General features: G+C 50.4%; 91 protein-coding genes and 6 tRNA genes (1 of these 97 running past the window's edge). 49 read left to right on the forward strand and 48 right to left on the reverse strand.

The genetic code is table 11. The features are described from left to right. Positions 1 to 205: 205 nt before the first annotated feature. From MMG03_RS00005 to MMG03_RS00015, 3 genes are all read left to right on the forward strand, one after another. Complete coding sequence (locus MMG03_RS00005; protein WP_073282875.1) at positions 206 to 1,378, forward strand: sugar transferase; 1,173 nt, start codon at positions 206 to 208, stop codon at positions 1,376 to 1,378. Between the two features lie 235 nt (positions 1,379 to 1,613). Next, entirely contained in the window at positions 1,614 to 2,990 is a 1,377-nt protein-coding gene (locus MMG03_RS00010) for a glycoside hydrolase family 30 beta sandwich domain-containing protein (RefSeq protein ID WP_249505330.1), read from the forward strand. Further along, entirely contained in the window at positions 2,987 to 3,730 is a 744-nt protein-coding gene (locus tag MMG03_RS00015) for a hypothetical protein (RefSeq protein WP_249505331.1), read from the forward strand. The genes MMG03_RS00010 and MMG03_RS00015 overlap by 4 nt, the downstream gene beginning before the upstream one ends. A gap of 72 nt (positions 3,731 to 3,802) precedes the next feature. Here MMG03_RS00015 and MMG03_RS00020 read toward each other — a convergent pair whose 3' ends face one another. From MMG03_RS00020 to MMG03_RS00045, 6 genes are all read right to left on the reverse strand, one after another. Then, positions 3,803 to 4,441: a hypothetical protein gene (locus MMG03_RS00020; RefSeq protein WP_073155879.1), complete on the reverse strand. Its 639-nt coding sequence runs from the start codon at positions 4,439 to 4,441 to the stop codon at positions 3,803 to 3,805. A 159-nt stretch (positions 4,442 to 4,600) separates the two neighbouring features. Then, entirely contained in the window at positions 4,601 to 5,410 is an 810-nt protein-coding gene (gene murI / locus MMG03_RS00025) for a glutamate racemase (protein WP_073155876.1), read from the reverse strand. Between the two features lie 8 nt (positions 5,411 to 5,418). Then, on the reverse strand, positions 5,419 to 7,641 hold the full coding sequence (locus MMG03_RS00030) for a UvrD-helicase domain-containing protein (RefSeq protein WP_249505332.1): 2,223 nt from the start codon (positions 7,639 to 7,641) through the stop codon (positions 5,419 to 5,421). A gap of 109 nt (positions 7,642 to 7,750) precedes the next feature. Then, complete coding sequence (locus MMG03_RS00035) at positions 7,751 to 8,758, reverse strand: lysylphosphatidylglycerol synthase transmembrane domain-containing protein (protein ID WP_073233664.1); 1,008 nt, start codon at positions 8,756 to 8,758, stop codon at positions 7,751 to 7,753. Next, on the reverse strand, positions 8,748 to 9,899 hold the full coding sequence (locus tag MMG03_RS00040; RefSeq protein ID WP_249505333.1) for a glycosyltransferase family 4 protein: 1,152 nt from the start codon (positions 9,897 to 9,899) through the stop codon (positions 8,748 to 8,750). Before MMG03_RS00040 ends, MMG03_RS00035 begins: the two co-directional genes overlap by 11 nt. Before the next feature lie 3 nt (positions 9,900 to 9,902). Next, on the reverse strand, positions 9,903 to 10,679 hold the full coding sequence (locus MMG03_RS00045) for a class I SAM-dependent methyltransferase (protein WP_073233660.1): 777 nt from the start codon (positions 10,677 to 10,679) through the stop codon (positions 9,903 to 9,905). A gap of 257 nt (positions 10,680 to 10,936) precedes the next feature. Between MMG03_RS00045 and MMG03_RS00050 the strand changes: the two genes are divergently transcribed. After that, the gene (locus MMG03_RS00050) at positions 10,937 to 11,749 is read left to right on the forward strand and encodes an RNA polymerase sigma factor RpoD/SigA (RefSeq protein WP_249505334.1); all 813 of its coding nucleotides are present in this window, start codon (positions 10,937 to 10,939) and stop codon (positions 11,747 to 11,749) included. Between the two features lie 241 nt (positions 11,750 to 11,990). Here the strand turns inward: MMG03_RS00050 and MMG03_RS00055 are convergent, their stop codons facing one another. The 3 genes from MMG03_RS00055 to hemW form a co-directional block, all read right to left on the reverse strand. Beyond that, the gene (locus tag MMG03_RS00055) at positions 11,991 to 16,334 is read right to left on the reverse strand and encodes a hypothetical protein (protein WP_249505335.1); all 4,344 of its coding nucleotides are present in this window, start codon (positions 16,332 to 16,334) and stop codon (positions 11,991 to 11,993) included. Positions 16,335 to 16,357: 23 nt separating this feature from the next. Further along, positions 16,358 to 19,081 carry a hypothetical protein gene (locus MMG03_RS00060; RefSeq protein WP_249505336.1) on the reverse strand — a complete coding sequence of 908 codons (2,724 nt, stop codon included), beginning with the start codon at positions 19,079 to 19,081 and terminating at the stop codon, positions 16,358 to 16,360. A gap of 155 nt (positions 19,082 to 19,236) precedes the next feature. After that, positions 19,237 to 20,382 carry a radical SAM family heme chaperone HemW gene (gene hemW / locus MMG03_RS00065; protein ID WP_263859243.1) on the reverse strand — a complete coding sequence of 382 codons (1,146 nt, stop codon included), beginning with the start codon at positions 20,380 to 20,382 and terminating at the stop codon, positions 19,237 to 19,239. A 102-nt stretch (positions 20,383 to 20,484) separates the two neighbouring features. On the opposite strand from hemW, the gene MMG03_RS00070 reads away from it, so the two are divergent. The 5 genes from MMG03_RS00070 (at position 20,485) to MMG03_RS00090 (ending at position 22,571) form a co-directional block, all read left to right on the forward strand. After that, the gene (locus tag MMG03_RS00070; RefSeq protein WP_158535411.1) at positions 20,485 to 20,628 is read left to right on the forward strand and encodes a hypothetical protein; all 144 of its coding nucleotides are present in this window, start codon (positions 20,485 to 20,487) and stop codon (positions 20,626 to 20,628) included. Between the two features lie 13 nt (positions 20,629 to 20,641). After that, the gene (locus MMG03_RS00075; RefSeq protein WP_073155852.1) at positions 20,642 to 21,736 is read left to right on the forward strand and encodes an adenylate/guanylate cyclase domain-containing protein; all 1,095 of its coding nucleotides are present in this window, start codon (positions 20,642 to 20,644) and stop codon (positions 21,734 to 21,736) included. 75 nt (positions 21,737 to 21,811) lie between these two features. Then, positions 21,812 to 21,884, forward strand: a tRNA-Gly gene (locus MMG03_RS00080). Between the two features lie 175 nt (positions 21,885 to 22,059). After that, a tRNA-Gly gene (locus MMG03_RS00085) sits at positions 22,060 to 22,132 on the forward strand. A gap of 85 nt (positions 22,133 to 22,217) precedes the next feature. Continuing rightward, a complete protein-coding gene (locus tag MMG03_RS00090) occupies positions 22,218 to 22,571 on the forward strand; it encodes a hypothetical protein (protein ID WP_249505338.1) in 354 nt (117 codons plus the stop codon). A 45-nt stretch (positions 22,572 to 22,616) separates the two neighbouring features. On the opposite strand, the gene nrdG is transcribed toward MMG03_RS00090, so the two are convergent. The 3 genes from nrdG to MMG03_RS00105 all read right to left on the reverse strand — a co-directional run bounded on the left by nrdG (position 22,617) and on the right by MMG03_RS00105 (position 25,941). Beyond that, positions 22,617 to 23,222 (reverse strand): anaerobic ribonucleoside-triphosphate reductase activating protein, encoded by a 606-nt coding sequence (nrdG, locus tag MMG03_RS00095; RefSeq protein WP_249505339.1) that lies wholly within the window; start codon positions 23,220 to 23,222, stop codon positions 22,617 to 22,619. A 128-nt stretch (positions 23,223 to 23,350) separates the two neighbouring features. Continuing rightward, entirely contained in the window at positions 23,351 to 23,509 is a 159-nt protein-coding gene (gene nrdD, locus MMG03_RS00100) for an anaerobic ribonucleoside-triphosphate reductase (protein ID WP_073155847.1), read from the reverse strand. Between the two features lie 101 nt (positions 23,510 to 23,610). After that, positions 23,611 to 25,941 (reverse strand): anaerobic ribonucleoside triphosphate reductase, encoded by a 2,331-nt coding sequence (locus tag MMG03_RS00105; RefSeq protein ID WP_073282858.1) that lies wholly within the window; start codon positions 25,939 to 25,941, stop codon positions 23,611 to 23,613. A gap of 508 nt (positions 25,942 to 26,449) precedes the next feature. Here MMG03_RS00105 and MMG03_RS00110 point away from each other — a divergent pair. Next, positions 26,450 to 27,442: a T9SS type A sorting domain-containing protein gene (locus MMG03_RS00110; protein ID WP_249505340.1), complete on the forward strand. Its 993-nt coding sequence runs from the start codon at positions 26,450 to 26,452 to the stop codon at positions 27,440 to 27,442. Positions 27,443 to 27,678: 236 nt separating this feature from the next. Here the strand turns inward: MMG03_RS00110 and MMG03_RS00115 are convergent. The 5 genes from MMG03_RS00115 to MMG03_RS00135 form a co-directional block, all read right to left on the reverse strand. Then, a tRNA-Gly gene (locus MMG03_RS00115) sits at positions 27,679 to 27,751 on the reverse strand. Positions 27,752 to 27,837: 86 nt separating this feature from the next. Continuing rightward, the gene (locus tag MMG03_RS00120; RefSeq protein ID WP_073155839.1) at positions 27,838 to 29,334 is read right to left on the reverse strand and encodes a sodium:solute symporter; all 1,497 of its coding nucleotides are present in this window, start codon (positions 29,332 to 29,334) and stop codon (positions 27,838 to 27,840) included. Between the two features lie 18 nt (positions 29,335 to 29,352). After that, positions 29,353 to 31,185 carry a diguanylate cyclase gene (locus MMG03_RS00125; RefSeq protein ID WP_073155836.1) on the reverse strand — a complete coding sequence of 611 codons (1,833 nt, stop codon included), beginning with the start codon at positions 31,183 to 31,185 and terminating at the stop codon, positions 29,353 to 29,355. Between the two features lie 7 nt (positions 31,186 to 31,192). Next, positions 31,193 to 32,278, reverse strand: coding sequence for an LptF/LptG family permease (locus tag MMG03_RS00130; protein WP_073155833.1), 1,086 nt, complete (start codon positions 32,276 to 32,278; stop codon positions 31,193 to 31,195). Continuing rightward, positions 32,275 to 33,687 (reverse strand): LptF/LptG family permease, encoded by a 1,413-nt coding sequence (locus MMG03_RS00135; RefSeq protein WP_073155830.1) that lies wholly within the window; start codon positions 33,685 to 33,687, stop codon positions 32,275 to 32,277. The genes MMG03_RS00130 and MMG03_RS00135 overlap by 4 nt, the downstream gene beginning before the upstream one ends. 64 nt (positions 33,688 to 33,751) lie before the next feature. On the opposite strand from MMG03_RS00135, the gene MMG03_RS00140 reads away from it, so the two are divergent. From MMG03_RS00140 to MMG03_RS00155, 4 genes are all read left to right on the forward strand, one after another. Continuing rightward, positions 33,752 to 34,603, forward strand: coding sequence for an outer membrane protein assembly factor BamD (locus tag MMG03_RS00140; protein ID WP_073233637.1), 852 nt, complete (start codon positions 33,752 to 33,754; stop codon positions 34,601 to 34,603). A 2-nt stretch (positions 34,604 to 34,605) separates the two neighbouring features. After that, the gene (locus MMG03_RS00145) at positions 34,606 to 35,517 is read left to right on the forward strand and encodes a hypothetical protein (protein ID WP_073155825.1); all 912 of its coding nucleotides are present in this window, start codon (positions 34,606 to 34,608) and stop codon (positions 35,515 to 35,517) included. Beyond that, positions 35,514 to 37,160, forward strand: coding sequence for a PHP domain-containing protein (locus tag MMG03_RS00150; RefSeq protein WP_073155822.1), 1,647 nt, complete (start codon positions 35,514 to 35,516; stop codon positions 37,158 to 37,160). The genes MMG03_RS00145 and MMG03_RS00150 overlap by 4 nt, the downstream gene beginning before the upstream one ends. Before the next feature lie 81 nt (positions 37,161 to 37,241). After that, positions 37,242 to 38,273, forward strand: a complete 1,032-nt coding sequence (locus MMG03_RS00155; protein ID WP_073155820.1) for a rhomboid family intramembrane serine protease — start codon at positions 37,242 to 37,244, stop codon at positions 38,271 to 38,273. Positions 38,274 to 38,290: 17 nt separating this feature from the next. Here the strand turns inward: MMG03_RS00155 and MMG03_RS00160 are convergent, their stop codons facing one another. Further along, the gene (locus MMG03_RS00160) at positions 38,291 to 38,866 is read right to left on the reverse strand and encodes a Tfp pilus assembly protein FimT/FimU (protein WP_073155818.1); all 576 of its coding nucleotides are present in this window, start codon (positions 38,864 to 38,866) and stop codon (positions 38,291 to 38,293) included. Between the two features lie 191 nt (positions 38,867 to 39,057). On the opposite strand from MMG03_RS00160, the gene MMG03_RS00165 reads away from it, so the two are divergent. After that, the gene (locus MMG03_RS00165; protein WP_249505341.1) at positions 39,058 to 40,287 is read left to right on the forward strand and encodes a type II secretion system protein; all 1,230 of its coding nucleotides are present in this window, start codon (positions 39,058 to 39,060) and stop codon (positions 40,285 to 40,287) included. A gap of 124 nt (positions 40,288 to 40,411) precedes the next feature. On the opposite strand, the gene MMG03_RS00170 is transcribed toward MMG03_RS00165, so the two are convergent. Continuing rightward, complete coding sequence (locus MMG03_RS00170; RefSeq protein ID WP_073155812.1) at positions 40,412 to 42,604, reverse strand: NADP-dependent isocitrate dehydrogenase; 2,193 nt, start codon at positions 42,602 to 42,604, stop codon at positions 40,412 to 40,414. Positions 42,605 to 42,955: 351 nt separating this feature from the next. Between MMG03_RS00170 and pelA the strand changes: the two genes are divergently transcribed. From pelA to MMG03_RS00185, 3 genes are all read left to right on the forward strand, one after another. Continuing rightward, on the forward strand, positions 42,956 to 44,785 hold the full coding sequence (gene pelA / locus MMG03_RS00175; RefSeq protein ID WP_083537978.1) for a pectate lyase: 1,830 nt from the start codon (positions 42,956 to 42,958) through the stop codon (positions 44,783 to 44,785). Positions 44,786 to 44,812: 27 nt separating this feature from the next. Beyond that, positions 44,813 to 46,951, forward strand: coding sequence for a pectinesterase family protein (locus tag MMG03_RS00180; protein WP_249505342.1), 2,139 nt, complete (start codon positions 44,813 to 44,815; stop codon positions 46,949 to 46,951). Positions 46,952 to 47,100: 149 nt separating this feature from the next. Further along, the gene (locus MMG03_RS00185) at positions 47,101 to 48,027 is read left to right on the forward strand and encodes a hypothetical protein (protein WP_073233623.1); all 927 of its coding nucleotides are present in this window, start codon (positions 47,101 to 47,103) and stop codon (positions 48,025 to 48,027) included. Positions 48,028 to 48,065: 38 nt separating this feature from the next. Here MMG03_RS00185 and MMG03_RS00190 read toward each other — a convergent pair whose 3' ends face one another. The 7 genes from MMG03_RS00190 to rimP all read right to left on the reverse strand — a co-directional run bounded on the left by MMG03_RS00190 (position 48,066) and on the right by rimP (position 59,338). Next, positions 48,066 to 52,088 (reverse strand): T9SS type A sorting domain-containing protein, encoded by a 4,023-nt coding sequence (locus tag MMG03_RS00190; RefSeq protein ID WP_249505343.1) that lies wholly within the window; start codon positions 52,086 to 52,088, stop codon positions 48,066 to 48,068. Positions 52,089 to 52,241: 153 nt separating this feature from the next. Continuing rightward, positions 52,242 to 53,150, reverse strand: a complete 909-nt coding sequence (gene ribF / locus MMG03_RS00195) for a riboflavin biosynthesis protein RibF (RefSeq protein ID WP_073155801.1) — start codon at positions 53,148 to 53,150, stop codon at positions 52,242 to 52,244. Further along, positions 53,143 to 54,093 carry a tRNA pseudouridine(55) synthase TruB gene (gene truB / locus MMG03_RS00200; protein ID WP_249505344.1) on the reverse strand — a complete coding sequence of 317 codons (951 nt, stop codon included), beginning with the start codon at positions 54,091 to 54,093 and terminating at the stop codon, positions 53,143 to 53,145. The genes ribF and truB overlap by 8 nt, the downstream gene beginning before the upstream one ends. Further along, positions 54,094 to 54,447, reverse strand: coding sequence for a 30S ribosome-binding factor RbfA (gene rbfA / locus MMG03_RS00205; RefSeq protein ID WP_073155795.1), 354 nt, complete (start codon positions 54,445 to 54,447; stop codon positions 54,094 to 54,096). Positions 54,448 to 54,469: 22 nt separating this feature from the next. Further along, complete coding sequence (infB, locus tag MMG03_RS00210) at positions 54,470 to 57,604, reverse strand: translation initiation factor IF-2 (RefSeq protein WP_073233617.1); 3,135 nt, start codon at positions 57,602 to 57,604, stop codon at positions 54,470 to 54,472. Positions 57,605 to 57,697: 93 nt separating this feature from the next. Beyond that, a complete protein-coding gene (nusA, locus tag MMG03_RS00215) occupies positions 57,698 to 58,870 on the reverse strand; it encodes a transcription termination factor NusA (protein ID WP_088658797.1) in 1,173 nt (390 codons plus the stop codon). Between the two features lie 15 nt (positions 58,871 to 58,885). Beyond that, a complete protein-coding gene (gene rimP / locus MMG03_RS00220; RefSeq protein WP_073155788.1) occupies positions 58,886 to 59,338 on the reverse strand; it encodes a ribosome maturation factor RimP in 453 nt (150 codons plus the stop codon). Between the two features lie 210 nt (positions 59,339 to 59,548). On the opposite strand from rimP, the gene MMG03_RS00225 reads away from it, so the two are divergent. Further along, on the forward strand, positions 59,549 to 59,755 hold the full coding sequence (locus MMG03_RS00225) for a hypothetical protein (protein WP_073155785.1): 207 nt from the start codon (positions 59,549 to 59,551) through the stop codon (positions 59,753 to 59,755). Positions 59,756 to 59,813: 58 nt separating this feature from the next. Here MMG03_RS00225 and MMG03_RS00230 read toward each other — a convergent pair whose 3' ends face one another. The 5 genes from MMG03_RS00230 to MMG03_RS00250 form a co-directional block, all read right to left on the reverse strand. After that, positions 59,814 to 60,536 carry an NUDIX domain-containing protein gene (locus MMG03_RS00230; RefSeq protein ID WP_073282829.1) on the reverse strand — a complete coding sequence of 241 codons (723 nt, stop codon included), beginning with the start codon at positions 60,534 to 60,536 and terminating at the stop codon, positions 59,814 to 59,816. A 7-nt stretch (positions 60,537 to 60,543) separates the two neighbouring features. Next, on the reverse strand, positions 60,544 to 61,671 hold the full coding sequence (locus tag MMG03_RS00235) for a hypothetical protein (RefSeq protein WP_249505345.1): 1,128 nt from the start codon (positions 61,669 to 61,671) through the stop codon (positions 60,544 to 60,546). A gap of 3 nt (positions 61,672 to 61,674) precedes the next feature. Continuing rightward, positions 61,675 to 62,595 (reverse strand): M23 family metallopeptidase, encoded by a 921-nt coding sequence (locus MMG03_RS00240; protein ID WP_073155777.1) that lies wholly within the window; start codon positions 62,593 to 62,595, stop codon positions 61,675 to 61,677. Between the two features lie 16 nt (positions 62,596 to 62,611). Next, positions 62,612 to 63,265 (reverse strand): STAS domain-containing protein, encoded by a 654-nt coding sequence (locus MMG03_RS00245; protein ID WP_073155774.1) that lies wholly within the window; start codon positions 63,263 to 63,265, stop codon positions 62,612 to 62,614. A gap of 71 nt (positions 63,266 to 63,336) precedes the next feature. Further along, positions 63,337 to 64,659: a hypothetical protein gene (locus MMG03_RS00250; protein ID WP_249505346.1), complete on the reverse strand. Its 1,323-nt coding sequence runs from the start codon at positions 64,657 to 64,659 to the stop codon at positions 63,337 to 63,339. A gap of 88 nt (positions 64,660 to 64,747) precedes the next feature. Here MMG03_RS00250 and MMG03_RS00255 point away from each other — a divergent pair, with 88 nt between their 5' ends. Beyond that, complete coding sequence (locus MMG03_RS00255) at positions 64,748 to 65,656, forward strand: tyrosine-type recombinase/integrase (protein ID WP_073155769.1); 909 nt, start codon at positions 64,748 to 64,750, stop codon at positions 65,654 to 65,656. Between the two features lie 163 nt (positions 65,657 to 65,819). Here MMG03_RS00255 and MMG03_RS00260 read toward each other — a convergent pair whose 3' ends face one another. The 3 genes from MMG03_RS00260 to MMG03_RS00270 are packed head-to-tail and all read right to left on the reverse strand — an operon-like array spanning position 65,820 to position 69,532. Then, complete coding sequence (locus MMG03_RS00260; protein ID WP_073155766.1) at positions 65,820 to 66,947, reverse strand: hypothetical protein; 1,128 nt, start codon at positions 66,945 to 66,947, stop codon at positions 65,820 to 65,822. A 9-nt stretch (positions 66,948 to 66,956) separates the two neighbouring features. Further along, the gene (locus tag MMG03_RS00265; RefSeq protein WP_073155763.1) at positions 66,957 to 68,150 is read right to left on the reverse strand and encodes a hypothetical protein; all 1,194 of its coding nucleotides are present in this window, start codon (positions 68,148 to 68,150) and stop codon (positions 66,957 to 66,959) included. Positions 68,151 to 68,173: 23 nt separating this feature from the next. Beyond that, entirely contained in the window at positions 68,174 to 69,532 is a 1,359-nt protein-coding gene (locus tag MMG03_RS00270; protein ID WP_073155760.1) for an MATE family efflux transporter, read from the reverse strand. Between the two features lie 122 nt (positions 69,533 to 69,654). Between MMG03_RS00270 and ychF the strand changes: the two genes are divergently transcribed. Further along, positions 69,655 to 70,752: a redox-regulated ATPase YchF gene (gene ychF / locus MMG03_RS00275; protein ID WP_073155757.1), complete on the forward strand. Its 1,098-nt coding sequence runs from the start codon at positions 69,655 to 69,657 to the stop codon at positions 70,750 to 70,752. Between the two features lie 360 nt (positions 70,753 to 71,112). Next, entirely contained in the window at positions 71,113 to 72,144 is a 1,032-nt protein-coding gene (locus MMG03_RS00280) for a hypothetical protein (protein ID WP_249505347.1), read from the forward strand. A gap of 14 nt (positions 72,145 to 72,158) precedes the next feature. Here MMG03_RS00280 and MMG03_RS00285 read toward each other — a convergent pair whose 3' ends face one another. Beyond that, on the reverse strand, positions 72,159 to 74,159 hold the full coding sequence (locus MMG03_RS00285; RefSeq protein ID WP_249505348.1) for a response regulator: 2,001 nt from the start codon (positions 74,157 to 74,159) through the stop codon (positions 72,159 to 72,161). 123 nt (positions 74,160 to 74,282) lie between these two features. On the opposite strand from MMG03_RS00285, the gene uvrA reads away from it, so the two are divergent. From uvrA to MMG03_RS00305, 4 genes are all read left to right on the forward strand, one after another. Continuing rightward, entirely contained in the window at positions 74,283 to 79,628 is a 5,346-nt protein-coding gene (gene uvrA / locus MMG03_RS00290) for an excinuclease ABC subunit UvrA (protein WP_073233601.1), read from the forward strand. 107 nt (positions 79,629 to 79,735) lie between these two features. Then, complete coding sequence (locus MMG03_RS15955; protein ID WP_073233599.1) at positions 79,736 to 82,063, forward strand: SUMF1/EgtB/PvdO family nonheme iron enzyme; 2,328 nt, start codon at positions 79,736 to 79,738, stop codon at positions 82,061 to 82,063. Further along, the gene (locus MMG03_RS00300; protein WP_073155744.1) at positions 82,060 to 82,638 is read left to right on the forward strand and encodes a hypothetical protein; all 579 of its coding nucleotides are present in this window, start codon (positions 82,060 to 82,062) and stop codon (positions 82,636 to 82,638) included. The genes MMG03_RS15955 and MMG03_RS00300 overlap by 4 nt, the downstream gene beginning before the upstream one ends. 20 nt (positions 82,639 to 82,658) lie before the next feature. Then, positions 82,659 to 82,731, forward strand: a tRNA-Ala gene (locus MMG03_RS00305). Here the strand turns inward: MMG03_RS00305 and MMG03_RS00310 are convergent. From MMG03_RS00310 to MMG03_RS00335, 6 genes are all read right to left on the reverse strand, one after another. After that, complete coding sequence (locus tag MMG03_RS00310; protein ID WP_249505349.1) at positions 82,732 to 84,075, reverse strand: hypothetical protein; 1,344 nt, start codon at positions 84,073 to 84,075, stop codon at positions 82,732 to 82,734. 38 nt (positions 84,076 to 84,113) lie between these two features. Continuing rightward, on the reverse strand, positions 84,114 to 84,536 hold the full coding sequence (locus MMG03_RS00315; protein WP_249505350.1) for a hypothetical protein: 423 nt from the start codon (positions 84,534 to 84,536) through the stop codon (positions 84,114 to 84,116). A 73-nt stretch (positions 84,537 to 84,609) separates the two neighbouring features. Continuing rightward, the gene (locus MMG03_RS00320; RefSeq protein WP_073282802.1) at positions 84,610 to 86,064 is read right to left on the reverse strand and encodes a sigma-54-dependent Fis family transcriptional regulator; all 1,455 of its coding nucleotides are present in this window, start codon (positions 86,062 to 86,064) and stop codon (positions 84,610 to 84,612) included. 15 nt (positions 86,065 to 86,079) lie between these two features. Next, entirely contained in the window at positions 86,080 to 87,177 is a 1,098-nt protein-coding gene (locus MMG03_RS00325; RefSeq protein WP_249505351.1) for a protein kinase domain-containing protein, read from the reverse strand. Positions 87,178 to 87,182: 5 nt separating this feature from the next. Continuing rightward, positions 87,183 to 87,905 (reverse strand): lipopolysaccharide assembly protein LapB, encoded by a 723-nt coding sequence (locus MMG03_RS00330; protein WP_073155731.1) that lies wholly within the window; start codon positions 87,903 to 87,905, stop codon positions 87,183 to 87,185. 73 nt (positions 87,906 to 87,978) lie between these two features. Then, positions 87,979 to 88,416, reverse strand: coding sequence for a DUF3332 family protein (locus MMG03_RS00335; protein ID WP_249505352.1), 438 nt, complete (start codon positions 88,414 to 88,416; stop codon positions 87,979 to 87,981). A 254-nt stretch (positions 88,417 to 88,670) separates the two neighbouring features. On the opposite strand from MMG03_RS00335, the gene MMG03_RS00340 reads away from it, so the two are divergent. Both MMG03_RS00340 and MMG03_RS00345 read left to right on the forward strand, forming a co-directional pair. Then, positions 88,671 to 90,203: an extracellular solute-binding protein gene (locus tag MMG03_RS00340; RefSeq protein ID WP_112132323.1), complete on the forward strand. Its 1,533-nt coding sequence runs from the start codon at positions 88,671 to 88,673 to the stop codon at positions 90,201 to 90,203. Positions 90,204 to 90,211: 8 nt separating this feature from the next. Further along, a complete protein-coding gene (locus MMG03_RS00345) occupies positions 90,212 to 92,026 on the forward strand; it encodes a sensor domain-containing diguanylate cyclase (RefSeq protein WP_073155723.1) in 1,815 nt (604 codons plus the stop codon). Positions 92,027 to 92,166: 140 nt separating this feature from the next. On the opposite strand, the gene MMG03_RS00350 is transcribed toward MMG03_RS00345, so the two are convergent. The 3 genes from MMG03_RS00350 to MMG03_RS00360 form a co-directional block, all read right to left on the reverse strand. Beyond that, positions 92,167 to 92,240, reverse strand: a tRNA-Pro gene (locus MMG03_RS00350). Positions 92,241 to 92,319: 79 nt separating this feature from the next. Next, on the reverse strand, positions 92,320 to 93,063 hold the full coding sequence (locus MMG03_RS00355; protein WP_249505353.1) for a hypothetical protein: 744 nt from the start codon (positions 93,061 to 93,063) through the stop codon (positions 92,320 to 92,322). 20 nt (positions 93,064 to 93,083) lie between these two features. After that, on the reverse strand, positions 93,084 to 93,248 hold the full coding sequence (locus MMG03_RS00360; RefSeq protein WP_158236565.1) for a hypothetical protein: 165 nt from the start codon (positions 93,246 to 93,248) through the stop codon (positions 93,084 to 93,086). A 55-nt stretch (positions 93,249 to 93,303) separates the two neighbouring features. On the opposite strand from MMG03_RS00360, the gene MMG03_RS00365 reads away from it, so the two are divergent. Together MMG03_RS00365 and MMG03_RS00370 are read left to right on the forward strand one after the other, a co-directional pair. Next, positions 93,304 to 93,933 (forward strand): CatB-related O-acetyltransferase, encoded by a 630-nt coding sequence (locus tag MMG03_RS00365; RefSeq protein WP_346348694.1) that lies wholly within the window; start codon positions 93,304 to 93,306, stop codon positions 93,931 to 93,933. Beyond that, positions 93,930 to 94,775: an HAD family hydrolase gene (locus MMG03_RS00370; protein WP_249505355.1), complete on the forward strand. Its 846-nt coding sequence runs from the start codon at positions 93,930 to 93,932 to the stop codon at positions 94,773 to 94,775. Before MMG03_RS00365 ends, MMG03_RS00370 begins: the two co-directional genes overlap by 4 nt. A 14-nt stretch (positions 94,776 to 94,789) precedes the next feature. Here the strand turns inward: MMG03_RS00370 and MMG03_RS00375 are convergent, their stop codons facing one another. Together MMG03_RS00375 and MMG03_RS00380 are read right to left on the reverse strand one after the other, a co-directional pair. Beyond that, positions 94,790 to 95,413, reverse strand: a complete 624-nt coding sequence (locus MMG03_RS00375; protein ID WP_249505356.1) for an AgmX/PglI C-terminal domain-containing protein — start codon at positions 95,411 to 95,413, stop codon at positions 94,790 to 94,792. Positions 95,414 to 95,453: 40 nt separating this feature from the next. Further along, positions 95,454 to 96,284 carry a hypothetical protein gene (locus MMG03_RS00380; protein WP_249505357.1) on the reverse strand — a complete coding sequence of 277 codons (831 nt, stop codon included), beginning with the start codon at positions 96,282 to 96,284 and terminating at the stop codon, positions 95,454 to 95,456. Between the two features lie 463 nt (positions 96,285 to 96,747). Here MMG03_RS00380 and miaB point away from each other — a divergent pair, with 463 nt between their 5' ends. From miaB to argS, 9 genes are all read left to right on the forward strand, one after another. Continuing rightward, a complete protein-coding gene (gene miaB / locus MMG03_RS00385; RefSeq protein WP_249505358.1) occupies positions 96,748 to 98,070 on the forward strand; it encodes a tRNA (N6-isopentenyl adenosine(37)-C2)-methylthiotransferase MiaB in 1,323 nt (440 codons plus the stop codon). 29 nt (positions 98,071 to 98,099) lie between these two features. Beyond that, entirely contained in the window at positions 98,100 to 99,221 is a 1,122-nt protein-coding gene (locus MMG03_RS00390) for an SPOR domain-containing protein (RefSeq protein WP_249505359.1), read from the forward strand. A 77-nt stretch (positions 99,222 to 99,298) separates the two neighbouring features. After that, positions 99,299 to 99,382: transfer RNA gene (locus tag MMG03_RS00395), tRNA-Leu, on the forward strand. A gap of 64 nt (positions 99,383 to 99,446) precedes the next feature. Continuing rightward, positions 99,447 to 100,109, forward strand: a complete 663-nt coding sequence (locus MMG03_RS00400) for a hypothetical protein (RefSeq protein ID WP_249269360.1) — start codon at positions 99,447 to 99,449, stop codon at positions 100,107 to 100,109. A 9-nt stretch (positions 100,110 to 100,118) separates the two neighbouring features. Continuing rightward, positions 100,119 to 100,472, forward strand: a complete 354-nt coding sequence (panD, locus tag MMG03_RS00405; RefSeq protein WP_073155699.1) for an aspartate 1-decarboxylase — start codon at positions 100,119 to 100,121, stop codon at positions 100,470 to 100,472. A 115-nt stretch (positions 100,473 to 100,587) separates the two neighbouring features. Beyond that, positions 100,588 to 101,157: a hypothetical protein gene (locus tag MMG03_RS00410; RefSeq protein WP_249505360.1), complete on the forward strand. Its 570-nt coding sequence runs from the start codon at positions 100,588 to 100,590 to the stop codon at positions 101,155 to 101,157. A gap of 44 nt (positions 101,158 to 101,201) precedes the next feature. Next, complete coding sequence (locus MMG03_RS00415; RefSeq protein WP_073155694.1) at positions 101,202 to 101,567, forward strand: LytR C-terminal domain-containing protein; 366 nt, start codon at positions 101,202 to 101,204, stop codon at positions 101,565 to 101,567. After that, the gene (rsfS, locus tag MMG03_RS00420; RefSeq protein WP_073155691.1) at positions 101,564 to 101,977 is read left to right on the forward strand and encodes a ribosome silencing factor; all 414 of its coding nucleotides are present in this window, start codon (positions 101,564 to 101,566) and stop codon (positions 101,975 to 101,977) included. Before MMG03_RS00415 ends, rsfS begins: the two co-directional genes overlap by 4 nt. Next, a complete protein-coding gene (gene argS, locus MMG03_RS00425; protein ID WP_073155688.1) occupies positions 101,964 to 103,676 on the forward strand; it encodes an arginine--tRNA ligase in 1,713 nt (570 codons plus the stop codon). The genes rsfS and argS overlap by 14 nt, the downstream gene beginning before the upstream one ends. 116 nt (positions 103,677 to 103,792) lie before the next feature. On the opposite strand, the gene MMG03_RS00430 is transcribed toward argS, so the two are convergent. After that, complete coding sequence (locus MMG03_RS00430) at positions 103,793 to 104,932, reverse strand: fibrobacter succinogenes major paralogous domain-containing protein (protein WP_073155685.1); 1,140 nt, start codon at positions 104,930 to 104,932, stop codon at positions 103,793 to 103,795. A 177-nt stretch (positions 104,933 to 105,109) separates the two neighbouring features. On the opposite strand from MMG03_RS00430, the gene purU reads away from it, so the two are divergent. The 8 genes from purU to MMG03_RS00470 all read left to right on the forward strand — a co-directional run bounded on the left by purU (position 105,110) and on the right by MMG03_RS00470 (position 112,024). Next, positions 105,110 to 105,955 carry a formyltetrahydrofolate deformylase gene (gene purU / locus MMG03_RS00435; RefSeq protein ID WP_073155683.1) on the forward strand — a complete coding sequence of 282 codons (846 nt, stop codon included), beginning with the start codon at positions 105,110 to 105,112 and terminating at the stop codon, positions 105,953 to 105,955. A gap of 9 nt (positions 105,956 to 105,964) precedes the next feature. Then, complete coding sequence (locus MMG03_RS00440; RefSeq protein WP_073155680.1) at positions 105,965 to 106,444, forward strand: hypothetical protein; 480 nt, start codon at positions 105,965 to 105,967, stop codon at positions 106,442 to 106,444. Between the two features lie 42 nt (positions 106,445 to 106,486). Continuing rightward, positions 106,487 to 107,158, forward strand: a complete 672-nt coding sequence (pyrE, locus tag MMG03_RS00445) for an orotate phosphoribosyltransferase (protein ID WP_073155678.1) — start codon at positions 106,487 to 106,489, stop codon at positions 107,156 to 107,158. Between the two features lie 114 nt (positions 107,159 to 107,272). Beyond that, on the forward strand, positions 107,273 to 107,941 hold the full coding sequence (locus tag MMG03_RS00450; RefSeq protein WP_249505361.1) for a hypothetical protein: 669 nt from the start codon (positions 107,273 to 107,275) through the stop codon (positions 107,939 to 107,941). Continuing rightward, positions 107,938 to 109,212 (forward strand): hypothetical protein, encoded by a 1,275-nt coding sequence (locus MMG03_RS00455; RefSeq protein WP_249505362.1) that lies wholly within the window; start codon positions 107,938 to 107,940, stop codon positions 109,210 to 109,212. The genes MMG03_RS00450 and MMG03_RS00455 overlap by 4 nt, the downstream gene beginning before the upstream one ends. A 13-nt stretch (positions 109,213 to 109,225) precedes the next feature. Continuing rightward, entirely contained in the window at positions 109,226 to 110,626 is a 1,401-nt protein-coding gene (locus MMG03_RS00460; RefSeq protein ID WP_073155670.1) for a DEAD/DEAH box helicase, read from the forward strand. 153 nt (positions 110,627 to 110,779) lie between these two features. Then, the gene (gene map, locus MMG03_RS00465) at positions 110,780 to 111,541 is read left to right on the forward strand and encodes a type I methionyl aminopeptidase (RefSeq protein WP_073155667.1); all 762 of its coding nucleotides are present in this window, start codon (positions 110,780 to 110,782) and stop codon (positions 111,539 to 111,541) included. A 147-nt stretch (positions 111,542 to 111,688) separates the two neighbouring features. Beyond that, entirely contained in the window at positions 111,689 to 112,024 is a 336-nt protein-coding gene (locus MMG03_RS00470; protein ID WP_073155664.1) for a hypothetical protein, read from the forward strand. An 81-nt stretch (positions 112,025 to 112,105) separates the two neighbouring features. Here MMG03_RS00470 and MMG03_RS00475 read toward each other — a convergent pair whose 3' ends face one another. Next, the gene (locus MMG03_RS00475; RefSeq protein ID WP_139260094.1) at positions 112,106 to 112,333 is read right to left on the reverse strand and encodes a hypothetical protein; all 228 of its coding nucleotides are present in this window, start codon (positions 112,331 to 112,333) and stop codon (positions 112,106 to 112,108) included. 415 nt (positions 112,334 to 112,748) lie between these two features. Here MMG03_RS00475 and MMG03_RS00480 point away from each other — a divergent pair, with 415 nt between their 5' ends. Beyond that, complete coding sequence (locus tag MMG03_RS00480; protein ID WP_073155659.1) at positions 112,749 to 113,378, forward strand: EcsC family protein; 630 nt, start codon at positions 112,749 to 112,751, stop codon at positions 113,376 to 113,378. Positions 113,379 to 113,575: 197 nt separating this feature from the next. Then, a protein-coding gene (gene fusA / locus MMG03_RS00485) for an elongation factor G (protein WP_249505363.1) crosses the window boundary here: on the forward strand, positions 113,576 to 115,343 show its 5' portion. It continues 362 nt past the right edge of the window; 1,768 of the gene's 2,130 nt are visible here — the first part of the coding sequence; the start codon lies at positions 113,576 to 113,578; the stop codon falls past the right edge of the window.

Here is a 115,343-nt window from a genome sequence, read left to right on the forward strand (position 1 = left end):
CGAACAACAAGATAAAGCTACTGATACGGACTGCCTATGGCTTCAGGAACATGAACAACATGCTGTCGCTGATAATGCTGAGCTGTTCCTATGTAGATGTACAGATAGCCTACGAATGGGAATCGGAATCGAGAGAATCATCTAGCAAGGCTGCCTAAATGCTTCCACACATGTTGATGATGCCTCTTTTTTTATATTTGCGTCCATGGATCAGCAATCTGTAAATCCGGCAATCGGTTCTATTCTCGACGAGCAGAAATTGAAGAACATCGTGTATCCAGCACGATTGTTCAGAGCCCGTCTCAACGAGGAATTCCTTCGTGCAAACCGAACCTGCAAGCCATTCCTTTACATCAAGATTTACGCTCATCAGTACGATTTTTTTGGCTGGGGCAGCCCCAACCAGACCGTAGAAAACACATGGCGAATCAGCATACTCACCATGTTCTCCCATTTGAGGTTCATTGATGTCCTCGGCTACCTCCCCGACGGAAACGGCCTTGGTATCATCCTGTTGAACTCCGACATGTCAACCCTGGAGTCCATCCGTAAGGAAATCCTCCATAAGCTGAACGACGCCGGCCTCATCCAGTCCCTGCGAATCAAGCCCAGAAAACCCATTTTCGAAGCCCACCTCTATATGGGTTCCCAGGAAAAGAACAACCTGGAAATGCAGGCCAAGCTTGACGAGTTCAACAGCACCAACGGAAGTTTCTTCTCGTTGCAGCGCCTGAACCTGGACCATATCTGGCAGCACCCCCACCGCATCCGTTTCCGCCACATTATCAAGCGCATCGTGGATGTGGTCTGCACCAGCGCAGCCATCGTTCTCTGTTCCCCCTTGCTTCTGTTCTGCGCCGCCGCAGTCAAGATCAGCGATCCCAAGGGTCCTGTCATCTTTAAGCAGGTCCGCGTAGGCAAGAACGGCAAACTGTTTACCATGTACAAGTTCCGCAGCATGTACGCCGACGCCGAAGAACGCAAGAAGGAACTGATGAAGCTGAACGAAACCGGCGGCAAGACCTTCAAGATGAAGAACGACCCGAGAATCTACCCCTTCGGCAGAGTTCTCCGCAAGTTCAGCCTCGACGAACTGCCTCAGTTCTTCAACATCATCAAGGGAGACATGAGTATCGTCGGTCCGCGACCGCCTATTCCCTCGGAAGTGGCTGAGTACGAACCGTGGCACCGTATGCGTCTGTCCGTCACACCGGGCCTTACCTGCATCTGGCAGGTCAGCGGCCGAAGCAACATTAGCTTCGAAGGTCAGATGCGCCTGGACAACGACTACATCCGCCGCGACGGCAAGCTGGGCGACGACATCAAGCTCATCCTCAAGACATTCAAGGTCGTGTTCAAGGGCGACGGAGCCTATTAAAAAGTAGGCCTAAATGATTGGCTCCTGGAGCCTATTAAAAAGTAGGCCTAAATAATTGGCTCCTGGAGCCTATTTAGGAAAAAACGGGCCCTATAAAAAAATTTGGGACCAAGAATTTCGAAAGGACGGTCCGTTTATAACGGGCCGTTTTTTACGTTCTTACTTTTAGTTTAACGTTTTTCCATTGCAAATACAAAAAAATTATTTTTGTCTTGGTGTATAGAAAGGAAACAACATGATCAGGAAATTAGTACCCGCAGCTTTGGCTTCCGCTGTAGTTGCATCTGCCGCAACGATTACCGTAGACCCTGCCGACACCAAGCAAAAAATTCTTGGATTCGGAGCCGGTAGCGTTTACTACCAGGACTGGGTTACCGCCATGGGTAATGCTACCCAGCAAGCATTTTACGATACAGCCTTTACCGGTCTAAATCTTTCCATCCTGCGTATCGGCAACTGGAAGCAGGACAGCGAAAAGAGCCTGGCCAACGACGCCGCGATCATCAAGGCCGCAAGACAGCGCCTCGGCAACAAGCTGAAAATCGAAATGTCTTCCTGGAGCGCCCCTCCGAGCCTCAAGCCCAGCAACAGCATCAATGGTAGCGCAGGCAACGGCGACAAGAAGAACAACACCCTCAAGACTTCATCCACCGACCCCTACGGTGCCTTCGTATACGCCGACTTCGCACACTGGTGGAAAACTTCCTACCAGGCCTACGAAGCCATGGGCATCGCACCGGATTACATCTCCCTGCAGAACGAACCGGACATGAACGCCGAGTACGAAGAAACGCTTTTCGAACCGTCCGAAAAGGATGGCATCGCCGGTTACGACAAAGCACTTCAGGCAGTGAGCGACTCCCTGAACAGCCTGGCTAACCCGCCCAAGATTATCGGCCCCGAACCGCTGGGCATCGGCTTCAACAATTTCCAGAACTACATGGCCAAGCTGGACGACAGTAAGCTGGGAGGCTACGCCTACCATCTGTACCACGCCGGCGACGGTAACGACAACTCCGGACAGAACTACCTGAACCCGGAAAATTTCCGCAAGCCCATGAGTTCCATCGCCTCCCGCTGGGGTAGCGATACCAAGCCCTTGATCATGACCGAATTCTGCACCATGGAAAATGACATCCGCGAAGCAGACATGGTCGGCCTCGCCCACATCATGCAAGTCGGTTTCACCAGCGGCAAGCTCAACGCCTACATCGCCTGGGAACTGTACTGGGGCGAAAAGGGTCAGTTCATCGGCGTTTGCGCCGCCAACTGGGGCAACTGCACCAAGGACGAAATCGTTATCGCACCGGAGTACCACGCCATGCGACACTACTCCAAGTTCGTAAATCCCAACGCACGCGTCATCACCAGTACTTCCGACCAGGATGAACTCAAGGTGGTAGCCTTCCGTAGTGTAGGTTGCGATTCCATCTCCGTCATCGCCATCAACACCGCCAACTCCCCCGTAAGCCTGAACGCTCCCAGCATCAATGGCTACAACGCCATCTACGCAGTTCAGTCTGTAGAGAGCGGAGCCAAGAGCAAGGAAATCACAACTAGCGTCAGCTACAATCTTCCGGCCCGTTCCATCACCACCTTGTCTACACCATGAGTGCTGGCGCCAATATCGGCAACTGCGAAGACGCCCCCATTGAAGAAGGCGGCAATGGCGGCAGCAACATTCCCTCCAGCATTACCATCGTAGACTTCAGCAAGGAAACCTCCGCCGGTAAGTGGAGTGGCGAATTCGAAGGCACCCTGGTCACCACCCCGCTGGACGGCGTGTCCCAGTACGTCAAGCTTCCCTTGGCAGGTTGCAATCAGGATGACTGCGGTTACCAGCACGGCGTTTACGCCCTGAGCGACATGGCCCTCGTCTACGATCCTCTCCAGGTCTGCAGCGACCTCGTCATCACCATGCGCGGCGTGGATTCCACCAACTCCGTGAACATCGGCGGCGCAGGCGGATCCGAATGGACTAGCTACCAGTACGGCAACGACGCAAGCGGTTCCGAATGGAGCGAAGTCACCATTCCTCTAACAAACGAAAAAGATGAATCCGGCGCACCCTTCGGTTCCAACAGCCTCACCTTCAACAGCAACGGATCCGGCATTTACATTGCCAAGATCGAAGCCGTCGGCTGCGGCACCACATCCATCCATTCCAACTATAAGTACGCCTTCAACGACAACCACATGCAGGCCAAGCTCTTCGACCTGAACGGCAACCTCCTCTGGACAGGCACAAAGAACCAGGCACTGAACGACAACGGCACTCTCCGCCTCGACGTCCGCCAGGGAACATACATCCTGAAGACAAGCTCCAGTTCTATTAGGGCCGTCAAAAAATAAAGTCTAACAATAAAGAAACAGAAAAGGCCGTGGATTTCATCCACGGCCTTTTTCGCATAAAAATTTAAAGGATTAACCTTCTTCCAAAGCTTCCTTGTATTCGTCGACGGTAGCGATATATTCGTCGATCATATCTTCCTTGGAATCCAGGTAAGAAAGGATCTGTTCAAGATGTTCCTTCTGGAATACAGCCTTCAGCTGACGGGAAGCGTGACCGCGGTAACCCCATTCCTTGAGGATTTCGTCGGTAACGACAAAGGAATCGTTCATGGAGACAAAGCGCATGGGACCATAAACAGCCCAGTTGTGTTCCATCTGCATGCATTCCGGTTCCTGAAGTTCCGGATTAGCCATGTAGCGCTGGATGTGGCGGGTACGAACGTCCTTGATCTTATCGATGCGCATATAACCCATGATCAGGTACTTGTTGCGCATTTCGGAATCGCTGAGACCTTCGTAGCGGGTACCGAAAAGAATGTAGCGGCTCTTGGCCTTGAGGATAGCATTCACAGCCTTCACATTGTAGCAGCTCACGAGGCCATAGGTGCTGGTTTCGTAGTTCGGTTCAGAAAGGAAGCCCTTGCCATTTTCGTTGAGCTGGTCGCGCACCGGCATTTCAGACTGGTGGCTAGTTTCTACATAAAGCAAGCTGCCTGCGGCGTTACCGCGGTAGTCCTGCCAACCATCGAGATTAATCTGTGTCTTCGGCATTTTTATACAATCCGTTAATTATACTCGAAATAGATTCGACTTGGTTAGACTTCGAGAACCCCGGACTACGGCCCGAGGTCCCCCCTTTAATTAAAACTCTCACGGGCGGACCATCCTAGATGGTTCGTCGTTTTTTGTATAAGATACTAATTTTGTAAGTTAAAAGGTCAGCGATTCAGCAGAAATGTCCTGCATTCCAAAGAAAAAGGCGCCTTTTTCAAAGAATTCGGCCGTATCTGTAGTCAAAAAACTGGTTTTACCGTTTTTCGCAAGTCGTTTTTCTATTTCCGGGTGACGTTTCAGATAGTCGACAGTCTTGTCCGCCACGATACTCCCCTGAAACACCAGGTTCACCCCCGGCGGAGTAGATTCGCGGATAGCCTTTTCCAGCAGCGGATAGTGGGTACAAGCTAAAAGGATGGTGTCGATTTCAGGATCCTCACGTAAAACGGCCTCCACCTCCTTTTTAACAAAGTAACGAGCACCATCGGATTCCCGTTCGCCATACTCAACCAAGGGCACCCACATGGGGCACGCATGCTGAGTCACTTTCAGCTCCGGATAAAAATGGTTGATCTCGATGGGATAGCTTCCCGAAGAAACCGTTCCTGCCGTCGCAAAAATCCCGATATGCCCCGTCTTACTGACACGTCCAATTTCTTCTGCAGTGGGACGGATAATCCCCAGCACCCTGCGATCAGGAAATTCAAAAGGAAGCACCTGCTGCTGGATACTGCGAAGGGCTCGTGCAGAAGCTGTATTGCAAGCTAGGATCACCAGGGGGCATCCACGACTAAACAGTTCACGAACCGCCTGCAACGTATAGCGGTAAATGGTTTCAAAGCTACGGGAACCATAGGGAGCGCGGGCATTATCCCCCAGATACAGGTAGTCGTACTGCGGCAACACCTTTTGCAAATCCCGCAAAATAGTTAGACCGCCAAAACCGGAATCAAAAACACCAATCATAGCAGTCCCTACCTCAATGCACTTTCCATACGATCATGAACCATAGGACACAAATCCTGCTTCGGATCAATATCGGGATTGGATTCCTTCAACGCCTTCACGTCAATAGGATCAAGAATTTTCACCGTCACCTTGCACGGTCCGGCATTCTTTCGTTTCTCCCAGACAGCGGCAGAGCCCTTGATGACCAAGGGAAGAATGAAGCCGTCATTTTCGTGGGCAAAATAGAACGTGCCGCTCTTAAAAGGACCCAAAGCTCCGTCTTTACTGCGGGTTCCTTCAGGGAAGATAAACAAGCGGGGAGCAGCTCCTCGTTCCGCGATAACACGTCGTACGGCGGCTGCGGCACCACCCTTGGAACGGTTCACCAGGGCACAGCCAATCTGCTTCATCCAAAAATGAAGGAACGGCACCTTGCCCAGAGACTCCTTGGCCACAAAACCAAATGTCCGCTGAAGGGCAAGAAAAACCATAGGGATATCCGAAAATGAGCCATGGTTTCCAACCGCAAATACGGGGCGAGTCCAATCCACTTTGCCGAGCGCAGCCTGATTTTCAATATTCAATTCCACACGGAGCATCTTCAAACAGAAAGCAGAAAAGAACTGGATACGGCCATCGACCCAAGGAGTCATATCTCCGCCATGCCGCCACTTGGCATAGGGCACACGAATCATCTGCACACACAAGTAGCCAAGAACAATCAGGACGACATAAATTCTAAAAAAAACGAGAGGCATCATCAAACCTTTAGACTTACAGGAGCTTTCCTTCGGTAAAAAACTGGAACGTTTGAACTTACACAACTGCCCCTTCCAAAATCTACGTTTGCAATATAACAAAATCAGACAGGCCTCCGCACGAGTCACCCCCACATAGTACAGACGACGCTCCTCTTCCAACTGCCTTTTCCGCTGAGACCTAGATCCCGTACACGCCCCAGGAGTCAACCCCTCGGCAAGCCCCGCATAATAGACCACCGCGTACTGCAACCCCTTTGACGCATGCACAGTTTCCACATGCACCCCGTTTTCCAGGACGGCCCCTTCCTCACCATTTTCTGCAGGCCCTCCCGCAATGGGAATGTTATAATCCCGCAGGGCCTCTTCATAATAAAGCCGCTGGCGGTTATACCTTACAAGAATGGCAAAGTTTTTCCATTCCAAGTCATAGCCCATCCGAAGTTCCTTAATGGACTGAACGACCTTCTGCATTTCCTCCACCGGATTATCGGACACCCACACTTCAGGTTTCCGATTTTCCTTGAAGATGGGATTCCCCTTGGAGCCCGAAGGATTTCCAGCACGCAGGACCTTCCGCAAATGAATGGGCTTATTCGTAAAAATCTGATTCGCCAAATGAAGTACATTGGGAACGGACCGGTAATTCCATTCCAGGCGAATCAGCGTGCTCTCCCTAAAATCGTCTCGGAATCGGTTAATATTGCCGATATCAGCCCCGCGGAAACCATAAATAGCCTGGTCATCGTCCCCCACAACAAAAAGGGATTTCCGATTTCCAAGCAGACCCTTAACCATACGGTATTGAGTCGGATTGATATCTTGATATTCATCAACAAGAATTTCAGACCAAAGACTCTGAAAATAGTCCCGAACAAAGGGAAACTCTTCGATCAGGCGAATCGCCTCAAATATCAAATCTTCAAAAACCACACGACCAGTCTGATGGACTTCCTCCCGGAGGGGTGCCAACTTCTTTTGCAGTTTTGCCGACAACCCATAAGAAAAGAGATTTTCACGAAGGACTGTTCCACTTTTTATTTTAAGTTCCATAAGCCGATGGGCAAAGTTTCTCTCTGCAGATTCTGTCGGAGAGGGAATCTTCTTAAACCCCAGCAACTCGTACGCACACACCTCCCCCGAAGAACCATCCCCATTTGCAGGAACCTTACACTTCAACATATAAAGCGCAAGAGAATGAAACGTGCAAAGGCGCACCCCCGCATTAGGGAACAAGGCCTGTACACGCTCCCGCATTTCAGCAGCCGCCTTAGCCGTAAAAGTCAGCGCTAGAATTTTTTCGGGAGCCACACCGCAAAGTATGCGGTACTGGATGCGCTTGGTCAACACGGATGTCTTTCCCGACCCCGCACCAGCCAAAATCAAAAGCTGAGCCCCAGATTCGTGATCATGCAAAACAGCGGCCCTCTGGTCAGAATTCAAGCCAGAGAGAATTTTTTCAGCCGGACTTTCGGCAGATTTCATGTCCATACAAACCCGTATGGAATGGGATGATTTACATGTAAATCACCACCGGTATATAAAAAGACCGCATAACAGAACGTCTAACCGTTCTATAAACGGACAAGTTAAGACAGCCCTAGTCGGCCTTCTCGGCAGGATCCGCATTTTTCGCAGATCCACCAAGCAAGAAAACGAAAGCCCCAAACAAGCTGAGAATCAAACTTACGAAGTAAGCCAGGAGCTGGATCACCACCGATTCCAGGTTAGGGACACCGGCTTTCGCAAACAAAGATTGAGCCAGCAATTCACGAGGGCCAAATCCGCCAATGGAAATAGGCAAGGCGCTAATAATCGCCACCAGCGGGATGTAGTAGAAATACCAGGAAATCGAAAGATCTACACCGACTGCAATTCCGCAAAAGAAATGCACAAGGATTCGCAAAGCCTGCGTCACCGCCGACAAACTGCTAATAGAAACCCAGAGTTTCACAGAACGGAAATGCTGAAAACGTTCAAACATACGGAGCATGCGAGCATTCACCTTCTCCGGGAAAACTTTCGCCATGATCTTACAAAGCAGTCGGCCGAGCCTACGACTAAAGAGGGAGGCGAACAAGGCGCAGAATCCAAGGCATATCCAGACTGAAGGCCACATAAAGGCACGCTGTTCCGCATCATGCATAAAGAACAGAAAACCGACAGCAAGTGCAAACAACGTAATAAAGAACAATCCAAACAGACGATCAAAGAACGTCGCCGTAAGTCCAGCCCCGACAGTATCCTGCCCGCCCTGCATGCGGATATCATAAACCTTCTTGGCGTCGCCACCAACATTACCGGGCATGAAGTTGTTAAAGAACAAGCCGACATAATACAACTTCAACAGACGTCCATAAGAAAGATGGACATTCTGACGCTCCAGCAAAAGTTTCCACTGCAAGCAAGCCGTAAAGTTGGACAAACCCAGACAAAGAAGCGCCAGCACAAACGGGAGCACGCTCTTGACAGTGAACAATTCGTACAAGTCCCCGACATTCCAATCGGGCGCCAACACTATGTTTCTATACACAAAGTAAGCAGGAACCAGCGTCACCACCAGCTTCAGGCAGAACACCATAAAGGGCTTCATACGATTATTCTTCATCGTCACCCCCAACCTGATGTTGGATCACAAGATTCTGCATCAAGTTCAAAGTCATGTCAGCCGCAATATCCCAGCGGAATTCATCGGCATAAGCAGCGGCACCGGCCTCCAGGCGAGTCCTCAAGTCATCGTTACTATACAGGCGATCCATCTCAGAAGCGCAGGCATCCGTATCACCCGCCTGAAAGAGCAGGCCCGTCTCGCCATTACGCACACTGTCTCGAAGACCAGGCACATCGCAGGCAATGGTCGTCGTACCAAGCTTCGCCGCTTCCACAACCGTAAGACCCCAGCCTTCCTTATAGCTAGTCTGCAGCAAGGCCGTGGCTCCGGCAAGCAGTTCACGTTTTCTTTTAGAACTGACAAAGCCAAGAAGGTCCACCTGACTTTCAAGATTATGCTGTTGCAACCAAGCAGGAAGTTTCTTCAACAACGGGCCATCACCCGCCACCACAAGTTTCACATCCGGATGATTCTTGGCAAACTTTTCAAAAGCCTCAAGAGCCGTCCAGATTCCCTTATAGCGATGAACGCGGGACAGCCACAAGAAATAAGGCACGCCCATACCCGCAGAGGCAACGCTGCCAACGGAAGAACTATCCTCAACGCGGCAATCATCGGAACCGTTATAAATTACAGAAATACGGGACTCATCCACGCCGATCTCGTTCAGTTCGCGCTTGGTACTGGGACTCACCACCACAAAGGGTTCCTTTCGGTAGAACCACGGAATGATGGTCTCAAAGAGCCACACGCCCAAGGCAACCGGGAAGGACGCCTCATGGAAAATGGAACCACGCCACAAGTGATGCATCTGCACCAGCACAGGCTTCTTCGTCAGATAAGGTGTAAACAGGGGAAGCTTGTTCAGGTCTTCCACCACCACATCAAAATCAAATTCCCGATCCAACTTCTTTAAGTACAGCGCCGTATTCACCTGGAACAGCAAATCGCCACCCTTGCGGATTACGGTAATTCCGTCCACTTCTTCCCGGGACTTACATCCAGGGAACGCGGTCGTAAACAGGACCACCTTGTGGCCCATCTGGGCAATTAACGAAAAAATTCGGTGTAGGTGCTTTTCGGCGCCCCCGGCAGCGGGGTGCAGTCGATCGCGATAGTTAACGACAAGTATGTTCATCAGCTAGGGCTTACGACCCAAGACTCCAATGCAAAGCTGAGTGTAATGCATAAGCGGATTGGTTTCCAGGGAATCCAGCAAGGAATCCTTGATCTTCTGGTAGGCCGTACCCTGCAAGGGATACTTAGGCAGTTCAATGCCCACCTTAAAGCCCAGTTCACGAACCATGCGATAATACAGATTGGGACGCATCCAGTCGCCATACTGGTAGACATTTTCAAAGCCGGCGTCATTCATCAGCTTCTTCAGCTGGGGCATGGTAAACTGTTTTTCCCAACCGGCAAACCACTTATCCATAGCAATCAGGATATGCTTGATAACAGTGTAAGGATGAACCGTCTGGGGCACGTCACAAAGGCAATGCCCACCATGCTTCACAATGCGGTAGTTTTCCTTAAGCAGGGGCAGCGAATCCTTGAAATGTTCAGCCAGACCCTGATGGAAAACCAGGTCAAAGGTATTATCCGGGAAGGGAGCCTTGAACGCATCGCCGCGAACCAGATGAAGATTGGTCAGGTTTTCCTTTTCACGAAGGGAATTCACAATCTTCAGGCTATTTTCGGCAAAATCCAGGACATAGACTTCGGCTCCCAGGCGGGCCAGTTCCGCGCTATCGCGACCAGTACCGGCCCCCACTTCCAGAACCTTCAGCCCTTCCAGCTTAAAATTCTTCTTAATCGTTTCAATGACCGACGGGGACGAAGGGTAAACCTTGTCCATATCGTTCTTTCTTTTCCAAAACCTGTTCCAGACAGATTGATCGGGTTCTTTAATTGACATAACGAGCTAAATATACGAATTTGTCAAAAAGAAGTGGGCCCCCGATTTACGAATGCAACAAATACGAACATTCAACCATAAGTCATAAAATAATGACAAATTTTGTTTAAATTTCAAGACAAAACATCTAATTTTTCTAAATTTCGTTACACGTCGTGAAATAAAATGCCCTTTTCGCCCTTTATTTCGCAAAAATTTACACTATTGGCACGCAACTTGCTTTAAAAAATGCGATATTAAAGGAGTAAGGTTTAAACATGCATATTGATTCTACTGATACTACTCTAAAGCGTTACCTAGAAGATATTCGTCGCACCGCTCCCCTCTCCAGAGATGAAGAACAGATTCTTTTCCAGAAAGCAAAAGAAGGCGATAAAATCGCCCGTAAAAAGCTGATCTCTGCAAATATGCGTTTCGTTTTGAAGGTGGCAATCCAGTACCGCGGTTGCCCCATCCCCCTGCCGGACCTGGTTAGCGAGGGTGCTATGGGCCTCGTCCGCGCCATTGAATCTTTCGAACACACCCGTGGCCTTAAGTTCATTTCTTATGGCGTGTGGTGGATCAAGGCTTATATTACCCGTGCTATCAACGAACAGGGCAACCTGATTCGTCTCCCTGCAAACCAGCACCTCCGTGTGCGTAAGGCATTGCACGAACAGTCCCGCGGTAAGGAAATCAACGAAGAAATCCGCGAATTGATTCAGATCGGTCAGCGCGGCGTTTCTTTCGACAGCCCCCTGAAGGCAGACTCCAAGGCAACTTACGCCGAAGAGCTCCCCGATGGCGGCGCTTCCAATCCCGAAGCAGAATCCGAAATCCAGAGCGTCGAAGCATTGGCTCGCGACCTTATGGAACAGCTGCCGGAACGCGAAGCAAAGGTTATTACCGGCATCTTCGGTATCAACCAGGAAGCTCCTCAGACCCTCCGTGAAGTGGGCGAATCCATGAACATCTCCCACGAACGCGTGCGTCAGTTGCGTGACCAGGCACTCCGCCGTATCCGCAAGTACAACAGCAAGGAATTCCTCCAGGAAAAGAAAGACGCATTTTTGGCAGCCATTAACAAGTAATGGCCGCTTAGATGCAGGGGGCCCTGCACATATCCCCTATGAGGACAATTCTCACTAAGGCAACAAAGTTGCCAAGTGTTTATTAGCCCTAGACCCCTTGGCAGACGATTTTTATCGTCTGCTTTTTTTGTGTAGGTACTGCCGGCGATCGCTTTGACGCAGGGGGCTCCGCCCACCTCATTGAACAGAAAAGGCTCCCGCGATTTTTGCGGAAGCCTTTTCAATTTTCTAGGATAGCGGATTATTTCTTCTTGCTCTTTTTGCGGCGAACGCCCCACTTATCCTTAATCTCTTCTTCGATCTTCTTGTTTTCATAGCGGACCACCATCTTGAACTGGACGTTGTACACACCAGTTCCAACAAAGCGGCCGTTATGATCCTTGAAGTTCCAGTTCACGAAGACCTTCTTATCGGTTTCCAGGCAGTTGCCACCAAACTTGGGGCTGTTACAGGGAACCGTAATAATGGTGTCATTCACATACTGGCCCAAATGGTCGAAGAAGTTCACGATGAACGAGATGTAGACATCTTCAGGCTTCAGGGAATCCAGCACAGAAGGATCGTAGGAACCATCTACACCGACCTGAGCGCGATCCAGGAGCTGCGGCACGAAGCGTTCACCCAACTGAACCAGCTGACCCAAGGCGCCGTCCTTTTGCAGGTCTTCCTTAGTCGTCGACCCAGGCACATAGCGGAGGTTCACGGAGCTTACAGTCTGGAGAGTGTAGCTCTTATCGCCATCTTCGTCAACGACGCGATCATCATTGGCATCGAAGGTACCCATATTAGTAGCCTCAACCAAATGGTTCAGCAAGCCACCAATAATAACCGGCTGAGGATCGTCGCCAGCAACGTTGCCATAGTTATCCTTAATGGCATCCTTGGCACCCTTACGGACAATCAGGGAGTCGCCCGGCATAATGGTAGATACGCCACCATCCAGAATCAACTTGACAGAGTAGCCATCAGAGGACCATTCCATACGCATGGGATCCAGTTCGATAGTCTTTCCTCCATGAATATAGGAGAAGAAGTCTTCGCCCTTGAGGTTCTTGGTAAGAATCGGTTCAGAGAAGGTCACAATCAAGGTGTCAGCCTTGGAACCATAGCTCAGGAAGGCCTGAGAAACCACAGGAGACATCTTGTCAACCGGAGGCACGGTTTCTTCATTCACGAAGGTTTCATTAAACACGCTGTAGTACGTGTAGATGGTAGCCTCGGGCAGATCTTCGCGAATGCTGGTGACTCCAGAAGCCAGCGGAGTTGCGGCATGGACATCCCAGATGACTCGGGTAGAGTCCTTAGGATCAATACGCAATTCACCAGGCTGAGCCTGCAGCTGAATCAGCAAGCCTCTGCTGCTATACCACGGGAAGGACATGTACACAGACTCAAGATCTGCAGCCGTCAGCTTCTTGTCGAACACGGTCACAATCTGGTCCAGAACGCCGTCTCCATCGGTATCCCAGTATTCCGAGTTCTTTGCAGAGGCAAAGCGGTCCGTTACCGTCACAGGGATTTCACGATCGTATTCATCAGAAGTAATGTACGGCAAGCTGCTGAAGGTCACGTTAGGATACAGAGACACGCTATCCTTCTTGCCGCCCTTGAGATCAAAGGTCTTTGCAACCAGGATCACGATATCCTTTGTAGGCATGTACACTTTCTTAATCTGACCCACGTCGAAGCCATAACGTTCAGCTTCCTGCTTGAGCATAATCAGCATTTCAGGAGAACCAACGTCAGCCGGAATCAGATCAATACTGAACTGCAGGAACAGGGAGTCCATACCGTTAGCATTGCGGATTGCATATGCATCCTTAATCACAAAGCTACCCACTTCAACAATGGAAGATTCTCTACCATAAGTAGCACCCTTACCATCACCGTAGTAAATCAGAGCCTTTGCATCCTTCGGGAATTCGCCCACGGCCGGCAAGCCCTTGACCTTGCTTACGTCAACCAGGATTCGATCCTTGGAATCATTAAGCTTCGGATTAGCGCACTTGATAGTATCCTTACCCAGAACGATCTTCACGCTATCCAGATCATAGTTGCCGGAGAGGGAATCGTTCAGGAGAATTTCCATGTAGTCCAAGGTATTGTTGCCATCAGTATCCTTGATGTAACCGACACGAGCATCAGGAATAGGATCGTAGAAGGTGATGTTGTCGATGATAATCATTTCACCGCCACCTCTAACCTTAATGGCACCACCAGAAACCACCTTATCAGAAGTTACGTAGAAGGTCACGGAACCATCAGAGTTAACCTTGATTGTCTGAGTCTTGGTACCGCCATTTTCCTTATCGATCAAGGCGATTACAGATTCAGAAATAATTTCCAGGGAATCCACATCACCGAAGTATTCCTTCACCTTAGAAGAGTCCAGAGTAATTGCCAGAACCTGTCCAACCTTTGCGGTATTCTTTCCAGAGTTGTATTCCAGATTCAGAGAATCACCCTTGGGCTTATCATTCAGCAGGTAACTGTTACCATTAATTACCACGGAATTCTTAGTACCCGGAGTCGTGGGATTCAAGACGATTACGCTAGCCACGGCAGAGTCACCCTTGTCAAAGTCATCTGCAGAAGGATAGCTTTCGTAATCAGAACCTTCATTCTGGATGTAATCATCAGCACCATAGTAGACTCTGGAGGAGCTGGACTTTCCGTCAACATCTTCACCGGCTCCGATACTTCTGCTAGAAGAGGAATTGTTACCGGAATTACCGCCGTTGGAACCGCTGGAGCCATTGCCGCCATTGGAGCCGGAGCTGCCATTACCGCCATTGGAACCAGAGCTGCCATTGCCGCCATTGGAATTGCTGGAGCCATTGCCGCCATTGGAGCCGGAGCTGCCATTACCATTGGAACCGCTGGAGCCATTGCCGCCATTGGAGCCGGAGCTGCCATTGCCACCATTGGAACCGCTGGAACCATTGCCACCGTTAGAGCCACTAGAGCCATTGTCGCCGTTGGAATCGCTGGAGCCATTGCCACCATTGGAGCCAGAGCTGCCATTACCATTGGAACCAGAGCTGCCATTGCCGCCGTTGGAACCGCTGGAGCCATTGCCACCATTGGAACCAGAGCTGCCATTACCATTGGAACCGCTGGAACCATTGCCACCGTTAGAGCCGGAACTACCATTAGAGTTAGAACTTCCGTTGGAATTGCTAGACTTGCCAGAAGTACTGGAGCCACCCTTAGAAGAGCTGCTTCCACCCAGGCTACTGCTAGATCCATTATAGGTAATCAAAGCAGAACTACTCTGATTGGTTTCTTCGGAAAGATCTTCGTCTGCGCCAGACGTACCACCTGCGCGGTCGACAATAACACCTTTAAGAGGGGCCAAATCGTCCAAAAAGTTGTCAATCCACTGCACATGGATAAGGATATTATCCTTGATCAGCTTTTGGGAATTGCCTACATAGTCCACAAAGACCATGTGGCCTGTGTTACTGGCAACAAACAAATGACCATAGCCATCGACAGTACCCTGGTCAAGGCGCCAACCGGTATAAGCACCATCCTTCGTTCTCGGGAGAGTCAAATTTTCAAGAGTTTCCTCAAAGAAATATTCACGCATATCGATGGTGGCGACCACCTTGGCCTTCAAGGCACCGTTTTCACGGTAGGGCTGAATCTGAACAATCTTGGAACCACCGAATACGAAGATGGTCTTGGAGTATTCATCATAAGTGGCACCATGAGCACCTTCCAAGGAGTCAATCAAGATCTTCGTGCCAAAGGATTTGATGACCTTTTCGCCCACCTTTCCACCATAGGTACCGATATTTCCTTCAGTTACCGTTACATAGGTTGTATCAGTGAAATACCCGAAATAGGCGCCACCCCTTCTCTCTTTAATTTTATCGGCAGTACAATTTTCGTGATTCGGTTCGCAACCACCACCCATATAGTCAGAATAGGTAAAGAACGCAGTTCCATCACCATCCCAAACTATCGTAGCAAGATTCTTATCCTTTCGGCGATTCGAAGCATTCGGTCTAAGTTCAACGTGATAACCCTTAGAAGAGAAGTTCTTCTCGGTCACATCCGTTTCGGTAGAGAACCTAAACAGAGGCCCAGGAATACCCGAACCCCACAAAATCTTCTGGGTAGGATCCATCATCAAGTGCCAAATACCAGAAGTCTCCTGAGCAGGAGTACCTGATTTCACAACACAGTTGTTTCCATTACCAGCAGTTTTGCTCACCTTATAGATGGTCTTCTGTTCCTGACCTGCAACAAGCAAATCACCATCAGGATGCTGAACAATACCGTCGGCACCATGAACACCATCATTGTAAGAACAAACCACCTTCTTATCAGAAGGTTTCATTAGCAGGTAGCCAGCACCGTTGTACTGATAGCTGATACCCTTGACACGGTCACCGACCCCATCATTCTGGTACTTTGTGTAGTACAGAGTAGCCTTGGAAGAGGGATGAGGGACAATGTCACCCACCTGCTGAATCCAAATACCGGTCGCCGGATTTTCCGGGGCGGGCATATTTGCGGCCACAGCGGAACCAGCCGCCATGAGCATAGCTGTTATGTATCTTGTAATCTTCTTCATATCACTACCCTCTGAAATCGTCCCTAGTGCTTAGTTGCGGAAACGCCCCATCTAAAGACTCTTTCAACTTTAAAATCTTCCTCTGCGCCGTACACGCGAATATTAAACTTTGCCAAATAGATACCGACGCCAACCTTACGGCCATTGTCGGAACGCATATTCCAGCGAACATACAACTTATCCGGATTTTCAAGGCAATTGCCGTCAAAGAACGGATCGTCGCAATCAATCTTGCCCGAGGCGTGTCCAACATATGCGCCAAGGTTTGTATACACATACAATTCCCACTTCAATCCGATTTTATCGATATCCACCTTGGACACACCATCAGAACCATTCTTCATAATGGTTGCAAAGCTGACATCCATCAGGACACCCAGAGAAGCCTTCTGTTCTTCGCTCAGTTCAGATTCCACATGGTCAAGAGTAAAGGGCTTTGCTCTTTCGCTCAGTTCTTCCATGCGGTTCAAGTCTGCCATAGAGGTTGTCTTCATAACCACACGAGGATCGCCCTTCACCATCACAGGAGGAGTGACTTCGGCAACGTTATTGCCCTCGAGATCCTTCAAGCCAGAAGTGAAGTTGTCAAAGCGAACAGAATCTGCAGGATTCATACGGCTAGTCAGATCAGCTCCTGCTTCCATCATAAAGGTAACGGTACGTCCATCGTTACTCCACTGAGCATCACTCAAGTCGTAATGGACCCATTCCCCATCCACATAGAAGGCGAGGCAGTCATCGGTCAAGTTAAAGTTCTTATAATCGATGGGTTCAGAGAAGGTAACAGTAAAGCGATCCGGTTCCATTTCCTGGAAAGACTCAGGATTCAGGAAGGTCGTGGAAATAACAGGCGGCATATAGTCGTGCATTCCACAGAGTGTTTCTTCTTCGGTCTTTTCGCCGTCAATAGTAACCTTATTGATCAGCTTGGCATAGCCATATTCCTTACCCTTAGAAGAAACGGAATCAATAGAAGTCAGCATCGGCTTGATGTTGTACTTATCTGGATCCAGGGCATAACCAACCACCAGTCCATCGTCAGAAATGACCAGGTCATAGATGCTAGTCGGAACAATTTCAACAACATCACCATCCTTATCCAACCAGTAGAACTTCAATTCCAGATTCTTCAAGTCATCTTCTGTAATAGGAGTGCTGAAGCCCAGAGAAACACTATCCATACGGCCGTCACCATCTCGATCATAGAAGCCGTTGTTTTCGTTGTCTGCATAAACACGGCCAGCGTTGTCAACAGGAACTTCCTTATTGTTCTTGGACGTAGGCACACCGTCAGCTGAAGTCAGGATGCCGTCGGGGCACTTATCCTTGCCGCAAACGGTTTCAATCTTGATCATGTCACCAACTTCAACCACGCCAGTCTTCACAACGAAGGTCCAGACATTGCCATCCTTCTTGACGGCATTGACATCAATGGCTTCTCCATTCAGGACCAGGCCACGACCAGAAGTCCAGGATTCATCCATGTCCTTGTTGAAACGGACAACCAGGGTGTCAGTCTTACCATTGCCCTTGATCAGGGATGCAGACTGGATGGCGGCGCCGATGCTATCCTTCAGATCGGTCTTCAGGGTATCGCAGCGGTTGCCCAAGGTGGAACATACATAGGCCTTAACAGCACCGGTAGCGGAATCCTTCTGAAGTTTCACGCTCACATCGGGCAGGCCAAAGATATCTCCATTCTTATTTTCCTTGACATCGCCGGAATACTTCTTGAAAGATTCATCATCAGGCCAGCTGTAGTAGAAGCTGTCCACAGACACAGAATCCATATTGCCGCTGAACCAGGTAGCAATGCTATCGCCAATACCATCACCATCGGTATCATAAATGGCAGCACCGTCCAGAGAAGGCATATCCGGATTCTTGAACTGCAATTCGCCGGGGAACTTCTCATCCACAAGGAACTTGGTCTTGCCAGAGGAGTCCTTACCATCATCAAAGCCACCAAGAGTGAAGGTGGAACCATCGGTAACGGCCTTTGTTGCCACAACCAGGAAGCTGGACTTACCGTTTTCGATTTTCAGACGGACTGATCCATCACTCAAGGTCAGGTCGGAACCACTGGGGCTCAGGAACTTGAGGGATTTGCTATCGCCAAAAGCAGAGAAGAAGAAAGTCCTTTCAAGAGTGGAGTCCGTTCTGTCAGCCTGGGGGCCATAGGGAATAACAGCACGCACGTCAACTTTTACAGTATCGCCAACCTTGTAGTCCAGTTTAGACACATCGGTTATGACCTTACCATCAATGCTGTATTCCAGTTCCGGGGCATAGAAGTTATAGACAAGACTTACAATGGGATCGATATCCGATTCGGAGACTGCAGTACCCAGTTGGAAGTTCTCATAAGCGTAGTGGCCATAAATATTGACTTCGACAACAGAATCCGCACCGGAATTCACAGGAGTGAGATTTTTTATCTGAGTGGAGTCAGAAGCCTTGGTAACGGTCAGAGTGTCAGTGCTAACTTCCTTAGGGATGTAAACCAGGAAGTCCTTGTAAGGGATAGCATTCTTTCTCATGATGGCAGAATCCGGATCCACCACATAAAGCACTGCTGTTCGGGTAGACCAGATTCGGGCGTACTTGCAGCGGACGTCCGGTGTTGCCTTGGGGTCATTCTTGTTGTAGTTGACGCAGTCTACATTTTCGGCAAAGGCCGCTGTCAAGCAAATCAACAGGAGCAATAACGCCCACATAGCGGAGATATGTGACTTAAACAACTGCATCTTAAACCTCTAATCCAATTCAAAATTCAATAACAGGAGAAAAATGCATCCTTCTTTATGCAAATTCTCTTTTACAAAGATATGTTTTTTTTAAGAAAAAGCAAAAGGGGTTTACGCCTTTGTGACTTGAATCTCACGCTATTTTACAGTTTCATTTATTCCAATTCAGAATAGGAATTAGCCAAGTCCGTAACGATTTCATCCATAAAAATCCAACCTCGGCCGCAAAGCTTTAGGCGGTCATGATTTTCCATCGAAACGAACCCCTTCTTAAGCCATTTTTCGTATGAAGAGGGTGGCAGACGCACTCCAAATGAGCTAAGTCCTTGAAGATCAAGGCCTGACGACTGTCTTAATGACAGCCAGAGGAGTTCCATGAGCACATCCTCATCATTTAATTTATCAGTAGTAAGTCGGGATTCCGGTGCCCCCTCACGGACAAAATCCCTCCATCGAGGGTACATCTCCGGTGCATAGAAACGGGTGTTTCCCAAAAAACTATGGGCTCCCGGGCCAAAACCGGCATATTCTCCCCGGGACCAATAGTTCCGGTTATGGATGCTTTCGTAACCAGGGCGGGCAAAATTTGAGACTTCGTAACGTTCAAATCCTTTTCGACCAAGAAGTTCAACGCCGTTCAAGTACATTTCTTCATACAAATCTTCATCGATATTCAGCAGCCCCTTTGACACCTTTTGCCCTAACATAGACCTAGGCGAAACAGTTAGACCGTAAAAACTGATGTGATTCAAGTTAAAATCGGACAGCCGATCCACATCATTCAGGAAACTTCTAACAGTCTGACCGGGAAGATTGAACATCAAATCCCCAGAAACCTGAGCGCCGGAAGAAGTCAACAAGTCAAGAGCCTGGATACCCGATTCCACAGAGTGGGAACGGCCTATGGTGGTCAACAAATTCCCGTCAAATGTCTGTAACCCCAGACTAAAACGTCGAACTCCAAGTTCCAAAGCCTTCTCTACCGTATGCTTTCGGGTAGATTCCGGGTTAAATTCCATGGAAACTTCTTTTAGGGAGTCAACATCCACCCCCAAAGACCTCAAACAGCCAAAGATCTGGCTCAGGCAGTCCAACGGAAGAATCGACGGGGTTCCCCCACCGAGGTATAAGGTTTGCGCCGTCTTTAGCAATCCCGGATGGGCGGCATCAAAAAATTCAACCTCACGGCAAAGTAGATCCGTATACTCCTGATAGAGCTTCGGAAACGCAGGCATCACGTGAAAATCGCAATAATCGCAAATTTTCGCGCAAAAAGGGATGTGAATATACAGTCCAAACATTTTTTTTACAACAGAATCTACTACTTTTAGAGAAACATTCACTGAAATTTAGATTATATAAGGTATATGGAGAATAACGAAAAGAAGAATTGGAAAAAGAAAATGAGGAAGCGCCTTCCCCTCATTCTCTTTTTGACGCTTTCTACCGTCATTTTCTTCTTGGCATCAACCCTTCTGCTGGACGACTCCTACAAAGACATCGTCATCATTGCCATGATCTGGGCCCTGCCGTTATTCATTCATTGACCGGGATACTCCTATGGCAATGACACGCATGACACAGCGTAAATTCAAGGCGATCTGTTTCTACATCCTGTCATGGATTGTAGTTTCTATGGGTGCGACGGCCTTGTCTACCTACGGAAACATCGACGGCATGGACCCCACCAGATTGCTATTCATGTTGCAGTTGTCCCTGTTCACAGGTCTGTCCCACGGCATCTACGACGTGGTGATTCTTCAGGACGAAATGGACAGCCGCCCCGTGGCCACGTCCTTGTTAATCCGTTCCTGGTTTTTCTTGTCTAGCATTTGCGTCAACTTGATGCTCTGCATTCTAATCTGGTACATCGACAGCCGCGAAGGTCTTGTCAACGAGAATGCACTGCGCCAGGTACAGGCCGCATTTAAGGAACACGGTAACCAGGTTCTGATTGTCGGCTTGTTCCTCCTGGGCCACTTGATTACATTCGTCCGTTCAGTCCACAAAAAATTCGGATCTAGAGTCTTCATCAACACGGTCCTAGGCAAATACCAGGATCCAGTGGAAGAGGACCTGGTATTCATGTTCATCGACTTGAAGAATTCCACCACCATCTGTGAAGAACTGGGCAACATCAAATACAGCAACTTTATTCGAGACTACTACAAGCTTTTATCGAACTGTTGCGAAGAAAATCATGGAGAAATCTATCAGATTGCAGGCGATGGAGCCTTTATTACCTGGAAAACAAGTGCTTGTCGCAGCAGGGCAAGACCATTGAACTGCTTCTATGACTTCAAGGAATGCCTACACAACACCAAAAGACGCTTTTTGAGACGCTACGGAATTGCCCCAGACTTTAAGGCTGCGGCCCATTGCGGACAAGTGATCGCCACTGAGGTGGGAAACTTCGGAAGTGAAATGGCATACCATGGAGACGTTCTGAATACGACCGCCCGAATCCAGACGCTCTGTTCAAAGTTAGGCCAGGATTTCCTGATTTCGGAAGACCTGTTCGCCAAGCTCCCCCTCCCCTTGCCTCACAATTTCATGTGTTCCAAGGCAGGTCTTTTTGAACTTCGCGGAAAGAGAAACGGTACTTTGATATTCTCCTTGCAGCTGCCAGACTCTTTTAAAATCACGGAAGAATAATTTTCAAAAAAATTAAATAAAATCTGAAAAGACCCTTTACAAGCTAAAAAAAAATAGTTAAATATGGCGCACCCCGCGGGAATAGCTCAGTTGGTAGAGCACGACCTTGCCAAGGTCGGGGTCGAGGGTCCGAGTCCCTTTTCCCGCTCGAAAATGTGAAAAGACATCCGAATGGATGTCTTTTCTTTTTTATGTCGTGATGAGGTGGAATCGGGCGCGAGACCCCTCGGGATCGGAGGTGCAGACAATACTCAAAAAAAATTTAAAGAAAACGCCACATCCCTTTACAAACCTCAAAAAAATATCTATATATGGGTCACCCCGCGGGAATAGCTCAGTTGGTAGAGCACGACCTTGCCAAGGTCGGGGTCGAGGGTCCGAGTCCCTTTTCCCGCTCGAAAACAAAAGAACCACTCAACGAGTGGTTCTTTTTGCCTTTTTTGCAATTTCGATTTTTGCCGACCCTACAGTTTCCATATTCGTGAAGGACGCTTCCGAAATTGAAAACTTAAGAGCCGACCTTTCTGAACTAAAGGAAAGCCTTGGAGAAGAAAACGAAGCACTCAACAAGTTAATTGAGCAGGCTAACCGTATCGGCATCATGAACGACCGATGCCAAATGCTTTCTATCAACGACATTCTCGATGATAGTTGCGGCAAGTTCTATGCAGTGGAACTCCCGGAATTCGAAGCGAATTACATGGAAGTGACAGGAGAAATCCGTCTAGGATCCATGACCATGTCGAACAATTTGGAACAGCGCACCCAGCAAATTGACGCCTGTGCAGAAGCCCCGTCCGCTGCATACAAGATTAGCTCAACTAAAGAAAACTAGACTCACAGCCTTAATAAAAAAGCCCAGGATTTAATCCTGGGTTTTCTATTCAAATAAATCCGGGTGTTCCTGCATTTCGTCCAGCTGAATCTGATGAAGGACGGCACGGCCCTGAGTCAAGCTGCTCTGGACATCGATAAGGCGCTGATTCTTGGAACCACGGAACTTGAGACTAAGGCTGCGTTGGGCCAAAACGAAGGGCCCATCCACCAGGATATCCGCAAAGGTCAGCAGTTCCATGCAATCCGGACGCTGTTCCCGGTGCGCGACGATGTACTCATAAGTATAGCCGGTGAAGACGACCAGATTCAGCCCACGTTCCTTGATTTCGCGGGCCAGGGGAACCAGAGTGGCCGCCTGTTCCATAGGATCGCCACCGCTAAAGGTAACACCATCCAGCAGAGGGTTCTCTTCGATCATGGAAAGGATTTCCGCCAGGGAAATCAAATGGCCGCCATTGAAATCATGGGTCTGGGGATTGTGGCATTCCAGACAATGGTGCTTACAGCCCTGGGTAAAGATGGAAAAACGAATGCCGGGACCGTCTACAAAGGATTCCGCCTCGATGCCAGCAATTCGGAGATTCTTGCCCTCAAAACCTTCGGGCACGGGCAAGCCCAAATCTTCACGATCTTCTTCCTGATAGTCCATCCTTGCACCTTTACATCCGACGAATATTCAACAGGGAGCCTTTACAATTTACGGCTCCCTATCTCAAAGATACAAAAAAAGCCCACGGGTTCCCTTACAAAACGCAAGAAATGCCGCAGGCTATTCAATTAGGCGTCGCCGCAGCAGCCGTGCTTGACACGGTCAGCGACTTCAGCGCGCTTTGCGTTGTTAAAACGATCTACGGTACCCACCAGGTAACCGGTAATGCGACGGATACGTTCGAAGCTTACGCCTTCGCCATACATGGATTTTTCTTTTTCGCTCATTTTTTTCTCCTTGACTAATTCAAGCCTAGTTCGTTTTCCTCTTATCTTGTTCCCTTCAAACCTCTTTGGCCATTATAGCCAATTCCGTGCCAAAAACCGCCCTAGCGAATTCCCAGGAATGCTGGCATGCCCGGGAACTTCTTGCGAAGTTCCTCGATCTTCTGAGGATCGATGGCGTGACCATCTGCGCGACCGCAACGGGGGCAGCAGTCATTGATGACGCCGACGTAACCGCAAACGGGGTCACGGTCAACCGGGTGGTTAATAGAGCCGTAGCCAATGCCGGACTTTGCCATAAAGCGAACGATCTTTTCGAAAGCATCCAGATTCTGGGTCGGATCGCCATCCATTTCGATGTAGCTGATATGGCCCGCATTGGTGAGGGCGTGGTACGGAGCTTCAAGTTCAATCTTCTTGAATGCGCTAATCTTGTAGTATACCGGCACATGGAAGGAGTTGGTATAGTAATCGCGGTCGGTAACGCCCGGAATAACGCCAAACTTCTTCTTGTCCATACGGAGGAAGCGGCCAGAGAGGCCTTCTGCGGGAGTAGCGAACAGGGTGATGTTCACGCCCAGACGCTTGGATTCGCTATCGCAGAATTCACGCATGTGCTGTACAATTTCGAGACCCAGGCGCTGAGAAGCCTCAGATTCGCCGTGGTGCTTTCCGGTGAGAGCCACCAGAGTTTCGGCAAGGCCGATAAAGCCGATAGAAAGCGTGCCATCCTTAAGAACTTCGCGAACTTCGTCGTTCCAGCCAAGCTTATCGGAACCAATCCAGATGCCCTGACCCATGAGGAAGGGGAAGTTCTTGACGCGCTTGCGGCACTGGACTTCCATACGTTCCAGGAGCTGATCGCGGACCAGAGCCAGCATACGGTCCAGTTCCTTGTAGAACAGATCCAGGCTCTTCATCTTGATTGCGATGCGAGGAAGGTTGATGGAAGTAAAGCTCAGGTTGCCACGACCGAAGGTAATTTCGTGATCGGGGCGTGCAGAGTTACCGATAACGCGGGTACGGCACCCCATGTAAGCAATTTCAGTTTCGGGATGGCCCGGCTTGTAGTACTGCAGATTGTACGGAGCATCCTGGAAGCTGAAGTTGGGGAAAAGTCTCTTTGCGGAAACACGGCAGGCCAACTTGAACAGGTCATAGTTGGGATCACCCGGATTCATGCTGACGCCTTCCTTGACACGGAAAATCTGGATGGGGAAGATTGCGGTTTCGCCACCACCCAGACCTTCTTCAGTGGTAAGGAGCAGGTTGCGCATGACCATCTGGGCTTCGGGAGCGGTACACATACCGTAGTTGATGCTGGAGAACGGAGTCTGGGCACCGGCACGGCTGTGCATAGAGTTCAAATTATGCACGAAAGCTTCCATAGCCTGGAAGGTAGCCTTGTCCGTTTCTTCGTAAGCCTGCTTTTCGGCAAACTTCTGGGCATGCATGGTAGTTTCAACGCCGTAGGTCTTGGAAAGTTCGTGTGTTTCGGTTTCAACGAAGCGTTCGTTGGGAACCAAAGTTGCAACCATTCCCATTTCAGCCATTTCTTCGTGAAGCTTCTTGACTACGGGGCGAACTTCTTCTTCGCTCTTGCCAGCCAGAAGCATAAGGGCCTTGACCATGTTGTTCAGGTAGGCCTTGCGATAAGTAATGCGGACGCCATCGGCCATGGCGTAATCAAAGTTAGGAACAGCCTGACCGCCATGCTGGTCGTTCTGGTTAGACTGAATGGCAATAGCAGCCAATGCGGCGTAGCTACGGATATCCTTGGGTTCACGGAGGTGGCCATGACCGGTATTAAAGCCATTCTTGAAAAGCTTCAGCAGGTCGATCTGGCAGCAAGTCATGGTGAGGGCGTAGAAGTCCAGATCATGGATATGGATATCGCCTTCGGAGTGAGCACGGCTGTGTTCCGGCTTCAGCATCATCATGGTGTAGAAATGCTTAGCAGATTCGGAACCGTACTTGAGCATGGTGCCCATGGCGGTATCGCCATCGATATTTGCGTTTTCGCGCTTGAGATCGGATTCCTTTGCAGAACTGAAAGTAATGTCGCGGAGGGTGTGCATAAGGCGAGTGTTCACTTCACGAACACGGGTACGTTCTGCACGGTATAGGATGTAGCTCTTAACGGTATCGGCATAGCCGCCTTCAGTAAGGGCCTTTTCTACAGCATCCTGGATTTCTTCAATATCGGGGGAACTCTTGCCGCTGGCTTCCAAAAGGGAAACAGCTTCGGCGGAAACCTTGAGAGCGGTGCTGTTAAGAATATCATCGTTGCCGAGGAGGCTCATCTGGCTCTGCGCGGCCTTGATCTGATCATCAAGTTCGCCGGAGGCACGGAATGCCTTAACAATGGCGTCAGCAATCTTTTCGATATTAAACGGCATTTCTCTGCCGTCGCGCTTCTTAACAGAAACAATCATCGTCATCCCTTCGGCCAGCCGACACAAAATATCGAATCTAGCCCCGCAAAAATCGTATTATTCTCTTCAATCCTATCGTGTCAATCACCGAAATCAGTCTACCAAAACCGCCTTTTTTCCTGAATACTCAAGCAAAACGCCAATTTCTTACAATAAACTTTTTATTTCGCGATTTCACTACATCTTGTGTTCAAGCACCACACCCAACCACAAGATGTGGCCTACAAGATAATAAAACATAACTCCCTTGTGGATGTTATTTCTTAAAATTTTCAAAAAATTTTCTGAGTTTTCCTCAACGGCAAGCCTATCAACAATCTGTAAACACAGCATATTTTTAACGCATCAATCGCTAACTCTTTATATCATAAGTAGTTAGACTAAAGTAGCATTTTCGTAAGTTTTCTACAAACTAAAATTAAACTTTTTCTTTACAAAAGTTTTGCTTTTTCTCAAAAATAAAGTATACTCAGGGTATAACCTTAGGGATGGTTAAGGAGATACAAAAATGAATAAAAAAATCATTGTCGCTGCAGTCGCAGCATTATCCGCCGTTTCCATGGCAGAAACCGTCAACAACGATATCTGGTTCAACGGAACAAGTCAAATCGCCAACACCACAAAAGAAAGCCTGGAACCCAATTACGAGAATCCCTCTTACTGGTATGATTACGACGACCGTGCCAACGATAAAGGCGGTTCCTACATTAAGTACCTCTACGATTCTACCGGCAATTACGGCTCTTTCATCCAGCCAATGATCGACAGTTTGGGTTACATCTTTGTAAAGTATGTACTTGTGGACCCAACTACCACAGGTCAAAATGAAGAATACCCATACAATTTCGTCGGAATGGGCTTCAACCTTGTAGGTGCAGCACAGGACCCCCTCGACATAACCTCCGCCGAGGGTCTCTGCGCCACATACACATCAGATGATGACGTCACATTGACGATTGACGCAGACGGCACAGGCAACGCCTCCTGTTCAGCCAAGCTAACCAAAACAGCCACCCCGACTTTGGTCGATCTGGACTTCAGCAAATTCAGCCAACCCACGTGGACACCTGCAGCACAGAAGGTTTCCAGTTGTGCTGAAGCTTTTGCAAAGGCAACCGCGGTCAAATTCCAAATTGACGGACAGGCTTCCGACGCCCAGGGCGCATTGCGCATTTTCGAGGTCGGTCCCAAGGGAACTTGTAAGGGAGAAAAGGCTGTTTCCCAGAAAGAAAAGTCTGCAAACTCCTGTGACCATCACGCAGACCCAGACGCCATTTCTCAGAAGGCAGTCTCTGCAGCAAACGCAAGCCTTTCTGGCAGAATCCTTTCCTTTAGCGGAATCAAGAGCGCCTCTTACGAAATTGCAAACGTCCAGGGCCAGGTCGTAAAGAGCGGCAAGGTTGAAGCATCCATCAACTTGGCAGGCCTCAAGGCAGGAATCTACATGGTTCGTATTTCGGGCAAATCCGTAAATATGAACAAGAAGATCCTTCTGAAGTAAAAAGTCATACTTTAAAGAATAGAAAGAGGATTCCGGCAACGGGATCCTCTTTTCGTATGACGAAACGCAGCCGCGGACACCGTAGGCGGGAAAAGGGAATGTTCGTCCGCAGTCTCCGAGGGGTCTCGCACACAATCCGATTTTTGCCGTACCCTCTTCGAGAGGCGCTCGGATTCCCTTCCGCTACTTCAAAAAATGAAAAAAGACATCCATTCGGATGTCTTTTCACATTTTAGAGCGGGAAAAGGGACTCGGACCCTCGACCCCGACCTTGGCAAGGTCGTGCTCTACCAACTGAGCTATTCCCGCGAGGATGGCCCATATATAGCTATTTATTTTTCACTTGTAAAGGGATATGGGCCATTTTTTCAACTTTTTTTTAAAGTTTGCTTTTTTTACCTGCGATTCAACATATTAGCCAGGAAATTTACCCCTACGGCTACCACAATGGTAGTGGTCATGCTGATCAAGGGCATCCAGGGCCAGCTAAAGATTCCGCCGAGAACTGCAGGCACACCGAAAGCGGGGATTCCCTGAACAAGAATCAGGCTACCCATACCGCAGAGGACGGCAATGATGACGCACCAGCCACGAAGTTTCTTGGGACTTTCGTCGCCACCGAACAGTTTATTGGCGAAAAAGGCCAGCAGGAACATGCCCAGCAGCGGTCCTGTAAAGAGGCCCGTAAAGAACACGGCGTTCTTCAAAAGGCTCCCCTGCTGGGTAGCGGCAAAGAGTGCGCCGAACACGCCCAGAACACCCCACAGCACCGTCCAAAGCTTTGCGCGCTTGAGACCGCCCAGGCCTTCATTTTCCTTCCAGCCAAAGAAATCTCTTTCAGAAGTATTGCTGAGAGAATTGATGGCGCCAGAAAGAGAGCTCATGGCGGCTGCACAGATGGCGGCAACAATCAAGCCGGTTACACCCTGGGGCAGACCATTTACGATAAAGTAAGGAAAGACGTCATTCTGTCCGAGACCTGTAGGAAGAGGAGCCGCGTGGGCCGTCTGGTAGTAAACATAAAGGGCGGCACCAACCCAGTAGAACAGGATAGAAACCACAACACCCAACACCATGGAAAGTACGCTGGAACGGTTAGCCGCCTTCACGTCCTTGCAACTGAGGTAGCGTTGTACAAACTGCTGGTCGCAACCGCGGATGGCGATTTCAAGAACGGCGTAGGCAAAGCCTGCGGAAATCAGGGTGCGGGCATTGGAGATATCCAGGCTACCGTCGAACCACTTTGTCTTGCCGGCCTCCCCTGCCATGCGGGCCATTTCGCCAAGGCCACCTACAGAATTGGAAATGATGAGAAGCACCAAGGCGCCACCGCCAAAGAAGACGATGAACTGCATCACGTCGGTCCAGATGACAGCCTTGATACCGCCGAACCAGGTGTAGAAAATGGCCACTGCCGCAGAAACGATAATCGCCACCTTCAGGTCAATGTGCAAAATTTGAGCGAGCACCAGGGACGGAGCGTACAGCAGAATTCCTGTGCGGAGCAACAAGTGCATGCAGTAGAAGATGGCCGCCAGACGACGGACCGGTCTGCTGAAACGAACTTCAAACAATTCGTAGGCGCTACTAATGCCGGAATTCTGGAATCGGGGAATGAAGACCTTCCCCACCACGAAGATACTGATGAAGGCGCCGATCTGGAACATGAGGAAAGTCATGTTGTCGCCATACACATCGGCAGGAGCCCCCAGGAATGTGGTGGCGCTGACGGAGGTGGCGATAAGGCTAATACCAACGGCAATCCAGGGCATGGATCCACCGCCAAGCATGTACTCCTTCAAGTTCTTATTGCCGCGGGAAACCCACAGGCCGATGAAGAGGGAAAACAGCAAATAGGCGGCCAGGACCAGCCAGTCAACTAAAGTAAACATCTTCCCTCCTGAAGGGCTTTATGCTTTGGGAGCCATGGATTCTTCGTCAAGTTCGTAACGGACAACGCGGTTACGGCCGCCTTCCTTGGCGCGATACAGAGCCTGGTCGGCGTTGTTCACGGCCTTCTTCATGTCGTGGAAGTCCGGAGTGACCAGGAAGGCGCCAATGCTGACGGAAACCTTGAGGGGCTTTGTCTGATGGACGTCGATGGCCAGCTTTTCGACAGCCTTGCGGATGCGTTCAGCCTTTTCCATCATACCTTCAGCCGTGGTTTCCACCATGCCCACCACGAATTCTTCACCACCGTAACGGGCCACCACGTCGATATCCTTTCGCATTTCGGAGCTGACGGTGTCGGCGATGCTCTTGATAACCACGTCACCGATGGGATGTCCGTAGGTGTCGTTGACGCGCTTGAAGTGGTCGATGTCCATCATGAGAACGCCGATGTTGTACTTCTTGCGGTCGGCGCGAACCTTTTCGGAGCGCAGACTTTCGTGGAGCGTGCGGTGGTTGATAAGACCGGTGAGGCCGTCGCGCATGGCCAGGTCACGGCCATGCTCGAACTTTCGAGCGCGATCGTAGGCGAAGCCTGCGACGCCAGCGAAGGCCTTGAGCAGTTCCTTTTCGTGTTCGCTATACGGTCTGGAGCTGCTGCTTTCAAGGCAGATGGCCATATCTGCAGTAGCCGCATCTGTTTCGGTAGCCACTGGCATCACGAACAGCTGACGCAAATTCAAGTTACGCTTTTCGTTATCGCTAAGGCGGGGCACATATTCGTTGTAACCCGGAGTAAAGCTGCGTTCCACCGGACGGTTGCGCATCATGGCCAGCACGAAGATACCCTTGTCAGAAAGGGTAAAACGCTTCTCGGAGAACTGACTGGATTCGATACCATCGCAGTACACCACACGTCCAGCACTTTCATTCACCTTATTCATGGCAAGAATCGTCAGACGGTCGTAGGCCACGTTAGCCTTCACGTAGTTGATAATCTGCTTATAGATGTCCTTCACAGTCATGGTCTGGAAGAACTTACGCTGATAGTTGTAAAGACCAGCGTACTGCTGCAGGGCGATATGCTTCTGGGCAGAGTAGAAGCCCTTGTAATCAAGCATGGAAATCGCCTTGGCAATATAAACCAGGGCCTGGGCCGTCTTATCGGTAAATGCGTTAGGCGCAGTGGAATCCAGAACCAGGATACCGACGCGGTTGCCGCTATGGTCCAGCATAGGGACAGCCACCACAGACTTCACCGGAGGATTGTCCAGATAGAACGACAGAACCTTGCTACTAGGCAAATCGCCTTCGAGGATGCGGCTCACACCGGATCTGAACATCTGACTCAGCAGGCTTCCACTTTCCGAAAGGCGTGTGCTGGGATTCACGGACATTTCCTTGTCGTTTACATAATTGCGAACACCCCATTCCCTGGGGTTATTCTGCTGGGTAAACACAATGGCGGTATTCACTCCGGGAACGATGACCTTCAACGCACAAAGCATGTCGGTCATGGCACGGTTAATATCAGCATTGGCACGGGCCCATACCTGGCTCACCTTGAAGGCGGCCTCAGGTTCGTTAGCCCTGTCATGATCATTGCGGAACTCGGAAATCAAATCGGGGGACACAACAGGATTAGTGTTGGTAGATCGGGGCCCGATAGAGATAATGGGAATATTGCTAGTCGGATTCTGGCTGTTAGGACCACCTGCCAGACGAGGACGATTCAACCAGGCCAGTACAAAGGCCACAATGGCAAAGGGAATCAGGAACAGGAGCATTCCACCATGGAACGCCAAGCCAAGCAGAAGACCTGCCACGATAAAAAGTATTTCGGCAACAGACATAGACACCCTATAATCGGAAGGAACGGTACAACATTACTGTCGCCACGCCACCATAGACGAAGTGGCTGATCCATGCCGCCCAGAAAGGCGACAACGCACCATTTTCTCCCATTTTCAATCCTATTCGTTCAAGAATATAATAGCTAAATACAATCAACAGACCAATGCCAAATTTCTGGGAAAGCCCCCCAGAACGGCTATAACGATGGCAAAGTGCGGCACCAATCAGGAGCACAATCAGGTTCATCCAGTGAGCAGACCGCTTAAAGTGCAGTGCGGTTTCCATGGTACGGGTATCTTCACCGGAGCGCTTCAATACCTCGATCCTCTTCTTGACCATTTTGGAATCCATTTCATCGGAAACCTGACGTTCATTAATGAGGTCTTCTGGACGGGTAGAAACTTGGTCACAGGCCTTTTCGCGAACGAACTTGTAGACTTTCACAGAGCCATCTTTCTGGAAGACGCGTCGATGTCCCCGTTCAAACTGCCAGCATCCTTCATCCTCCAGCCAACGGACCACCTTGGCATCAAAGCGTTCCTGGAGGCGACCCTCGTCGCGCAGTAAAAGGAGCACGTCTCGTCCCAGTTTGCTCTTGCCAGAATAATGTCTAAAGAACCAGCTAGCCTTCTCACTGTCGATAAAGGTAAATTCCTGTTTTTCCTTGATGCGGGGATTCTTCTTTTTCTGGGCGTTAGTTTCCATAATTTCCAGACGTTTATGGTTAGCGTCAGGAAGCCAATATTCACTCATTTCATAAGAACCCACCGACACAAGAATTCCAAAAACAAAAATGGGGAACAATGTCTTGAGCGGGCTCTGTCCAGAGCTCTGCATGGCGCTCATTTCCAGGTGGCGAGCCATATTGCCTACGGAAGCCAGGATTGAAATAAAACAGGCCACGGGAGTAATCAAATACACCATGTACGGCAAGTAGCAGACGTAATAGTCCACTGCATCCTTGGTCTCGCGGGTAGACCAGGTCTTGATGTTTCCCACAAAGTCGATAACCACGAACATAAGGACTGCACCAAGAAGCACAATAAGGAACATCTTGAAGAAGTTCCATAGCATGTACCTTGTAAACTTCACCCGAACCTCCCGAAGACTTTCTTGAAGCCCCTACCAAAGAAGCCCTTGACCGCACGAACACCCCTGAAGAACTTGGAGTCTCCCGAGAAGCGGTCACGGACCATGGCGATCGTAATGAAGATACCAAAAATTCCGATAATGATATTGGAAGCCCACATGGCCAGATAAGGACTGACGACCAGACGGTCAGCCAGATTTTCGCCACCAATAAGGCAAATCCAGTAAATCACAAAGAACGATAGACTGTAAAGGATACCTGTACCAATACCACCCTTGCGAGCCATGATTCCCAAAGGCGCCCCAATCAGAATAAAGATAAAGCAGGCCACGCCGGTACTGATTTTCTTCTGGATTTCGACCGTATATTGAGCCTCTCGTTTCAATTCCGCCTCTACACGGCCAAAAGCACGTTCCGTGGTGCGGAGGGCAGACACCTCCTGTACTCGCAGGCGCTGCAGGGACCGGCGGCGTTGGACGGAATCAATCTCGATATTACTTTCCTTGATGTCAGGGACAACGGAGTCACCGACCACATTCTTTTGGAGAGCCACCAACGTACTCAGACGTTTTTCCAGGGCGTCCTTACGGAACTCCACGTACTTCTTTCGCGCGTCATCCACCACATCCTGCATCATCTCAATGGGCATTTCGCGGTCGCTGCGATAACTGCGGTTGCGGCGTTCCAGACGGTCATCCACATTCTTCATGGCCAGATCCTGACTGAAGAATCGGATGCGGAAATAGTTTTCCGGATTATCCGGGTCTGTCATATGGTTTTCGCCACTGCGCAGGCGGAGCATAAGAGTTGCTCCATTGTCAGCGTATTCCATGGAGGCACTGTCGGCATAGACAATACGAGGCGCCCCCTTCTTTTCCATTTCAAAAATTTGAATGCCATACAGGGTACCCGTAGTGGGATCGATATGGTTTACCCAAAGCTGGACCCCCGGGAACTGGGTAATCAGTCGACCCGCATCAATAAAGGCATGGGGCTTCTTGCGGGACACAGCACTCATCAGTTCCACGGAACGGTGGTTGGCCTCGGGCAAGACCCAGTTGTTGAACACCACCATCAGCACCGACACCAGGAGCGAAACAATCAGCACCGGCCTCATCAGGGAAAGGGGAGAAATACCGGCGGCCTTGCAGGCCGTAATTTCCTGGTCTCCGGACAGTCGGCCAAAGGCCATAAGGCTCGCCACAAGAACGGCCATGGGAATAGAAAGGGAAAGCATCCAGGCCAGGTTCAGTACAAAGATTTCAACCACCGTAGAAGTGGGAAGCCCCTTGGACAAGACACTGTCTAGAATTTTGACCAAAAAATCCACTACAAATAGAAACGTAATGCCAAAAAGAGACGCCAGGAAGGGGGCGATCAGCTCTTTCAAGACATAGCGGACTAAAATCATTTTTCTGGACTGCCAATTTTTGCTAATTTACGGCGGTAAAGTTAGAATTAACCAAAGAAAAAAAATGATGCTGTTCAAAAAGATTCCCCTGTTCCTCTGCATTTTTTCTACCGCAGCACTGATCGCCGGATGTTCCTCCAGCGGTCCCAAGATGAAACACACAGAATGGTGTAAGGTTCGCTACGACAAGGCAGAAGAATTGTTCAAGGCAGGCAAGTATGGCCGTACCACAGAAAAGCTGGAAGAGATCCTCTCTACCTGCGCCGGTACCGGATTCATGGAACAGGCCCAATTCCTGTTGGCAGAAAGCTATTTCAATCAGGAAGACTGGATTGAAGCCCGTGGAGAATATGGTAGCTTTATCCTGAACTTCCCCGGCTCCCCCTTCATCGAGACCGCAGAATTCCGCAAGGCCATTTCCTCCTTCAACATGGAATTCCGTGTGGACCGCGACGAAGCCAACACCAACGTGGCCATGAGGGACTTCGAACGTTACCTTTCCAACTATCCGGAATCCCCCCTCCGCGATTCCGTGAACTATTACTACCAGCTGCTTATTGACCGTCTGGCAGAAAAGGAATTCCAGAAGGGCCGCCTTTACTGGCGCATGGACAAGTACCAGGCCGCCGTCATCTACTTCAAGGAATTCCTGGAAACCTACCCCACCGCCAAGCGTCGCGAAGAAGCCTTGATTTTCCTGACCAAGTCCTATATCGAACTGGACCAGTTTGAAACCGCAAGACTTTACCTGAACATCGCCCGCAACGAACTGAAGGAAGACGACAAGGACTTCCGCAAGGACATCGAAAAGATCGAAGGTAAAATCGACAAGGCCGAAGTCGCCTTCGCCAAGCGCATGAAGAAGGATTCCGAAAGTAAGCGAATCGAAAAAGAAGAAAAGGATATGCAGAACTGATAATGAAGTTCTACCGGAATATAGCCCTGGCCATCTTGCTGATGGCAATCTCAGCCTTCGCAGACGAAGACAAGGTGGAACATGACCGTTCCAGGCTATCCCTGTTCCTGCAGCCCTCCGTATCGTTCCTCAGTTTTGACCAGCGCAAATACTTTCAGGACGCCATCGACACCATCTACTATAGTTTCCGCGAAGACGCCCAGACCGAAACCGATTCCCTGAACGTGGCCAAGCAGGATTTTCAGAAGGTGAACTTCTGTTTCCCTGTTAGCGCAGGTCTGCAGTTCCAGATTTTTAGGGACCAGTTCATTAGCGCAGGTGTCGGATTCATCTACGATAACGAATCCGTGGTGCTGACCGACCGCAAGGGCAGAACCCACAACTACAGCTACACCATCCAGGGCATGCCCCTGTTCCTGGAATACCGTCTGGGCATCCCCAAAAACCTGATGACACTTTCCGGCGAAAGCCTCTTCAGCATTTCGGTCCGTTGGTACTGGGTACTTCCCGGCACGGAAATCTACACCACCTGGGGCAAGCTAGACGCCAAGACACCCGTTACCGGTGCAGGATTCGGCGTGGGAGTCGGCTACCTGATTGCCAGCTGGAAAAATTTTAACGTGTACGGAGACATCGGCTTCAGCAGTATCTCCGTAGAATCCAACAAGACTTTCGCCGACATCGTACCTGACGGCCCCCAGGAAAAGGCTAAATGGAACATCGGCGGCTTGATGATGCAGGTACGAGTAAGCTTTGGTTTGTGGAACGAACCGGAACCCGTCGAGGAAACCGAAAACAAGGCATCCACAAAGATAGGGACGGACGTCGAAAACGAGACCGCAAACGATAAAGAAAAAGAAATAGAGCCCGCTGAAGCCACACCCGCCGAAGAGCCCGCCCCCGAGGCAAAATGAGTCTGATTCCCGGCGAGCCCCTGCAATACGCAGAAACCCACTTCAAGTTTAAACTCCCCTGGTCCCTGCTTTACAGGCCCTGGCCAGAGATTCTTGTAGACGCCCCCTTCCAGTTTGTACCGGGTTCCAGGCCCACCTTGTGGATCGTGGTCAGGGACGCCCACCGGTTCCCCGTCGTTATCGAAAACATCGAAATAGACTGCCAGCCTGCCACCGCCCAAGACGAATCCGCCCCGCGACAGCAGAACCTTCAAATCGAGGCCAACCAGCAGTTCGGATTCTACCCCGTAGACTTGGGAGACCTTGCACCTGGGACCTACAGCATCCATTGCAAGGTCACCGTCCGCAGTAAGCAAAACGGCAAGGTCAAAAAATTCTCCCGCTGGAACCACCCCCTGCTAAAGCCCGCCCCCCTAAAAATCCAGGTGCTGGCACAGGACTTGCCCAAGCCCGAGGGCTACATCGCCGGCGAAATGCATTGCCACACCCACTACTCCGCCGACCACGTAGAACATGGCGCAACCCCCGCCGTATTCCAGCAGGCAGCAAAGGCCGTGGGTCTGGATTTCGTAAGTCTAACGGACCACGCCTACGATTTCGCCTTCCTCACCGAAGACTACACCCAGGCAGCTCCCTCCCCCATGCCACGCTTCGAAGCCTTGCAGAAGGAAGTGGACCTGTGCAACAGGGCCGAGGACAAGCCCCTGATGATCGCCGGCGAAGAAGTTTCCGCAGGCAATTCCAAGGGAGAGAATGTCCACATGACCGTCCTTGGCTCCGACTGCTATTTGCCGGGCCTTGGGGACTGCGGACGAAACTGGCTCCAGAACCGCCCCACCCTGAAGATTCCCGACCTGCTGAAAATGACAGGCAGCCACTGCTTTGCGGCACACCCCTATCAGGAAATGAGCGGCCTGGAGAAGTTCATCTTCCGGCGCGGTTTCTGGCACTCGGTGGATTTGCAGACCGGCAGCACCCACCCCATCCGCGGCATCCAATTCTGGAACGGCATCCGTGACGAAGGATTCAAGCTGGGGCGAGAATGGTGGATCCAGGAACTGGGCAAGGAAAACTACCTGTTGCCCATCGGCGGAAACGATGCCCACGGCGATATGAATGATACGACCGCAGTCAGGTTACCGCTAATTGAACTAAAGAACAACAGGCATCACGTATTCGGGTACGTCAGAACCGTGGTTCGCCTAGCGCAAAAGCCTTGCGAGAATCCGACGAGCGCCGAAGAAAATATTCCCCAGGCAGACGGATGCCACAAGGAACAGCCCTTGACTCTTGACGACGTGAACGCGGCTTTCTGCGGCGACAACTGTTACATTACTGACGGACCCGCCCTCTGGTGGGAGCGCGTGACAGACCGGGGCGAATCCGCTGTAACGTTCCATGCCCGCAGCACGCCCGAGACAGGTGAAGCCTTCCGCTATGTTCGCATATACGGGCGGCGCCGTTTGTTAAACGGCAAGCTCGCTCCGAAGGAAGAGCTCCACCTGGCAAGCCAGGTGGCCGCCCGCCCCGCCACAGACATTACGGTCCCCTTCGAAGACTTTGCTTACCTCCGTGCAGAATGTCTTACTTCTTGTTACAAGTATGCGTTAACATCTGCGGCAATCCATAAAAAGAACATCTAGTCTTTCCGCAACAATTCGTAATCTTCAGGCATCAAACCTAAACCTTTGTATATTATGTCAGAGGTTTTCCAAGGAGATTCAATGTCAAGGTTCATGTCGCCACTACGCCCCAGATACTTGCGGGACTCCTCGGAAATTCACCCCCATATAAAAATCACGTCCATAACCAGCACGGCACACCCCCCAGCCAACAACACCCTGGACTCCAACGAACAACAAATCGCCAACGAAGAGCAGTCCCTCTCCGAGCAGTCCTTCCCTGAATCCAGTTGCATTGCCGAAGGCACTTTCAGACAAATTCGCGATTACAGCCTAGTCCTTCTTTCCCAGGGCGTAGAGCATCGTCTAGATCGCAGCGAGGAAGGTCCCTTCCAGATTTTCGTATTGCCGGAATTTGAAGAATTCGCCCGCGACCAGATCGCCCTGTACCAAAAGGAAAATCCGCCCAAGGAAGAGAATCTGCCACAGCCACTGAGTTTCAGCCTACAGCCTCTCTGGATTTTTATTCCGGTACTCATCGCCACCCTACTAGATTTTGCCGACGTAGTCAACTTGCATTTACCCGGCGTATCCGACGCAAGCAAAGTTCTAAAAGGACAATGGTGGAGAAGCCTTACCGCACTCACCCTCCACGGCGACGCGCGACACCTGGCCTCCAACATCCTGTGCGGATACATTGTCATGAACATGATTACCTACCGCATCCCCCTGTTGCGCCTAGCTCCCTTTTTGGCAATCTCCAGTGCCGTCGCCAACATCTGCGTTTCCATGACCGTCAAGACAAACTTCAGCGCCCTGGGATTTTCCACCTTCGTTTTCGCCGCCATCGGCTGCCTGGCCGTCATGGAGTTCCGCCTGATGCCTAGGGAATCTCACGGACTCCTGCGCCGTTTTGCACCCCTCTGTGGAGCCACTTCCCTGGCCGTATTTCTCGGTCTAGGAGAAAATGCAGACATTCTAGGACACGGCTACGGATTCATCGCAGGCCTATTCTGCGGACTGATTCCAACGAAAAAGGCGCTCCGCTGGGGAACGCCGGTTACATTCGTCGATATTGTCGGTCTGGCCGTCTATTACGGTTTATTCGCCATAGCCTGGACGATGGCACTCTAGACCGTTAGATTTGAACCCTAGAGTTCATTATAATCAAATCCACCATCATCATCTGCATCTATGGCCATAATCTTATTCTTTGTGGGAGACTTTAATGCAATGGCATAGTGCGAAGTGGATCCATACTGAGCGGCAACAAATCCTGCAATGGGAGCCGCAGAAAGGCCAAGCCTAGGTGTAAAAACACCAGCACCAGCCAGCCAATTTTCTTCGCAACTCGCACACTCAAACGCGTTGGTAAAATCAAAGGTCTTGTCAGTAACAAACGTCAAAGGCGGATCCAGATCCATATGGTCAACAGGATCACCAGTAGGCTTAGAACAATCATCACCGATGTACACTTCAATCCTTCGATCGCCGGATTTCTTAAGGCACAGCGTCTCGGATCTTCTGTTAGCATCACTGGCCACACGTTCTAGGAAGGCAGCTGTGTTTAGAGCGGCATCCTTGACGCGGTTATTTTCTACGGCACCCTGAAGGCCCGCCACACCCATAGCAGAAAGAATGCCCATGATGGCCACAACCACCAATACTTCTACAAGGGTAAAACCTTTGGCTCCAGAAACATTTCTATGTGCGGTAGGATTGTTCATACCTTACAATATAGCTCTAAATTCCCATTAAAATCAGACTTTCTTACTGGGCATGCCCATAATCACTTAGTCTAATCCAAAGTGGAAGTCAAATTGTAAGAAAAAAAGAACAATTGTAAGAATACAATATTACATCCGAATTATGACAAAAAACTTACAACAAGACTTTTGATAAGGCTTTGGGGGTTCTTATGAGAAAGCATGGTTTCACACTCGCAGAATTGATGGTAGCCATCTCCATCTCCGGCTTACTTACTGCCGTGGCGGTTCCTAAGCTTTCCAGCTCCATTTCCAAATCCAAGGCTACCGAATTGACTCCCGCCGCCGCAACCTACACCAAGCTTCAGGCCGCCTACCTGTATGAACACAAGTCCTTTGGCACCTGGAAAAAGATCGGTTACGATGCCCCGGGCAAAAGAGGTAAGACCGACACCTTCGTCTACACCAGAGGCGAAGTCATTTCCTCGATCAAAACTGACAACATTTCCAAGGATCTGAGTGCAGGCAAGGTAAGCTGGCAGGCCGAAAACTTTGTAAGCCTGAGCGGATGCAAGGCAGGCAACCAGTGGAAACTGAAGGCTATTGCAATCAGCGACACTGAAATTGAATTCAAGCCGTATATCGAATCTAAGGAGACTTCAGCCGAATGCGCCCCCCTTTCGGGCGACTGGGCCTTTTTCCAGAGCACCATTTCTATGGACACTCCGCCCAGCGATATGGTCGTAGCAGACGCCTCCTCGAATCCGTCCTCACCGGCAAACAATACCGGCAGCAATTCCTCTAGCTCCACAAACACCGGAAACAACGGCAATAGTGGAAATAACGGAAATGAGAATACTCCGTCAAGTTCGTCTAACACTCAGACAGCCAATACCTTCTACGATGCCGATGAAAACTGGACTGAAGAAGATGACGGTTCTTGCGGTGTGATGTATACCACCGGAGGAAACAAGTGTCCGCCGAGCTGGTGCAAGCTGAACGGCAACGTCAGTTCAAACCATGGCGGCTGGAGTAAAGCCGGCCACAAGTGGAACGAATGCTACAACGCCAGACAGGACCTTATCCAGGAAGCCGCAGACCAGGGACTGCTGACTTGCAAGAACAAGAACAACTGCAAGGTCAATAAGTCCGGCACGAACGTCACCATCAACGGAAACGTAATCAGCCAGAGCAGCGAAGAAATCAGCACCGAGGCCTACAACAGTTCTGAAGAACCGGCTGCCAAGGAAATCTGCTATACCAATTCTGAAGCAGAAGCCAAGGCATATTCGGATACGTGGATGTCCTTTGTGCCGGTCAAAACACCGGCAAGGCCGGTTGCAGTCAATGGCGTCGAGCCAGCGAATGCGGTAATAACAGTTGGAAAGGCAAAGGATATTGCTCAAGTTGGACTTAAACGCAGATTCTCTCTCTCCTTGTAAAAAAAGAACCGGAATTCTATTCCGGTTCTTTTTTCGTCATTGGATCCTTCGCGGCTTCGCCTCTCAGGATGACGGCGAAATGATTCGCCGCGCCGTCCGCTAGATTCGCCGCGCCGCCCGCTAATTAGATAGCGTCGATGACCTTGTTGAACTGTTCCACAGGGCGCATCCACTTCTTGAGGAGTTCAGCCTTGGGCAGGTAGTAACCGCCGATGTCAGCGGGCTTACCTTGTTCTGCAGCGTAAGCGGCAACGATGTCCTTTTCGCCAGCGGTAAGGGCTGCGGCTACGGGAGCGAACTTTGCAGCCAGTTCTGCATCGGCAGTCTGTGCGGCAAGGGCTTCGGCCCAGTACATAGCCAGGTAGAAGTGAGAACCGCGGTTATCCAGGTCGCCCAACTTACGGGCCGGAGTGCGGTTGTTTTCGAGAATGCGACCGTTGGCTTCGTCCAGAGTGTCAGCCAGGACCTTAGCCTTCTTGTTGCCGGTAGTAGAAGCAATCTGTTCGAAGGAAGGAACCAGGGCGAAGTATTCACCCAGGGAGTCCCAACGCAGGTAGTTTTCAGCAAGGAACTGCTGGACCTGCTTAGGAGCGGAGCCACCTGCACCAGTTTCGAAGAGGCCACCACCAGCCATGAGCGGCACGATGGAGTACATCTTAGCGGAGGTACCAAGTTCCAAAATCGGGAACAGGTCAGTGAGGTAGTCACGCATGACGTTACCGGTAACGCTGATGGTATCGAGACCGGCCTTGGCGCGGGTCAGGGATTCGGTAACAGCGGACTTGGGGTCCATAATCTTGATGTCGAGACCGGAGAGGTCGTGATCCTTCAGGTAGACTTCCACCTTCTTCTGGATTTCGCGGTCGTGGGCACGCTGGGGGTCCAGCCAGAAAATAGCGGGAGTGTTGGAAACGCGGGCGCGGTTCACAGCCAGCTTGACCCAGTCCTTGATGGGAGCGTCCTTGGCCTGGCACATACGGAAGATGTCGCCGGCTTCAACGTCCTGAGAAAGGAGAACTTCACCCTTGCTGTTCACAGCACGGATAACGCCCTTGCCCTTGGCAATGAAGGTCTTATCGTGAGAGCCGTATTCTTCGGCACCCTGAGCCATGAGGCCCACGTTGGAGGTAGAGCCCATAGTAGTGGGATCGAATGCGCCGTTCTTCTTGTGGAAATCAACGGTAGCTTCGTAGATACCTGCATAGCAGCGGTCCGGAATGCAAGCCTTCACTTCCTGGAGCTTGCCTTCCTTGTTCCACATCATACCGGAGTTACGGATCATGGCCGGCATAGAAGCGTCGATGATCACGTCGCTGGGAACGTGGAGGTTGGTAATACCCTTGTCGGAATCCACCATGGCGAGAGCCGGGCCGTTAGCCAGAGCAGCATCGATTGCAGCCTTGACTTCAGCTTCCTTGGCATTGCCTTCCAGACGCTTGTAGAGGTCGCCCAGACCGTTGTTGGCGTCGATGCCCAGTTCCTTGAACAGGTCGGCATACTTGGTGAAAACGTCCTTGAAGAACACGCGAACGAAAGCGCCAAACATGACGGGGTCGGAAACCTTCATCATGGTAGCCTTCAGATGCACGGAGAAGAGCACGCCCTTAGCCTTGGCATCAGCCATCTGGTCGGCAACGAACTTTTCGAGAGCAGCCATGCGGAGCACGGTAGCATCCAGGATTTCGCCAGCCAGAGTGGGCTTTGCAGCGCGGAGTTCAGTAACGGAACCATCAGCAGCCACAAATTCAATCTTGAAGGTATCGGCGTCAGCGATGGTGACAGACTTTTCGTTACCGTAGAAATCGTCAGCGGTCATGTAAGAAACATGAGTCTTGCTGTCGGCAGTCCAGGCACCCATCTTGTGGGGGTTCTTCTTGGCGTAGTTCTTAACAGCCTTGGGAGCGCGACGGTCAGAGTTACCCTGACGGAGCACCGGGTTCACTGCGGAGCCCTTCACCTTGTCGTACTTGGCGCGGATTTCCTTTTCTTCTTCGGTAGCAGGAGCATCCGGATAATCCGGCAGGTCGTAGCCGTTAGCCTTCAGTTCGGCGATAGCGGCCTTCAACTGAGGAACGGAAGCGGAAATGTTGGGGAGCTTGATGATATTGGCGCTTGCATCCAGGGAGAGCTTACCCAGGAAAGCCAGGTCGTCTTCGGCCTTGCCGAAAGCAGCCAAAATACGGCCAGCCAGAGAAATATTCTTGGTTTCCACATCGATATTGGCAGTCTTTGCGAAAGCGCTTACGATGGGCAGGAGGGACTGAGTTGCCAAAAACGGAGACTCGTCGGTAATGGTGTAATAGATCTTAGGATTCATGGTTTCCCTCGTTAAATTTTTCGACGAAAAATCTAGAAAATTTAAGGTTCTTTATAAAGTCTGAAGAATCATATTTGATAACGCAAATTTCATGCCAAAAATGAACCAAAAACAGTTCGCACGTTCCATTGATAAATTGACAAGAGAAATCTGTTTTTTCAATGAAAAAAGCCGAAAAATCGGTATAGTTTTATTTTCGTGGAGGTGTTGTCTGTAGACAATGGTTTCGCGGAGTGTAAAAGCTAACCATTACAAAAAACGTATAGATTGTAGGTTGGGGTTATACAGCCCACGCGGAATGGTTAAGCATGACGGCAGGATGGTGCTGCCACAAAGAAAAAGGATGTGTGCATGAAGAATTGGGTTTTGAAGTTTATCGGATTTGCAGGCATTGCAGCAGGCGTTACCAGCGCATTTGGCGCCACGTACGAGCCGCCGTCAACTGCCGTGAGCAAGATGAATAGCTACCGTGGCTATTCTGAATTGACCACCGCCGCCAAGGGCATGGATATTGACCAGTACGCCTATAACATGACCACCTGGCAAATCGACAACGGCGGTTTCTACAAAGCTATGGCCGACAAGTACAAGAGTGCCTACACCGGCGGTGAAAAATCCGGTTGGCGTTCTGCAACCGGCGGCGACGTGGGCACCATCGATAACGACGCTACAGTCCAGGAAATGCGCTTGTTGGCTGTACGTTACAAGGAAACCACCAACAGCAATTACAAGAACACATTCAAGTCCAGCTTTAACAAAGCCGTCAACTTCCTGCTGACTATGCAGCGCAAGAGCGGTGGTCTGCCTCAGGTTTGGCCCAAGCGCAACGACTATAGCGACCATATTACCCTGAATGACAACGCCATGATTCGCGCCATGGTGACCATGATGGACATCGCCAACGGCGTTGCTCCTTTCGATTCCGATATTATCGATGACGCCACCCGCAGCAAGATGCAAGGCGCTCTGGAAAAAGCCATCGACTACTTGCTGAAAGCCCAGATCATAAATAATGGCACGCCCACCGTCTGGTGCGCCCAGCATGACACCGCCAATTACGCCCCTCGCCCCGCCCGCGCTTACGAACTGGAAAGCAAGTCCGGCAGCGAATCTGCAGGCGTTGTATGGTTCCTGATGAACTGGCCCGACCAGACAGAAGCCATCCAGAAGTCTATTACCAGCGCCATTAACTGGTACAAGAAAACCAAGGTCACAGGACTTTACTTCAACAAGAAGCAGGGCGTTTTTGAAGAACGAGCCGGCAACGTCCTTTGGTATCGTTTCTACGAAGTGAATAATGACAACTACTTCTTCTGCGACCGCGGTGGTGCCAGCACCAAGACCCAGAACTTTATGGCAATTAGCGAAGAACGCCGCAAGGGTTACCAATGGGCCGGCGAATACGGCACCGCATTAATCAGCACCGAGAAGGCATACCTGGAAGCCATCGAAAAGATGAACGGCACCTATGTTCCGCCTCCCCCTCCCGTAGCCATGTGCGGTGACGATTCCTGCAAGACTGTTGTTGACGGTGTTAACTTCATCGACATCGATGGCGTTAAGGAAACAACCAATGCAGGTTTCGTAGGAGAAGGATACGCCAACGTTACAAACGCCATCGGAAGCTACGTGACCTACGGCGTTACCGCCACCAAGGCAGGCACATACACCCTATACATCCGCTACGCCAACGGCGGCTCCGCTGCAAGAGACTATCAACTTTCCATCGGCGACAATATTCTGGTAGAAAGCGGATCCATGGAAAGTACCAGCGCATGGACCACCTACAAGACCATTCCTATCGAAGTGGAATTGCCCGTAGGCTACAGTGAAATCAAGTTCACCAGCCTTGGCAAGGATGGCATGGCCAATATCGATGTGATCGGCTGGATGAGCGACGATCTAAAGCCCGGCATGGTACAAATTTCTGAAGAAGAACCTGACGAAGATGACGATAGCGATGAGGAGGAAGAAATGGCCATCAATAACACATTATTGCTGAACGTTAAATCTGCTTCTTACAACATCCAGATTCTCGATGTTAAGGGCAACCTTATCAAGAACTACACTAGCGAAACTCGCGACCTGAACATGCAGGGAATGAAGGCTGGAGCCTACCTGGTAAAAGTTTCCCAAAAGGGAAAGGTCCTGATGAACTCCATGGTACGAGTAAACAAGTAAAGTTGCAAGTTCACACAGGGATAAAAGATGAAAAGAAATTCCACCTTTATTATCGCGCCGTTGTGTCTGGGGCTTGCCTCTACAGCCATGGCAGTGGAAAAAAGAAAGTTTGATTTCGTTGTGGGCGTTGATGGAGACTTCAAGGCCGCCATGGCCGCAGCCAGCGCCGCCTCCCCCAGCGAATCAAAACGCTTTGTCATATTCTTCCCTGATGGTGAATACGACTTGACCAAAGTGACGGCAGACCGTCACGGAAAAACCACATTCTCCACCTCATTCGTTTCGCTGATTGGCCAGACCCGCGACAAGGCAATTATTGCCAACAAGACCGATACCGAAAGCATCGGCCACACAGCCACCTTGTACCTCTCCGGAAACAAGGGCATGTACCTGCAGGATCTGACCATCCAGAACAAGAGCACCTATTGCGGATCCTCTGCATGCCGCCAGGTGACTATCCAGCAGAATTCCGGCGACAAGAATATTTTCAAGAACGTCAAGCTGGTCAGTGGGCAGGACACCTATTATACCAACAAGGGCCGAACCTACTGGGAAGATGGTGAAATCCAGGGTACCGTAGACTTCATTTGCGGTAATGGAGACGTCTTTTTCGAAGGAACGAATCTTGTAATGACTCGCAATGGCGGGTACATTACAGCCGCACAGACCTCTACTGAATGGGGCTACGTTTTCAACAACGCAAAGATTAACGTTTCCAATGGCAGCTATAACGGCACCTTCTATCTGGGACGTTCCTGGAACCACGCCAAGGTGGCCTTCCTGAACACCACCATGTACGCCCAGCCTACAGCAGAAGGTTGGGGTGCCGACATGAATTCTGCCCCCACCGTTTTCGGTGAATACAACAGCAAGAACGGCAACGGCGGAGCCATTGACGTGAGCCGCCGCAAGACTTACTTCAACGGCGGCAAGGATGCCTCCTCTGCCAAGTCCCTGAAAACAGTTTGGTCTGCCAGTGATGCCGCAAATTACAGCTTGAAAAACATCATGGGCGGTTCCGATAATTGGGAACCCAACAAGTTGACCGTTCAAATGGCGGCCCCCAAAATTTCCCAGGAAGGAAATGAAATTGTCTGGGACGACAACGAAAACGCTCGCTGCTGGGCCATATTCGTAAACGGACAATTCAAGACTAGCGTCGCCTCCAACAGTTTTGATCTTGAGGGAGTTTCTGTAGGATCAAAAGTTACCGTTCGTGCAGCCAACTCCATGGGCGGTCTCGGCGCCACCTCCAACGAAGTTTCCGTTGTAGAAAGCAATGCCACTTACTACAAGGTCTCCCTGAATAACAGCATCGGTGGAACCATCGAAAGTTCCCTCAGCGGTAACAAGGTTGCAGAAGGCAAAAAGGCAACATTCACCGCCAAGCCCATCGAAGGTTGGACTTTTGAAGGCTGGACCGGAGCTTCCGCCACTTCTGCCAGCAACCCCCTCGAGATTACCGCCACCGGCGATATTGAACTCGGCGCCACTTTTGCAGCAAAGGGCGTAGACACATTCCAGGCCGAAAGTGGCGTTATCGAAAATGGCGTCAACGAAAGCACCAATGCAGGCTTTGCTGGTACAGGCTATGTCAACTTCGGCGCAGGCAATTCCTACGTGAACGTTCCTGTTTATGTGGAAGCTGCCGGAACCTACAAGATGGAGATGTATTACGCCAACGGAAGTTCCGCAGACCGTGATTTAATTATCAAGGCAGCAGATCCTGCCGAGGCCCAGCAGGTCACTTTCGAAAAGACCGCAGACTGGAAAACCTACCCGTCCAAGGAAATCGAAATTGAACTGCCCCGCGGAGCAAGCTACATCCAGTTTGCTGTAGTAGGAAACAATGACGGCCCGAACCTGGATCAGATTGTGCTGACGCCTCTGAAGGTAGAAACCATCACGGAAGAAGATCCAGAAGATCCTAACGGCGGCGAAACACCTGCGGATACAACCCTCGGCATAGCAAACCACCAGATGAATCTGGTTAACGGAACGTTTAACGTCCAGCTGTACAACATTCAAGGAAAGTTTATTCGCAATATGAACGTTTCCGACATTCATGAACTTTCTAAATTCGTGTCTGGTATGCCGGCTGGCAATTATCTGGTACGCATTGTAGCACCCGGTTATAAGAAACTGCAAGTTATCCGTGTGCAGTGAGATCCTGAAACAAGTTCAGGATGACGTTGGGTACGTTCAAGATGATATGGCGAACACGTTCAGGAAGACTTGGAAAAACAAGTTATGAATGACGCGACAAAACGCATCCTAGACATTACAAGACAAGACATTTTGTATATTTGCCTTGTATGTTAGGTATCGAACAGAAAAAAGGCAATGATGAGAACTTGTGCGGTCGCATGATCGCATACGCCCGCATTTTACCCAATCCCGACAACGAGACTAGCGGTTCGCCTTTTGATGACATGATCAAGAACGGCATCCTGACTCTGGAAGGAGACTTTAGACAGTCTCTGCCCACCAAGAGCCAGCGCCGCGCCCTGTCCGACGCCATGGACGAAAAGTTTGACAATATGTTGGAACGTATGGAATCCGAAGGAATCGAGATTCCCGAAAACGTTGACGTAGATAAGATGCGCGAACGCCTTCACGAACTTTCCAACATGGAAGTCATTCCCATTCCCGCAAGGATTGGAAATTTCACTAGCGAATCCGAAATTCTGGAAGAGGACGCCGACATTTACTACATCGGCGAATTCATGGGAGTAGGTCAGGCTCATTACTGCCTTACCACATTGCCCATCTATTACCAGGCAGTCTACCGCGAACAGGCCCGCCGCAAGGAAATGGATTTCCTGAACGAAGCTCTGGCCCAGATCGAGACTGGCGAATTTGTGGATACCGACGATTTGCAGAAAGACACCGAGGAACTGTTCCCTAGGGGCGTTACCCTGAATACCTTCGTCGGTGACATGGGCAAACTTCTAAACACCCGAGTGATTCCGTTCCTTCTAGCCCTGGAATCCGATGAACAATACGAAGTGCAAATCAAGCAGTTCTACCAGTTCATGAAGGGCTACCCGGTACAGGCCGACGTCAAGCTGATAGACCTGGCCATCCGCGATTTACGAGCCCGGCGCGACAACGCCATGGTCCGCAAACTGTTGGAATTGGGTTGCAAAAAAATCGTGGCGGTCTATAACGAAGACCCCCGACTTGCAGACGAAATCGGCGAACAAATTGCTAAGTTCGCCGACGATTCTAGTGATGTATAATCGCTGATTTATAACGTCTAATTTTTAATTAAACTGAATTACCTGACGGCAATGTTCTTCACAGAACTCTGGCAGCCCACGCGGACGCTGACGATGTAAAGTCCACGGTCCTTGACATTCAGGTTTACGCTGTTGGCACCGGCATTTGCGTTAAACTTAGCCGTAGCCACAACCTTACCAGAAACGCTAACCACATCTACTCGAGCCGTCTGACCCATCAGATCAGAGTTCACATCAAAGTTCACATTCAGCCCCTCAGCAGAACGGATTCCGCGGATATTGCGAATGGCATTGGATGCAACCACAGGCTTATTGCCAGAAGTTACGGTTACCGTAGCCGTCTTGGAGCTGGTCTTGAGAGCCACCTTGATAGATTTACCTTCCGTCATTTCGGTAGTGCGACCATCTACAGATACAAAGACCTTCTTGCCCAGCGCTCTTACCTTTTCGACACCTTCAAGCTGAAGAGTTCCTTCATGGTTATTGGATGCACTCAGTCGAACAGTCCAGCTCATTTCATCGGATTCAGACTTGAGGCTCTTTGCCAGCAAGACATTATCCTCAACGATAGACAGGCGAACATAGCCACCCATACCGGCAGGAGGTTCTTCCATCTTCTGTTCACGAGAGGCAACACCCATAACATTCCAGGAATCAACTCTACCATAATCGTCAGACAGGACTGCCTTCAGACTCCAACCTTCTGCTTCAGCAAAGTTTGCCTTCTGCAATGCTTTTTTAGCAGCGACCGGCTTTGCACTAAAGCGAATCGTTCTCGGAGAATTTACCTTAATCCAAGCTCCTTCATAGGGGCCAAGTACCTTAACCTCGGGATCATAGTCTGTGCCTTCAGCATTTCTACGCCAGATAGCAACATCCTTCAATTCATCGCAAGAAAGATCGATTGCCTGACCATAGGGATTAGCAACCATGTTCCAACCGCTATTGATGCTATCCACTTCCCAAACAATTTCTGCACCTTCAGGAATCGGGTCATTGCCATTGATTACGATATCCTTGGTGCTCTGATACCAATAGCCGGTAACATCATTTTCATCACCCTTGAATCCGTAGGCCTGATATTGCCAGAAGTCGCCAATGGTAGCGCTTTCATCCCACCAGTACAGGTAATCGCCCTTCGTGGGGATAATCTGATGTTTCTTCAGAGCCTTCAGAGAAACCATGTTCCAGGCACCAGCACGCCAAACCAGCGGTTCGCTAGAAGAAGACACTTCAACCACCTCGATAACAGAAGAAGAAGATTCTTCCACTTCACTACTAGAAGACTCGGGTTCTACTGCACTAGAGGACTCAGGTTCAGCGCTGCTAGAAGATTCAACGATTTCTACAGAGCTGGAACTTTCCGGTTCCTTGGAACTAGAAGATTCAGGTTCTTCAGAAGAGGAAGACTGTTCAACTTCGCTAGAAGATTCAGGTTCGGCTTCGCTGGAAGACTCAGGTTCAGCGCTGCTGGAAGATTCAACGATTTCTACAGAGCTGGAACTTTCCGGTTCCTTGGAACTAGAAGATTCAGGTTCTTCGGAAGAGGAAGACTGTTCAACTTCGCTAGAAGATTCTGGTTCGGCTTCGCTGGAAGACTCGGGTTCAGCGCTGCTGGAAGATTCAACAACTTCTTCGGAGCTGGAGCTTTCAAGATCCTTGGAACTGGAACTTCCCGGTTCAAGTACAACGGGAACGTCACCTTCGGGTTCACCAATCCAATAGGGATAACCTTCGTTGGTTACACCGGTTTCATCAATAGTCCAGATCTTTTCATCCACTTTACCTAAACGGTAAGGCATATTCAATGTGGTGAGCAAGGAAGACTTCATGTCACTAGCGGCAAGAGTTCCGTTTTCGTTTTCGTCCAGGTTGTTAGAACCATTGCGAACGTTATACTGAATATCCCAGCAAAAAACTTTTTCTACACCAGAGCAGGACTTAACAGAGGCAAGCCAACTTTTCATAGTGACGCTAACGAAAGATCCAAAGGCATCGTAAGCATCACTACCCAAATGATAGTTAGACATGATAGTATGTGCTGCAGTAGAATTATTCAAGGACAGCATGCCGCCCATATAGCCAACATAGAACGGATGATCTGTGGTAGCAGGCGTCGACACATGGATTGTTCCCTTGAGATAGGAATTCGTAATGTAAAAATCACGGTCAGGAGCACCAGTAGAAATGTAAGCCAAAAAACCACCCACATAAAGGGCATCCACATTATCAACGTTTCCAAGTACATCAATATCGCCATGAACGGCAACCCTATCCATAGACGGACTTCTGCAGTAGCCGCAAACGCCCCCCACATAACCAGTGCGCTTCATAGAGGCATCATCATCCGCATTAATAGAAATCAGAGACGTTGCGTTTTCTGCAGAAAGCTTTATACGATCAAAAACAATATGATTACCACTTTCACCCTTACGGAACTCACCTACGGCTCCACCAACATAATTTCCGTTATTTACACCGGTAACCTTGATAAAACCATAATAAGCAGAAGACTTTAACCGCAGTCCCGCATTAGATTCATCACGCATGCCCACATACCCAAAGAAGCCCCCCATATCCAGGGAATCTGCTTCAGAAAGATTCAGGGCTGCATCCATAGAAACTCTGACGGTGTTATTCGCAAAAGCTTTTTCTGTTGCTGCAAGGTAACCCACACCAGCCACGCCACCCATAGCCACATAGCCCTTATTAGAACTGCTATTTGCGTTCTTGTCTACAACTTTGATTTTTCCATCGACCTTGGTATTATAGATAGACAGATAGCCGGTAGTATCAACAGCCTTTTCATTACCACCCATACCACCAACAAGACCACCAGCGTTATAGTAGATAGCCTTAGAGGAACGGGTATCATCAACAGAAAGTTTTACGAAACTTTCAGAAATCTTCAGGGGGCGAATAATCTGATAGGAGCGGGCAATCAGACCGCCAATATATACAGAGTCAGAAATAGCGCTAGAGTTCGAAATTGAACCGTCAAAGGAAACCTTATCAAAAGAGGATTCCAGGCCATAACTAGTTTCACTGGGGAAGAAACCACCAAAGAGGCCACCCATGGCAGCGCCGCCCTTAATAGAAGATCCGGCCCCGACATTCACATTATGGAAATTTAGAACCTTGCTGCTCCTCCGGCTGTCCATGAACATCTGGCCCACAAGGCCGCCCATGGCAACAAAAGCACCCTTGGAACTATTCAGTTCTGCAGAGATATCCACATCCTTGGCAGACAGGTTCAGACCATAACCCACAAGACCGCCAACACAGGCATAATAACGACCTGACCTATTCGTACCCTTGACGACACCAGTGTTCCTTTCCATCAGGATGGTGTTGGAAATGTCCAGCATATCTTCGCTTGTAATGCCATCAAAGTTTACCCTCTGGGCAATACCCGCGACACCACCAACAACAAGGCTAGAAACGCGGACGTTCTTCAGAGTGATGCCAGAAATATCGGAGCTATCAACATGACCAACCAAGGCTCCAACGCCATAGTAATATTTCAAGGCGTCGCTAGGAATGTTGTCAGTATCATTTGCGCTGATTTCAATATCGACGTTTTCGATCCTGATATTAGAAACAGTAGCATTGAAAAGGGTATCAAAAACACCAACATGGCCACTCATAAGAGTAGTCCTATCGGTATAGTCTATGGCCTTCTTGTAGCAAACATTCTTGAAGGTGTAGCCGTTGCCCTCAATCAAGACCTTATTGCGAATCTTGATGGGTTCATGCTGAGTAACACATTCACCGTTTTCGCCAATTTCCTGGAAATCGATATCGGACTTGAAGGTCAGCGTACCACTTCCTGCGGTCTTACCACTCCACAGAGTGGAAAGAATATCATTCAATTCATGGGAAACACTACCATTGGTAATCTGACGAGAGGTCGTACAGAGATCGCACATCTCTACAGACTGAGAAACGACGCCATTTCCAGCGCCATCGTCTGAGAAATTCAAATAAAGACCGGCATCCTGTGCAGCTGCCATGACGGTAGCCACCAGAACGGCAATCCAAGTAAAGTTTAATTTACGCATCTTCACACACCTCTTTGACAAAGATACGTTATATTTCTGCGTTTAGCAACTTTTATCAACCACCTATAAACACAATGTGACTAAGCACAAAAAAGTTGTTTTATAATGGCGTTGAAATATACTTAAATCTTACGATTATATCACAACAAGAGACTATTCAGCCCAGTGGTTGCCGTTGTAATTGCGGGCTGTATCGGCATCCATACCAATTTGACGTACAAGATCGTCTAAACTGGCAAATTTCTGCTCAGGACGAAGATAGCCCATCAGATCCAGATACATGGGTTTGCCGTAAATATCTTCGCTGAAATCCAATAAATAGGCCTCGATGGCCAGAGGCTGATTCCCCGTAGAAGGCTGAATACCAATATTCACCACAGCACGGAAAACACGTTCAGAGCCGTCCTCTTCAGGAAGTCGGGCCGTCGCCACATAGACCCCGCGCTTAGGCAGGAACTTGTACTGTTCCACCTGCAGGTTTGCCGTAGGGAACCCAATGGTATGTCCCAGGCGTTTACCGCTAACAATATGACCGGAAAGTCGATAGGGACGTCCCAGGTAGGTCTGGGCACGATCAACATCCCCCATTTCCAGAGCGGTTCGCACGGCAGAAGAACTGACGCGTTCCCCCTTGTGGAGCACGATGGAAAGCATCTGGGTAGAAAGTTCCGGGAAGGCGGCCGTAATGGATTCGTAATTGCCCTTGCCACCAGCGCCAAAGCAGTGGTCATGACCGAAGAACATGGAGCACACGTCCAGTTTTTCAATCAGCTCTGTACGAATAAACTCATCAAAGGGCAAGTGCATCAGGTCGCGGGTAAAAGGGATCACCACAAAATCCAATCCCAGGCTCTTGATAAAATCACGTTTTTCAGCAGTCGTAGTCAGCAGGAGCGGATTCCCCGGGCCGCGAAGTACGTAGTTGGAATGAGGTTCGAAACTGATAACCGTAGGGAGTAAACCGTTAGCTTCAGCCACAGCCTTAAGGGAGCGGAACAAAGCCTGGTGGCCAAGATGGCAACCATCAAAATTCCCCATGGTAACAGCACGTTTCTTATTCATCTTCGGCTAGGTAGATCTTGGGCCTGATGCGGCCAGGTTCATAGTGACAGAAACTGAGGACTTCGCCTTGCATGTTGGCTACAAAGACGTTGCCTTCGGCATCCACACCTTCAATGGGAGTTTTCCAGGGCAGATAATTTCCCTGACGGATGACCGCCAGCTGCGCGTCGTCAAGACGGACCACGGGGAAATCAAGCACCTGGTCCACAGGCAGCAAGTGTTCGCGGGTCAGATCATCGCCACGGACAGCCTTATCCAAGGTAACCTCGCCAATACGATGACGTCGGATATGGGAAACGCAGCCAAAAGTTCCAAGGGCACGGGCAATATCACGGCCCAGGGCACGGATATAAGTACCCTTGGAGCATTCACAAATCAAGTCGAAAGTGGCAAAAGCCTTGCCAGAGCATCCTTCAGTGGCATCGTTGGCAACAGCACCCAGCACCTTCAGGGAGCTGATGTTAATCTTGCGGGGCTTCAGTTCGATATCTCGGCCACGTTCCATCAGGTCGCTGGCGCGGACACCGTTAATTTTTACCGCACAATACTTAGGCGGAATCTGCTCGATGTTGCCAGTGAACTGGGGCAATACCGCCTCAAGATCCGCAACGGAAATCTCTTTAACCTTTAAACTTTCCGCATTTGACTCACTACTCACGGCTCGGCACTCATCGCTCATAACCACTTCGCCGTCCCATTCCAGGGTATCGGTCTGGTAGCCCAGATGGAGTCTAAAGCTGTAACACTTGTCCTTGGCCTCTACAAAAGGCAGCAGACGGGTGACGCGACCCGTAGCGGCAATAATCAGGCCGGAGGCACGTAGGTCTAACGTACCGGCATGACCAACACGCTTCGTAGAAAAGACCCTTTTCAGAGGGAAAAGGGCCTTAAAAGAAGTTTCACCAGCAATCTTGTCTAATAAGACGAAGCCAGAATTGGACAATTAGAGTTCCCCTTTCTGCTTCAAGTCGGCAAGAATGCTTTCGATATGCATGGCGTGTTCCAGGTTCTCGTCTAGCACAAAGTTCAATTCGGGAATCTTGCGAATCTTGAGGGCCTTGCCCAAAACGCCGCGGATAAAGCCAGCGGAATTGTTGAGGCCGATCAAGGAATCGCGCTTTTCCTTATCGGAACCCATGACAGATACCATGATCTTTGCATAGCTCAGGTCATCGGTGATCGTTACACGGGTAATGCTAGAAAGCGTACTGACGCGAGGATCCTTCAAGCCCTTCTGCAAGAGCTTGGAGATTTCCTCACGGAACTGTTCGCCTAATCTGTCGGTTCTACGACTCATTTATATTCCTTATGGTAATCGCTTACGCTTCGGAAGATTCAGCCTGCTTCTTGGCTTTTTCTTCGGCTTCTTCGCGGGCCACATCCTTCAAGGTACGTGCAACGGAGACTTCCTTGAAGAAGATCAAGCTATCGCCTTCACGAATATCGTCGTAACCCTTAAGACCGATACCGCATTCGAAGCCACGAGCAACGGACTTGACATCGTCCTTAAGACGCTTGAGGGACTGAACCACGGTAGTACCCAGTTCTACACCATTGCGGTATACGCGGACATGGCTTTCGCGGTCCACGGAACCATCGGTAACCATACAGCCGGCGATGAGACCGACCTTGGGAACCTTGAAGACCTGGCGAATTTCGGCTTCGCCGCTGAGTTCTTCGCGCATGGTGGGCTTGAGCAAGCCTTCCACAGCGTTGGTAATATCTTCGATACAGTCGTAAATCACGCGGTAGTTGCGGATTTCGATGCCTTCCTTCTGGGCCATTTCGCGGACAGCGAGAGACGGCATCAAGTGGAAGGAAACGATGATAGCCTGAGCGGTAGTAGCAAGCAAGATATCGGATTCCGTGATAGTACCAACACCCTTACGGATGATGTTCACGCGGACTTCCTTATTGGTAAGCTTTTCGAGGGATGCGGCAAGAGCTTCGGCAGAACCACCCACGTCAGCCTTGACGATGAGGTTGAGTTCAGAGAGCTTACCATCCTTCTTTTCGTTAAACGTATTTTCAAGAGAAACGGTCTTACGGGCGCGGAGGTCGCGTTCACGGGCGGCCATACGACGCTTGGAAGCAATTTCTCGTGCGGCCTTTTCGTCTTCCACAACGATAAGGTCATCACCAGCCTGAGGGGTACCGTCAAAGCCAAGCACCTGGCAAGGTGCAGAAGGCGGAACTTCCTTGAGCTGTTCGCCACGTTCGTTGAACATAGCACGGACACGACCAGCGTAGATACCGCAGACAAACGGGTCACCCACATGGAGAGTACCGTTCTGCACGAGGATCGTAGCCATGGAACCCTTACCCACGTCAAGCTTGGATTCAACCACAGCACCGCGAGCGTGAGCATCCGGGTTAGCCTTAAGTTCAAGAACTTCGGCTTCAAGAGCCAGAGTTTCGAGGAGCTGATCCATACCCTGACCGGTACGGGCAGAGACTTCGATACAGCTAGTAGTACCACCCCACTGTTCCACTTCTACGCCGCGTTCGGCCAGCTGGGCACGAATCTTGTCGGGGTTAGCAGTGGGAAGGTCGATCTTGGTAATGGCCACGACCATGGGAACCTTTTCGCGCTTTGCAAGTTCGATAGATTCAACAGTCTGGGGCATGACCATAGAGTCAGCAGCCACAACCAGCACGATAACGTCGGTCACCTGAGAACCGCGAGCACGCATAGCACTGAAGGCTTCGTGACCCGGGGTATCAAGGAAGGTAACCTTGCCCTGGCTGGTGGTAACTTCGTAAGCACCGATATGCTGGGTAATGCCGCCGGATTCGCCGGAGACCACGTGAGTCTTACGGATCCAGTCGAGGAGAGAAGTCTTACCGTGGTCAACGTGACCCATCACAGTCACCACCGGATGGCGGGGCTGCAGATTTTCGGTGGATTCTTCTTCAACACCCAGTGCTTCTTCTTCGTATTCTTCCATCAGCTGGGCTTCGAAACCGAATTCGTCGGCCAGGAGCTGGATGGTTTCAAAGTCAAGGCGAGCGTTGATGGTCACCATCATGCCCATTTCCATGCACTTTGCGATAACGCGAGCAGGCATCTGTTCCATCAGGCCGGCAAGTTCGCCAACGGTGATGAAGTCAGAAGTCTTAAGAATCTTCTTTTCTTCAGAAACTTCGCCTTCGGCCTTTTCCTTACGGTAAACCTTCTTGACAGGCTTCTTGGAAAGGTCAGCCATCACGCGAGAAACGTTCTGACGTACGGCTTCCTGCTGCTGTTCCTTCTGCTGGTCGCGATCCTTACCGTTGTTTCCACGACGGTTCTTGTCGTTCTGACCATGGCGACCATTCTGCTGACCGGGCTTTCCACCCTTGCCATTCTGGTTCTGACCGCCAAAGCCACCCTGGCCACCAAAGGCCTGGTTGTTGCTTGCATTGAAGGCATCCTGCATAGAGGAGCCGGTAAAGCCGCTGGTGCGGCCAGTAAAGGAACGACCGCCATTGTTGTTATTGCGATCACCACCGGGGCCACCCTGGCCCGGACGACGGTTACCGCCATTGCGGTTGTCCTGACCGCCATTGTTGTTCAGGCGGCCAAAAGTTCCAGTGTAACCCTGGGCATTGCCGTTTCCACGGGGACCGCCGGGGCCACGATGTCCGCCGCGGTTCTGCTGAGCCATCTGGCGAGACTTTTCGATACGAGCAAGAATTGCTGCATCGGGTTTAAAGACCTGAGCCTTCATAGGAGGCTGCTTCAGTTCCATACCCGGAGTAACCATGGCGGGAGCTTCTGCAGCAGGCTTGGCAGCTGCGGGAGCGGCAGGAGCCGGCTTGGCAGCGGGAGCCTCAGCCTTGGGAGCGGCAGCCGGTGCAGCAGGCTTAACAGCGGCAGGAGCCACAGGCTTAACTTCAGCCTTGGGAGCTTCGACCGGCTTGGCTTCAACCTTAGGAGCTGCGGAAGCGGCAGGAGCAGCAGGCTTAACTTCGGCCTTGGGAGCTTCGACCGGCTTGGCTTCGACCTTGGGAGCTGCGGGAGCGGCAGGGGCAGCAGGCTTAACTGCAGCAGGTGCGGCAGGAGCCACAGGTTTAACTTCAGCCTTGGGAGCTTCGGCAACAGGGGCAGCAGCGGGCTTAGAAACCGCAGCGGCAGGAGCAGCAGCGCCCTTCTTGATGGTGACCTTGGCACCCTTAATGAGAGTTGCCTTCAGAGTACGACCACCAGCGGCGGGGGCAGCGGGCTTCTTGGCAGCGCTTGCGCTAGGAGCATGGTCAGCCGTATTCTTCTTCAAATTCTTGTTACGAGCTTCGGCCTTCTGCTTTTCAGCTTCGGCAGCGGCTTCGATCTTCTCATAGTCTGCGGCGGCAACCTTGGACATGTGAGTACGGACAGTTACGCCCGCGTCGCGAAGCAGTTTCATAACAACGTCAACCTTGACGCCGTGGGATTCAGCCCAATCTGTAGGTTTAATTTGATCTTCAATTGCCATGAATTAGCTTTCCATATTCCTTTTTTCAATTCTTTCAAGCCTACACCCCTTGTGCAGGCCCCTTTGACCTTCAGCGATCTACGCTAACTTCGATTAGCGACCCTTACGGCCTGCAGCCTGGTGCATATCGGCCACAGAGGGAGAAGTGATCTTAGCCTTGGTCTCATCGTCCTTTTCGGACCATTCCTTTTCGCCAAACACATCCAGGTTACGCTGAACGAGTTCTGCAGCCAGCTTGACGTTCTGGCCGTTCTTACCGATTGCCAGAGCCAGGTTTTCGTCGCTGATGATAACGACAGTGCGGCGAGTTTCAGGAACGTGAATCAACTTAATGACGTTTGCCGGAGCGAGAGCGCGCTGGATGAACACATCCAGATCCGGATTCCACTGAACGATGTCGATACGTTCGTTGCCCAGTTCGCGGACGATAGTCTGAACGCGAGCACCCTTCATGCCGACGCAAGCGCCAACGGGGTCGATCTTTTCGTCGCGGGAGTAAACGGCAATCTTAGCACGGAAACCCGGTTCGCGGGCGACACCCTTCATTTCGACAGTGCCTTCGTAAATTTCGGGAACTTCCTGACGGAACAGTTCCTTGAGGAAGTCACCGTTAGCGCGGGACAGGATCACCTGTGCGCCAGTCTTGGAGGATTCTTCGACGCGAGCGATAACAGCCTTGATGGAAGCGCCCTGGGTCCAGCGTTCACGCTTGATCTGTTCGCGGAACGGGATCATAGCTTCGGTCTGCTTGCCCAGCTTGACGATGATGTTGCTCTGTTCGAGACGGAGAACTTCGCCGCTGACCATGGAGCCGATACGGCTACGATAGGTGTCCATAATCTTCTGACGTTCGACGTCGCGGATCTGCTGGTTCAGGAGCTGCTTAGCAGTCTGGATAGCCTGACGGCCGAAGGTGGAAATAGGAATTTCCATTTCCAGGGAGTCACCGGGCTGAGCGTCTTCGTTGAATTCACGAGCTTCTTCAACCAGCATGTAACCCTTGTCCAGTTCTTCCACTTCGTCAGCGGTCATTTCAGGATCGTAATCCGGATAGTCGTCAACGACGGCCACGCGAAGGAACACATGAACTTCGTTGGTTTCCATATCGAAGTCCACATCGATTTTCTTCTCGATATGCAGGTACTTGCGAGCTGCAGTGACCAGGGCTTCCTTGAGAGCATTCAGGACAACGGAATCTTCCATATCCTTGGCTTCGACAACGCCCTTCAGCACTTCGAGCAAATTAACTTTCGGTTCGTTCTTCATAACATGACCTTCCTATTATATTTGTACATCTACTTTCGCTACCAGCACTTCGGACCGAGGAATGACCACATTCTCGGGATTGCCTTTTACGGTTAGCGTCAAATTTTCTTCATCCGCATCAACCAGAGTGCCAACGACAGGCTTACCTGTGCTGCGTGTTACGCGGATATTGCGACCCTTGTTGCGGGTAAAATCGGCGACCGACTTCAGGGGGCGGTCCAACCCGGGAGAAGACACTTCCAGGGTGAAAGCACCTTCAATAATCTCGGGATCCAAGTCAAAAGCGTCAGAGAGGTGGTGGCTGACAGCAGTGCAGTCATCGATAGATACGCCTTCGGGCTTGTCAATGTAAAGGCGGAGAGTCTTTCTCTTTCCGGCGCGGAACAAATCCTGTTCCACCAATGTAACGCCAGCTGCAGCGCAAGCTTCGGCGATCAGTGCATCCAACTTTAAGTTCGGGGCTGCCAAATAGACCTCTTATATAAAAATTGCCATCCGCTTACGGAAGACACCTTGCACAGAAACTCAGTTCGAGGCGAGGCGTTTTCCACGGATAGTCTAAAACCAGCACAAATAGAGAAATTTTAAAGAGGTGTTTCAACCACCCAAGATAAAAAAAGCGGGTAAAACACCGCTAATTGTGAATGATCCAGTAAAAAAAGCTATTTTAGGGCCACTATGACGTACGTACTCCTTATTCTCGCATCCCTGATTGGCCTGGCAGCCTGCGCATTCTATCTCCGCAAGAACATCATTGTCATCAAGGAAAAGAATAAGAATGAACCCAAGGCCTACAAGCGCGGCATGAACTACGTCCTCACCGGCCTGTGGTACGGATACCTGATTATCTTCTTCGTCGGCCTCACGATCAATAACATAGTTTAAAGGTTAAAGGTTAAAGGTTAAAGGAAATTTCTTTAACCTTTCCGCTTTACGCTATACGCTAAACCTCTCGGCCCTGAGATTTCAGCCAACGTTCGTACAGGAACATGGCGATAAAGTTCTTACCGTCGATAAATTGATGGGCGGCCTCTTCGTAAGGCAGAACTTCAGTACGGATCCATTCGATTTCTTCGGTATACTGCTGGTCCTTTCCGTCCATGGCCTTCAGCTGTTCGGGAGTGACCTCGCGTTCAATGGCATACAGGCGGATACGTTCGTCCAGAAGTCCGCAACTGGCCGCAAAGCCTTCGCTCTTGCCCTTATACCAGAAGTCCATCAAGTCAATCAGTTCAGAATCGTCTGCCTTGATCTGGGCTTCTTCTTCCAGTTCAGACAGGGCCACCTTGCGGTAATCCCCAGTCCAGTCCAGAATGCCTGCAGGAATTTCAAGAGAATCCTGTTCCGAAATTGCAAAACGGGGCTGACGAACCAACAGCAGGTAAGGCTTACCTTCGCAGCGGAGCACAATCAGAACGCCCACTGCGTTACCGCGCACCAGTACGATCCCGTGAACCGGACGTCCATCCGGCAAGAAAGCAGTAGCCTCCAGCTTTATAAATAAAGGTTGACGGCCCTTTCTCAGAAAATCCACAGAAGCAAAATGGACCTTGGTCACCTTGAACTTCTTTTCGGAAGCCGCAAGCCAGTCCGTATAAATTCTCGAATTAAGAACAACTTCCTTGTCAGATTCGGCAATCTCTGCCGCAAAAGAATATTCGATCATCTAAAGCCTACTTTTTTGAAGCGGCGGAATCCACGATCAGGGTATCAGGAGCAACATCGGCACTCTTCCAGACCTTAATCAGACTATCCAGTCGACCCAGGGAATCCACCACCATCTTGTTTCCAGACAAATTATACAGCATCCACTGACTCCCGGTAGAAGGTCCGCAAAACGTTTCGTCTTCCCCAGGGCTAAACAACTGTCTAATAAAACGGACTCGCTGACCCACTCCATAGTAGGCCGTGGCAAAGGCGGCGAAGGTTCCGCACTTGGGGATCTTTTCCATATAGTAAGTGCTGTAATGCCATATGGTATCAGGGCGTACCTGAAGTTCCCCAAGATCCGTGGAATCGTTTTCCCACTTGTTCTTGGTGCAGTACACGGAATCCGTATCGGCACAGGCGTAATGCACCGGCACCAAGTTAGTATCAGACAAATTCCAGCTGGTGGGATAGATTGTATCAGGCACCACGTTCTTGCACATGTCGATGCGATAGGTACAAGTCGATTTCATGGCACGCCAATAAAATTCGCGAGGCGTCAGGGAATCCAGTACACGAATGATGGTCGGCTGCCCCAGCTTATCCTTGCCCTTGGTACGTAGCGGATAATTGTGGGCGTCGGCAAAACTGGAATCCATGTAAATAAAGAACGTATCCTTGGAAAGCGATCCGCGACGAACCAGAATGGAATCCAAAACGGAGTCAGCATCGTTCTGCACCTTGAGCATACCGACCCCGCGAACATCCTCATCGCGAACAATCTGCTTAATGAGCGTATCGGGTCTGTAGTAGGGGGCGGAACAATCCTTGTCTGTAACCAGGATGTCAATATCAGGCTTAATCCAGCCCACAGAATCAGTACGAGAAAAACCAAGATTGATAGACTTTAATGCACAATTAGAAAAAGTCCACATTTTCCCAAGTTGCAAATAAAGGGTATCCCCCACCAGATGAATCGCCTTACCGGAATCCAGGGACGCCGAAAGGAAATAGCCCTTGCCCGCAAAGACATCGTCACTGTAGGTTGCAGACAGGGGGCCATCCGTATCCTTTTCACAACCCACATAGAACCCCAGCACCCAAATGGCACACAGGGTCACAAACAACATTTTTGTCGAACGCAACCACTTCATAAACTAAAAACCCAAACTCTTCACGAAAGCACGAATATGTTCATCCTGGACGGGATGGGTTGCCTCATAAAAGTCCGTCCAACGAACAAACAGACCGTTCTGACGAACCGTCAAAAAGAAGGTTGCACTATCCTGGGGAGGAAGACTGCCCAACCGGGTTTCAAAGAATACCTCGCTCCCGACCTTGACCTCATCGTTTAGGGATCCTAGACCAGACGTCCTACTCATCACATTGTAGCCATGGTCGATATCCACGAAATAGCCCAGGGAATCCTTGCCCGTTCCCAAGACCTTACCCGAAAGCACCGGGTGAACAGGAGCCTCGCCAATACCACGGAACACGTCCATTCCCAGCAGAGATTCCTGACCTTCGAAGTCGAAGTCCTCGGTAATGGGGAGAGCAGACCACTTCAAGGGCTGACGGGGGCACACTCCCGGATAACGGCAGCCGGTGGCCTTGTTAATCCAGACAAAACTGGAATCGGGTTTCATGTAACGCAAAAAAATCGACTGAGTACTATCGTCGTGAACAACCAGAGAAGCATCACTAAAATTCTTGCGGGAAGCGATCCAGTGCAATTTTGATTTGGAAGAATGGCGGAGCTGCGACACATAGCGCAGGAAGGAATTGGGCAGACGACTGACTTCAGTAGAATCGTCAATCACCCAGGAGCACTGTCCCAGGCCGCGTTCCAAATTGAAGGATGTACCGCCATAGGCCAAACATTTCTCATCCCAACTCAGCTCCGCCGGTTCACTCTCGTTGCCGATCTGGGAAAGGGTGTCGGCAATTTTCGTCACCAGGCCAGACCAGTACACAAAGAAGGCGGCCACGGCAATCAGCAGCAGTCGCAACAGAGGAAACTTGTGGGTAGAGTTTATAGGCTTTTGCTTGCCCTTGTACTCTTGAAAGTCAGCGGCCATCTTAAACTAGAGCCAACTAGAAGGTAAAGAAAGCCAGGGTACCGCCAATGGCAGCCAGCATAAGGAGAACCACAATCACCACAGTCTTTGCGGAAGACGGTTCATCATCGAAAGGAACATCGAGACCTTTCTTGGGCTTATCCTTATCGTCCTTGACAATAGCATTGAAGCTCTTGGTAAAGCGACGGTGAGGGCCAGTGTGACGATCCAGGGGAGCGGTCCTGGGCACCTCGATATGAGAAATATTGTTCTGGGAAGCCACAGGGGCGGGCTTGGCCAGCATTTCCACCGGTTCAGCATCAGCCTCGGGAACATCCTTATGCAAGGAGAAGGACATCATGTCGGCTTCGAAGGCGAAAACGCGGATTGTCTTGTCGAGACCGGCCTTCTTCAGACCATCTACAATAACCTGGTTGCTAGTAAGGACTGCAAACATACCGCCATTGGAAGCCATTTCCTGCTGGAACTGGATAAAGGCGTTGTAGGCATCGCTGTAGACGAAATCAAGGCCAGTCAAATCCACAGCAAGGAACCGCTCATCCTTCTTCTGGTCCAGGAGAGCACGAACGTCTTTCTTGAATTGTTCGGCGTCAAAAGCCCCTATAGGATTCAAGGGGGCCGAGATCAAATCAAAAATTCCAACTTCGCGATAATTCTTTAACTGAGGCATGACAGAAAATATAACCTAAAATTTAAACGCCCGTGAGCTAACTCACTAAAAAAATGATACCTAGAACCCCTCTATTCGAGAATTTCGTCGTCCGTTTCTACAAAAACAGGCCTTGATTCAACGCCAGCTCTTTTTTCTGTAGGCTTTTCTGCAGACGATTCCTCGGCAGTTTGCCTAGATACTTCCGACGATTTTTCAGTCAGTCCCGCCCCCTGAGACTCGGAAGCGACTGCAGTTCCCGCAGATTCCGCCGCCAAGGATTCAGCACTGGCAGCACCTTCCACGTCATCGGCACCATCTACAAAATCATCCGGTTCCTCGGTCAGGACCGCGCGCTTGCGAATCTGGGCTTCGGGAGTTCCGTCCTTAGGCTTCCTAGAGAACAGGTAGGGGCTGAAGCTGAAGCTGACTCGATGCACAGGAGAAAGCACCGGGTGGGATTCAAAGGCGTAGTCCACCTTAAGGAACTTGGCAATTGTAAGACCTGCACCAGCAGTTACACTCTGGAAGGTGGTAAAGCTGCTAAGACCTGCACGCAACGAAAGACCGAAGTCAAAGGTAAATTCCAGACCGCCGCGACCACCTGAGAGCCAAGCCAGAGGATCATCCCAGATACGGCCATCGCCGTCATTATCTTCGTTAAAATCCATTTCGCGAGCTTCATGATGCAGAAGTCCTGCCCCCTGCCAATAGAAGTTCAGCTTGCCATACAGGTAAGGCACGTCAATGCCATAGCTGGCAGCCAGGTAGAGTTCAGGCGCACTGTATTCGAATTCTCCGGATTCCCAGGAGGCCGCCGAAGAAGTCCATCCTTTTAAAAGTCCAGACAGAACAAAGTTGTCTACAACCCGGTAACGGAGTCCCGCGTCACCACGGAAGCCGTAGCCCGTCTGGTCCAGTTCGCGGTACAGACCATGGAAACTTACACCAAGAGAAAGCCTATCCGTCAGGCGCTTACCCACAGAAACAGAAAAGACGTAGTCGGCAATAGAAAGGGTATTGTAGTCCGAACCTTCAGGCAGCGGTTCCCCATCCTTGATGTAAGGAATGTCATCTGCGCCATAGCGGGCAAAAGCCACACCCAGGCCAAGACCATTCCCTAGGGGCATGGTGGCAGAAGCGAAATCATACTTGGTATCTTCGTAGTACTCCGTATGGGAGAAACTGCCCCAGGCATAATTCATGTCGGCCAGTTGGTACGGATTGGAAAGCAGACCCAGGTAGTCGCCATCCACAGCCATAGTCGCAGAACCCAACGCCGCAGAACGAGCTCCGGGTTCCACATCCAGGGAGGCATTGGCCCCAACGACACGATCCGCAGCATAGGAATAAACCGCCCCCAATACAACCAGGAGAGCACTAACCAGACCACGGAACGAATATTTTTTTGCCATTGCCATAACTTGACACACAAGATAGATTATTTTTGTGTCGCGGACAAAGAACTTCTCACTTTAATGGGATCATTAGGACAACAAGGGCATGAACCTCTCGGATTACTTCGTCAAATTCTTGGATTATCTGGAAAACCAGCGCAAGTTCGCCAAGATGACCGTCGAAACCTACGGTCATTCCCTAGAAAAATTTCGCACGTTCCTGGACGCCAATGGTAAAAACGCAAACCTTACCCTAGAAGACTTTACAGAAATAAACGTCAAGGGGTTCGTCTGGGACATGAAACAGAAGCAGGGGCTAGCCCCCGCCAGCATCTGCGAACACCTCGCAGCCCTAAAAAGCTTCGGCAAATACTTAGTACGTTCCATGGTCCTCAAGACCAATCCTGCCGGAAATGTACCCATGCCCAAGAAGCCCAAACGCCTGGTAAATTTTCTGAGTCAGAAAGATCTAGACGAAACCAAGTTTCCTGAACTTGAAAATCCGACTTACAAACAAGTTCGCGCCCGTTTTTTATTGGAACTGATTTACGGTTCCGGCCTGCGAATTTCCGAATGTCAAAGTTTGCACTGGAACCAGATTTCAGAAACAGAGCATACGGTACGCGTCATCGGTAAGGGTAGCAAGGAACGAATCGTCCCCATCACAGAATCTCTGCTCAAATACATCGGAATGTTCAAACAAGCCGAAATTGAAAACGGGATGTCCCCTACCCCTACGGGATTTGTATTCCAGTCCAAGAACGGCGGCGCCATCCATGTGGTAATCTTACGCAAGGACATTCACGATTTGCTCCGTGACATCGGATGGGAAGGCAAGGCCAGCCCGCACGTATTGCGACACAGTTTCGCCACCCACCTTCTGGAAAACGGAGCCGAAATCATGAGCGTCAAGGAAATGCTGGGGCACGAAAGCATCAGCACAACCCAGGTTTACACCCACGTTAGCGCAGAACGCCTCCGCGAAGCCTTCAAAAAAACACACCCACGCGCGTAAGATGATGCAAGGGGGGCACTTCCCCTTGCGTAATTCAAAAATATCGGGGCATTTAATACTCAGAAATTTCTGGGTAGGCAATTTACTTTTTCACACAAAAAAAGCCCGAGCATTTTGCGCGGACTTTTGTAAATCGGTGTTTTGCAAGTTTGCCTTGCGTCTTTTAGAAGAAACTTCCTTTAATGCCTACAGCAATAGTCCATTGCTGTCCAAAGTCATCCCAGTCAGGGGCGTCCCACTTTTTCATAGGGCTCTCGTCGTATTCATCCTTGGGATCGGCAGCATTGCTCTTGTCATGGAGCGGCAGGGAGAATCCGATATACACCGGGAAATCCGAGTTCGAAAATTCAATGCCGTAAGCAAAAGCCACAGACCACGCCTGATGATCCGGATCGGGACGAGGATCATAAGTTCCTGCCTTTTCAGAAGAAATCCAGGCAACGCCCAGAGGCACAGAGAAACTCATACCGAAGGACTGCACAATTCCCGGGCGACCACGATAACCATAGGCAACAGAGCCTCCAACAGAGGGCGGTGTATAGGCGCCCAGATCGTTTTCACCGTAGAACTTGAATCGATAATCAAAACGTTTTCCGCTATGATCCAGATCCTTCCAATAGGTATCGTTAAATTCATTTTCGCCGGAGAAGGGATGCATGGCAAAAGGATGAGTATAACTCAAACCATAAAGCCAGATGCCCTTGTCGGTATCACGGCTATAATCCCAGCCCAGGGTCAGACTGTATAGGCCAGAACCCTTCTGGAAACTGCTAGGCAGAATTTCCTCAGAAGCATCGGTACCGCGCTTGATGTCGTACTGCCCCGTGGGAATCGTAAGACTTGCACTTAGGGAAGCGGCACCACCACTACCAATCGTCTTGCTAAAGTCAAAGGAAACGTCACCCATACCACCCGTGGTACGGTCCGTCGGAATCTGGTTGCTACGATACTGGACTTCACCCTGATGGCTCATCCAGGGAACCGTCACACCCAACTTAGTTGACCAGGTGGGTTTAATGGAAAAGTGAGGGGACACAGTCATGCCGGAGAAGTTCTGTCCCACATTATATTTGGTAAAAACTTCCGTTTCAAGATAGCCACCAGATACTCCCTGGCCAATCCACTTGATACCATCACCGGAGCCGCCGCCAGAACCGCCAGCACCGCAACCGCCGATGGATTCCCAGGGGGTAGCAACTTCTACAGGTCCACTAAAACCAAGACCAAAGGCGGCAATTCCCGCCACCACGGCAAAAGCCATTCCGCAAATGTTTCTGTAATTCATCTTCATAGGGAACCCTTACGGAAGCTGCAAGACATAGGCACGGTTCGTTCCTGTAGTCAGGAAGTAGCCATCAGGAGAACGACCGCCAATCATGGGAACCGAAGTCAATTCGTAAATGTCATTACCCCACAAAATCTGCAAGTCTGCAGGAGCGCCTGCATTCAAGGAAACCTCGCGCATGGCTGTACGGCCTGCGGAACCATCCTGGGCAGAAACATCGGTCAAGTCATTCTTGTTCACAAACTGAGCACCCTGGGGGAACTCTGCCCAAGTCACGAAAACACGTTCTCCGTACTTGAACCAATGAGGTTGGGCGGGAGAACCCATCATACCTTCAGTCACAGGAATCTGGATAGGCTTAGAATCTTCAGACAATTCCTGCACATAGGAATTCCAACCATTCATAGAAGAATTCACTACGTTATAAACGACAAAGCGACCATCCGGAGAAATCAGGGGGCTATCCATCATCCAGCCATCCACACCAGCGGGCTTCTTCAAGGTCTTGGCCTTAGAAACTGCCTTCTTCAAATCACCAGAAGACAGATCTACAAATACGATTTCGTTGTTGCCATTGACATAGACAAGACGCACATCGTCGGTGCCAAAGAATCCCTTTATCGTAGATGCATCAGCAGTAGTATCTACCACGGCATCTGGAGAGACCCACACATGGGGCGTTGCAAATTCGCCGATATTCTTTTCGTAGAACCAGAACTTTTTCTTGTCTTGCATACGGGCGGCAAAGATGCCGTAATCTAGATTTTCGCAAGACTTGCTACCGCTCTTGTCGTAAGCGCGGAGAGCTACGATAAAGTTAGCATGGGTACTCCATTCGGGGTCCTGAAACTGGCATTCACCTGCAGCGGTATCACGCATCAAGTACCAGCGAACCGTATTGGACGTATCGGAAACCGTAAGACGGTCGTGCTGCACCACACCTGAAGTCGTATACTGGGAGTCCGGCGCAATCACGTTCAGCTTGCCACCAAAGTTCAGCCACAACATGGAACCTGGATAATTGACGGTATCCTGCGAAACAGAGGCATTACAGATTTGCTTTCCCTCGTTAATAGGGTACAGATTTCCAATATCGGAAGTTGCCGTAGACGACTTCTTACCCGAGTCTCCGTCAAATTGTTCGGGCTCGTATACACAGGCGGTCAGGCCCATAAAGGCCGAAAATGCGGTGAGTATAAATTTCTTCATCAAGGAGAAATATATAAAACTGCCTATTTATCCTTAGACCACTCTAGTCTGGTTTTCCTTATAAAACGCAGGTATACAAGCACTAAAATCGTCCCCGTAGTGATCCAGCTCAAGGGATAGCACACCATAAGGGAGGCAAAAGTACCGAACTTGGGGAACATGGCGAACACCCAAAAAATACGCACACCGCAAATACCGAACACGCAAATTAGCGCAGGCAACATGGACTTGCCCATGCCACGCAAGGCTCCGGAGCACACATCAATAAGCACGTTGATGAATTCCAGACCAATTACGATATACACGCGGAAGGCTCCCGTTTCCACAATACTTTCGTCATTGGTAAAAATGGAAAGAATCGGGTGATAAAAAATGCTAACCAAGGCACCAAGGGTAAAAGTGGAAAGTCCCGACAGCAACAAGGTCCAGCGAACCGTCTTGCGGATACGATCCAAGTTGCGGGCGCCGTAATTCTGTCCCACGAAAGTAACGCAGGCATGGCCGAAGGAATTGAGCCAGAAATACACAATCAGCTCCGGATTCATGGCCACCGCCGAAGCCGCCACCGCCGTAGAACCCAAGGTGTTTATCGCCGACTGGATACACACATTGCTGAAGGAGAATACCGCTCCCTGCACACCCGCCGGCAACCCGATACGGATCATGCGGCCGAGCACAAAGGGAGTCACCCTAAGTTTCCAGAATTGGAATCTGAAAGGTCCCGTTTCCGTCTTCAAAAAATACAACAACGTAACAGAACTAATCACGTTGGAAATGACCGTTGCGATAGCCACCCCATCCACATCCATGTGGAGCCCCACCACGAACACAATGTTCAAAAGCAGGTTAATGGCACCGGCCACCAGAAGCACATAAAAGGGCCGTTTGGTATCCCCCTTGCTACGGAGCAACGCCGCACAGAAATTGTACAGCATGATGAAGGGCATACCCACGAAATAAATCCGGAAATACAAAACGGCATCATCGAGAATGTCTGATGGAGTAGAAATTGCCGTAAGAATCGGTCGGGCAAAGAACAACCCTATCAAGGCAAGCAGGATACCGCAAACCACGGAAACCGCCACCGCGGTGTGAACCCCTCGCGAAACAGATCGGGAGCTGCGTTCTCCAAGAGCGTTGGCCACCACCACGTTGGCCCCGATAGAGAGGCCCACGAAAAGGTTCACCATGAGGTTGATGACGAAGGTATTGGCACCCACCGCGGCAAGGGCCGCATCGCCAGCGAACTTACCCACAACTGCCACATCGGCAGAATTAAAAAGTTGCTGGAAAATGGAACTGGCAGCCAAGGGCACGGCAAACTTCAGGATCTTATCCCAAATCGAGCCCGAGAGCAAATCCATATTTTTAGCAGTAGCCATACATCACCTTTTTCGGCCCGCAAATTTAGCTTTTTAACCACCTCTCGGCATCCCCTTTTTACTAACTTTACATCGCAAAAAATTAAGCCGGAACATTCCGGCAGTTATAAACGGAGATCATCATGGGTTTTAAATGTGGTATCGTAGGTCTTCCCAACGTGGGCAAGAGCACCATCTTTAACGCAATCACCAACGCCGGCGCCGAAGCCGCCAACTACCCCTTCTGCACCATCGATCCCAACGTAGGTATGGTGAACGTTCCCGACGCACGTCTGGACGCCCTGGTAAAAGTTTATAATCCCAAGTCTATCGTTCCCGCCGTTACCGAATTCGTCGATATCGCAGGTCTCGTAAAGGGCGCCGCCCAGGGTGAAGGCCTTGGCAACCAGTTCCTGACCCACATCCGTGAATGCCAGGCTATCATGGAAGTGATTCGTTGCTTCGACGACGGCGACATCGTTCACGTCCATGGTTCCGTGGATCCGGTCCGCGATGTAGAAATCATCGAAACCGAACTGATCCTGAAGGATTTGGAATCCGTTGAAAAACGCCTGGCCACCGAAGCCAAGAACGCCCGTATGGGCGGTGCCGAAGCCAAGGCACGTCTGGCCGCTTGCGAAAAGCTCCGCGACGCCTTCCAGGAAGGTAAGGCCGCCCGCGGTCTCATCGGCGACAGCGAAGAAATGGACCAGGTCATCAAGGATCTGGCACTCCTCACAGCAAAGCCCCTGTTCTATTGCGCCAACGTGAAGGAAGACGACATCCTGACCGGCAACGCCTACGTGGACGCCCTCAAGGATTACGCCTCCAAGAACGGTCACGAAGTCATCATGATCAGCGGCAAGATCGAAGAAGAACTTTCTCAGATGGATCCCGCCGACAAGGTGGAATTCCTGAAGGATCTGGGTCTCCAGGAATCCGGTTTGGACGCCGTTGTCCGTAAGGGTTACGAAATTCTCGGCCTCCGTACCTTCCTTACCGCAGGCGAAAAGGAATGCCGTGCATGGACTTTTGAAGCTGGCTTCAAGGCTCCCCAGTGCGCAGGAGTCATCCACTCCGACTTCGAACGCGGCTTCATCCGTGCAGAAACCCTCTCCTTCGCCGACTTCGAAAAGTACGGCAGCTGGAACGCCGCCAAGGAAGCAGGCGTGCTCCGCACCGAAGGTAAGGAATACGTGGTGCAGGACGGCGACATCATGCTGTTCCGCTTCAACGTGTAGTTAGCTTAAAGCGCATAGCTGAAAGATTAAAGAAGTCTGCAGTTTCTCGACTGCGGGCTTTTTTCAATTATGAAATACGAAATATGAATTAATTGAATTCATCAATTCGTTTATAGTTAGCAGTTTCATACCAAACATCCAATATTTCATATCTAATAACTCATATCTATCTCTAGCGCCTCCGGCGCGATTATGACAACTCACATCTTGCATCTAACATCTGGCAACTTATATCTGACATCCATCCCCTAGGCTCCATTTCTTACAAATTACTTTTGTTTTGCATAAACTAGTGATAAAAATCACATTTCATATGTATTTTTGCTATCATTGAAACAAACCTGTTTGGAGGTAGTCGGAGTGTTCATTAAAGAAGAAAAGGGTTCCACCCTTTTGTTAAAGCTATTTGCCATTCTGTTCAGCATCTTCATGGTTCTGGCCTATGTATTCCTGCACACTGTCGATGCTACGGGAAAACTAATCTTCCAGAATACTGGAGCCGTCTGCGACGCCAACGCCGTAGGTTACTGCTTCACCATGGAAATCCTATACTTCGCCATTTTAGGCGTCATTGCGGTTCTAGGATTTCTTACAGTCACTCTCACAACATTAGAATGGGCTCTACGTCGAGAATCAGACTCCTCCATTCCTGATTTCTACCGAAATTTCGTAGCGTTCCTAAACTGCATCAAGATCGCTTTGGCAGTTCTCTTCACCACCCTATTCATCAATTATTCTAAAGCCACCTGGGTCATTCCCATCGCCGTATTCGCCTCCCTCATCCTAGACGGTTTCGTTTGGAACAAGCGATGCCGTGAAGTCAACGCCAAACACCAAAGTCTGTTCCTAGACGTGATTACAGAATTCATGAACATCTTTACCACCAAGAGAAGCAGGAATGCAGAAAACATTCCCCACAAACACAGCTTCGTATTCTACGTGGTAGCCACCCTATTCATCATTTTCTGCGTACACGCCATTTCAGGAAACATCAAGCCAGACTTTGGTCAGAACGCCAGGTCCACCATAGAACAAGTTGATCAAGCCAAGGCCGACTCTACCGTCAGCGAAGTCCAGATAGAAGAAGCCAACAAGGCAAAGAAATTCGTCAAGGCCAAAATCCGGGAAAGACGCCGTAAAAAAATCGAGGCTGCCAGAATCCGTGCCCTAAGAGAAGCGGAGAAATCTCAAGAAACTCCCAGTACAGAAGACAACGACGAAGATACGAATAACGAAGTGCAAAACGACGAGGAATCAGGCAACACCGCAACCAACAGCGAAGAAGCCGATAGCTCAGAAATCCACACTCCCGTTGCAGCAAGTTCTATTCCAGCAGTAAATACTGCCGCCAACACAACTTCAGATGACGACGATGATGAGGACTGGTGGTAATCCAGCCTCATTTTTTACTTGCCCAGAACTCTTACGATTTCTCTGTAGAGTTTATCCAACTCAATGGGTTTTGAGGTAAAGCCGTTCATACCCGCATCATAGGCTTTTTTACGGTCTTCGTCAAAGACATTTGCGGTCATAGCGATAATGGGGATGCTCGCCCTGGCAGGATTCGTCATATTGCGGATACGTCGGGTCGCCTCGACGCCATCCATATGAGGCATCTGAACATCCATCAAGATAAAATCGTAATTAAAAGGCTCTAGGTTCTGAACAACAGAAACGCACTTGACTCCGTCTTCTACAAAATCAACTTCGAAGCCCATTTCATGCAACAGCTCACCGGCAATTTCACGGTTCAGTTCGTTATCTTCAGCCACAAGAATTCGCATTCCCTTTAGGCGAGATACATCAAGGTCTGCATTTTCTTTCTGCGAGCATTCAAATTTATCAATAACCTTTAGAGGTACCTTGATCGATATTTTTGTACCCTTACCTAATTGACTTTCTACGTCGATGGATCCGTTCATCAGGTCAACCAATTTCTTGGTAATGCCCATTCCCAGGCCAGTGCCCAAAATACGGTTTTCGGTAACGCTCTTTTCGCGAGAGAAACTATCAAAAATATGAGGAATAAAATCCTCGGAAATTCCAATTCCTGAATCTTCCACAATAGTTTCAAACAGGCGGATCCCTTCCTGTTCATGGGGGTAATCCCTGACAGAAATCCTGATACGGCCCCCTTCGGGAGTATACTTGACGGCATTGCTGATCACATTCAGCAGAATTCCCTGAATCTTGGTCATATCGCAAAGAACGTAAGGATGATCGGGATAAATTTCATCTGTCACCACAATCTTTTTCTTGCGATATTCTTCATCAAAGACCGCTCTAATCTGCGACGCAATGTCGAAAAGATTTGTCGGTTTTTCGTTCACGGATGTGGCTCCGCTTTCGATTCGCGCCATTTCAAGAACTTCATTAATGAGGTTCAGCAGATAGGACCCAGCGCCCTTGATCTTATTGGCATAGGATTTGATCAATTCAGGATCGTCGCTATGTTTTTCCAAGAGGTTTGCAAAACCCAGAATGGCATTCATGGGCGTTCGGATATCGTGGCTCATGTTGAAGAGGAAGGTACTCTTGGATTTGTTGGCTTGTTCTGCAACTCTCAAGGACTCTTCTAGCAAAGCCTCTTGCTTCTTTGCTTCGTCTTCACAAGCGACACCGATGACAATCACTTCAAAATTTTCGGCGTTGCCAAGTCGAACCGCCTTGAACAGGTAGAAGTGCGGTTCCCCATTCAACACCATACGATAATGATAGGAGAATGTTCCCTCCTCACGCATCACTCTTACCAGGTTGCTGAACTCGCATGTCTTAAGCATGTCTTCTCGATCTGCTTCATAGACATTGTTCTGGATGTAAGCCCCCATAATGTTTTCGTAAAGGGGAGCATTCTGTATGGTCTGCTGAACACCCACGGCCTTTTCAGAATATCGGAAGGTTCGAGCCTCACGGGTTTTGGCATTTACGGTAAAGATATTGGTAAAGTTTTCAGCCAGAACGTTGATGATTCCTACCTGCAGGTAGCTTTCCCTTCGGGTCTGGTCGATATTTTCTACAACACACAGAACCTTTTCCAGAAGTCCGTTAGCCTGCCTGGTCACCGCAATAAATCGACAACGGCACCAACCCATGGTACAGCTAAGAAACTCAAGAGCAATCTGATTGACGTCCTTCAACCTTTCATCTAAGGTTTCAATATCACTAAACAGTGACACCTCGTTCCTAGAAATCGGGTCTGTCAAAATACCCAGAACAAAGGGAAGGAGTCTTCGAATATCTTGATTACCGAATTTTTGAATAATGGCATCAATATTCGGCGTGGTCTTAACCGGTTCAAAGGTAAAGTCCAGCATGTTCAAGATATGCATCGACACGTAAGAAGACGCCGTCGCCTGCAAGACCAGCTCCAGCATTTCACGTTCGTTGTTCTGCTCTACATTATCCATAATACTAATGATACATTCAAACAATTAAAATGATCCATCAAGTCTTCAATTTCCATTATCCAATATGGCTTATTTAGCCCACAAGTCATTGATTTCTATTCAAATGTTCACTATATTTGAGGTATGACAAAGTCCATCGACATCCGCGACGCTCACGAGCATAACCTCCGACATGTAAGTCTATCCATTCCCCGCGACTCCATCGTAGTCGTCACCGGCGTTTCGGGCTCGGGAAAATCCAGCCTGGCCTTCGATACGGTGTTCCAGGAAGGGCAGCGTCGTTTCGTGGAATCCCTTTCAGCTTATGCCCGCCAGTTTATTGGACGGATGAAGCGCCCCGAAGTGGAAAGTGTCCGCGGCATTTCTCCCACCATCAGCATCGACCAGAAAACGGTGAACCGAAACCCACGTAGTACCGTGGGAACAGTGGTAGAAATCCTGGACCATTACCGCCTACTTTTTGCACGCCTTGGCGTGCCTCATTGCCCTAAGTGTGGACGCGTAATCCAGGCGCAAACGGTAGACCAGATTGTTGATAATCTCTATGCCGGGGACGAAGGAAAACAGCTGACAGTCATGGCCCCCATTGTACAGGAACGTAAGGGCGAATACCGCAAGGAGCTGGCAGAGCTTAAGGAGAAGGGCTTTGTTCGCGCCCGTGTAGACGGGGTGATTTATAGAATTGAAGAAGTGCCGCAATTGGTGCGATACGAGAAGCATACCATCGAAGCGGTGATTGACCGCCTAGTTCTAGAACGCAAGAACATGAGCCGCCTCCGCGAAGCCCTGGAAGGGGCGTTAAAGTTGACCGAAGGTAAACTGGTGAGTTTCTTGTTTGGTGCTACCGGTGCAACGGGTTCTGCAGAAGTTTCTGGTGCGAACGGCGCCGAGGAATACCGCCTGCAGGGTACGCTGCTAGCTTGCCCCAAGTGCAACATCTCCATCCCGGAACTGGAACCGCGATTCTTCAGTTTTAACGATCCCAAGGGGCAATGCCCCGCTTGCCGCGGTCTCGGAGAAAGCTGCAAGTTCGACGTAAATCTGGTAGTTCCCGACAAGACATTGTCCTTGAAGCAGGGAGCCCTAGCCTGCCAGAAGAAGGACGATGGCAATATCATCTTTAGCGATTTCGGCTGGCGCAACTTGCGAACCATCGCCAACGAAATGAAGTTTACGTTTGACACGCCTTGGAACAAGCTGAAAAAGGAACAGCAGGATGCCATTCTGTACGGCACTCCTAGCGGCAGCGAACGAGGCGTCATCAGCATCATGCAGGAACTGTGGGACATGTGGCATATTTTCCACTTCCGCAAGTTCATGGAAATTGGAGTCTGCCCCGAATGCAAGGGCACCCGCATTAACCCCATCGCCAACGCCGTAGATTTTCACGGTCATAACATTACGGAACTGACCGACTGGTCTGTAGAAAAGTCTGTAGAATTTTTCGACAATTTGAAGTTGAGCGAAAAGGAATTGCGAATCGGCAAGGAAGTGCTGAAGGAGATTCGCGGCCGTCTGAGTTTCTTGAATGCGGTGGGTCTTGGTTACCTGAACATTTCTCGCAAGGCCTCTACCTTGAGCGGTGGCGAGGCACAGCGAATTCGCCTGGCCAGTGCTGTGGGCGCCGGGCTTCAAGGTGTGCTGTACGTTCTTGACGAACCCAGTATCGGTTTGCACCCCCGCGACAACGACAAGCTGCTGGGAATGCTGGAACATTTGAGAGCCCAGGGCAACAGCCTGATTGTGGTGGAACACGACGAAGACACCATGCGTCACGCCGATTGCGTCATTGACGTGGGCCCCGGCGCCGGTGTAGAAGGCGGACGAATCATCGCCGCAGGAACCGTTGATGAACTAGAAAAGAATAAAGCTTCTCTCACAGGCGCATACCTGAGCGGACGTAAGGCAATCGAGATTCCTGCAGAACGGAAGAAAATTACCAAGGACACCCCGAAACTGAAGGTGTGCGGAGCCGCCGAGAACAATCTGAAAAACATCGATGTGGAATTTCCGCTGGACGGCGCCCTCACGGTAGTAACCGGCGTTTCGGGTTCCGGCAAGAGCACCTTGGTTAATCAGATTTTGCGTCGTGAACTGGCCCGCGTATTCTTCAACTCCGAAGAACCTGTGGGAAAGTTCGACCACATGGAAGGCCTCGAAAATATCGACAAGGTCATTGAAATCGACCAGACACCCATTGGCCGCACCCCCCGCAGCAATCCTGCCACCTACACAAAAATCTGGGACGACATCCGCGACCTTTTCGCCAGCATGGAAGAAAGCAAGATCCGCGGTTACAGCAAGAGCCGATTCAGCTTTAACGTGAAAGGCGGCCGCTGCGATGCCTGCGAAGGTGCCGGCGTAAAAGTAGTGGACATGCACATTCTGCCTTCTGTCCAGGTGACCTGCGAAGTCTGTAACGGCAAGCGTTTTAATGACGCCACCCGCGAAGTTTATTATAAGGGCAAGAATGTTTCCGAAATTCTAGACATGAGCATCAGCGAAGCCGCAGAATTTTTCAAGGACATTTCCAAAATCGCCCAGCCGCTGAATCTGCTTTGCGAAGTGGGCCTTGGTTACCTGACCTTAGGACAGCCCTCCACAACCTTGAGCGGCGGCGAAGCACAACGTATCAAGATCGCTTCTGAACTGCGCAGGCCCGGTACCGGCAAGACCCTTTATCTGTTAGACGAACCGACCACAGGTCTCCATTTCGAAGACATCCGCAAGCTCATGGAATGTCTGAACCGCTTGCGCAGCCTGGGCAACAGCGTCATCATTATCGAACACAATCTTGACGTAATCAAGTGCGCCGACTGGATTATCGACCTGGGTCCCGATGCAGGCATTCACGGCGGAAAGATTATCGCCACCGGCACACCGGAACAAATCGCCAAATGCAAGAAGTCAGAAACAGGCCGCTACCTGGCTCCGGTACTGGCAAAAAAACACGGCGAGAACGTTCCTGTCAGCCAGATGGGAGCCGTTGCCGAAAACCGCGCCATCTATAACGCAGCCGCCAAGAAGGCGGGAGTTGACGGCCCTTCCCTTGACATCGAAGTTCGAGGCGCCCGCAAGCACAACCTCAAGAACATTGACGTTACCATTCCCCGCCACAAGTTGACTGTTGTTACAGGAGTTTCCGGCTCCGGCAAATCCAGCCTGGCATTCCATACTTTGTTCAACGAAGGCCAGCGTCGCTTTGTGGAAACCCTCAGCACTTACGCCCGACGATTCCTGGGCCGCCCCGACCGCGGAAGCATCGATTCCATTACAGGTCTCGCCCCCGCCATCGCCATCGACCAGAAAAGCGCCAGCAAGAGCCCTCGCAGCACCGTGGCCACCCTCACCGAAATCTACGATTACTTCCGTATTTTCTGGTCCCGGGCAGGAACGCCCCACTGCCTCCATTGCGGCAAGCCCGTGGATTCCTATGCCGCCGGCGACTTGATCCAATTGGCCTTCAGCCGCGACCTGAACAAGATGGTTACCGTCCTCGCCCCCTTCCAGGTAAAGGACATCCTGAAACTTTCAAAAATTTTGACAGAAAAGGGATACCGCAAGGTGTACATGGGCGACCAGCTGGTAGAATTGCCGCTGCCCAAGATTCCCACCCGCGAAAAACAGGTGCTGGCCATTGTGGACCAGGTTGTCGTCAAGGAAGATAACCGAGCCCGACTGGTCGAAGCCTTTGAAAGGGCTTACCGCGACGGGAACGGCATCCTGTACATGGACTGCGAAGGGGAAGAACGTCTTTCCGCCAGCGAAAAACCGGGTTGCCCTGAATGCGGCTGGTACATGGACAGCGCCCTGAATCCCAAATTCTTCAGTTTCAACACCCACTGGGGTGCCTGCGAAACCTGCCTTGGCCTTGGTTACCTAAAAGACGGCAAGAAGGACTCCCCCAAGGAATGCCCCAGCTGCCATGGAGAACGTCTAAAGCCGGAATATCTTGCCGTACGAATCAACGGCAAGAACATCATGGACGTTCATCACATGAGTATCGCCAATGCCCGGGACTGGTTCGCCAACGTGAACTTCGACAACGACAAGAACGCCGAAGGCAAGCGCACCGTAGCAGAGCCCTTGCTCCGTGAAATCATCGGCCGCCTGGACTTCCTGAAATCTGTGGGTCTGGGATACATCGGCCTGGACCGCGCCGGCGACACCCTGAGCGGTGGCGAATCCCAGCGTATCCGCCTAGCAAGCCAGATCGGCAGCGGCCTAGAAGGTGTGCTATACGTTCTGGACGAACCCACCGTCGGTCTTCACGAAAGTGACACCGCAAAACTGCTAGACACCTTGTACCGACTCCGCGACCTGGGCAACACATTGGTGGTTGTTGAACACGACCAGAAGATGATGGAAGCCGCCGACCACATTATCGATATGGGTCCTGGCGCAGGCGACTTCGGTGGCGAAGTGGTAGCCGAAGGTTCCCCCACCTTGCTGGCCAAGCCTTACGCCCTGCAGCAATTCCCCCGCAGTGAAACCGTAAAGTTCCTAACCCACCAAACCCCCGTGGCCAACGAAGTGGCCCCCATCCGCATTACCGACTCCACGGAATTCTATACATTTAGCGGTCTCTGCCACAACAACCTCAAGAACCTTTCCGTAAAGTTCCCCAAGAGCGCCGTCAGCGTGGTCTGCGGAGTTTCCGGTTCCGGCAAGAGTTCCCTGGTCATGGACGAGATTTACCCCGCCCTCAAGAAAAAATTCCAGGCCCGCGGAAAGAAAAAGCAAACTGGGGAAGTACTTCTGGTAGACCAGAGCCCCATTTCGGGCACTCCCCGCAGTACCCCCGCCAGCTTTACCGGCGTATTCGACGATATCCGCAAACTGTTCGCCAAGCTGGAACAGTCCAAGGTCAAGGGCTTTGACTATGGCCGATTCAGCTATAACCTGGCCAGAGGCCGCTGCGAAGCCTGCGAAGGGCGAGGCGCCATCTCCGTAGAAATGCACTTCCTTTCAGACATCTGGGAACCCTGCGAAGTTTGCGGTGGCAAGCGTTACAACCAGGAAACCCTAACCGTCACTTTCAAGGGGAAGAACATCGCCGACGTCCTGGACATGCGCGTGGTTGAAGCCTGTGAATTCTTCAAGGACCAACCCAAGATTTTGCCCAAGCTGGAATGCCTCCGTGATGTGGGCTTACCCTACGTCAAGTTAGGACAGCCCGTAACCACCCTCAGCGGCGGCGAGTCACAACGCCTAAAACTGGCAGCGGAACTGGCCAAACGTCCCGCCACCGAAATGGTGTACCTGTTAGACGAACCCACCACCGGCCTCCACCTAAAAGATATCCAGATTCTATGGAACCTGCTACGCAGACTTTCTGCCCGTGGCGACACGGTAATCGTCATCGAGCACCACCCCGACATTATCCGTCTGGCCGACTGGAAGGTGGAATTGGGCCCCGTAGGCGGATCTGAAGGCGGACATTTGTTGGAAATGGGCATTAATGAATAGAAATTAGAGCTCTCATTTTATGATTTTACACAAAAAAGTTATTTTTATGTAATAAAATTGCGATGTTTTAGAACATCTCTAAAAGAGCTTTGATTAGAGGAGAAAATATGAAGTTTTCACACCTGTGCGCCCGCTGTTTGCCGCTCTTGATGCTGCTCCCAGCACTCTCCATGGCAGACAGTGACCGCAACTACAAGATTGCTCCCAACCTGTTCAAGAAAGGCGTAGGAATGCATGAAGTGGCAGACATGCCCATCGTGCGTGAAGGTGGGCTCTCCATTTCTGAAACGCCGACCATTCCTCTTAAGTCCAACACCATCTACCTCCGTCAGAAAAAGGGTCCCAAGGAATACCACTGGTTCTCTGGTCAGCTGGATGTCAACAACTTCACCCGACTCCACGCTTTCAGCCTTAAGGAAAATTACCTGAAATCCTCCGAAGTCATCGGTATGCGTTTTTACGGTTCTTCCAACACCAAGGCATTCCAGGATGAATCAGACATCTACTTTGACAAGGAATACATATACTCTCCCCGCGTCCCCAAGCTGTTCTTCCGCAAGAATGACCGCTGGCAGATGCTCAAGGAAACGGACCTTCCCGGCGTAATCAATATCAGCTCTCCAATAAAGGACCTGCAGACCACATCCATCACCATCAAGATGGTGGACTCGGTACCTTCCAGAATCTACCCTGTCAAGCCGGGTATGTACGCCTTCGCCTTTAGCGCTCCGGACTACCTCCCCTATGTAGACGCCGTTTATGTTCCTAGCGGAAGTGTTGTGGAACTGAAACCGGAATTGATCGCAGTTGATACAACAGCCATCAATCCGCCCAAGACAACCGTCACCCTAGATAGCGTTGCCGCAGCCAGGACTCTGGAACAGACTGAATACCTGTACGATAAGCTCACATACGAACTGCAGCGTAACGTAGACCTGGTAGACACAAACGAATTTTCAAAGATTTACCCCACCCCCAGGCGTCCCCTGACCTTGAACATCGCCGAAGACGAACAGCCCTACCACGACTACATGGTAAGATTCAAGCAGAAGCGTCTTGAAGCTCTAGACTTATGGCGTTCCAGCAAGATGGGTCCCGCTAGACTGGTAAACAAGGCCCTCCGTCGTAAGCTGGACAGCCTGCAGGCCCTCCCTCTTCGAGGAGCCATGATCCCTTCGAAAATGGAACCGGTTTACGGAATTGACCCTGCAACAAACGAAAAGGCCGTCGTGGGCATCCGAGTTTTTCTGGGCAAGGACCATGAACGTTACGACGTTTCCTGGAACGGCTATGTAGACGGATACACTCCCGATTCTCTTTACGCCATGATCGTTGCAGGCGCCAGCGTCCGCGCCATCATCACCCTCGAAAACAACAAGCCCGTCTGGCATTACCAGGAAGGCCTGCTCAAAGGTCGCTACCAGTATCGCTACTCAAAGCTGGAACTGGAAATAGATAAGAACATCCTGCCCAGCCACGGTAGTTTTGAACTGCCGGGCTACATCTTCGATATGACCGAAGTCCAGGACTGGCTCAACCGCCCCATAGAACCTCCTCCTCAGGAAATCAGCGAGGAACGCAAGGTTGAAACCGCCAAGGCCGACGAAGGCTTCCATCTAGAAGTCAACGCCAACGCTCCCCGCATTATCAGAGACAAGATCCGTGGCTCCGTGGCACTCATTGACTCGGGGGCCTTTCGTTATTACGGCAAAGTCGTTAGCATGTCTCCTTTCGCCATCCACACCACTGAAGTGACGCAGCAGATGTTCAAGGAGGTCATGGCCAAGATCGACTCCACCCAGAGAATTGAAGACCGTTCCACCTTCCTGGCCCCCCGCAAACCGGTACACAACATCAACTGGGAAGACGCCCGCAAGTTCTGCCAGGCTATTGGTGGTGACCTGCCCACTGAAGCCCAGTGGGAATTTGCAGGCCGAGCCGACAACAACGAAGGCTCCTTGTGGAATCTAGATGAAAATCCCAACGTGAACATCTATGCTGTCTATCGCGACAATTCCTACAAGAAAGGCAAGAGCAGTTTTGACTACGGTCCCCAGCCGGTCAGTTCCAAGAAGCCCAATCAATGGGGACTCTACGACATGTCCGGTAACGTGGCAGAATGGACTCTCGACAGCTACTCCATGTTCTCGTTCTGGGTTGAAGATTCTAACCCCACCGGTTCCATGATGGGCTCCAACAAGGTTTACAAGGGTGGTTCCTGGAAAGACAAGGAATCCGTTCTGAACCTGACCGAACGCGATGATGAAGACCCCCGTTACTGGTCTGACGCAATCGGTTTCCGTTGCGCATTTTCCAGAAGCATCTTCGATATGCGCGAAGTCGATGCAGCCCCCGCCGCAACCGAACCCGAAAAGACCATGAATAACGCTCTAGGCGGAGAAACCTCCTGGACACCTTTCGCAGGTAGTAAATGACAAAGTCTGAAACTCGCAACAGCAGAGAGATGAGATTCTTCAAGAAGATCACAGCCATCCCCTACCTGCTGGTGATCCTTGCCTTTCTGATGCCTATGGCTAACGTATCCTGCAATGACGACAAGGTCATCGCAGAGCCGACCCTCTATGAGCTTGCCACAGGTCTCGACCTGGAACAAGAACTGAAAGAACCGGCTCTTGGCACCCTGAAGAAAATGCAGGCCGGTAATCCCAAGGCTATGGACAAGTTCAAGGAGACCATACCCGAGTTTCCAAAGTTACCTACCATGCCAGTACTTTACGCCTTATTAGTCGGAGCGGTCCTGGCAGCAGCGTTCGCCTTGATTACCCCGCTAGGCTCCATCACAATCGGCATGCTTACCATGGTCGCCTCGTGGGCCTTTGTCGCCCAGCTAAGTAAACTAAACGCAGCCATGGGCATTCCCCTACTTAAGGTAGAACCGGGAATCGGCCTTCATGCAGCATCAGCCCTGATTCTTATCGGAACGGCAATGAATCTAGCCTCGATCATCAGACCGATTGTCGAAGACTTCAAATCACGCAAGAAGAAATAATTTTATCTTGTGCAAAACCTGGGGATATAGCTCAGTTGGTAGAGCAACTGGTTCGCAATCAGTAGGTCATGGGTTCGACTCCCACTATCTCCATTAGAAATTCCATTTAACGCCAGTCTTGATTTCTGAAAGGAAACCGCTCTTGGCGTAAATGCCTTTATAGTAGATCGGCAAGTCATACCAACGGTAAAGCATTTCCATACCTAGGTAGACCGTAAGCCAACTGGGAGCCCAAGACAAGGTCGCTCCCCATACCCCACTGAACTTTTTAAGTTGTTCGTAATCATCGTCTGGACCGGCAACCACAACACCATAGTACAGGTTCATTACGCCTTCCAGCGTAATTTTTGTGCGGAACTTATAGGATAATTTTGAACGCAGGGAAGGTCCAATCCACTTGCCATAAGACTTGTACATGGGAACATCAATAGATACCGTAGAAGAGGAGTCCCCCAAGTTTTCCTCGAACGCCCCCCATCCATTGGGGTTTCCATTGAAGGGATTATTCCCCCAAGGATTTTCATTGTCATAAAATCCGCCATAACCGTTATAACCGCCATAGCCTCCCATATAAGACGGAGCATTCCACCCATCAGAAGATTCCCAATTATTGAATCCGCCATTAAAGGGGGCCTCATTATTGAAACCGTCCATCTCATCGTAAGCAGCATTGTACGCCGCCTCGTAATCAGCCATGTAACGTTTGACGTCCACAACGGAGTCTGCCTCAAGTCGCACGCCCAGGTAGACATTTCCATTCCATCCGTACACAGAAGAACGATGCCAAGATCCATACACGGCGAAAGATAGGGGACCATCTGTATCGTAGTATCCCCAGAGAGCCGCCCCTACCCGCTGTTTTTCAAACTTAAAGAAATCCTTTTCTAACCAGGAATAAAAAGAAGGGGAAAAACTTTCATTTGGGGCCGTATTAAAATCCACGCCCATATCAAGAACAAAAGTTGGCGCCACCAACACATATTCCAAGCCAAGAGTCAGTTTCCAGTCGCTGGTATCCAGAGCGGGCATATCCTCATTATCAAAGAACCAGTCCGTCATAGCGGATACGCCAAGGGAATGGATATAATCGCCAACCGCATAATCGGCAAAAGAGGAAAGGGTAAAGAACAGGTCACCGCCATCTTCGCTTATTTTTTCGACCCAGCCACTCTCTGTGTAATGAAGACCGTAAAAACCAAGGTCTCCCAAAAAACGGAACGACAAAGAAGAACTTCTGTCAGAAACAAGTACTTCCGACGAATCAGTAAAGTCCAGCGCCAGTTTATACTGATTTATAATTTCCTGGATTTCTTCGGTATAGGGACCAGGTATAAGTACGGCCTCTTCAAAGGCTGTCAAGGCTTCGGTTAGATTACCAGCCTCCTCAGCCTGCATGGCACGGTAATATGCCGCCTGCTGAGTCTCGGCCCAAAGCACAGACACAAGCAATAGAACAACTACCGCCAGCGAACGCATTAATAGCGGTGGCGATCCCCCTCAAAACCGGGACCGCGATTTTCTCGCTGAGGATAACCGTACTGAGACTCAGGACGCTCATAAAAAGGGTTGCGCTCGCGAGATTGATTTTTTGGGAATTCCCCCTCAAAGTGAGCATTTTCGTCCCGCTTTTTCACCGTGTTCTGACGGAAATTTTGTTTTTCCATTGAAGAACGACCTCGCAAATCAGAGAGAATCTGTTCACGGGCCTTACGTCTTTCGGCACGCATCTTCTGCCAGTCTTCACTTTCCTTCGCACCCAAATCTGGCGTTTCTTTCGAAATTTCAGCTCTTTCGGCGGGGGTCGGGACAGAAGACATCGGACGCATCGAAGACTCGGCACCGAAACTCAGCGCCGTAGCCATCATCAGTATCGAAATGAAAGTGTTCTTATTCATCATCTTACTTTCGCAATATCCGTGCCAACTATCCGTTTAGGCAAAACCCTTTCATAGGTCTGCCAAAATATAACAACTAGTTCTTGAAGTCTTCCTTATGCATTCCCAGACGTTCCATAATTTCGCGCAACACCTTGCGGTCAATTCCCAAAATGGATGCGGCCAGGGTAAGGTTTGCGTTACTATCCCGCAGGGCCCTGCCAATAACTTCACGATCCACCGCCTCGCGGGCCTCCTTCAGAGATCTGGGAGAATCCTTGACTTGAGCCTGCATGTCGTCCAATCCCAGGTCCTTAGGCTGCACCACGCCATGAACAGCCTGCACCAAGGCCTTCTGAATCTTGTTTTCCAGTTCGCGGACATTGCCCGGCCAGTAATAACTGAGCATGGCCTTTTCTGCATTACGGCTCAGACGGAACTTACCGCGGCCATATTCCGCACCATATCGGGTCAGAAATTCCTGTGCCAGCAGAACCACATCCTGTTCGCGGTCACGCAAGGCGGGCATCACCACAGGCATCACCTGGATTCTAAAATACAAGTCTTCCCTAAAGCGCTTTTCCTTGACGGCTGTTTCCAGGTCTACGTGGGTCGCACTGATCACGCGGACATTTACAGGAATTTCGCGATTGTCACCTACACGGGTAATATGCTTTTCCTGCAGAACGCGTAAAAGTTTAACCTGCATGTTCATAGGCAACTCGCCAATCTCATCCAGGAAAATCGTGCCGCCGTCAGCCTCTTCGAAGAAACCCTTGCGAGTTTCAATAGCTCCGGTAAAGGAACCCTTGGCATGTCCAAACAGCAAAGATTCCATCAAGTGCTCCGGAATGGCGCCGCAGTTCACTGCAATAAAGGGCTTGTCGCTGCGGGGGCTATGCTTATGGATATAGCGGGCAATGACCTCCTTCCCCGTACCCGTTTCGCCACGGACAATCACGGGCAACGGCAAAGTGGCCAATTTATCGGCCAGGGCAATCAGGTCCGACATGACCTTGCTGGAGTACACCACCCCGTCCTTGTGAACAACATTCTTCAAGACATCCAGCGATTCCTTATCGCGGAGCCTGTCAAACATGGCAAAGGCAAACTTTTCGCACACCGCCACAAAGGAGTCAAAAAGTTGACTGTCGTCTTCCGTAAAAGGTTCCTCGCGGGCGGCACGCTGCAAGTACAGATATCCCGCCTCGGATTCAGGCGTGCGGAACGGCGACACCATAATGCTGGTCAGCTGATTCTGCACAATGGACTTGGAAAGGTCAGCGTTTTCGTCATCCAGCTGGTTCCACACCACGGCCCGCTTTTCGGCCTTGGCCAGCCTTACGGCAGAAATAGAAATCGCCACCGATTCAGGGTTGCTCAGGTGGAGCGGCTTTTCGCCACCAATATCCAGCACAGCGGCATCGGCATGAAGGACCCCGCGGGCCACTTCAAGAATTTTCGGGAAAAGACTCTCGGGCTGCTCCTCATCTAAAAGAGTCTTCACCACATCCAACATTTTTTCCGTGGCAAGCATCGATTCAGATTTCATGAGCACCTCTATAAGCTATGGATTAACTTCCGAAGCAGGCAGATCCTTCAGTTCCAGATTCCTGGAATTTTCAAGAACCATGGAAGCCACATCATCGATATCTGGATTCCGGTCCCCCAAAACAAGGACAGCCACTACAATCAATAATATAAGTCCTAAGCCGCACAAAACCGAGAGTTTCACTGGGAATTTTTTTCCCACTCCCTGGGCAATATGATAGGGAAATGGGCAAAAATCCGAGGGTTCCGAAAAGGCCGGAACATTTTGTAGCATTTTTTCAACTCGTCCGGCAAGATTCTGCTTGTTCTTTAGGATCGCAATTTCACCACCGCATACCTTATAAAGGGCAATCTCAAGGACTTCGTCCAGTTCGTCAAAATCCTCAAAGCGTTCCTCCGGACTATTCCGCAAAAGTCCCGTCCAGATCGGTTCGAGAGCCGCCAGTTCTCCAGGAGAAAAAATCCCGGTTTCATAAAGTTTTTCGGTAGGTTTCAACTCAACAAATGGATCGAGACTGTCCAACTTTCCTGTCGTCTTCAAGACAACATCCGTCTCAACCAAGTCCCTTCCGCAGATCCAGTGGTACAGCAGCAAGCCAAGACTATACATGTCGGATCGGGCATCTGAGGTTCGACCGCGGAACCGTTCGGGCGCCGCATAGGCATACGCCCCAAGACCCACAAGCCCAAAGTCAATAAGGACAGTATCTCCAGTTGCAGTCAAAAGAACGTTAGACGGACTCAGGTCTCCATGATGGGAGCCTTTTTCGCTTAACGCAGACAAGGTTTTTGCCACCTGCCGCAGGGCCACTAGCGCCTCCGCCACAGGAATTACATCAAACTCCGCCGATGCCACCCCATCAATAAATTCATAGAGAACATAGGGCGTACCCTCCCGCTCTCCAAACTCCAGAATCCGGTAAAGACCGTCCACAGGACTGTTTGCAATCGAAGAAATCACGCTCCCGTCAAAGCGGGCATGGGACTTGTACCATTTCAGCACAAGGTTGCCGCGGCCCTCCACCGAAAGCCCATAGACGCAGGCCTCCCCGCCCTCATGAAGCAAGAAGCACCTGGTCGCCGAATCCAACAGGGACTTTTTAGGGAACCTCACCTCGGTCATAGTTCCCCAGACAAGACCATAGCCTTCAGAGAGTCTTCAGCCACCCGGGTCCAGCGCAGCAAATCCTCATGATTGGGAGCCTTCTCCAGCCCCATAGACCAGATATCCCAGGCCGATTCCACATCGCCCTCTTCCCAGTAGACATTGCCCAGGTTCACATAGGCCGAAATAAAATCCGGGTCGTGTGTCACGATATGGATAAAAATCTTCTTGGCCTGTTCCAAATCGTTCCCCCGTCCCCGATGGGAAAGTATCAGCCCCTTCAGATTGTAGCTGAAGTAGTTGACGCTATCCAGCTGAATCGACTGGTCCAACAACGGAAGCACATTGGCCCCCTCGTTTTGGGCCAAGGTCGCGCGGGCCAGGTAAAAAAGGCAGGTCGAATAGTTAGCGTTAATCCGTCCGCTGCTATCCACTCTAGAAAGGATCTTGAATTCACGGGCGGCTCGACTCCACAGGTCAAAAGACGGAAGCCGCAGACGTTCCCCATCTTCAGCAGTAGTATAATAAGATAGAGCCAGGCCATAACGGGCATCCCGATTAGCCGGATCTTCGTCAAGAGCCTTCGAAAAATTGGAAATGGCCCGTTCAAAGTCGCCGATACGCAGGGCCGCATTGCCGCGGGCGACATAATCGTCCACGCAGGCCGCCAGATACAAAGCGACCATGGCAAGAACTGCAGACACCCAACCTGCATTTTTATGAACACGCCCTAACATTATAGCTCTAAGATAATAAAAGCAAAGCCCCCCGCCATGGCGGGAGGCCTTTTAAGCTCGTTATAACTAAGAATTACTTAGCGATATCGTACTGAGCAACCAAGTCGCCTTCTGCATTGAGAGCGCGGACAACGTTTTCATCGCGCTGGAGCATGAGGTTAGCCTTTTCACCCTTAGCGGTGGTGATTTCAACAGACATGGTGCCGTCTGCGTTCTTCACAGCAGCAATTTCGTTGCCCTGAGCATCCTTTTCATAGTAGTTGTCGTCAGCAGCGAGGGGGTTGGAGCCAGTCCAGAATTCAACAGTGTTAAGAACGAGACCGTCAACCAGGCCGAGAGCGATACCGTAAACCGGGATAACCATCAGGAAGAAGTGGACGATGGAGTTGATCCACTTGTCACCGAGGGTGCCGTTCCACTGGTGAATCTTGTTGAAGCAAGCATTCTTGCCATAGCAACCGGTAAGAACGATCATGCCTGCGCAGAGAAGGGTAATGAGACCTTTTTTCATTGTATACTCCTTAGTAAAGAAATTGTCGGTTAGGTTCGACATAAGAAAATATAGGTAAAAAAAATAAGATTTTCGTCATCAGTCCGGTATTTTTTTTACACCTTGATTTGGCTCACGGAGAGGACCTCGAAGAACCGGCGAAAAAATCCATTTTTATGCACAAAGCGCCCATTTTATTATAAAAATAATATACTTTTAACATTGCGGGTGGTACACACCCCCCCCCGTTTTTGAGTGTTTGTCAAGGAGTTGGAATGTTCAATTATCTCAAAAAAACCGTTACAGCCACGATCATGGCAATGGTAACATCTACCGCAGTCTGGGCCGCTAATCAGCCCCTTACCGTGTGGATTATGCCGAACGGAGCCACCCCTCAGGAAAAACTTGAGCAACGACTTGAACAGTTCACCAAGAAAACCGGTATTCCCACAAAAGTTCAGGTTCTAGACTGGGGAGAAGCCTGGAACCGCATTTCACAGGCTCTGGCAACCGGTCAGGATGCCCCCGACGTACTTCAGTTGGGCACCACCTGGATTCCCTATTTTGCCTCCCGCAACGAAATCAAGCCCCTAAACGACTGGATTAACGAAGTAGACCCTAGCCGTTTCGTTTCTGTTAGCTGGAATACCACCCATATAGACGGTGATACCACCATCTATTCCGTGCCCTGGTTTATCGATATTCGCCCCATTCTCGCCAACAAGCGCATCCTCAAGGAGCACAACATTTCCAAGAACGACTTAGCCACTTACGATGGCTTTGTCAAGGCAATCCGTGAAGTCAATGCCGCCAAGGAAGTGCAGGACGACGGCGCCACCATCCGCGGCTACGCCTTCCCGGGCAAGAGCGACTGGAACATCCCCCACAACTTCGCCCCCTGGATCTGGAGCAACGGCGGATCGTTCATCGAAAAAGACAATAACGGCAAGTGGCACGCCAATATTCTCTCAAAGGAAACTCTCCACGGCATTTCCCTCTATCTGAACTTCATCTTGGACAGCCTGGTCCAAACCGAAGCCCTTCAGGCCAACACAGCCCAAATCGCCCAGCAGTTCAACAATAGCGAATTGGCCTTTATCATCAGCACTTCCGAAATCGTGATGCAGACCCGAATCCACGGCACCCAAGGCGGTCTATCCAACGCCCGCATCGGCACAGATAGCGTCATGGTGGTTCCTATCCCCAGAGGTTCCGCTGGTTCTGTCAGCTTCATCGGCGGAAGCAACCTGGCCATTCCCACCAAAAACGAACGTAAAGAGGCAAAGGCCCTGCTAAAGTTCCTGGTCGAAGACGAAAATCAGGACGCCTATACCAAGCAGATCGGCTTCCTGCCCACTTCCAAGAAAGTGCTTGAAAAGTGGTCCGAAGACGAAGACTACCGCGAACTGATAAACGCACTCGCAACCGGCAAAACTTACGTCGCCATCCCTGAATGGGGCGATCTGGAACAGTTATTTGTCGCCATGTTCAGTTCCGTCTGGGAACAGGTTGAAATTCCTTCCCTGTACTCCGAAGAAAAGCTGTACGATGTTTTCAAGCAGTACACCATCGAAATCGACAGAAAGCTTAACTACCCGTCCAACAATATCATGACCCAGGCCGAGTTCATGAATTTGTGGGGAAAACTGAACAAGAAAAAAGAAGATCCGTCCGCCACCGCAACCGCGGACACAAACACTGCAGAAAACAACATCGTCAACGACAATCTTAAAAAGGCACCCCTGGTATTTATCGTTATGATAGCCCTTGGTTTCGCCTTTAATTTCCGTAGAAAAACAAAGAGATAACTGAACTTATGAACGAGTCCCTGGCAACAAGGTTTTCCAGAAGTATCATCTTCAAGGTGATCCTGGTCCTGCTAGTTTCCATGACCATTGTGGTCACGGGAAGTACGTTCTTCATGAACGACAAACAGAACGACCTGATGCTAGAGTGGAACTTCAACAATAACGAAGCCCAGCTAGCCCAGATCATGAACACAGCCACAACCGAAATGCGACAGTTCGGTGACAGGCTTTCGCTCTTGACCAAGACGTCCGAATTGCAGGGCATGGAACCGACAACAGCGGCAAGCTTCCTTAAAAGCTACAGCGTTTCGTCCCTGTTTATCTCAGGAGAAACAGTTACAGTTTACGACCGCGAAGACAAGTTCGTATGCGACAACGCCATGGTCAGTTCCCCCACGGAATCCCCCTACCCCATTGAATTTTCCAGAATAACCCCCCACCGCCCCTACATTACCCCCTGGTTTAGAACGTCACAAGACGCCCCCCCCCAGAGGATCTTTGCAATCGGTATCGTTAACCGCGCTGCCGGTGACGGTAGCCTGGTAGCCACCTTCTCTCTGCGCCGCATCTGGAAGCACCTGGTAGAGTATAAGGTCGGCAAGAATGGTTTCGTTATGGCAGTCAATAGCCTAGGCGAAATTCTCTACCATCCGGACTTGAAACAATGGCTCACGGGAACCCACAAGATTGCAGAATTGGGACTAAATATTGACCCCAAAAATTTTGACACGAAGAGTGCAGAATACCACACCCTGGCCGATGGAGTCACTTATCTGACCAACTTCAGATATGATTCTGCCTACGACTTCGCCCTATTCTCCTTCCAGCCCAAGAGCGAAATTGACAACATGGTGACATCGTCTTCCGTGGGCAACTGGGTCATCCTGGTAGCTTCCATGTTCATCATTTTCTTCCTGGCCGCCTGGATGTTTGCCAAGATGGGCCTGCCTCTGAACAATCTGACCTACCATATCTACGAAATCGTCGAAGGCAAGGAAATGGAGCAGATTCATGTGGGTAACCGCAATGACGAAATCGGCATGCTGTCCAAAGCCTTTAACGTCATGATTTCAACAATCCAGCGACAAATCCGCGAATTGGAAGCCCATCGTAAGAGCTTGGAACAGGAAGTTTCCGAACGAACCAAGGAATTGAAAATCGCCAACAAGAAACTGGACCTGATTTCAAGAACAGACGAACTGACCGGACTCCCCAACCGCCGTGACATGAATGAGACTATAGCCAATGAAATCGAAAGGACCCTGCGCAGTCGAAAGCCATTCTGTTTCATCTTCGTGGACATTGACCATTTCAAGGTAATTAACGACACCTACGGCCACGCTTGCGGTGACGTCATCCTAAAATCCGTATCGCAGACTATCCGCGGACTATTACGCAAGTACGACGTCTTTGCCCGCTATGGTGGCGAAGAATTCCTGACCCTCCTGCCCGAAACAGATCTGGAAGGGGCAACCGCCGTTGCAGAACGCTTCCGCCGTCAAATCGAGATGATGACAGTCCATTACGCCGACTACACCATCAACATTACCATCACCCTGGGCGTCTCCCAGTTTGACCACCGTCTCGGAGCCGACCGTAGCATCCAGCTGGCCGATAAGGCTCTGTACCAGGGCAAGGAATCCGGCAGAAACAAGGTTGTGGTATGGCAACCCGAATGGACCACCGAGTCAGACTACGAAGCGGCAGCCATCGAAATGAATGAAATTTCAAAGAATGGCGTCCCGACCGTAGTTACCGATTTTGGGGAACGCGCTGCGGGAAATGGTCTGAACTTCACAGACGAAGATATTAATAAAGCTTAATAGTCCCGCAAACTTTATAGAAGACCTTGGCAAAAGCCAAGGCCTTTTTCATTTGAACGCTGATTAGAACTTTTCTAAACGCCCATAATCGCACCAGGCACAAAAAAAGAAAAACCACAACTTTCGTTGTGGTTTTTCTATCGGGATGACTGAATTCGAATCAGCGACCTCTTGAACCCCATTCAAGCGCTCTACCAGGCTGAGCTACATCCCGAGGTCTCAATTAAGAGTGAACCAAAGGTAGTTAATATTTGAAAATTTGCAAGGCAATACGCCGAAAAAAGTTCAAATTTTTACTTCCAGAAGCCAACAACCAGCACTTCGGGGGTGGCCTTGGGGTATTTTTTGCTCTTAAAGCCCACAAATTTGCGGATACTCTGCTGCTTTTGTTCCCAACCTTCACGACTCAGACCCTTGGTAGTCAAGGTAATCTTGAGAGCGGGAATCTTACCGCCTTCGGACACCTTGCCGTTTTCATCCACCTTAACCTTCACGTTCTTGGTCTTGATGGAGAAATCCTTGGCGGCTTCATCTGAAAGGGTCAGATCCGGGCGAGCCTTCTTGTCGGTCTCCCACACGTAGAAGGACCATTCACGCTTCTCGCCGGCGGTATAGTAACCAGCGTCAAACATCTTTTCGCTAAAGAAGAAAGGAGCCTTAACGGTACCTTCCATAGCGGCAGTATAGGGTTTGCCATCGGTGCCCACCAGCACGACGGTGGGGCTAATAGGGCCTTCCATTTCAGAGAAGTCCATGTCGAATTCTACAACCACCGGTCCCTTATTGGCAATGGATGCCGGGAACTTGAAATTGGAGCAGCCATTCCCCTGGCACATTACATTTTCTAGTTTGATTTCCTTGCCGGAGACATTAGCCCCCTTCAAGACAAAATGCTTGACGTCGCCCTGGTTCACTTCACCGATAGGGTAAACGGCCGGGGTAAAGACAACAGGATCAATAGCAAATGCAGCGGTAGCAAGGGCCGAAGCAAAAATGGATGCGCCGATAATTGCGCGGGTATTAAAAAATTTCTTCATGGCATGAATATACAAACTTTTTACGTCTTGGTGTAAATAACCACAAAGCTTTTGTCTTTTACAATATCCTTGACCTGGTGATTCTCAAAATCCACCTGTTGACGGATGAAACGGCAGCAAACCTTTCCCACAAAACCTCGGGGATTTCCGAACTGGAAGGCTATATAATCTATGAATTTAGACATAAACCAAGCAGCTTTTGATGGATGCAAAAATAGTTTTTTATTTTTGATAGCTGATATGAATCCGAATCCAAACAATATTCATCCCATCGCCGGATACGATAAAGAAATCTACGTAAAACCCTCCATCAAAAATCCAAACATCATCGTTGGAGATTTTACTTATATAGCTGATTCTGAATTCGAAAGTCATGTCACCCATTTTTACCCCTGGAGCAAAGATAAGCTGATTATCGAAAAATTCTGCCAGATTGCAGCGGGTGTTGAGTTTGTCATGAACGACGCCAATCATCAAATGAACTCCGTGTCCACATACCCCTTCTACACTCTTGAAGGGTGGGACATGGCTCCGCCAAAGACAGAGGACATGCCCTTCAAGGGGAATACAGTCATCGGCAACGACGTTTGGATTGGTCAGAATGCGACAATCCTCCCGGGAACACAAATTGGGGATGGCGCAATCATCGGAGCTTGCAGTGTTGTTTCAGGAATCGTAGACCCCTACACCATTGTCGCAGGGAACCCAGCAAAACCCATCCGCAAACGTTTTGACGACGAACTCATCAACCTGATGCTAGAATGGAAATGGTGGGACAAATCCATTGAAGAAATCAATAGTTTGATACCCATTCTTACCAACAACAATCTCGGAATCGTCAAAGAAAAAATCAAAGAGCTTTTGAAATGACTAACAGCGAAGAACTGAAAGAATTATTGGCCCGCAAGGAACTGTTCATTTTCGACTTGGACGGCACCATGTTCAATTCATTGGGGGACTTGGCTCCCGCGGTGAATTACGCTTTGAAGCAGTTCGGCATTCAGGAAATTTCAATGGAAAATGTTCGCAGTTGCATCGGAAACGGATCTAGGAATTTGATTAAGAGGTCCGTCGCCTCGGGCATCATGTTCGGCGCAGGCAAAACCGCCGGCGAACCCATTGCAGGTAAGAGCAGCGCCGAACATTTGGACGTTCGCGACAAGGAAGCGGTAAATGCGATTTTAGAAGGCGCAGGTTTTGACGAAGCTAAAATCGATGAAGTGCTGAAAGTTTACTCCGCTTATTACTGGGATCACTGTACCATCGATACGGAACCCTACGAAGGTGTGCTTGAATTTATAGACTGGATTTGTAGCAGCGAAAGTCGCGGCGAAGGTAAGAAAATCGCCGCCATGCTAACCAACAAGCCTGTGGCACCTGCAAAGAAAATCCTGGAAAAGTTTGGATTGATTGGGAACGGGGATTCCGTGCAGGGGGACGCCGCGGACAAAATTGTCACTTACCTCTGCGGAGACACCACACCGGAACGCAAGCCCGGCCCCGGCGGCATTTACGCGATTTTGGAGAAGTTGGGCGTCGCCCCGGAAAAAGCCATAATGATCGGGGACGACACTCCCGATGTAATGGCCGCCAAGAACGCCGGCATCGACAGCATTATTTGCCTGGAAGGTTTCGGCCGTCCCGAAAATCTTTTGCCCCTGGAGCCCCGCTATACCATTAGGCACATCAAGGACTTGCTGAAGCTGGTATAATAGGACGCTCAGCCCTATTTATCCGACGATTCCGAAAATTCAAACGGAACGGTCACAGAGGTGATTCCGTCGGATTTTTCAAATTTCCAACGACTTACAGCCATCTTTATTTCTGCGTCAAAATCGTCATAACCAGTGGTTGATGATTTTACGACAGCATTGGTTATCGAGCCGTCAGGAGCAATGGTCAGCTGCAACACCAAGCGGCCTTCAAATCCAGGCTTCTTTTTTAAGAACTTATTGTAGATATGGCGAAGACCTTGTGTTCGTGGACATACAATTTTAGATAGTTGCTCACCAGAAAGAGATCCCTCAAATTTAAGATCCCGTTCAGTCAATTTCTTCACTAGCCCTTTCGCTTTTGATTCGCCAATCGGTGTATGACAACCATAAAGACAATCCCCAACAACAGGCATCGTTCCGTAGAGAACGGTAGTTCCCTGGACAACAATACTTTCTTGTTTTGGAAGATACTTGGAATCCTTGATTTCTTTTTTCAGCAAGGAGCTAGAAGAAATGTCCCTTGCAGGCTCCTCCTTTACAGATTCTCTCTTCTCAGCATTGTCGCAACCTGCCCACAGGGCGGCTGCAGTCATAAGGGCAAAACGGCCTAAGCATTTGTAGAAGAAACGGGCCATGTCCATAATATAAGAAAGCTCGGACGACGAGAGCCGCGGTCTACCGCAAAAAGGTTTTTACAAGGGCTTCCACTTCCTTACGATCCAGCGGGATGCCATCACATTCCATGGTCAGAATCAGATTCTTGCCAGGGATAAAATCGTTCTTGCTGTAGGTGCGCAATTTCATCACCGTTTTCATCGAGTAGTCCGAATCATCCATACGTCCTAAATGCTCCCACAAAAACTCCTGACGAGTCCGGAGATTCACGCAGGTGAAATCGGGATAGACCGGAATCAGCTTGCCGCCCGCGGCCTTCATTTGCTGAGGGAGCTCGTACTTGTAAGGAATGTTGTTTTTCGCCAGGATGTCTGCAATAATCATCTCAGACTTGGAGCGGACTCGTTCCCCGCGGCTGGTGAGAAATTCAGGTTCCCCTTCACGAAATGATTTGCACTTGTATGATTGGGCAAGCCAGCGGGCCGCATAATCCTCATCGGATAGCGTTACCGGAGAGATATAACCGCGACGCAATTCTCCGCGGGATCCGAATAATTCCCGCACCATAGAAGGATTATACTTCTTTATGAAATTATCTATCAGTTTTAGCTGGTATTGCAGTTCCGCTAAAACCGTCTGATCGTATTCCTTCTGAATAAGCGCCTTGATGAATTTTTGCTCCGAAACGGGAATGTACTTACCGGCAGGTTTTGCTGAACTTGTCACATGATAGCAGTGAATGTTCCCGCCACGACGAATCAGTTTGATTCGCCCCGCTGGCGCCTTACTTAAAGAGCGCATCTTTTCTTCTATAATAAAGAGCAGTTCTTCTGCACGTTTCTGGACTGACGCCAGAATTGTATCTGGCGGTAAAAGTTCCAAAGTCTTCATAAATACCTTTGGTTATGGGCCATATACAAAATAGTGCGCACTCACGCACAGAACGAATTTACAAAAATCGCCTTGTAAAAACAGCTTTTTCACGGTTGCAAAATGAGTTTTCGATGATTTTTGGACTCCAAATAGTCAGTTAGTAGGCAAATGGAGCCCATAAAATTACTTTGTCTATAGTAGATTTTGTGTTATGGGTATTTATATAGACTCCAAATAAACAATATTGGTCATATTGGAGTCCAATGTCCGGCCTACAGTTTACTCAACCGCCCCATTTTCAACTAATTTATTCAAAATCATGGACTCCAAATCACCACTTTCCCTCCCAATGGAGCCCATTTTTCGGGAAAACACCTCATCCTCCGCAGAAAAGTCCCTCGCAAGCACCCCGCGCAGCAGCCCACACACTGAATTTTTCTATCTTACCCGCCGTTAAAACCATAAGCAGACTGCAATCCTCATGAAGAAATATTACTTGGCCACTTACGGCTGCCAGATGAACGAATATGACTCGGCCCTCATTGCCCAGAAACTGGACATGGAAGGCTGTATGGAAACCGGCGACATTACCGAAGCCGATTTCATTATCGTCAACACCTGCTCCGTACGCGAAAAGGCAGAGGACACCGCATTCGCCAACATCAGCAAGTACCGCAAGCTGAAGAAAGCTAACCCGGACTTGAAGGTGGTGGTTTGCGGTTGCATGGCCAAGAACCGCGGTCCGGAAATTCTCAAGCGACTGAAGGTGGTGAACTACGTCGTAGGTCCGGACCAGTACAAGAATATTCCCGAGTTGCTGCTGGCAGGCCCCGATAGCCCGCTGCACAAGACTCACCACCGCATGTTCCTGGACGAAGACATCACCCAGAACTACGTCGGCGATTACGCCAAGGTGAAGCACGATTTTAGCACCTTCGTTACCATCCAGCGTGGATGCAACAAGCGCTGCAGCTACTGCATTGTACCCTACCTCCGCGGCCCCGAAAAGTACCGCGACATGGATGACGTCTTGACAGAAGTTCAGAAGGCCGCAGACAAGGGCATTACGGAAGTCATGCTTTTGGGCCAGACGGTAAACGCCTACAAGAACGGCGACAACAATTTTGCAGACCTGCTTACCCGCGTGTCCGAGATTGGCGGCATCCAGCGAATCCGCTTTACCAGCCCCCATCCTCGTCACTACACCAACGAGCTCATCGATGTTCTGCTGAACAACCCCAAGGTTTGCCATTACGCCCACATTCCTATCCAGAGCGGTAGCGACGCCATGTTAAAGAAGATGCGCCGCCAGCACAACATGGAACAGTACATGAGCGTTATCGAGCAGCTCCGCAGCAAGGACCCGCTGTACGGTATTTCCACCGACGTGATCTGCGGCTTCGTTGGCGAAACCGACACCGACTTCGAAGACACCATGAAAGCCTTTGAAGCCTGCCAGTTCGACAACGCCTTCATGTTCATCTACAGTCCGCGAAAGGGTACCGAATCCTACAAGGAAACGGAAACTCTGACCGCCGAAGAAAAATTGGCACGTCACACCCGCCTGGTAGCCTTGCAGAATGAGATTACCGCCAAGCGTAACCAGCTCATGATCGGCCGCACCGAAACCCTCCTTGTGGAAGGCAGTTCCAGCCGCGACGAAAATGAACTGATGGGCAAGACCGACAACTTCAAGAAGGTCATCTTCAAGCCCACCCGCATCGTGAAGCCCGGCGACTACGTGAAGGTGAAAATTGACGACATGAAGGGCTGGACCCTTCGCGGCACCTTGTTGGACGATTAAGATTTTATTGGACTAAAAAAGGCATCAGGATGAATTACATTAGCAAGCATTTAACCCTAGCAGCAATTCTTTTATCCGCAATTAGCGTTAGCGCACAGGACGCAGCAACAGCCCTGGCAAACGCACAGAAGTCCTATGTTTCCGGCAACTGGAAAGAAGCGGCAAGCGCCTACGAAAAGGCATGCCCCATGCAGCCCAAGGAAAAGCAGGCAGAATGCCTTTTGTGGAACATCCTCGCCCTTTCTCAAACCGGCGATGCAGCCTCTTTCAAGAAGGCAGGCAAGCGCCTTGATAGTCTGGTCCAGAAGGTTAGCCCCCAGGAATCCCTGTACGCGGACCTGATGATGACCAGCGCCCAGTTCCGCCTTTACCTGGGCAAGTACGAGTTGGCCGCCCAGGACCTGATCCACGCCATCGAGACATCCAAGCCCCACCACAACGTGGTACTCCAGAAGGTTTGTACCGCAGTAAAGGCAAAGAGCAGCAACGAAGACTTGAAGGAACGTTGCGAACTGCTGAAGAATCCTGATTCCCTGGCCGCCATGCAGAAGGCAAAGACTGAAGCCGCCGAAGCACCCGCACAGGCACAACCCGCCACAACAGCACCTGCCGTTCCAGCACAGGCTGCAGCACCTGCCCCGACGCAAGCCACCGCCCCTGTACAAGCTGCGGCTCCTGCACAGCCGACCACCCAGCCTGCGGCGCAACCCGCTCCGGCAACTCAGACTGCAGAAGTAAAACCCGCGGCAGAAAGTCCGAAGCCTGCAGAAGCTCCTAAACCCGCAGTGGAAGCAACCAAGCCCGCAGCACCTGTTGCCGCCCAGCCGGCACCTGCAGTTCAAGCAAGCGCTCCGGCTGTAGCCCCCGCAGCAACTCCAACACCCGCTGCAGCCCCGGCAGCCGACAAGCCTTCCGAAGAATACTGGATCCTCCAGTTGGGCGCCTACAGCGTAAAGGCCTATGCGGACTTGATGGTGAACAACCTGAAAAAGCAGAAAATTGCCTGCACTATCGTGGAGCAGCCCCGCGGCGAAAAGATCCTGTACCTGGTGCATACAGGTCACTTTGCGACAAAGGAAGCGGCCATTGACTTCGCCGCAGACAAACTGGTAAAGCAGAAAATCGAGTACCAGCCCCTTTTGAGAAAATAATTTTACATAAAATCGCGGTTTTTTAGCTTTTCTGCCTCCCAAAAAAAGAAAAGTGTTCTATATTTGTTATACCCCTAGCCGGGGTGGTGAAATTGGTAGACGCGCCGGACTCAAAATCCGGTACTCGCGAGAGTGTGAGGGTTCGATTCCCTCCCCCGGCATTAAATTCGAGTGAATGGGCTAAGAAAGGATTGGAAAATGTCAAAATTGTGTAAAATTGCAAGTATGCTGCTTCTCTGCGGAGGACTTGTTTTTGCACAGTCCGACGACGAAGAATCCTACTCTTATGGCTCCGATGACACCGAAGAAGTCGGTGAAGCAACCGCATCCAGCGATGAATGGGCTGGTTTTAATTACGAAGAAATTGGTCTCACCCAGTGGGAATTCCAGCAGGCTAAGAAAGAAGGCCTGTCTCGCGATAAGCTGACCCACCTGGTTGAAACTGGCGTTCGCCCCTCAGAATACCTCCAGAAGCCGTGGGAAAAGCTGGGCGTTTCCGAAGAAGAATGGCTGAACCAGCGTACTGGTGGCATGGAAGATGCAGATATCGACCGTTCCTACCGCAATCACTCTGGCGATCAGCAGTATGCTTACCTCTCCCTCCTGCTCCCGTCCCTGTACCAGTGGAAGACCGATCAGTCTATGAAGGCCATCTGGATGGACGCTCTCGAAGTAGTTGGCATTGGTGTTACCGTTTATCTTGCAGCTGATGGCGCTTCTGACTGGTGGTATGGCTTGCTGGCTGTCGCCGGCGCACACATCTGGTCTTTCGCAGACGCATTCTTCAGCACTCAATGGGAAAACAATCCCGACGCAAACCGTTTCAGCTATGGAATCCTCCCCACTCCGGATCAGGGTGTTGTAGGTTTCTTCGGCGTAAAGTTCTAAGCGCTTAAAATGCAGCTAGAATTACTCAAAAGCAAAATTCATCGCGCAACAGTTACCGATGCCAACCTCAATTACGAAGGTTCCATCACTATTGCCCGCGACTTGATGGATGCTGCAGGAATCCTCCCTTTCGAAAAAGTCGGCGTTCTTGACGTGAACAACGGTTCCCGTCTGGATACTTATGTCATTGAAGGCCCCGCCAAGTCTGGCGTGATTTGCCTGAACGGCGCCGCCGCCCGACTGGTTCAGCCAGGCGACCTGGTGATTATCGTCGCCTACGCCACCATGAGCCCTGAAGAAGCAAAGAGCTGGACTCCCACCGTGGTTCACGTGAACGAAAAGAACGAAATCGTCCAGAAGTAATTTCTTTCTTTTTACCATATGACTGTGAGCACTCGCCTTGGCGGGTGCTTTTCTGCTTATATAAAAACCAAGATAAAAACCAAGCCTCCCCTCCAAGCTTTTCTATATTCTGGATGTGGGTATCCTAACCGCCATTGTCGCGAGCCAGCTCGCCTTATCGTCCGCAGCAAGTTCGCCAGTGGAGGTTTCCAGGGATACCATCGTGGACACCGTCTATGTGGAAGAATTGCCCGTGGAGGCCTCACGAAGCGGCATCCCCTGGAATCGGGAACGTTTCGACCGTGACCGTCTGCTCCGCCATTCCTCGCTGGATCCGGCCCTGTCTGTGGGCTACAGCTACTCCGTCAGCTTCGTGGGCGGCAGCTTCGGCAGTTTCGCCCAGCAGACCTACATGGCCCACCTGGCATACGAATTCACCCCGGATCTGCACCTTTACGCCGACCTTGGCCTTTGGATGCCGCTATACAGCAATTTGCGTTTCGGGATGCCCATCGCCAAGGAAGATTTGCGTCAGGGAAAGGTGGATTTCATCCTTCCCGACGTGGCCCTGGAGTATAAACCCAGCGAAAATACCCGCGTCCGCCTGATGCTGGTAAACGAAAACGATGCAGTTAAGGCTTATGGGCCTCACAGATACTACGACGGTCCCTGCTCCCCCTGGAGAAATTCTATTTTTTGTCACTGATGCGATTATCACTGGCAAGAATACCTTTTTGTCTCATTGCGTGTTTGGCAATTTTCGGGTGCAAGGAAGAAGTTGAAGCCCCGAAAGTTCAGGAAGTCCGCTCTTACAAGGGCGACGTAGAAGTCCTGAACAGCTGTGGTATGCAGGGTGCTGCTGCCTCCATGAGAAATTACCTGAGACAGAATGGTTTTGACGTGGTCAGTTCCCGCAATGACCGGTTGCAGAATTACGACGAGACGATCATCGTGCTGCGAAATCCGGAATGGGAAGGTGCGCAGGCATTGGCCAGGGCGCTCAAGACCGACAACGTGCTGGTTGTGGCAAGTAAGCGAGCCGTGGTAGACGCAGCGGTATATATCGGAAAAGACTTTAAACAAATCATCGAACCCGAAGAGGGAAATACAAAATGACAACAAGAAATGACCTGCCGGAATCCATCCAGCTGGGAGCAAGCATTCTTTTTGAACTGCGCGCCCAGAACGTGCAACTTATCGACCTTCGCGGCATCAAGGACGTAACCGACTTTTTCCTGGTTGCTACTTGCGAAAGCGAAGCCCAGATGCAGGCTATCCTCAATGAACTCCACAAGGAATTCAAGGCCAACAAGCTTTCATCCCTTGGTGTGGAATACAAGGAAGGTGTTCGCTGGGCCGTATTCGACGCAGGCCTGGACCTGATGGTACACCTGTTCGAAGAAGAAAAGCGCGCCGAAATTTCTTTGGACCGTCTGTATGCCGACGGCAAGATTGAAGAACTGAATGAAGCCGACTTCGTTCGCGAAGCCACCAAGAAGTCTGGAGACGACAATGAACTCGTTTGAGCAAGAAATTGCAAACGCCCTGGCAGCCACCGGCGCATTCGAAGCCGACGCCGCCCTGAAGCTTATCTCTGTGCCGCCTGATACCACCCACGGCAACTTCACCCTTCCCTGTTTCTCGCTGGCAAAGACCATGCGCAAGGCTCCGAAGATTATCGCCGAAGAATTGGCTGGTCAGGTAAAGCTGCCCGCCGGCCTTTCCAAGGTGGAAGCCGTGAACGGTTACCTGAACTTCTTTATCGACCGCAACTTCCTGGCAAAGTCCACTCTCGAAGCTATCGCCGAAAAGGGTCTCGCCTACGGCCACCAGGAATCCAACGGCAAGGTCGTGTGCATTGACTTCAGCTCCCCCAACATCGGTAAGGAACTGGCTTTCCACCACCTCCGTTCCACCATGATCGGTAACTCCCTGAGCCGTATTTACAAGGCCGCCGGTTACAAGGTCGAACGAATCAACCACCTGGGCGACTGGGGTACCGCATTCGGCAAGCTGATCGTGATGTACCTCCGCGAAAATCGTCCCACCGACCAGGCCACCCTGGATTCCCTGACAGTCAAGGAATTGAACATCCTTTATGCTGCCTTCTCCAAGGCATGCAAGGAAGAGCCGGGTCTCGAAGACGAAGCACGCGCCGCATTTACCAAGCTGGAACAGGGCGATGAATTCTACCGCACCCTGTGGTCTGCCTTTAAGGCCGCAACCCTGAAGGAACTGATGCGCATCTACGACATGATGGGCGTCGGCTTTGACCATTACACTGGCGAATCCTTCTTCGAAGACAAGATTCCCGCGATCCTCGACGAACTCCGCGAAAAGAACCTGATGATCAAGAGCCAGGATCTGGACGTGGTGATGCTGGACGAATTCGACCTGAATCCCTGCCTGATCCGCAAGAGCGACGGTTCTACCTTGTACGCAACCCGCGACTTGGCCGCAGCCGACTACCGCATGAAGGAATACAACTTCGACAAGTGCCTCTATGTGGTCGACCTGGGCCAGGCCCTGCACTTCAAGCAGGTATTCCATGTTCTTAAGAAGATGGGCCGCGAATGGTACACCAATATGTACCACATTCCCTTTGGCGTGATCCTCCAGCTGGTGGACGGCAAGTGGGAAAAGGGTAAGACTCGTACAGGTACCGCAAGCCTTTTGCGTGACGTCATTGAAGCCGCACAGAAGAAGATTCTTGAATTCATCGACGCCAAGAATCCGGAACTGGAAAACAAGGAACTGATTGCCCGCCAGATCGGTATTTCCGCACTGACCTTCAACGACCTGAAGAACAGCCGCGTGAAGGACGTCCGTTTTGATTGGGATGCCGTCATGAGCTTTGAAGGCGACACTGGTCCTTATGTCCAGAACGCACACGTCCGTCTCTGCAGCATCATGCGCAAGGCCGGCTACACCGTTCCCGTTTCCGACGTGAACTACGACCAGCTGGCAGACGATGCCGCCTATAGCTTGATCAACCTTCTTTCCAAGAAGGCCGACAAGATTCTCGGCGCTGTCGCCGCTGACGAACCCAGCGTTCTCGCCCAGTATGCATTGGAAATCGCAGAAGCCGCACACAAGTTCATCCACGAAGACCGAGTTCTCGGCAGCGCCGAAGAAAAGTCCCGTCTGTTCCTGGTGCAGTCCACCCAGATCGTCCTGGAAAACGTCCTGGACCTCCTGGGCCTCTTCCCGATTCGCTCCATGTAATACAGAAGCCGCAGCCAAAACCTGCGGCACCTTCAACAAAAAAGAACCGCGATCAAAACCGCGGTTCTTTTTTTATTCGCAACAACGGCTCATCGCTCGTTGTTCAAAACTCAATACTAGTTTCCGTTGATGCAGCGGACAGAGTAGGCGTTGGTCTTGCTGGGAACCAGCTGACGGACCATCTGGTCACTCATGCGGCCCATAGCCCAAATCCAGATGGTTTCGTTACGACCATTCTGAGCAGACCAGAAACCGGCGTATTCACCCATGTCTTCGTAACGAACGGTAGACTTACCAATCATCTTACGGTAACCGGAAGAGAATACGGAGAAGCCATATTCATCGGTACCGCCACCGCCCTGCCAGCCAGTGGTAGCTTTCATCTTCTTGGCAAAAGCTTCGCACTTGTCAACACCATCATAGCAGTGGGTAAGGCCAGTAATCATGTCCTGCCATTCGCGGTCACGGGGCAGATGCCAGCCCTCGGGGCAAGCCTTACGAGCGCCTTCCAGATCGTAGAGGCGGCCACCACGCATGCAGTAGGATTCCTTATCTTCGTAGCACCAGGAATGACCATCTACGTTGAAGTTCACGTTCTGGGCAAACCATTCACGGCCTTCCACCTTAATGGTACGATAAACCTGACCATCGCGGGGGTCGGTAAACATACCAGAAACTTCGCGGAGGGAAGCACGCTTTTCCTGTTCGGCCAGGCGGAATTCAGCCACCTTTTCGCGGCGGTACTTTTCGCGGCCTTCCAGTTCCTTCTTCCAGGCTTCCTGGGCAGCTTCGTTGGTAAACTTGATGCGAAGATCGGACACGGCAAACAGCTCATTGCCGCAAGCCAGATCCACACCGGCAATATTGATAATCTGTTCTACTTCAGACTTTTCCTTACCTTTGCCAGTTACAAAAGTACGAGGCTTGTTGAAATAGGAAATCCAGGCTTCCTTGGTTTCGCCGCAGACTTCATAGAAATTTTCTTTTTCAATTTTATCTGCAACGACAGTCAGATTACCGGCTACAGAGAATGCGAACGGACCTTCTTCAACCTTGAAGGACACCGGCTGCACAGCCTTGTAATGGGTGTACTTGCCAAAGCGGATATCGCCTTCGATTTTTGCAGAAGTGTAATCACCTTCGTTTTCTGCGTTGTAAATAGCGTCCCAAGTCTTGGGAGGAATTGCAAAAGAGCAGACTGCAGCCATGCCAAATGCCATAAAGACAGCGCTCTTGATCATGCGATTGAAATTCATTGTTCCTTCTTTTCCAAAAGAGATTTGTGATATAATTATAGCATTTTTCGGTACACTTTCAAACCATCTTTTTATAAACTAAAATCAACAAGGACCCAAAATAAACAACGGCCTAAAAGGGCCTGTTTTTTGTAAACAAAACAATAAAGTCAACAGGGATTTTTTAACTTTTTATCCATGGCTATCACACGTTACATTTTACAAATTCATTGCCCTGACCAAAAGGGCCTTATTGCCGGCACCACGCAAGTTCTTGCCAAGGCCGGTGCAAACATCATCGATCTCCAGCAGCATACCGCCAAGGACATCGAAACGTTCTTCCTCCGTGCAGTTTTCGAAGCAGATTCAGAAAATATTGAAGAAGTCCGCAAGCATCTGGAAACCTTGGAAGGTCACCTCCAGCTGAACTGGAAACTTTTCGACACCACCAAGGTGGAACGCGTCGCTATTTTCGTTTCCAAGACAGACCACTGCCTTTACGACCTGCTCCTGAAGCACCGCGACGGTGATCTCCCCTGCGAATTCAGCTGTATCGTAGGCAACCACACTGACTTGGCAGCTGTAGGCGGCTCCTTCGGCGTGCCTTTCTACTATGTTCCGTCTAATCCCGACAAGAACATTCCGGAAAACCGTTTCCGCGAAATTATCGAAGAAACCAAGACCGACACCGTGGTGCTCGCCCGCTACATGCAGATTCTTTCTGCCGCCTTTACCGAAGAATTCAAGTACCGCATCATCAACATCCACCACGGCTTCCTGCCCGCATTCAAGGGTGCCAAGCCCTACCATCAGGCATGGAACAAGGGTGTGAAGATTATCGGTGCCACCGCCCACTTCGCAACCGAAGACCTGGACCAGGGCCCCATTATCGCCCAGGACATCCAGCGCGTGCCCGAAACCGCCAGCATCAATGAACTGGTGGAACTGGGTAAGGATATCGAAAAGCGCACCCTGTCCCAGGCCCTGAAGCTCTGGCTGGAACATCGCGTATTCGTTTATAACGGCCGTACCTTTATTCTCTAAGGAGGAATTATGTCCGAAGAACAGAACAATCAGGAAGTTGAAAATCAGGAAGCCGAAATCCAGGCCGCAACTGCTCCCGTGGAACCGGTTGCCGAACCTGTTGCAGAACCGACTTACGACCCCTCCATGACACAACCTCAGGTCATCGTCCAGAGGGAACGCGGATTTTCCCACTATGTGGGTTTCGCCCTGTTGTGCGTCCTGTGCATCCTCTTCTACTTCGCACCGGGCATCGCCCTCACCTATGTCATCAACATGATTCCCGGCGTAAGCCTGGGCGCCATGGCCGCATGGGTTTTCAGCGCCGTGCTGAGCGTTGTAGTCTGGTTGATCTTCAAGCTTAAGATTAAGGGTTTCAAGAAATCCTTCTACGTTTATATCGGAGTCTGCGTGCTGGTGGTAGCCATCCTGATTGCCGCAGAAATCCTGACCGAACAGACTGGCGTCTTTGCAAATATCGCCGCCATGCTGACCGGGGCAAACGCATAGAACCCAAATTTTGTATATCCATAAAAAACAGCGAGTTTTAAAATGACAAAGACTGATGCATTCGTCCATTTTCTGGTAGAATCCGGCGCCCTCAAGTTCGGCGACTTCGTAACCAAGAGCGGCCGTAACACCCCGTATTTCATCAACACTGGAGAATTCCGTACCGGCGCATCCCTTTCCAAGCTGGCAGAATTCTACGCCGCCGCTTTCGTCGAACATTTTGACGGCAAGGCAACCAACCTCTATGGTCCCGCCTACAAGGGCATCCCCCTGTGCGCAGCTACCGCCATGAAACTTTCCGACGTGTACGCCAAGAACCTGACCTTCACCTACAACCGTAAGGAAGTGAAGGACCACGGTGAAGGCGGCTCCCTGGTAGGCTACAAGTATGCTGAAAAGACCAACGTGGTCATCATCGAAGACGTGATTACCGCAGGTACCTCCGTTAACGAAACCCTCCAGATCCTCAAGAACATCGAAAACGCCAACGTGATCGGCCTCCTGATTTCTGTGGACCGCAAGGAAAAGTTGGACAACGGCAAGTCTGCCCTGCAGACCGTTCAGGAAGAATACGGAATTGAAGCTCACTCCATCGTGAACATCAACGACATCATCGCCTTCCTGGAAAAGGAAGAAAACCGCAAGGCCATCAACGCTCCGGAAGGCATCCTGGAAAAGGTTTACGCCTACCGTGAACAGTGGGGCGCTGTTTAGGATAAAGGTTAAAGAATGAAGGTTAAAGGAGAAAGATTTTCTTTACACTTTAACCTTTACACTTTAACCTTTACGCTTTACGCTAATATCGCTATGAGAAATGTTCTTGTTCTGATGATAGCTATTTTGGTTTGCACTCTTGTAGGGTGCAGCCAAAGTTATCATTGGACCAAGTCTCATCCCGCATACCATAAGGCCCCCTACGGGGAACTGGCCGTTGCCGGCGTACAGGACGCATTTGTCCTGACACGCACCAGCTGGTTTGCCAAGCGACTTGACTTTGGAGACAGCACCCAGATCAAGTCAACGGAATTCTGCGCCCAGATTATGCTGGACGAACTTCGCGGCGGATATAGCAAGCTGAATGTCCTTTCGGAAAAAGTCCTCGCCGGCTTCCCCGAAGAAAGTCAGAAACTGGACGACCGCATTTTCATGAAGGGCAAACTTCCTGAACAGGGAGTCGTCGTCAAGGACAGCGCAGGCAAAGTGCCGCCCGAGATTTTAATGATTCATGAAGTTATCGTCGGAACCGACCTGAAGCGGGAAGACTACTTTGATTACGCCCTGATCCACAATGAAAGTCAGGAAAAATCCGTAGTCCAGAATATCAGCGCCATCGTATCCTACACTTTATGGGACAATCTGAAGCAACGTCCGCTGTTTAGCGCCGTCGATGAAATTCAGCATCCCATTGTCAAGTTCAGTTTGCAGGACCTGGAGCTTCTTGTCCGAGCCTCCGTGCGACAGATTCGCAGCAACCTTTATACGGGAGTGAATAAATGAAGTCCTTCCGTTCTTTAATCGGTTTGCTGTTATTCGTCTTCATAACCATCGCCAATGCAGGCAACGTCTACTTCGATTCCAAGTGGACCCTCTGGCAGAATGCAGACATTCTTATCTGGAACATCGATAAGGAACTTCCCATCGACCCCAAGGAGTTCTGCCTTTCCCTCCGCAGAACCAACATGGGCATCGGCGAACCCAAATGCCGTACCCTAGGCGAATGGGAACGAGACTCTATCGCGGTCCGTTACGGAAGCTGGCTCAGCGCCAACATCGAGCCGGGTCTAACGTCGGGCCACCTCAAGGCACGACACCCTTCCATGAGTGCAAAGATTCAGTCTGTCGAAGACAAGATCGTCATGTTCATTTCGGACAAGGGTAGCGAGCTCCTGATTGCCATTTTTGACGAGACCTCTTCTGAACCAAGATCTGCGGGAACAGTACCAAAGAAAGCCGACAAGATCGCCCTTGGCGACGACATTGCAGGCACCTTTTTCGACCGCAATACAACCCGCAGGCTCAGCAAGGAAGAACGGGCCAAGAAGCTAACCGAACCCGATGACTTCTACAAGGAAGTTCCCGATTTCAGAGCATGGGCCGGTATTTCAGCCGGTTACGCCCAGGCCCAAATTCCCTTTACTCCGGACAGCTGGTACAACAGCCACACAAGAAGTCGCATTCACAATTACCGCACCACCAAGGATTCCGTTTCTCTGTGGAATTTCATTGACGACTCCACACCATTATTTACTTTGTACGCAGGCGGAACTTGGTACGGCTTTATCGGCGGCGAAATATTCTATCGTTATTCCAAACACGCCGCAAAAACAGATGATAGGGATACCATATATAACGAGTTGGACCACTGGGACTTTACGCAACACGAAGTCGGTCTAAACGTCATGTTTTCTAAATCCTTCGATCCTTTCAAATGGCTCGACATTCACAGTTTTGCCTTCCTGGGTTTCCAATACAGTTTCTACTCCGAAGATATCGCGGTCAAGAATACGGTCAGCAAGCCTTCTAGATCTTACGAATCCCGAGTCAAGTTTGAAGACGCCTATAAGGGAGCCCTACTAGGTTTTGGCGGGCAATTCGTATTCCTCGACCATTATGGATTTAGTGTCCGTACAGGAATTTCTAGCCGCGGACGCGATGTCTACACAGACCCCTCTCCCGAGGCTGCGGCGGAGCCCACAACAGTTGGCGCATCCACTGTAGACTGGTTCATCAGCTTCGGTATTGAATACCACTGGAACAAAATTTTCTAACTTTGCGCTCATTATGAGCGAAGAAGTAAAAGAAGAAAACGTTTCCAAGGAAACAAAAGTCAATCCGTTTTTGACTCCGATTAATATTATTGAGCCCGAGCACAAGCTCCCCGACTATACTTTTGACATGCTGCCGGCCGAACAGAAGGCCATTCTCGCAAGCCACGGTTGGACCGACCTGATGCCCGTCCAGCGTAAGACCATGCCCTATATGCTGGCCGCCCGCGATATGCTGGTGCAGTCCAAGACAGGTTCCGGCAAGACCGGCGCATACGTGCTGCCCCTTTTGCAGGTCATCGTTCGTGACCACCTGTTTCCCCAGGCATTGATTCTGGTGCCCACCCGCGAATTGGCAATTCAGGTGCAGGACGAAGTTCAGAAACTTTCTGCAGGGACAGGCATCAAGTCTGTGGCCATCTTCGGTGGCGTTTCTTACGAACCCCAGCTGAAGGCTCTTAAGGAAGGCGTGCATATTATCGTAGCCACACCGGGCCGTCTGATGGACCATGTGCAGCGCGGTAACGTAGACTTTTTGGACATCCGCGACTTGGTTCTGGACGAAGCCGACGAAATGCTTTCCATGGGTTTCTACCCCGACATGCAGAAGATCCGCAAGTATCTTCCCAAGCAGTTGGCCTGTACCATGTTCAGTGCCACCATTCCCCAGACCGTCAAGAGCCTGGCCCGCGAATTCCAGCGACCCTCCGCAGAGTTCCTTTCTCTGTCTTATGACAAGGTTATCGCAAACAATCTTGAACACCGCTGGTATTCCTGCGACGTAATGGATAAGGATTCCATGACCATCAAGGTTCTGGAATATGAGAACCCCGAAAGTTGCATGATTTTCTGCAACAAAAAATGCGACGTCAGCTATCTGGAACAGGTTCTTTCCGGTTACGGTTTTAACGTTGGCGCGTTGTCTGGCGACGTTAGCCAGTCTCTCCGCGAAAAGACCCTAAACGCCTTCCGCGAAAAGAAATTGCGCATCTTGATTTGTACAGACGTTGCCGCCCGCGGTATTGACGTGGACCATGTTACCCACGTAATCGTTTACGATCATCCCGATGATCACGAAGTGTACGTACACCGTAGTGGACGTACCGCCCGTGCAGGCCGTAGCGGTGTCTGCATTTCCCTGATTACCCCGGTGGAAGAAATTGAAATCAAGAAGACTGCAGCAGACTTCGGTATCAATTTCATCAAGCAGGAACCTCTGACCAACGAAGCCATCGCCAAGAAGGTTGGCGAACGCACCCTCAAGCAACTGCAAGAGGTTAGCAAGCACTTCGGTGGACAGAAGGCCAAGGAACGCATCAGCCACTTCATCCCCCTGGCCAAGGAACTGGCTAACGGAACCCAGGATCAGCAGATGCTCCTAGCCTACCTGCTGGACCGGTATGTTTGGAAAAAATAGGTCTTGGGCTATGAGGTATGAGGTCGGCTCCTAAAGGAGCCTCTGAGGTATATCCAAAAACTCTACCACATAGTTCCTTAAAATCTCACCTCAAAGCGAGCAACGCGAGCGACCTCATACCTCAAAGCGCGAAGCGCGAGCTCACACCTCAAAATGGCTAAGATTAAAGTAAAGAACGCAAGAGAAATTGAACTGATCCGCGACGCAGGCGCTCTGGCAGCAGAAACCCTGATTCGCGCAGGCGAAATGTGCAAGCCCGGTGTCTGCACCCTGGAAATCGATGAATTCATCGGTGATTACACCCGTCAGCACAAGGGCATTTCCGCCTGTAAGGGTTACCACGGTTACCCCCGCTATGCCTGCATCAGTATCAATGAAGTTATCTGCCACGGCATCCCCGACGCCAAGACAATCCTTAAGGAAGGCGACATCGTAAACATCGACATCACCACCATCCTCCAAGGTTATCACGGCGACACTTCCGCCATGTTTACCGTAGGCAAGGTCAGCAAGCTAGCACAGGAACTGGTGGACACCGCCAAGTTCGCCATGGAAGAAGGCATCCGCGTTGCAGGCGAACAGGGTGCCCGCTGGAACGACATCGGTTACGCCATCAATGACATTGCCGACGAACACGGTTTCAGCGTGGTTCAAGACTACTGCGGTCATGGTATCGGCCGTGGTTTCCACGAAGAGCCCTTGGTGTTCCACTTCCGCAACAACGAACTGACCAGTTTCATTGAACCCGGCAACGTGTTCACCGTCGAGCCCATGCTGAACGCAGGCAAGCCCGGCACCAAGACTCTGTCTGACGGTTGGACTGCAGTGACCCGCGATGGCACCCTCAGCGCCCAGTGGGAACACACCGTGGTCAAGACCAAGGACGGCATCGAAATTCTGACCCTCCCCCGCTAATCGAAAAGGTGTGAGGCGCGAGGTATGAGGACGGAGCCTTCGGCTCCTTTCAGCTAGATAATCGCGACAAAGGCGCCTAACTTTAGCTCACAGCTCATTACTCATCGCTCACAACTATTCACTGTTCACTATTCACTCTTCACAACAATGTCTCTGCTCAGTAATCTCCGCGACAAAGCTGTGGTAGCCTTCGTCAAGAATCACGAACTAGTCAAGAAGTTCGGTGATGTCCAGTCCGTGTCTATAGATTCAGACAAAGGAACTGCAGACGTTTCCGTGTTGCTCCATGGAGAAATCTTCCCAATCAAGTTCCGCGGTTACTATTACTTTGATGATACCGATAAAGGTACCGACATCGTGATCCGCAAGATTACCAGCGAACGACAGTGGATTGATGAAGCCCTGGAATACTGGCTGGGCGATAAGACTCTGCGCTATACACTTCCTGGATTAGCCGGAGGCCTGGCCAAGGTATTGTTCTAGTCCATCAATAAATAGATCCGAAAACGAGACATTCAAAAAAATCTCCGCCCCAGTGAGGCGGAGATTTTTCAGTTTAAGCTATTATTTCTTTTTTGCGGTTTTTGGTTTCGCAGCAGCCGATTTCTTTGCTGTTACCTTTTTCGCTGTCCCCTTCTTTTCTGCAGGTTTCTTGGCAGCAGGCTTCGCACCTTTTTCCCATTCTTCAAGGAAAATCGGCTTTTCTAAGGCCCCGAATATAATCCCAAGGAATTTCATCCCCTTAACATCGGGACAATTACTAAAGCTTTTCTCAATATCAAGATCTGCCAAAAGTCGAATCGGTTTACCGGAAGCATTACGCACATCCGTAGCGCTAGCTCACGAACCCACAACAGCTGCAAAGGCCGATTGTGATCGTTGTGTGCCAAATACCGTTTGGCTAAATCCGGAGTCATGTCTACAAGGGTCCTATCAATCATTCTTTTAGATATATCGTACAAAACGAAAATTCTTAAAGGGAACTCTCACAAACGTGAGAATCATCACTTCACGAGCAATCTTTCCACTTCGCTGTCAAACCGCCATTAGATTACTTTCCAGAATTCCGATAATCGTAGAACGAAACGAAAACCTCCACAAAATAAGACACTGATGTTTGCGCATTTCATGAACGATCCTCAAATTCTATTGTATATTTCAAGGGCACTCACATTTTTTTTGCACCAGAAGGATTCAAGAGGACTCTATGGAAATAAACGACAAGACCGCCGACATGCTTAAGGATAAATTTTCCAAGCTTCTTTTCGAACTGATTACCGAGATTCCCGAATCCCTCTATGTCGAAACAGCCGACCCCGGCGAAAAAGTGAAGAAACTGACCCAGCAGGCAGCCATCAAGGCAGCAGCCGTCAGTGCCACACTTTCTATCCCCGCTGGCTTTACCGGAGTCCTGACCTCCATCCCCGACATTGCCTCCGTCTGGCGTATACAGGCCCAGCTGGTCTCCGACATTGCCGCTACTTATGGCAAGGTAGCCCTCCTCAGCCGCGAAGCCATGGTCTGGTGCCTCTTCCGCCACAGCGCCGCCTCCCTCCTCCGCGACCTGGCAGTCCGCACCGGCAGTCGCATTATCGTGCAAAAGCTTTCCCTCAGCGCTCTGGAAAAGATCCTCCAGAAAATCGGTCTGAAAGTTTCTACCAAGATGCTTGGTCGAGTGGCCCTCCGAGCCATCCCAGCCATCGGCGCCATCGGCAATGGAGCCTACACCTTCTACGACACCAACGAGGTGGGAAAAACGGCTGCGGCCTACTTCAAGGCCCTTTCGGACCAGGATCCGGAAGTTCAGGATGCAGAACCTGCCGAGCCCCAAGATTAATATATAGGGTTAGCAGGTCGGTCCCGCAAACCTATAAAAAACCTTTTATTTTTAAAAATTTCAAGAAATCCGGGTCAAAAAGGCCTGGATTTCGCTGTTTAATGGTCCCAAAAATACCCCGCCCTTGACCCCACCCCCTTTTTTTTCTATCTTTGCGCGCAACTCAAATAACATCAACTCCATTTGTGGAATAAAAAATGAAAAACATTGCAACTCACAGAAACATTGGTATTTCTGCCCACATCGACTCCGGTAAGACCACTCTTACCGAACGTATCCTCTACTACACCAAGCGTATTCACGCTATCCACGAAGTTCGTGGTAAGGACGGCGTCGGTGCCACGATGGACTCCATGGAACTCGAACGCGAACGCGGCATTACCATTCAGTCTGCTGCTACCTTCGCAAGCTGGACTCACACCAAGTCTGGCGAAGCTGACACCATCAACATCATCGATACCCCGGGGCACGTGGACTTCACTATCGAAGTTGAACGTTCTCTCCGTGTGCTTGACGGTGCTATCCTCGTTCTTACCGGCGTGGAAGGCGTTCAGTCTCAGTCTATTACCGTTGACCGCCAGATGCGCCGCTATCATGTGCCCCGCGTTGTGTTTGTCAACAAGTGCGACCGTTCCGGTGCAAATCCGCTCCGCGTTGCAGTTATGCTCAAGGAAAAGCTGAACCACAAGCCCTGCGTTATGCAGATTCCTATCGGTCTCGAAGACCAACTGAAGGGTGTGGTCGACCTGGTTGAAATGAAGGCCTACTACTTCGAAGGCGCCAACGGCGACGACATGATCGAAAAGGAAATTCCGGCTGAACTGGTTGACCAGGCTCAGGAATACCGTGAAAAGCTCGTTGACTGCTGCGCAGACTACAACGACGAAATCATGAAAAAGGCTATGGAAGGCATGTATGGCGTTGATGAAATCGACAAGGATCTCATCAAGAAGACCATCCGCGAAGCTACCATTTCTCTCGAAATCACTCCGGTGTTCATGGGTTCCGCTCACAAGAACATTGGTATCCAGAAGCTCCTCGACGGTGTTGTGGACTACCTCCCGAACCCGACCGAAGTTGAAAACAAGGCTCTGGACATCGACAACAACGAAGCAGAAGTTGTCCTGAAGTCCGAAGATGCTGAACCGCTGGTTTGCTACGCATTCAAGCTGGTCAACGACCGCTATGGTCAGCTGACCTACATCCGCGTTTACCAGGGTACCATCAAGAAGGGCGACATGATCACCAACATGGCAACCACCAAGAAGGTTTCCGTTGGCCGTCTCGTTCGTATGCACGCTGATGAAATGGTGGATATCACCGAAGCTGGTGCAGGCGACATCGTTGCTCTGTTCGGTATTGACTGCGCATCCGGTACTACCTTTACCGATGGCAAGAACCACTACAACATGACCTCCATGCACGTTCCTAACCCGGTTATCGAACTGGTGATCGAAGCTAAGAACCGTGACGACCTGGACAACATGTCTAAGGCTCTGAACCGCTTCACCAAGGAAGACCCCACCTTCCAGGTTGAAGTTAACAAGGAATCTGGCGAAACCATCATCAAGGGTATGGGCGAACTTCATCTTGACGTTTACATCGAACGTATGCGTCGTGAATACAAGGTTGACGTCCAGACTGGTGCTCCGCAGGTTGCATACCGCGAAACCATCACTCGTTCTTCCAAGTTCGACTACACTCATAAGAAGCAGACCGGTGGTAGCGGTCAGTACGCTAAGGTTGTCGGCGAAATGCGTCCGATGGCTGTCGAAGGCGACTCCGAAAAGGTTTACAACTTCGTTAACTCCGTCGTTGGCGGCCGTATTCCTAAGGAATACATCCCGTCCTGCGATAAGGGTTTCCAGAGCTGCATGGAAGCAGGTTCCTTGATCGGCTTCCCGGTTGTGGGTATCGAAATGGACGTTCAGGATGGTGCATTCCACCCGGTTGACTCCTCTGATA

The organism is Fibrobacter sp. HC4, assembly GCF_023373925.1.
In the GTDB taxonomy this organism is placed as follows: Bacteria; Fibrobacterota; Fibrobacteria; order Fibrobacterales; family Fibrobacteraceae; genus Fibrobacter.

What these genes read in the sequence shown, in the direction of transcription:
- nrdG (WP_249505339.1), bottom strand. Translation starts at nt 23,222, where the DNA reads ATGGACTATCAGGAAGAAGATCGTGAAGATTTGGGCTTGCCCGTGCCC.
- MMG03_RS00480 (WP_073155659.1), top strand. Translation starts at nt 112,749, where the DNA reads ATGGAAATAAACGACAAGACCGCCGACATGCTTAAGGATAAATTTTCC.
- MMG03_RS00270 (WP_073155760.1), bottom strand. Translation starts at nt 69,532, where the DNA reads ATGGCTACTGCTAAAAATATGGATTTGCTCTCGGGCTCGATTTGGGAT.
- MMG03_RS15955 (WP_073233599.1), top strand. Translation starts at nt 79,736, where the DNA reads ATGAAGTTTTCACACCTGTGCGCCCGCTGTTTGCCGCTCTTGATGCTG.
- MMG03_RS00300 (WP_073155744.1), top strand. Translation starts at nt 82,060, where the DNA reads ATGACAAAGTCTGAAACTCGCAACAGCAGAGAGATGAGATTCTTCAAG.
- nusA (WP_088658797.1), bottom strand. Translation starts at nt 58,870, where the DNA reads ATGAAGAACGAACCGAAAGTTAATTTGCTCGAAGTGCTGAAGGGCGTT.
- miaB (WP_249505358.1), top strand. Translation starts at nt 96,748, where the DNA reads ATGAAGAAATATTACTTGGCCACTTACGGCTGCCAGATGAACGAATAT.
- MMG03_RS00075 (WP_073155852.1), top strand. Translation starts at nt 20,642, where the DNA reads ATGGCAATGACACGCATGACACAGCGTAAATTCAAGGCGATCTGTTTC.
- MMG03_RS00015 (WP_249505331.1), top strand. Translation starts at nt 2,987, where the DNA reads ATGAGTGCTGGCGCCAATATCGGCAACTGCGAAGACGCCCCCATTGAA.
- MMG03_RS00180 (WP_249505342.1), top strand. Translation starts at nt 44,813, where the DNA reads ATGAAAAGAAATTCCACCTTTATTATCGCGCCGTTGTGTCTGGGGCTT.
- MMG03_RS00145 (WP_073155825.1), top strand. Translation starts at nt 34,606, where the DNA reads ATGAAGTTCTACCGGAATATAGCCCTGGCCATCTTGCTGATGGCAATC.
- MMG03_RS00355 (WP_249505353.1), bottom strand. Translation starts at nt 93,063, where the DNA reads ATGAAGAAATTTTTTAATACCCGCGCAATTATCGGCGCATCCATTTTT.
- MMG03_RS00030 (WP_249505332.1), bottom strand. Translation starts at nt 7,641, where the DNA reads ATGGACATGAAATCTGCCGAAAGTCCGGCTGAAAAAATTCTCTCTGGC.
- MMG03_RS00315 (WP_249505350.1), bottom strand. Translation starts at nt 84,536, where the DNA reads ATGATGAATAAGAACACTTTCATTTCGATACTGATGATGGCTACGGCG.
- MMG03_RS00320 (WP_073282802.1), bottom strand. Translation starts at nt 86,064, where the DNA reads ATGAAATCTGAATCGATGCTTGCCACGGAAAAAATGTTGGATGTGGTG.
- MMG03_RS00160 (WP_073155818.1), bottom strand. Translation starts at nt 38,866, where the DNA reads ATGAACAATCCTACCGCACATAGAAATGTTTCTGGAGCCAAAGGTTTT.
- MMG03_RS00185 (WP_073233623.1), top strand. Translation starts at nt 47,101, where the DNA reads ATGTTAGGTATCGAACAGAAAAAAGGCAATGATGAGAACTTGTGCGGT.
- MMG03_RS00230 (WP_073282829.1), bottom strand. Translation starts at nt 60,536, where the DNA reads ATGATCGAATATTCTTTTGCGGCAGAGATTGCCGAATCTGACAAGGAA.
- MMG03_RS00140 (WP_073233637.1), top strand. Translation starts at nt 33,752, where the DNA reads ATGATGCTGTTCAAAAAGATTCCCCTGTTCCTCTGCATTTTTTCTACC.
- MMG03_RS00165 (WP_249505341.1), top strand. Translation starts at nt 39,058, where the DNA reads ATGAGAAAGCATGGTTTCACACTCGCAGAATTGATGGTAGCCATCTCC.
- MMG03_RS00170 (WP_073155812.1), bottom strand. Translation starts at nt 42,604, where the DNA reads ATGAATCCTAAGATCTATTACACCATTACCGACGAGTCTCCGTTTTTG.
- MMG03_RS00400 (WP_249269360.1), top strand. Translation starts at nt 99,447, where the DNA reads ATGCTGCTTCTCTGCGGAGGACTTGTTTTTGCACAGTCCGACGACGAA.
- panD (WP_073155699.1), top strand. Translation starts at nt 100,119, where the DNA reads ATGCAGCTAGAATTACTCAAAAGCAAAATTCATCGCGCAACAGTTACC.
- MMG03_RS00335 (WP_249505352.1), bottom strand. Translation starts at nt 88,416, where the DNA reads ATGAAAAAAGGTCTCATTACCCTTCTCTGCGCAGGCATGATCGTTCTT.
- ribF (WP_073155801.1), bottom strand. Translation starts at nt 53,150, where the DNA reads ATGAATAAGAAACGTGCTGTTACCATGGGGAATTTTGATGGTTGCCAT.
- MMG03_RS00240 (WP_073155777.1), bottom strand. Translation starts at nt 62,595, where the DNA reads ATGGCCGCTGACTTTCAAGAGTACAAGGGCAAGCAAAAGCCTATAAAC.
- pelA (WP_083537978.1), top strand. Translation starts at nt 42,956, where the DNA reads ATGAAGAATTGGGTTTTGAAGTTTATCGGATTTGCAGGCATTGCAGCA.
- MMG03_RS00005 (WP_073282875.1), top strand. Translation starts at nt 206, where the DNA reads ATGGATCAGCAATCTGTAAATCCGGCAATCGGTTCTATTCTCGACGAG.
- MMG03_RS00045 (WP_073233660.1), bottom strand. Translation starts at nt 10,679, where the DNA reads ATGTCAATTAAAGAACCCGATCAATCTGTCTGGAACAGGTTTTGGAAA.
- MMG03_RS00250 (WP_249505346.1), bottom strand. Translation starts at nt 64,659, where the DNA reads ATGGCAAAAAAATATTCGTTCCGTGGTCTGGTTAGTGCTCTCCTGGTT.
- MMG03_RS00035 (WP_073233664.1), bottom strand. Translation starts at nt 8,758, where the DNA reads ATGAAGAATAATCGTATGAAGCCCTTTATGGTGTTCTGCCTGAAGCTG.
- MMG03_RS00055 (WP_249505335.1), bottom strand. Translation starts at nt 16,334, where the DNA reads ATGAAGAAGATTACAAGATACATAACAGCTATGCTCATGGCGGCTGGT.
- MMG03_RS00360 (WP_158236565.1), bottom strand. Translation starts at nt 93,248, where the DNA reads ATGTCTAAATTCATAGATTATATAGCCTTCCAGTTCGGAAATCCCCGA.
- MMG03_RS00265 (WP_073155763.1), bottom strand. Translation starts at nt 68,150, where the DNA reads ATGAAGAAATTTATACTCACCGCATTTTCGGCCTTTATGGGCCTGACC.
- MMG03_RS00040 (WP_249505333.1), bottom strand. Translation starts at nt 9,899, where the DNA reads ATGAACATACTTGTCGTTAACTATCGCGATCGACTGCACCCCGCTGCC.
- MMG03_RS00070 (WP_158535411.1), top strand. Translation starts at nt 20,485, where the DNA reads ATGAGGAAGCGCCTTCCCCTCATTCTCTTTTTGACGCTTTCTACCGTC.
- MMG03_RS00345 (WP_073155723.1), top strand. Translation starts at nt 90,212, where the DNA reads ATGAACGAGTCCCTGGCAACAAGGTTTTCCAGAAGTATCATCTTCAAG.
- rbfA (WP_073155795.1), bottom strand. Translation starts at nt 54,447, where the DNA reads ATGAGTCGTAGAACCGACAGATTAGGCGAACAGTTCCGTGAGGAAATC.
- pyrE (WP_073155678.1), top strand. Translation starts at nt 106,487, where the DNA reads ATGACAAAGACTGATGCATTCGTCCATTTTCTGGTAGAATCCGGCGCC.
- MMG03_RS00155 (WP_073155820.1), top strand. Translation starts at nt 37,242, where the DNA reads ATGTCAAGGTTCATGTCGCCACTACGCCCCAGATACTTGCGGGACTCC.
- MMG03_RS00060 (WP_249505336.1), bottom strand. Translation starts at nt 19,081, where the DNA reads ATGCAGTTGTTTAAGTCACATATCTCCGCTATGTGGGCGTTATTGCTC.
- hemW (WP_263859243.1), bottom strand. Translation starts at nt 20,382, where the DNA reads ATGTTTGGACTGTATATTCACATCCCTTTTTGCGCGAAAATTTGCGAT.
- MMG03_RS00255 (WP_073155769.1), top strand. Translation starts at nt 64,748, where the DNA reads ATGAACCTCTCGGATTACTTCGTCAAATTCTTGGATTATCTGGAAAAC.
- rsfS (WP_073155691.1), top strand. Translation starts at nt 101,564, where the DNA reads ATGACAACAAGAAATGACCTGCCGGAATCCATCCAGCTGGGAGCAAGC.
- MMG03_RS00370 (WP_249505355.1), top strand. Translation starts at nt 93,930, where the DNA reads ATGACTAACAGCGAAGAACTGAAAGAATTATTGGCCCGCAAGGAACTG.
- MMG03_RS00020 (WP_073155879.1), bottom strand. Translation starts at nt 4,441, where the DNA reads ATGCCGAAGACACAGATTAATCTCGATGGTTGGCAGGACTACCGCGGT.
- argS (WP_073155688.1), top strand. Translation starts at nt 101,964, where the DNA reads ATGAACTCGTTTGAGCAAGAAATTGCAAACGCCCTGGCAGCCACCGGC.
- MMG03_RS00190 (WP_249505343.1), bottom strand. Translation starts at nt 52,088, where the DNA reads ATGCGTAAATTAAACTTTACTTGGATTGCCGTTCTGGTGGCTACCGTC.
- infB (WP_073233617.1), bottom strand. Translation starts at nt 57,604, where the DNA reads ATGGCAATTGAAGATCAAATTAAACCTACAGATTGGGCTGAATCCCAC.
- MMG03_RS00450 (WP_249505361.1), top strand. Translation starts at nt 107,273, where the DNA reads ATGATAGCTATTTTGGTTTGCACTCTTGTAGGGTGCAGCCAAAGTTAT.
- ychF (WP_073155757.1), top strand. Translation starts at nt 69,655, where the DNA reads ATGGGTTTTAAATGTGGTATCGTAGGTCTTCCCAACGTGGGCAAGAGC.
- MMG03_RS00340 (WP_112132323.1), top strand. Translation starts at nt 88,671, where the DNA reads ATGTTCAATTATCTCAAAAAAACCGTTACAGCCACGATCATGGCAATG.
- MMG03_RS00380 (WP_249505357.1), bottom strand. Translation starts at nt 96,284, where the DNA reads ATGAAGACTTTGGAACTTTTACCGCCAGATACAATTCTGGCGTCAGTC.
- MMG03_RS00235 (WP_249505345.1), bottom strand. Translation starts at nt 61,671, where the DNA reads ATGAAGTGGTTGCGTTCGACAAAAATGTTGTTTGTGACCCTGTGTGCC.
- MMG03_RS00260 (WP_073155766.1), bottom strand. Translation starts at nt 66,947, where the DNA reads ATGAAGATGAATTACAGAAACATTTGCGGAATGGCTTTTGCCGTGGTG.
- MMG03_RS00375 (WP_249505356.1), bottom strand. Translation starts at nt 95,413, where the DNA reads ATGGCCCGTTTCTTCTACAAATGCTTAGGCCGTTTTGCCCTTATGACT.
- MMG03_RS00455 (WP_249505362.1), top strand. Translation starts at nt 107,938, where the DNA reads ATGAAGTCCTTCCGTTCTTTAATCGGTTTGCTGTTATTCGTCTTCATA.
- MMG03_RS00050 (WP_249505334.1), top strand. Translation starts at nt 10,937, where the DNA reads ATGCATATTGATTCTACTGATACTACTCTAAAGCGTTACCTAGAAGAT.
- MMG03_RS00120 (WP_073155839.1), bottom strand. Translation starts at nt 29,334, where the DNA reads ATGTTTACTTTAGTTGACTGGCTGGTCCTGGCCGCCTATTTGCTGTTT.
- MMG03_RS00105 (WP_073282858.1), bottom strand. Translation starts at nt 25,941, where the DNA reads ATGATTGTTTCTGTTAAGAAGCGCGACGGCAGAGAAATGCCGTTTAAT.
- map (WP_073155667.1), top strand. Translation starts at nt 110,780, where the DNA reads ATGGCTAAGATTAAAGTAAAGAACGCAAGAGAAATTGAACTGATCCGC.
- MMG03_RS00430 (WP_073155685.1), bottom strand. Translation starts at nt 104,932, where the DNA reads ATGAATTTCAATCGCATGATCAAGAGCGCTGTCTTTATGGCATTTGGC.
- murI (WP_073155876.1), bottom strand. Translation starts at nt 5,410, where the DNA reads ATGATTGGTGTTTTTGATTCCGGTTTTGGCGGTCTAACTATTTTGCGG.
- MMG03_RS00470 (WP_073155664.1), top strand. Translation starts at nt 111,689, where the DNA reads ATGTCTCTGCTCAGTAATCTCCGCGACAAAGCTGTGGTAGCCTTCGTC.
- MMG03_RS00285 (WP_249505348.1), bottom strand. Translation starts at nt 74,159, where the DNA reads ATGGATAATGTAGAGCAGAACAACGAACGTGAAATGCTGGAGCTGGTC.
- MMG03_RS00125 (WP_073155836.1), bottom strand. Translation starts at nt 31,185, where the DNA reads ATGTCTGTTGCCGAAATACTTTTTATCGTGGCAGGTCTTCTGCTTGGC.
- MMG03_RS00150 (WP_073155822.1), top strand. Translation starts at nt 35,514, where the DNA reads ATGAGTCTGATTCCCGGCGAGCCCCTGCAATACGCAGAAACCCACTTC.
- MMG03_RS00225 (WP_073155785.1), top strand. Translation starts at nt 59,549, where the DNA reads ATGACGTACGTACTCCTTATTCTCGCATCCCTGATTGGCCTGGCAGCC.
- MMG03_RS00365 (WP_346348694.1), top strand. Translation starts at nt 93,304, where the DNA reads ATGAATCCGAATCCAAACAATATTCATCCCATCGCCGGATACGATAAA.
- uvrA (WP_073233601.1), top strand. Translation starts at nt 74,283, where the DNA reads ATGACAAAGTCCATCGACATCCGCGACGCTCACGAGCATAACCTCCGA.
- MMG03_RS00460 (WP_073155670.1), top strand. Translation starts at nt 109,226, where the DNA reads ATGAGCGAAGAAGTAAAAGAAGAAAACGTTTCCAAGGAAACAAAAGTC.
- MMG03_RS00440 (WP_073155680.1), top strand. Translation starts at nt 105,965, where the DNA reads ATGTCCGAAGAACAGAACAATCAGGAAGTTGAAAATCAGGAAGCCGAA.
- MMG03_RS00110 (WP_249505340.1), top strand. Translation starts at nt 26,450, where the DNA reads ATGAATAAAAAAATCATTGTCGCTGCAGTCGCAGCATTATCCGCCGTT.
- MMG03_RS00245 (WP_073155774.1), bottom strand. Translation starts at nt 63,265, where the DNA reads ATGCCTCAGTTAAAGAATTATCGCGAAGTTGGAATTTTTGATTTGATC.
- MMG03_RS00390 (WP_249505359.1), top strand. Translation starts at nt 98,100, where the DNA reads ATGAATTACATTAGCAAGCATTTAACCCTAGCAGCAATTCTTTTATCC.
- nrdD (WP_073155847.1), bottom strand. Translation starts at nt 23,509, where the DNA reads ATGAGCGAAAAAGAAAAATCCATGTATGGCGAAGGCGTAAGCTTCGAA.
- MMG03_RS00135 (WP_073155830.1), bottom strand. Translation starts at nt 33,687, where the DNA reads ATGATTTTAGTCCGCTATGTCTTGAAAGAGCTGATCGCCCCCTTCCTG.
- MMG03_RS00330 (WP_073155731.1), bottom strand. Translation starts at nt 87,905, where the DNA reads ATGTTAGGGCGTGTTCATAAAAATGCAGGTTGGGTGTCTGCAGTTCTT.
- purU (WP_073155683.1), top strand. Translation starts at nt 105,110, where the DNA reads ATGGCTATCACACGTTACATTTTACAAATTCATTGCCCTGACCAAAAG.
- MMG03_RS00010 (WP_249505330.1), top strand. Translation starts at nt 1,614, where the DNA reads ATGATCAGGAAATTAGTACCCGCAGCTTTGGCTTCCGCTGTAGTTGCA.